Origin of the sequence: Streptomyces noursei, from assembly GCF_016917755.1 — a bacterium.
In the GTDB taxonomy this organism is placed as follows: Bacteria; Actinomycetota; Actinomycetes; order Streptomycetales; family Streptomycetaceae; genus Streptomyces; species Streptomyces yunnanensis.
Genome location: NZ_CP070326.1, coordinates 1,131,492 through 1,246,834, shown reverse-complemented (window position 1 = coordinate 1,246,834; position 115,343 = coordinate 1,131,492). Strand labels below are relative to the sequence as shown.

Annotated in this window: 87 protein-coding genes and 6 pseudogenes (2 of these 93 cut by a window edge); 42 read left to right on the top strand and 51 right to left on the bottom strand. The window is 69.7% G+C overall.

Annotation, left to right across the window (positions count from 1 at the left end; genetic code table 11):
* On the bottom strand, positions 1–1,204 hold the 5' portion of the coding sequence (locus tag JNO44_RS05485) for a sugar transferase (RefSeq protein WP_205361884.1). It extends 275 nt beyond the left edge of the window; only the first 1,204 of its 1,479 coding nucleotides appear in the window; its start codon is at positions 1,202–1,204; its stop codon lies beyond the left edge, outside the window.
* A gap of 1,482 nt (positions 1,205–2,686) precedes the next feature.
* Between JNO44_RS05485 and JNO44_RS05480 the strand changes: the two genes are divergently transcribed.
* The 6 genes from JNO44_RS05480 to JNO44_RS05455 all read left to right on the top strand — a co-directional run bounded on the left by JNO44_RS05480 (position 2,687) and on the right by JNO44_RS05455 (position 28,988).
* A complete protein-coding gene (locus JNO44_RS05480; RefSeq protein ID WP_039638827.1) occupies positions 2,687–2,905 on the top strand; it encodes an MbtH family protein in 219 nt (72 codons plus the stop codon).
* A 372-nt stretch (positions 2,906–3,277) separates the two neighbouring features.
* The gene (locus tag JNO44_RS05475; protein ID WP_240167437.1) at positions 3,278–17,569 is read left to right on the top strand and encodes a non-ribosomal peptide synthetase; all 14,292 of its coding nucleotides are present in this window, start codon (positions 3,278–3,280) and stop codon (positions 17,567–17,569) included.
* Positions 17,566–25,140 carry a non-ribosomal peptide synthetase gene (locus JNO44_RS05470; protein ID WP_205361880.1) on the top strand — a complete coding sequence of 2,525 codons (7,575 nt, stop codon included), beginning with the start codon at positions 17,566–17,568 and terminating at the stop codon, positions 25,138–25,140. The genes JNO44_RS05475 and JNO44_RS05470 overlap by 4 nt, the downstream gene beginning before the upstream one ends.
* A 222-nt stretch (positions 25,141–25,362) precedes the next feature.
* Positions 25,363–26,319: a hypothetical protein gene (locus JNO44_RS05465; RefSeq protein ID WP_205361878.1), complete on the top strand. Its 957-nt coding sequence runs from the start codon at positions 25,363–25,365 to the stop codon at positions 26,317–26,319.
* Positions 26,320–26,954: 635 nt separating this feature from the next.
* Entirely contained in the window at positions 26,955–27,620 is a 666-nt protein-coding gene (gene mobA / locus JNO44_RS05460; protein WP_240167436.1) for a molybdenum cofactor guanylyltransferase, read from the top strand.
* Positions 27,621–27,674: 54 nt separating this feature from the next.
* Entirely contained in the window at positions 27,675–28,988 is a 1,314-nt protein-coding gene (locus tag JNO44_RS05455) for a bifunctional folylpolyglutamate synthase/dihydrofolate synthase (protein WP_240167435.1), read from the top strand.
* 113 nt (positions 28,989–29,101) lie between these two features.
* On the opposite strand, the gene JNO44_RS05450 is transcribed toward JNO44_RS05455, so the two are convergent.
* A complete protein-coding gene (locus JNO44_RS05450) occupies positions 29,102–29,968 on the bottom strand; it encodes a TIGR03620 family F420-dependent LLM class oxidoreductase (RefSeq protein ID WP_205361876.1) in 867 nt (288 codons plus the stop codon).
* Positions 29,969–30,134: 166 nt separating this feature from the next.
* Here JNO44_RS05450 and JNO44_RS05445 point away from each other — a divergent pair, with 166 nt between their 5' ends.
* The 3 genes from JNO44_RS05445 to JNO44_RS43135 are packed head-to-tail and all read left to right on the top strand — an operon-like array spanning position 30,135 to position 31,929.
* A complete protein-coding gene (locus JNO44_RS05445) occupies positions 30,135–30,848 on the top strand; it encodes an AraC family transcriptional regulator (protein ID WP_205369402.1) in 714 nt (237 codons plus the stop codon).
* A complete protein-coding gene (locus JNO44_RS43140) occupies positions 30,746–31,453 on the top strand; it encodes an FAD-dependent monooxygenase (protein WP_240167433.1) in 708 nt (235 codons plus the stop codon). The genes JNO44_RS05445 and JNO44_RS43140 overlap by 103 nt, the downstream gene beginning before the upstream one ends.
* A complete protein-coding gene (locus JNO44_RS43135) occupies positions 31,339–31,929 on the top strand; it encodes an FAD-dependent monooxygenase (RefSeq protein WP_240167941.1) in 591 nt (196 codons plus the stop codon). Before JNO44_RS43140 ends, JNO44_RS43135 begins: the two co-directional genes overlap by 115 nt.
* Here the strand turns inward: JNO44_RS43135 and JNO44_RS05435 are convergent.
* A complete protein-coding gene (locus tag JNO44_RS05435) occupies positions 31,875–32,735 on the bottom strand; it encodes a haloalkane dehalogenase (RefSeq protein ID WP_205361874.1) in 861 nt (286 codons plus the stop codon). The two genes, JNO44_RS43135 and JNO44_RS05435, sit on opposite strands and share 55 nt — an antisense overlap.
* Before the next feature lie 160 nt (positions 32,736–32,895).
* Here JNO44_RS05435 and JNO44_RS05430 point away from each other — a divergent pair, with 160 nt between their 5' ends.
* Both JNO44_RS05430 and JNO44_RS05425 read left to right on the top strand, forming a co-directional pair.
* Positions 32,896–33,441, top strand: a complete 546-nt coding sequence (locus JNO44_RS05430; protein ID WP_205361873.1) for a hypothetical protein — start codon at positions 32,896–32,898, stop codon at positions 33,439–33,441.
* 6 nt (positions 33,442–33,447) lie between these two features.
* Positions 33,448–36,354, top strand: coding sequence for a M48 family metallopeptidase (locus JNO44_RS05425; protein ID WP_205361871.1), 2,907 nt, complete (start codon positions 33,448–33,450; stop codon positions 36,352–36,354).
* 79 nt (positions 36,355–36,433) lie between these two features.
* Here the strand turns inward: JNO44_RS05425 and JNO44_RS05420 are convergent, their stop codons facing one another.
* Positions 36,434–37,012 (bottom strand): TetR/AcrR family transcriptional regulator, encoded by a 579-nt coding sequence (locus JNO44_RS05420; protein WP_205361861.1) that lies wholly within the window; start codon positions 37,010–37,012, stop codon positions 36,434–36,436.
* Positions 37,013–37,103: 91 nt separating this feature from the next.
* On the opposite strand from JNO44_RS05420, the gene JNO44_RS05415 reads away from it, so the two are divergent.
* Positions 37,104–37,550, top strand: coding sequence for an anthrone oxygenase family protein (locus tag JNO44_RS05415; RefSeq protein WP_102923214.1), 447 nt, complete (start codon positions 37,104–37,106; stop codon positions 37,548–37,550).
* Positions 37,551–37,584: 34 nt separating this feature from the next.
* Here JNO44_RS05415 and JNO44_RS43130 read toward each other — a convergent pair.
* A pseudogene (locus JNO44_RS43130) lies at positions 37,585–37,957 on the bottom strand (transposase family protein); the annotation flags it as partial.
* 185 nt (positions 37,958–38,142) lie between these two features.
* Here JNO44_RS43130 and JNO44_RS05405 point away from each other — a divergent pair.
* On the top strand, positions 38,143–38,805 hold the full coding sequence (locus tag JNO44_RS05405) for a GOLPH3/VPS74 family protein (RefSeq protein WP_205361857.1): 663 nt from the start codon (positions 38,143–38,145) through the stop codon (positions 38,803–38,805).
* Positions 38,806–39,108: 303 nt separating this feature from the next.
* Positions 39,109–39,873, top strand: a complete 765-nt coding sequence (locus JNO44_RS05400; RefSeq protein WP_205361855.1) for an alpha/beta hydrolase family protein — start codon at positions 39,109–39,111, stop codon at positions 39,871–39,873.
* Positions 39,874–40,460: 587 nt separating this feature from the next.
* Here JNO44_RS05400 and JNO44_RS05395 read toward each other — a convergent pair.
* Positions 40,461–40,784, bottom strand: coding sequence for a hypothetical protein (locus JNO44_RS05395; protein ID WP_205361853.1), 324 nt, complete (start codon positions 40,782–40,784; stop codon positions 40,461–40,463).
* Positions 40,785–41,274: 490 nt separating this feature from the next.
* Between JNO44_RS05395 and JNO44_RS05390 the strand changes: the two are divergent.
* The 4 genes and pseudogenes from JNO44_RS05390 to JNO44_RS05380 all read left to right on the top strand — a co-directional run.
* A pseudogene (locus JNO44_RS05390) lies at positions 41,275–41,881 on the top strand (FAD-dependent oxidoreductase); the annotation flags it as partial.
* A complete protein-coding gene (locus JNO44_RS45055) occupies positions 41,858–42,355 on the top strand; it encodes an ATP-binding cassette domain-containing protein (RefSeq protein WP_420882739.1) in 498 nt (165 codons plus the stop codon). The pseudogene JNO44_RS05390 and the gene JNO44_RS45055, both read left to right, overlap by 24 nt.
* 152 nt (positions 42,356–42,507) lie before the next feature.
* Complete coding sequence (locus tag JNO44_RS05385; RefSeq protein WP_205361851.1) at positions 42,508–43,344, top strand: hypothetical protein; 837 nt, start codon at positions 42,508–42,510, stop codon at positions 43,342–43,344.
* 263 nt (positions 43,345–43,607) lie between these two features.
* Positions 43,608–44,261: a sigma-70 family RNA polymerase sigma factor gene (locus JNO44_RS05380; protein WP_205361849.1), complete on the top strand. Its 654-nt coding sequence runs from the start codon at positions 43,608–43,610 to the stop codon at positions 44,259–44,261.
* Positions 44,262–44,425: 164 nt separating this feature from the next.
* On the opposite strand, the gene JNO44_RS05375 is transcribed toward JNO44_RS05380, so the two are convergent.
* The 8 genes from JNO44_RS05375 to JNO44_RS05340 form a co-directional block, all read right to left on the bottom strand.
* On the bottom strand, positions 44,426–46,558 hold the full coding sequence (locus tag JNO44_RS05375) for a glycosyltransferase family 39 protein (RefSeq protein WP_205361847.1): 2,133 nt from the start codon (positions 46,556–46,558) through the stop codon (positions 44,426–44,428).
* A gap of 242 nt (positions 46,559–46,800) precedes the next feature.
* Complete coding sequence (locus JNO44_RS05370) at positions 46,801–47,541, bottom strand: SDR family NAD(P)-dependent oxidoreductase (protein ID WP_205361845.1); 741 nt, start codon at positions 47,539–47,541, stop codon at positions 46,801–46,803.
* A gap of 143 nt (positions 47,542–47,684) precedes the next feature.
* Complete coding sequence (locus JNO44_RS05365; RefSeq protein ID WP_240167432.1) at positions 47,685–48,071, bottom strand: hypothetical protein; 387 nt, start codon at positions 48,069–48,071, stop codon at positions 47,685–47,687.
* Between the two features lie 65 nt (positions 48,072–48,136).
* The gene (locus JNO44_RS05360) at positions 48,137–48,301 is read right to left on the bottom strand and encodes a hypothetical protein (protein WP_205361844.1); all 165 of its coding nucleotides are present in this window, start codon (positions 48,299–48,301) and stop codon (positions 48,137–48,139) included.
* A 99-nt stretch (positions 48,302–48,400) separates the two neighbouring features.
* Positions 48,401–49,750, bottom strand: coding sequence for a hypothetical protein (locus tag JNO44_RS05355; RefSeq protein ID WP_205361843.1), 1,350 nt, complete (start codon positions 49,748–49,750; stop codon positions 48,401–48,403).
* The gene (locus JNO44_RS05350; protein ID WP_205361842.1) at positions 49,747–53,589 is read right to left on the bottom strand and encodes a hypothetical protein; all 3,843 of its coding nucleotides are present in this window, start codon (positions 53,587–53,589) and stop codon (positions 49,747–49,749) included. The genes JNO44_RS05355 and JNO44_RS05350 overlap by 4 nt, the downstream gene beginning before the upstream one ends.
* 35 nt (positions 53,590–53,624) lie before the next feature.
* Positions 53,625–55,970 (bottom strand): hypothetical protein, encoded by a 2,346-nt coding sequence (locus tag JNO44_RS05345; RefSeq protein WP_205361841.1) that lies wholly within the window; start codon positions 55,968–55,970, stop codon positions 53,625–53,627.
* Entirely contained in the window at positions 55,967–60,643 is a 4,677-nt protein-coding gene (locus JNO44_RS05340) for a DUF6603 domain-containing protein (protein ID WP_205361840.1), read from the bottom strand. Before JNO44_RS05340 ends, JNO44_RS05345 begins: the two co-directional genes overlap by 4 nt.
* Before the next feature lie 220 nt (positions 60,644–60,863).
* On the opposite strand from JNO44_RS05340, the gene JNO44_RS05335 reads away from it, so the two are divergent.
* Positions 60,864–61,619: a hypothetical protein gene (locus JNO44_RS05335; protein WP_205361839.1), complete on the top strand. Its 756-nt coding sequence runs from the start codon at positions 60,864–60,866 to the stop codon at positions 61,617–61,619.
* 375 nt (positions 61,620–61,994) lie between these two features.
* Here the strand turns inward: JNO44_RS05335 and JNO44_RS05330 are convergent.
* Positions 61,995–62,309: pseudogene (locus JNO44_RS05330) on the bottom strand (inositol monophosphatase family protein); the annotation flags it as partial.
* Between the two features lie 330 nt (positions 62,310–62,639).
* Positions 62,640–63,566, bottom strand: coding sequence for a hypothetical protein (locus tag JNO44_RS05325; RefSeq protein ID WP_205361837.1), 927 nt, complete (start codon positions 63,564–63,566; stop codon positions 62,640–62,642).
* Positions 63,567–63,803: 237 nt separating this feature from the next.
* On the opposite strand from JNO44_RS05325, the gene JNO44_RS05320 reads away from it, so the two are divergent.
* Together JNO44_RS05320 and JNO44_RS05315 are read left to right on the top strand one after the other, a co-directional pair.
* Positions 63,804–64,037 (top strand): S1 domain-containing protein, encoded by a 234-nt coding sequence (locus JNO44_RS05320; RefSeq protein ID WP_205361835.1) that lies wholly within the window; start codon positions 63,804–63,806, stop codon positions 64,035–64,037.
* 323 nt (positions 64,038–64,360) lie between these two features.
* Positions 64,361–64,990, top strand: a complete 630-nt coding sequence (locus JNO44_RS05315; protein ID WP_240167431.1) for a lytic transglycosylase domain-containing protein — start codon at positions 64,361–64,363, stop codon at positions 64,988–64,990.
* Positions 64,991–65,087: 97 nt separating this feature from the next.
* Here the strand turns inward: JNO44_RS05315 and JNO44_RS05310 are convergent, their stop codons facing one another.
* Positions 65,088–65,834 carry a hypothetical protein gene (locus tag JNO44_RS05310; protein WP_205361833.1) on the bottom strand — a complete coding sequence of 249 codons (747 nt, stop codon included), beginning with the start codon at positions 65,832–65,834 and terminating at the stop codon, positions 65,088–65,090.
* A gap of 286 nt (positions 65,835–66,120) precedes the next feature.
* On the opposite strand from JNO44_RS05310, the gene JNO44_RS05305 reads away from it, so the two are divergent.
* From JNO44_RS05305 to JNO44_RS05290, 4 genes are read left to right on the top strand one after another with little or no spacing between them, the layout of a single operon-like run.
* Positions 66,121–66,450, top strand: coding sequence for a transporter suffix domain-containing protein (locus JNO44_RS05305; RefSeq protein ID WP_205361832.1), 330 nt, complete (start codon positions 66,121–66,123; stop codon positions 66,448–66,450).
* Positions 66,451–66,459: 9 nt separating this feature from the next.
* Entirely contained in the window at positions 66,460–67,242 is a 783-nt protein-coding gene (locus JNO44_RS05300; protein WP_240167430.1) for a class I SAM-dependent methyltransferase, read from the top strand.
* Between the two features lie 60 nt (positions 67,243–67,302).
* Entirely contained in the window at positions 67,303–67,821 is a 519-nt protein-coding gene (locus JNO44_RS05295; RefSeq protein WP_205360206.1) for a helix-turn-helix domain-containing protein, read from the top strand.
* Positions 67,785–68,414 (top strand): transposase, encoded by a 630-nt coding sequence (locus JNO44_RS05290; protein WP_205360203.1) that lies wholly within the window; start codon positions 67,785–67,787, stop codon positions 68,412–68,414. The genes JNO44_RS05295 and JNO44_RS05290 overlap by 37 nt, the downstream gene beginning before the upstream one ends.
* Before the next feature lie 82 nt (positions 68,415–68,496).
* Here the strand turns inward: JNO44_RS05290 and JNO44_RS45050 are convergent.
* Positions 68,497–68,683: pseudogene (locus tag JNO44_RS45050) on the bottom strand (hypothetical protein); the annotation flags it as partial.
* A gap of 187 nt (positions 68,684–68,870) precedes the next feature.
* On the opposite strand from JNO44_RS45050, the gene JNO44_RS05280 reads away from it, so the two are divergent.
* Complete coding sequence (locus tag JNO44_RS05280) at positions 68,871–70,283, top strand: DEAD/DEAH box helicase (RefSeq protein ID WP_205361831.1); 1,413 nt, start codon at positions 68,871–68,873, stop codon at positions 70,281–70,283.
* A 147-nt stretch (positions 70,284–70,430) separates the two neighbouring features.
* Here JNO44_RS05280 and JNO44_RS05275 read toward each other — a convergent pair whose 3' ends face one another.
* The 9 genes from JNO44_RS05275 to JNO44_RS05235 form a co-directional block, all read right to left on the bottom strand.
* On the bottom strand, positions 70,431–70,994 hold the full coding sequence (locus tag JNO44_RS05275) for a GNAT family N-acetyltransferase (protein WP_205369398.1): 564 nt from the start codon (positions 70,992–70,994) through the stop codon (positions 70,431–70,433).
* Positions 70,995–71,461: 467 nt separating this feature from the next.
* Complete coding sequence (locus JNO44_RS05270) at positions 71,462–71,824, bottom strand: hypothetical protein (protein ID WP_205361829.1); 363 nt, start codon at positions 71,822–71,824, stop codon at positions 71,462–71,464.
* Between the two features lie 468 nt (positions 71,825–72,292).
* The gene (gene tatC, locus JNO44_RS05265) at positions 72,293–73,255 is read right to left on the bottom strand and encodes a twin-arginine translocase subunit TatC (protein ID WP_205361828.1); all 963 of its coding nucleotides are present in this window, start codon (positions 73,253–73,255) and stop codon (positions 72,293–72,295) included.
* Between the two features lie 152 nt (positions 73,256–73,407).
* Positions 73,408–73,731: a Sec-independent protein translocase subunit TatA gene (gene tatA / locus JNO44_RS05260; protein WP_205361826.1), complete on the bottom strand. Its 324-nt coding sequence runs from the start codon at positions 73,729–73,731 to the stop codon at positions 73,408–73,410.
* A 582-nt stretch (positions 73,732–74,313) separates the two neighbouring features.
* Entirely contained in the window at positions 74,314–74,730 is a 417-nt protein-coding gene (locus JNO44_RS05255) for a hypothetical protein (protein WP_205369397.1), read from the bottom strand.
* A gap of 295 nt (positions 74,731–75,025) precedes the next feature.
* Entirely contained in the window at positions 75,026–75,448 is a 423-nt protein-coding gene (locus JNO44_RS05250; RefSeq protein ID WP_235092339.1) for an ATP-binding protein, read from the bottom strand.
* A gap of 257 nt (positions 75,449–75,705) precedes the next feature.
* Positions 75,706–76,523 (bottom strand): IS5 family transposase gene (locus tag JNO44_RS05245; protein WP_420882617.1). Its coding sequence is split into 2 segments (ribosomal slippage): positions 75,706–76,172 and positions 76,172–76,523, totalling 819 coding nucleotides; the frame shifts between segments, so codons are not numbered across the junction.
* Between the two features lie 512 nt (positions 76,524–77,035).
* Positions 77,036–77,824, bottom strand: a complete 789-nt coding sequence (locus tag JNO44_RS05240; protein WP_205361824.1) for a zf-HC2 domain-containing protein — start codon at positions 77,822–77,824, stop codon at positions 77,036–77,038.
* 25 nt (positions 77,825–77,849) lie between these two features.
* On the bottom strand, positions 77,850–78,452 hold the full coding sequence (locus tag JNO44_RS05235) for a sigma-70 family RNA polymerase sigma factor (protein ID WP_205361822.1): 603 nt from the start codon (positions 78,450–78,452) through the stop codon (positions 77,850–77,852).
* A 657-nt stretch (positions 78,453–79,109) separates the two neighbouring features.
* On the opposite strand from JNO44_RS05235, the gene JNO44_RS05230 reads away from it, so the two are divergent.
* The 4 genes from JNO44_RS05230 to JNO44_RS05215 all read left to right on the top strand — a co-directional run bounded on the left by JNO44_RS05230 (position 79,110) and on the right by JNO44_RS05215 (position 80,942).
* A complete protein-coding gene (locus JNO44_RS05230; RefSeq protein WP_205361820.1) occupies positions 79,110–79,415 on the top strand; it encodes a plastocyanin/azurin family copper-binding protein in 306 nt (101 codons plus the stop codon).
* Positions 79,415–80,416: a metallophosphoesterase family protein gene (locus tag JNO44_RS05225; RefSeq protein WP_205361818.1), complete on the top strand. Its 1,002-nt coding sequence runs from the start codon at positions 79,415–79,417 to the stop codon at positions 80,414–80,416. Before JNO44_RS05230 ends, JNO44_RS05225 begins: the two co-directional genes overlap by 1 nt.
* Positions 80,413–80,643 carry a hypothetical protein gene (locus JNO44_RS05220; protein ID WP_240167429.1) on the top strand — a complete coding sequence of 77 codons (231 nt, stop codon included), beginning with the start codon at positions 80,413–80,415 and terminating at the stop codon, positions 80,641–80,643. The genes JNO44_RS05225 and JNO44_RS05220 overlap by 4 nt, the downstream gene beginning before the upstream one ends.
* 62 nt (positions 80,644–80,705) lie before the next feature.
* Positions 80,706–80,942: a hypothetical protein gene (locus JNO44_RS05215; RefSeq protein WP_205361816.1), complete on the top strand. Its 237-nt coding sequence runs from the start codon at positions 80,706–80,708 to the stop codon at positions 80,940–80,942.
* Positions 80,943–81,077: 135 nt separating this feature from the next.
* Here the strand turns inward: JNO44_RS05215 and JNO44_RS05210 are convergent, their stop codons facing one another.
* Positions 81,078–81,680, bottom strand: coding sequence for a hypothetical protein (locus JNO44_RS05210; RefSeq protein WP_205361814.1), 603 nt, complete (start codon positions 81,678–81,680; stop codon positions 81,078–81,080).
* Between the two features lie 331 nt (positions 81,681–82,011).
* Between JNO44_RS05210 and JNO44_RS05205 the strand changes: the two genes are divergently transcribed.
* Positions 82,012–83,355: an IS630 family transposase gene (locus tag JNO44_RS05205; protein WP_240167428.1), complete on the top strand. Its 1,344-nt coding sequence runs from the start codon at positions 82,012–82,014 to the stop codon at positions 83,353–83,355.
* Positions 83,321–83,761, top strand: a complete 441-nt coding sequence (locus JNO44_RS05200; protein ID WP_205361812.1) for a nuclear transport factor 2 family protein — start codon at positions 83,321–83,323, stop codon at positions 83,759–83,761. The genes JNO44_RS05205 and JNO44_RS05200 overlap by 35 nt, the downstream gene beginning before the upstream one ends.
* Before the next feature lie 18 nt (positions 83,762–83,779).
* On the opposite strand, the gene JNO44_RS05195 is transcribed toward JNO44_RS05200, so the two are convergent.
* Positions 83,780–84,654 (bottom strand): IS5 family transposase gene (locus tag JNO44_RS05195; protein WP_420882616.1). Its coding sequence is split into 2 segments (ribosomal slippage): positions 83,780–84,297 and positions 84,297–84,654, totalling 876 coding nucleotides; the frame shifts between segments, so codons are not numbered across the junction.
* Positions 84,655–84,699: 45 nt separating this feature from the next.
* Positions 84,700–85,278, bottom strand: coding sequence for a hypothetical protein (locus tag JNO44_RS05190; protein WP_205361810.1), 579 nt, complete (start codon positions 85,276–85,278; stop codon positions 84,700–84,702).
* Positions 85,279–86,057: 779 nt separating this feature from the next.
* Between JNO44_RS05190 and JNO44_RS05185 the strand changes: the two genes are divergently transcribed.
* Positions 86,058–86,993: a nitroreductase/quinone reductase family protein gene (locus JNO44_RS05185; protein ID WP_205361808.1), complete on the top strand. Its 936-nt coding sequence runs from the start codon at positions 86,058–86,060 to the stop codon at positions 86,991–86,993.
* Positions 86,994–87,298: 305 nt separating this feature from the next.
* Here JNO44_RS05185 and JNO44_RS05180 read toward each other — a convergent pair whose 3' ends face one another.
* The 4 genes from JNO44_RS05180 to JNO44_RS05170 all read right to left on the bottom strand — a co-directional run bounded on the left by JNO44_RS05180 (position 87,299) and on the right by JNO44_RS05170 (position 89,642).
* Positions 87,299–88,066 (bottom strand): class I SAM-dependent methyltransferase, encoded by a 768-nt coding sequence (locus JNO44_RS05180; RefSeq protein WP_275695800.1) that lies wholly within the window; start codon positions 88,064–88,066, stop codon positions 87,299–87,301.
* A 287-nt stretch (positions 88,067–88,353) separates the two neighbouring features.
* A complete protein-coding gene (locus tag JNO44_RS43120; RefSeq protein WP_240167426.1) occupies positions 88,354–88,560 on the bottom strand; it encodes a sulfite exporter TauE/SafE family protein in 207 nt (68 codons plus the stop codon).
* Between the two features lie 35 nt (positions 88,561–88,595).
* Positions 88,596–88,733 (bottom strand): hypothetical protein, encoded by a 138-nt coding sequence (locus tag JNO44_RS43115; RefSeq protein WP_240167425.1) that lies wholly within the window; start codon positions 88,731–88,733, stop codon positions 88,596–88,598.
* A 249-nt stretch (positions 88,734–88,982) separates the two neighbouring features.
* Positions 88,983–89,642 (bottom strand): MSMEG_1061 family FMN-dependent PPOX-type flavoprotein, encoded by a 660-nt coding sequence (locus JNO44_RS05170; RefSeq protein WP_205361799.1) that lies wholly within the window; start codon positions 89,640–89,642, stop codon positions 88,983–88,985.
* 312 nt (positions 89,643–89,954) lie between these two features.
* Here JNO44_RS05170 and JNO44_RS45455 point away from each other — a divergent pair, with 312 nt between their 5' ends.
* The 3 genes from JNO44_RS45455 to JNO44_RS05160 all read left to right on the top strand — a co-directional run bounded on the left by JNO44_RS45455 (position 89,955) and on the right by JNO44_RS05160 (position 91,568).
* Positions 89,955–90,341: an acyl carrier protein gene (locus tag JNO44_RS45455; protein ID WP_205369395.1), complete on the top strand. Its 387-nt coding sequence runs from the start codon at positions 89,955–89,957 to the stop codon at positions 90,339–90,341.
* Between the two features lie 106 nt (positions 90,342–90,447).
* Positions 90,448–90,573: a hypothetical protein gene (locus JNO44_RS44350; protein ID WP_275695737.1), complete on the top strand. Its 126-nt coding sequence runs from the start codon at positions 90,448–90,450 to the stop codon at positions 90,571–90,573.
* A gap of 92 nt (positions 90,574–90,665) precedes the next feature.
* On the top strand, positions 90,666–91,568 hold the full coding sequence (locus tag JNO44_RS05160; protein ID WP_205361798.1) for an RNA repair domain-containing protein: 903 nt from the start codon (positions 90,666–90,668) through the stop codon (positions 91,566–91,568).
* A gap of 250 nt (positions 91,569–91,818) precedes the next feature.
* Here the strand turns inward: JNO44_RS05160 and JNO44_RS05155 are convergent, their stop codons facing one another.
* The 3 genes from JNO44_RS05155 to JNO44_RS05145 form a co-directional block, all read right to left on the bottom strand.
* Positions 91,819–93,306 carry a CoA transferase gene (locus JNO44_RS05155; RefSeq protein WP_205361797.1) on the bottom strand — a complete coding sequence of 496 codons (1,488 nt, stop codon included), beginning with the start codon at positions 93,304–93,306 and terminating at the stop codon, positions 91,819–91,821.
* Positions 93,307–93,377: 71 nt separating this feature from the next.
* The gene (locus JNO44_RS05150) at positions 93,378–94,364 is read right to left on the bottom strand and encodes a 3-hydroxyacyl-CoA dehydrogenase NAD-binding domain-containing protein (protein WP_205361796.1); all 987 of its coding nucleotides are present in this window, start codon (positions 94,362–94,364) and stop codon (positions 93,378–93,380) included.
* A 51-nt stretch (positions 94,365–94,415) separates the two neighbouring features.
* Complete coding sequence (locus JNO44_RS05145; protein ID WP_205361795.1) at positions 94,416–95,153, bottom strand: acetoacetate decarboxylase; 738 nt, start codon at positions 95,151–95,153, stop codon at positions 94,416–94,418.
* Positions 95,154–95,289: 136 nt separating this feature from the next.
* On the opposite strand from JNO44_RS05145, the gene JNO44_RS05140 reads away from it, so the two are divergent.
* Positions 95,290–96,195: a LysR substrate-binding domain-containing protein gene (locus JNO44_RS05140; RefSeq protein ID WP_205361794.1), complete on the top strand. Its 906-nt coding sequence runs from the start codon at positions 95,290–95,292 to the stop codon at positions 96,193–96,195.
* A gap of 682 nt (positions 96,196–96,877) precedes the next feature.
* On the opposite strand, the gene JNO44_RS05135 is transcribed toward JNO44_RS05140, so the two are convergent.
* Positions 96,878–98,470: a putative glycoside hydrolase gene (locus JNO44_RS05135; RefSeq protein WP_240167424.1), complete on the bottom strand. Its 1,593-nt coding sequence runs from the start codon at positions 98,468–98,470 to the stop codon at positions 96,878–96,880.
* A 179-nt stretch (positions 98,471–98,649) separates the two neighbouring features.
* Between JNO44_RS05135 and JNO44_RS05130 the strand changes: the two genes are divergently transcribed.
* Complete coding sequence (locus JNO44_RS05130) at positions 98,650–99,687, top strand: polysaccharide deacetylase family protein (protein WP_205361792.1); 1,038 nt, start codon at positions 98,650–98,652, stop codon at positions 99,685–99,687.
* 166 nt (positions 99,688–99,853) lie between these two features.
* Here JNO44_RS05130 and JNO44_RS05125 read toward each other — a convergent pair whose 3' ends face one another.
* The 3 genes and pseudogenes from JNO44_RS05125 to JNO44_RS05115 all read right to left on the bottom strand — a co-directional run bounded on the left by JNO44_RS05125 (position 99,854) and on the right by JNO44_RS05115 (position 101,814).
* Positions 99,854–100,279 carry a PPOX class F420-dependent oxidoreductase gene (locus JNO44_RS05125; protein WP_205361790.1) on the bottom strand — a complete coding sequence of 142 codons (426 nt, stop codon included), beginning with the start codon at positions 100,277–100,279 and terminating at the stop codon, positions 99,854–99,856.
* 127 nt (positions 100,280–100,406) lie between these two features.
* Positions 100,407–101,396: pseudogene (locus JNO44_RS05120) on the bottom strand (IS630 family transposase); the annotation flags it as partial.
* The gene (locus tag JNO44_RS05115; RefSeq protein ID WP_205361789.1) at positions 101,368–101,814 is read right to left on the bottom strand and encodes a recombinase family protein; all 447 of its coding nucleotides are present in this window, start codon (positions 101,812–101,814) and stop codon (positions 101,368–101,370) included. The pseudogene JNO44_RS05120 and the gene JNO44_RS05115, both read right to left, overlap by 29 nt.
* Before the next feature lie 173 nt (positions 101,815–101,987).
* Here JNO44_RS05115 and JNO44_RS05110 point away from each other — a divergent pair, with 173 nt between their 5' ends.
* A complete protein-coding gene (locus JNO44_RS05110) occupies positions 101,988–102,605 on the top strand; it encodes a flavin reductase family protein (RefSeq protein ID WP_205361787.1) in 618 nt (205 codons plus the stop codon).
* A gap of 426 nt (positions 102,606–103,031) precedes the next feature.
* Positions 103,032–103,976: an endonuclease/exonuclease/phosphatase family protein gene (locus JNO44_RS05105; RefSeq protein WP_240167423.1), complete on the top strand. Its 945-nt coding sequence runs from the start codon at positions 103,032–103,034 to the stop codon at positions 103,974–103,976.
* A gap of 72 nt (positions 103,977–104,048) precedes the next feature.
* On the opposite strand, the gene JNO44_RS05100 is transcribed toward JNO44_RS05105, so the two are convergent.
* The 6 genes and pseudogenes from JNO44_RS05100 to JNO44_RS05075 all read right to left on the bottom strand — a co-directional run bounded on the left by JNO44_RS05100 (position 104,049) and on the right by JNO44_RS05075 (position 109,663).
* A complete protein-coding gene (locus JNO44_RS05100) occupies positions 104,049–104,276 on the bottom strand; it encodes a DUF2277 domain-containing protein (RefSeq protein ID WP_205361785.1) in 228 nt (75 codons plus the stop codon).
* Positions 104,277–104,315: 39 nt separating this feature from the next.
* Complete coding sequence (locus JNO44_RS05095; RefSeq protein WP_240167422.1) at positions 104,316–105,068, bottom strand: alpha-ketoglutarate-dependent dioxygenase AlkB family protein; 753 nt, start codon at positions 105,066–105,068, stop codon at positions 104,316–104,318.
* A gap of 1,042 nt (positions 105,069–106,110) precedes the next feature.
* Positions 106,111–106,692, bottom strand: a complete 582-nt coding sequence (locus tag JNO44_RS05090) for a methylated-DNA--[protein]-cysteine S-methyltransferase (protein ID WP_205361783.1) — start codon at positions 106,690–106,692, stop codon at positions 106,111–106,113.
* Between the two features lie 262 nt (positions 106,693–106,954).
* A complete protein-coding gene (locus JNO44_RS05085; RefSeq protein ID WP_143179712.1) occupies positions 106,955–107,149 on the bottom strand; it encodes a hypothetical protein in 195 nt (64 codons plus the stop codon).
* A gap of 869 nt (positions 107,150–108,018) precedes the next feature.
* Complete coding sequence (locus JNO44_RS05080; protein ID WP_205361781.1) at positions 108,019–108,495, bottom strand: nuclear transport factor 2 family protein; 477 nt, start codon at positions 108,493–108,495, stop codon at positions 108,019–108,021.
* Positions 108,496–108,572: 77 nt separating this feature from the next.
* A pseudogene (locus JNO44_RS05075) lies at positions 108,573–109,663 on the bottom strand (serine hydrolase domain-containing protein).
* A gap of 642 nt (positions 109,664–110,305) precedes the next feature.
* On the opposite strand from JNO44_RS05075, the gene JNO44_RS05070 reads away from it, so the two are divergent.
* A complete protein-coding gene (locus tag JNO44_RS05070) occupies positions 110,306–110,536 on the top strand; it encodes a DUF6296 family protein (protein WP_039638899.1) in 231 nt (76 codons plus the stop codon).
* Positions 110,537–110,590: 54 nt separating this feature from the next.
* Here JNO44_RS05070 and JNO44_RS05065 read toward each other — a convergent pair whose 3' ends face one another.
* From JNO44_RS05065 to JNO44_RS05050, 4 genes are all read right to left on the bottom strand, one after another.
* A complete protein-coding gene (locus tag JNO44_RS05065) occupies positions 110,591–110,851 on the bottom strand; it encodes a hypothetical protein (protein WP_205361779.1) in 261 nt (86 codons plus the stop codon).
* A gap of 118 nt (positions 110,852–110,969) precedes the next feature.
* Complete coding sequence (locus JNO44_RS05060) at positions 110,970–111,665, bottom strand: aspartate/glutamate racemase family protein (protein ID WP_205361777.1); 696 nt, start codon at positions 111,663–111,665, stop codon at positions 110,970–110,972.
* A gap of 70 nt (positions 111,666–111,735) precedes the next feature.
* Positions 111,736–113,079 (bottom strand): cytochrome P450 family protein, encoded by a 1,344-nt coding sequence (locus tag JNO44_RS05055; protein ID WP_240167421.1) that lies wholly within the window; start codon positions 113,077–113,079, stop codon positions 111,736–111,738.
* A 259-nt stretch (positions 113,080–113,338) separates the two neighbouring features.
* On the bottom strand, positions 113,339–114,628 hold the full coding sequence (locus JNO44_RS05050) for an ATP-binding protein (RefSeq protein ID WP_205361775.1): 1,290 nt from the start codon (positions 114,626–114,628) through the stop codon (positions 113,339–113,341).
* Between the two features lie 237 nt (positions 114,629–114,865).
* Between JNO44_RS05050 and JNO44_RS05045 the strand changes: the two genes are divergently transcribed.
* Positions 114,866–115,343, top strand: partial view of a Mut7-C RNAse domain-containing protein gene (locus JNO44_RS05045; protein WP_205361772.1) — the 5' portion only. Its footprint extends 248 nt past the window's final position; 478 of the gene's 726 nt are visible here — the first part of the coding sequence; its start codon is at positions 114,866–114,868; the stop codon falls past the right edge of the window.

Here is a 115,343-nt window from a genome sequence, read left to right as displayed (position 1 = left end):
GCGGGAGTTCGTCGATCGAATACCGGCGCAGGACCGTTCCCACCCGGGTCACCCGCGGATCCCGGCGGAGCTTGAACAGCAGTCCGGCGCCCTCGTTGCGGTCGGCCAGTTCGGCACGTGCCCCGTGCGCCCCGGCGACCATGGTGCGGAACTTGAGGATGGTGAACTCGCGGCCGTCCTTGCCGACCCTGCGCTGGCGGTAGAACGCCCCGCCCCGGCTGTCCACCAGTATGAGCAGCCCGACGAACACCATCAGCGGCGCGAACAGCATCAGCAGGATCGCCGCGCCCATCCGATCGACGACCTCTTTGACCGCCCGACGCCCCCCGGTGAAGGTCGGCATGCTGACCCGCAGCAGCGGTATCCCGAGCACCGCGTCGACGTGCAGCCTCGGGCCGGCCACCTCCATCAGCACGGGGGCCACGACCATCTCGGCATCGCTGCCTTCGAGGTTCCAGGCCAGCCTCTGCAGCCGGTCCGGAGACCAGTGCGGGTCCGGTGTGACCGCGACGACACGGTAGCCGTCGCGGCGGACGTGGCCCGCGACGTCCGCCAGTCTGCCGACGACCGGCACCCCGTCCAGTCGGTCACCGTCGAGCCCGAGACCGTCCGTCGTGCACACCGCCTCCACCCGCCAGCCGAGGTGCGGGAACTTGCGGGTCCGGGTGATCAGGTCGTGCACGGTGGCCAGGCTCCCGGCAGCGAGCACCGGGCGCAGGCACCGTCCTTCCTTCCGCTGTTTGTGCAGCCAGAGGCGCAGCAGATAGCGCGCGGTCATGGTGATGAGCGCGATCGCGGGAATCGCGACGAAGATCCAGAGCTTGATGTTGCGCGAGGCGAGGGCGATCCCGCCGAGCGCCAGTACGACGGTCGCCGTGAACAGTGAGCGTCCGAGCCGACGAAATTCCTCGGCGCCCTGGCCGAGCACGGCCGGAGCCCACGCCCGGCTGACCGCGAGTGCCCCCAGCACCAGCAGCTCGGTGCAGAATGCGAGAATTCCCCACTTCTCGTGCCAGTTGGCCGCGTCCCGGGCCCCGAAGAAGTTGCCGATCGCGGCCACCACGAAGGCGGTGGCCGCGGTATCGCTGGCGATCACGGTACGGCGGTACCGCTGCTCCCAGTCGATCGCGGGCTGGCCGATTGCCTCGTCCACCGGACGCCCGGGCGCCGAGAGAAACGGGCCGACCAATTCCCCCTGCTGCACAGACCCCCTCAGGTCATCAGTGGGCTCGACGTGTTCGCTCCACACGGTTTCCTCCCCCCGGGAGGCCCGTGCCCCCCGCGCTGTTCCTCCCCTCGGGAGGCCCCCGCCTCCCGCACCGCGCTGTTCCTCCCCTTGGGAGGCCCCCGCCCCCCCGTGAATGACATCCCGGCTATTGCAGCGCTACGTGAACACCCCACCCAGGCGGCAGTGGACTCGTCAGTCCTGCCGGACTGTCGAGGTGTGTGAGAACCCGTCGAAACCTCGGGCTCCCCTCACCCAAGGCCCCTCTCGGGCTCCAAGAACTGATCACCCCCACGTCAAGGCGCCGGGGACATGGCTGCTGACTTGCGGTAACGCAGGAGCTAAAGATCACGATTTGTCGCCTCGTGTCATGTGAAGCAGGGTCAATGTAGACCATCGAGGCCCGCCTGAAGAGAGGAATGTGTGCAACTTGTGCCCAAACTTTGAAGCAGATCCACCAAATGATCACTACCTGCGGCGCGTTGGCGGCGAAGACATGCCCTGTGGCCTGCGATGACGGGACTTCTTCAGGGTGTCGGCACCGGCAATCCCGAGACGTCCCCGCGCTGCCAACTGGGCCGCGCTCAGCGGCACTTCGTCACGTTCTGGCTCGGGTGAGGTTCCTGATGCGGGTGGCGTAGATGGTGTGGGTGGTGCAGATGTTGTTTCAGTCGCCCAACGTCGCGGCGATGAAGGGAAGTTGGAGATCCGGGATCTCGTGGGGGCGGGGGAATTCGACGGCCGTTCGGACCCACAATCACCGCGCCAGGCGGCCCCTGCGTACCCGGCTCCTGCCGCAGACAGGCACTGACGCCGTAACCGCCATCGGTGACGCCCGCCAGGGCCGTCGACTGTCAGGGCCGTCGACTGCCAGGCAGTCGGCTCGTCGAGGATGCCCAGGGTCGAGCTCGGCGGGGCGAAGAGCCACGGCTCTGACGCAAGGATCGCGCCGCACTGGCGTTCTGATCGTTGTTTGCGCAAGGGCGCATTGACGGCGCATTGAGGCTTGTTTTGCGGGATAGGGGCGTGGTGGAGCTTCAATGTGCCCTGGGGTGTGATGCATGTCGGGCGAGCCCGGGGCGTGTTGTCGGCCTGTATGGAATGGGCCAGGTTGTGGCCGAATTTCGACCACTGCGGGTGGCTGCGCGTGTGTCACGGGCCGCGCCTTGGTGTTTCTTTCTCGTAAATCGGCAGGTCGGTGACCCTGGGCGGAAAGGGTGGGCGATGGGTTGCTTACGAGGGGGCGGGTCACTGGTGCCGCGGTGGCGCGCGATCGCCTAGACAGACCGCTCGATGAACTGGTCGGGTGTGAAGGTTTTGTGGTGTACCGTACTGACGCTCGCCCGATTTCCGTACGGAATATCGGTCAATGCCGTAGCGCGTAGGCGGGGGGCGGGATGCGGTGCCATCCCGAACACCCCGGTTTGCCGGTCAGCAGGAGGGAAGGAGCAGGGGGAAGCTATGGCCAATGTTTTTGACGATGAGTTTGCCCGATTCATCGTTCTGGTCAATGAGGAGCGTCAGTACTCGCTCTGGCCCGCCACCACAGAGGTGCCGGGTGGATGGCAGGTTGCGCGACCGGAGGGGTCGCGCCAGGAGTGCCTGGAATTCGTCGAGTCCACCTGGACGGACATGCGACCGGCCAGTCTGGTCGCCGCCATGGAGGCTCAGGGCTCCTAGCCCACGGCCATGACCAGGGCAAGTACGGCTGAGGCGCGCCCCGTTGAGGGCGCGCCCGCCGGTGGCGCCGCGTGGCCGCCGGCCGTCCTGTCCGCCATCGCCCGTTCCGGGCGGTGCTGCGCATGAACAACAATTCTTCCGTTTCGGCTCTCGCCGGTAACGCCTGTTCGCGATGCTCGGAAGGGATCTCCGGGGATTGCGGCACGGCGATCAACGGTAATTCTTCGGGTCGTTGTCCCACCATTCACAGTGTCGCCTGACTCCGGGGGACCCGGGATTCTTTCCCGTGCCCTGATGGGGTGACCGAAGCGCACCCCCTGAAAGGGCGGAAGCATTATGCAGAAAAACCACGCTCGCCTCCTCCCGCTGACGATGTCTCAGCAGGGAGTGTGGTACGGGCAGCAGTTGGATCCGCAGAGCCCGAAGTACAACATCGGTGAATGCATAGAAATCCAAGGCCCCCTGGACGAGGCTCTTTTCATAGCGTCACTCGAAAAAGTCAGCAGTGACTGCGACAGCCTCAATACCGAGTTCGTGGAACAGGGCGACGGTATCCACCAGCGCGTGGTGCGCACATCACCGGGACGTCCGTACGTCGTCGACCTCTCCGCCGAGGTGGACCCGGCCGCGGCCGCGGAGCGCTTCATGGCCGCAGACATGGCCACCACGCCCACCACAGGTACGTCGGCCGCACCGCACCATGCCTTCGTTCTGCTCGCACTGGGCCCCGACCGCCACTATTGGTACATCCGCTATCACCACATTGTGATGGACGGCCTCGGTGCTTCCGTTCTCGCGCGCAAAGTTGCCGAGACGTATACCGCCGCGGTGCGCGGCGAAGCGGGACCGGAATTATTCGCTCCGCTCAGTGCTCTCGTCGACGACGAGACGGCGTATCGACAGTCTCCTGATTTCGAACGTGACCGGGCATATTGGACTGAGAAATTCGCTGATTTCTCCCGGTCCGGCCGCGACACCGGAAACGCGCTTCTCGCCCCCGCGCACAGCGCGGGCGAAGACGCCTCCCTGCCACAGCGCGTTCCTTCGCGACCGGGAAACGGTGACGAACAGCATTCTGGGCGCGGTAACCACCTGCACCAGGGGGAGACTCTCGACCCGCAGGTGATGGACGGTCTGCGCGCACTGGCCGCCGCGACCAGAACCACATGGTCCGCCGTCTTCGTGACCGCGGTCGCCGCATACCTCAGCCGCGTCACCGGCACCGGCGACGTGACGATCGGGCTCGCCTCGAACGGCCGCCCCGGCCGTCTGCGCGCGATCCCGGGCATGACCGCGAACATCCTCCCGTTGCGCGTGCAGATCACCCCGGGCATGACCGTCGAAGCACTGGTGCGGGCCGTCGCCGCCGAGATGCGACTGGCGCTGCGTCACCGCCGCTACTCCAGGGAACAGCTCGCCCGCGACCTCAGGATCACGGGCGACGCGGCGCGGCTGTGCGATGTGGTCGTGAACGTCATGCCCTACGAGTACGACCTCGACTTCGCCGGAAGCGCCGGCGCCTCAAGGCTGTTGTCCACCGGCCCGGTCGACGATCTCTCCCTCTTCGTGTCCGAGCGCGCGGAGGGGAAGGGGCCGCTGATCGGCTTCGATGTGAACCCGGACCTGTACCGCCCCGAGGCCGTCCGGCCGCACCAGCAGGGCATCACCGCGCTGGTCGCCGAACTCTCCCGGGCGGACGCGACGTCTCCGCTCTCCCGCCTCGCGATGCTCGACGAGCAGACTGCCAGTCAGGTTCTCGCGACAGGGCGAGGCAACCCCCTCGAACGACCGGAGTGCGAGCCGGACCGGCGGGCATCACTGCCCGAGTTGTTCGCGGCGCGGGTGGCTGCGGACCGGCGTGCGGTGGCGGTGTCCGGCGGGGGAGTGGAGCTGTCGTACGGGGAGTTGGCGGAGCTTTCGGGTGTCCTGGCGTCGCGTTTGGTGGGGTGCGGTGTAGCGGTCGAGGACGGGGTGGGGGTGCTGCTGGGGCGTTCTGCCGCTGTGGTGACGGCGTCGTTGGCCGCGGTGCGGGCGGGTGGCGCGTATGTGCCGCTGGACATCCGCTGGCCGTCCGAGCGGTTGCGACAGACCGCCCGCGGAGCCGGTTTGCGCGTGCTGATCGTCGGCGAGGAACTGGCCGGCCACGCCTGGGTTGCGGAAGCGCGCGCCTCCCTGCCGGTGGTGGTGGTCGATGCCGTGGGTCGGGTGGTCGATGGTGCGCCTGTGTCCGCCGCCGCGCTGCCTGCTGTGCGGGTCGGTGGCCAGCTGGCGTATGTGATGTTCACGTCCGGTTCCACCGGTGTGCCCAAGGGTGTTGGGGTCTCGCATGCGGATGTGGCGGCGTTGGCCGCCGACAGTGCCTGGACGGGCGGTGTCGCGGACGCGGTGCTCCTGCACTCCGCGTATGTCTTCGACGCCTCGACCTTCGAGATCTGGGTGCCCCTCCTCAACGGCGGACGGGTGGTCATCGCCCCGGAGGGCGCCCTGGAGCCGCACGTCCTGCGCGACATCGTCACCACGGAACAGGTCACCGCCCTGTTCCTGACCACCGCCCTGTTCAACGTCATCGCCGAAGTCGACCCGCAGGCCCTCGCCGGGGTCCGCGCGGTCTGCACAGGCGGCGAACGCGCCGCGCCCCGCGCCATGCAGCACCTCGCCCGCGAACTGCCAGGCACCCGCATACACCACGTCTACGGGCCGACGGAGACGACCACCTTCGCCACCCGCCATCACGTCGTCGCCGAAACCCCCACCGGCCCGCCGCCCATCGGCCGCCCCCTCGACGGCATGCGGGCCTACGTCCTCGACTCCGCGCTGGGACTGGTACCGCCCGGAGTCGCAGGTGAGCTGTACCTGGCGGGCCAAGGCGTCGCCCGCGGCTACCCAGGTCGTCCGGGGCTGACCGCCGCACGCTTCGTCGCCGACCCCTTCGATCCGTCGGGCGGTCGGATGTACCGCACCGGCGACCTCGTCCGGTGGGACGCGGACGGCCGGCTCGTCTACCTCTCCCGGACCGACGACCAGGTCAAACTCCGCGGCCACCGCATCGAACCCGGCGAAATCGAAGGCGTCCTCGCCGGACTGCCCTCGGTGGTCGCCGCCTGCGTCGTCGTACGCGAGGACCTGCCCGGGGACCGGCAACTGGTGGGCTATGTGGTTGCGGCGGACGGCTCCCCCGTGGACGAGGGCGAACTGTCCGCGGCGGTGGCCCGCGTCCTTCCTGCCTACATGGTCCCCTCGGTCTTCGTGGCTCTCGCGACGCTGCCGCTGACGCCGAACGGGAAGGTGGACCGCCGCGCTCTGCCCGCGCCCCGGGTGCCGGAACGCACTGCCGGGCGCGGACCGCGTTCCGTCCGCGAGGAACTCCTGCTCGCCTTGTTCACGGACGTCCTCGGCACCGACGGGATCGGTGTGCACGACGACTTCTTCGCGCTCGGGGGGCATTCGCTCCTGGCCACGCGCCTGGTCAGCCGCGCGCGCTCGGCACTCGACGCCGAACTGGACGTGCGCACGCTCTTCCAGCACCCGACCGTCAGCGAACTCGCCACCGTACTGGACACGGCCGACCGGGCGCGGGCCGCCCTCGTCCGCGAGGAGCGTCCGCGAGACCTCCCGCTGTCCTTCGCGCAACAGCGCCTGTGGTTCCTGGGCAGGCTTGAGGGGCCCGGCGCCACCTACAACATCCCGCTGGTGCTGCGGCTCGACGGCCCGCTGGACCTCGATGCGCTGCGCGCCGGGCTCGCCGATGTCGTCCAACGCCACGAGACCCTGCGCACCGTCTTCGTCGAGGAAGGCGGAACACCGCGCCAACATGTGTATGACGCGGCGGAAGCGGCCGGCCTGGTGCCGCTGCGCTTCGAGGAGGCGCCGGACGGCGGAGATCCGGCCGCGATCGCGCAGTGGGCCGACGGAGCGATCCTGTCCGCGGCGACCGAAGCCTTCGACGTGTCGGGAGACCCCGCGGTACGTGTGCGGTTGCTGCGCTTGGGTTCCCAGGCCCATGTACTCGTGCTGGTGGTCCATCACATCGCCGCGGACGGTTGGTCGTTGGCTCCGCTGGTTCGAGATCTGGGCGCCGCCTATCGGGCGCGTGCCGAGGGCAGGGCGCCTGACTGGTCGCCGTTGCCGGTGCAGTACGCCGACTACACCCTGTGGCAGCGACGCATGCTGGGCGAGGAGTCCGACGCCGAGAGCCTGACGGCAGGCCAGTTGGAGTTCTGGCGCCGGGCACTGGCCGGTGCGCCCGAAACGCTGGCACTGCCACTGGACCGGCCCCGGCCTGCAGTGTCGCAGCACCGCGGTGACGCGGTTCCCTTGCTCGTCGCGGCGGACGCGCATCGGGCGCTCGTCGAGTTGGCGCGGTCGTGCGGATGCACGCTGTTCATGGTGGTGCAGGCGGCGGTGTCGGTGTTGTTGTCCCGGCATGGTGCCGGTGACGACGTCCCGCTCGGTACGGCGGTGGCCGGCCGGAGCGACGAGGCCCTGGACGATCTGGTCGGGTTCTTCGTCAACACACTCGTGCTGCGGACGGATCTTTCCGGAGACCCCACCTTCCGCGAACTGCTCAGCCGAGTCAGGGAGTTCGACCTCGCCGCCTACGCCCATGGGGACGTGCCGTTCGACCGCGTCGTGGAGGCGTTGAATCCGGCACGCTCGCAGAGCCATCATCCGCTCTTCCAGGTCATGCTGGTCCTGCAGAACCAGTCCGCGGCCGACCTGGACCTGCCCGGGATCACGGTCACCGGTCAGCCGGTGCACACCGGTATCAGCAAGTTCGACCTGACCTTCTCGCTCACCGAGACCCATGATGAGAGGGGCCGACCTGCGGGGGTGGAGGGGTACCTGGAGTACTCCACCGAGCTGTTCGAGCCCGACACCGCACGGGCGCTGTCCGACCGACTGTCACGGCTGCTGGCGGCACTGATCGCCGATCCGGATCAACGGATCCACGGCATCGAGCTGTTGGACGCGCCCGAACGCGCCGTCGTGCTCGCGCAGGGCCAGGGCGACGTCCGTCGGGTATCGGCAACGACGATGTCCCAGCAGTTCGAGGCGCAGGCAGCACGTACCCCGGATGCGGTGGCGGTCCGCGATGGTCGGCGCACCGTGACGTACGCCCAGTTGGAGTTGGAGTCGAACGACCTGGCGTATCACTTGTCGGGGTGTGGGGTTGGTCCGGAGGATCTGGTGGCGTTGGCGCTGCCGGGTGCTGCGGGGATGGTTGTGGCGATGCTGGCGGTGTTGAAGGTGGGGGCCGCCTATCTGCCTGTGGACCCGGCGTATCCGGCTGCTCGTATCAGGTATCTGCTGGAGGATGCCCGTCCCAAGCTGCTGATCACGGACAGTGTGGTGCGGGAGCAACTGCCGCCGGTCGACGTGCGGTTCGTTGTGATGGACGATTCTGCTTCCTGGTCTGTGGGGCATGCGTCCGGTCCGGGTGGTGCGGTGTCGGTTGCCGGTCCGGCGTATGTGATTTACACGTCGGGTTCTACGGGTCGTCCGAAGGGGGTGGTGGTCACTCATGCCTCGGTGGTGTCTCATATGGCGTGGTTGGCCGACCATCTTGGGTTGACGGTCGAGGATCGGGTGTTGGCGCGGACGTCGCCGAGCTTCGACGCCTCCGTATGGGAGATCTGGCTGCCATTGCTCCATGGCGCGTCGGTGTGCCTGATGCCGGCCGACGCCAACAAGGATCCCGACGCTCTCGTGGGTTGGCTACGCGAGTTCGGTGTGACGGTGGCGCAGTTCGTGCCGTCGCATTTGTCGTTGGTGTTGGGGAGTGGGGGGTCGGTTCCGGGGTGTTTGCGGGCTGTGTTGTGTGGTGGTGAGCCGTTGGTGGGGGAGTTGGCGGTTCGGGTTGCTGATGCGTGGTCGGTGGAGGTTCACAATCTCTATGGGCCGACGGAGGCGACGATCGATGCGACGGTGCATGCGGTGGTTTCGGGTGGTTCGGGTCCGGTGCCTATTGGGCGGCCGGTCTGGAATGCGCGGGCGTATGTGTTGGATGGGTCGTTGCGTGTGGTGCCGCCTGGTGTGCCGGGGGAGTTGTATCTGGCGGGTGGGTTGTTGGCGCGTGGGTATGTGGGTCGTCCGGGTTTGACGGCGTCGCGTTTTGTGGCTGATCCGTTTGATTCGTCGGGTGGGCGGATGTATCGCACGGGTGATGTGGTGCGGTGGGATGCGCTGGGGCGGATCGAGTATCTGGGGCGGAGCGATGACCAGGTCAAGTTGCGGGGCTATCGCATTGAGTTGGGCGAGGTGGAGAGTGCGCTGACGGCGCTCCCGGCTGTGACTGCGGCCCGTGTGCTGATCCGCGAGGACCGACCGGGCGACAGGCGCCTGGTGGCCTATGTCGTTCCCGCGGCCGGCGGCGCCGTGCACCAGGCAGCACTGCGGGCCGAACTGGCCGGCACACTGCCCGACTACATGGTTCCGGCCGCGTTCGTCGTCCTCGACGCGTTGCCGCTGCTGCCCAACGGCAAGGTCGACCGCCGTGCTCTGCCCGCGCCCGAGGCGTCGGCGGGCGACAGCGAGGGGCGCGCACCGCACACGGTCCAGGAAGAGATCCTGTGCGGTCTCTTCGCCGACGTGCTGGGCCGGACGCAGGTCGGCGTCCATGACGGCTTCTTCGAACTGGGCGGGCATTCGCTGCTCGCCACCCGGCTCGTCAGCCGGGTGCGCTCCGTCCTCGGAGTCGAGCTCGCCGTCCGCACGCTCTTCCAGCACCCCACGCCCGCCGGTCTCGCTGCCGCGCTGGACGGAGTGGGGCGGGCCAGGACTCCGGTGGTGCGGGCCGAGCGGCCCACGGCCGTGCCGCTGTCCTTCGCCCAGCAACGGCTGTGGTTCCTCAACCGGCTCGACGGGCCCGGTGCCACCTACAACATCCCGCTCGTGCTGGAACTCGCCGGGACGCTCGATGCCCGTGCCCTGAGCTGCGCGCTCGGTGACGTGGTCGAGCGGCATGAGGTGCTGCGCACGGTCTTCCCCGAGCAGGCTGGCGTACCGCGGCAATGCGTACTGGATCCCTCGGCCGTGGACCTGGACCTGTCGGTGCGCGAGATCGACCCCGACGCGCTCGACGCGGCCGTGAGCGCCGCGGTGACGAGTCCGTTCGACGTGGTGACCGATCTGCCGCTGCGTTGCTGGCTGTTCAGGACCGGTGCCGAACGCCATGTGCTGGTGCTGGTGCTGCATCACATAGCCGGTGACGGCTGGTCCTTGGCTCCGCTGGCCCGCGACCTGGGCGGCGCCTATCGGGCGCGGATCGCCGGCAGGGCACCCGACTGGCCGGCGCCGGCGGTGCAGTATGCCGATTACGCTCTCTGGCAGCGGGAGATCCTCGGCACGGAGGGCGATCCCGACAGCGTGGCGTCGAAGCAACTCGCCTTCTGGCGCGACACGTTGAGCGATCTCCCGGAGCTTTTGGAACTTCCCCTCGACCGGCCCCGCCCGGCCGTCACGGACCCTGCCGGCGGAGTGTGCGTCCGCACGTTGGACGCCGTCCTGCACGGCCGGTTGCTCGACCTGGCCAGGTCCTCCGGCAGCACACTGTTCATGGTGCTGCAGGCCGCCGTGGCCACGGTGCTCTCCCGGCACGGCGCCGGCGACGACATTCCCCTCGGCACCCCTGTCGCAGGCCGCACCGACGAGGCACTGGACGACCTGATCGGCTTCTTCGTCAACACCCTCGTTCTGCGCACGGACGTGTCGGGTGACCCGACGTTCCGTGAACTCCTCCACAGGGTGCGGGAGTTCGACCTTTCGGCCTACGCTCATCAGGAGGTGCCCTTCGAGTGGCTGGTGGAGAGCCTCAACCCGGCCCGGGCGCGCAACCACCACCCGCTGTTCCAGACGATGCTGGTGCTGCAGAACCAGGACACCGCGGACACCGAGTTGCCGGGACTGACGGTCGGCAGCCGACTGGTGCACAACGGGGTGAGCAAGTTCGACCTGACCTTCGCCTTCGGTGAGGATCGCGCGCAGGGCGGGCTGACGGCCGGCGTCGAGTACGCGACCGCGCTCTTCGACGCCGCCACCATCGAGGCCCTGACCGGTCGCCTGGTCCGGTTGCTGGAGGCTGTCGTCGCCGACCCGGATCGGCCCCTGCACAGCTACGACCTGTTGTCCGAGAGCGAACGCGCCGAGGTCGCCGACTGGGGCGAGGGTGTGCGCCTTCCGGCCGGTACAACTACGGCGAGCCTGCCCGAGCTGTTCGCGGCGCGGGTGGCTGCGGACCCGTGCGCGGTGGCGGTGACGGGTGGCGAAGTGATGCTTTCCTACGGGGAGTTGGCGGAGCTTTCGGGTGTCCTGGCGTCGCGTTTGGTGGAGTGTGGTGTAGCGGTCGAGGACGGGGTGGGGGTGCTGCTGGGGCGTTCTGCCGCTGTGGTGACGGCGTCGTTGGCCGCGGTGCGGGCGGGTGGCGCGTATGTACCGCTGGACATCCGTTGGCCGGTGGAGCGGCTGCGTCAGGTCGCGGGCGTCAGTGGCATCCGGGTGCTGGTGGTCGGTGAGGAGCTCGCCGGTCACGGATGGGTCGACGAGATGCGGCGGCGCGTGCCGGTGGTGGTGGTCGATGCCGTGGGTCGGGTGGTCGATGGTGCGCCTGTGTCCGCCGCCGCGCTGCCTGCTGTGCGGGTCGGTGGCCAGCTGGCGTATGTGATGTTCACGTCCGGTTCCACCGGTGTGCCCAAGGGTGTTGGGGTCTCGCATGCGGATGTGGCGGCGTTGGCCGCCGACAGTGCCTGGGCCGGCGGTGTCGCGGACGCGGTGCTCCTGCACTCCGCGTATGTCTTCGACGCCTCGACCTTCGAGATCTGGGTGCCTCTGCTCAACGGCGGACGGGTGGTCGTCGCCCCGGAGGGCGCTCTCGAACCGCACGTCCTGCGCGACATCGTCACCACGGAACAGGTCACCGCCCTGTTCCTGACCACCGCCCTGTTCAATGTCGTGGCGGAGGTGGACCCGCAGGCCCTGGCCGGTGTCCGGATGGTCTGCGCGGGCGGTGAGGCGGCCTCGCCCGCAGCGATGCAGCAGGTCGCCGGGCAACTGCCCGGCACGCGGGTCCACCACGTCTACGGGCCGACGGAGACCACCACCTTCGCCACCCGCCACCACGTCACCCCCGAAACGCCGCTGGGTCCCCCTCCCATCGGACGGGCCCTCGACGGCATGCGCGCCTACGTCCTGGACGCGGGCCTGGCAAGGGTGGCGCCAGGCGTGACCGGCGAGCTGTACCTCGCCGGACCGGGGGTGGCCCGCGGCTATCTGGGCCGCCCGGCCCTGACGGCCACGCGTTTCGTGGCCGATCCGTTCGATCCGTCGGGCGGTCGGATGTACCGTACCGGCGACCTCGTCCGGTGGGACGCGGACGGCCGGCTGGTCTACCTCTCCCGCGCCGACGACCAGGTCAAACTCCGCGGCTACCGCATCGAACCCGGCGAAGTTGAGGGTGTTCTCGCCGTTCTGCCGGGCGTCGCCACCGCGTACGTGCGGGTCCGGGAGGACCTGCCGGGCGACCGGCGACTGGTCGGGTATGCGGTGCCCTCCGCCGGTGCGGTGCTGGACCCCGCGGAGCTGGCGACAGGTGTGGGACAGGCACTCCCGGCGTACATGGTTCCCTCCGCGTTCGTCGTGCTGGACGCACTGCCGCTGACACCGAACGGGAAGGTCGACCACCGTGCGCTTCCGGCGCCCGAGGCGACCGGCGGCGGCGAAGGCCGCGGTCCGCGGACGGCCCGCGAGGAGATCCTGTGCGGCCTGTTCGCCGCGGTGCTGGGCCTTGACCGGGTCGGTGTGGCGGACAACTTCTTCGAGGCCGGTGGGCATTCGCTGCTGGCGACGCGACTGGTGAGCCGGGTGCGCTCGGTCCTGGGCGTCGAGATCGAAGTCCGTGCGCTCTTCGAGCACCCGACGGTCGCCGGACTCGCCGCGGTCCTCGACGCCGCCGACGCGGCACGGCCGTCGGTACTGCCCGAACAGCGGCCCGAAGGCATGCCGCTCTCCTTCGCGCAGCAGCGCCTGTGGTTCCTGAGCAGGCTGGAAGGGCCCGGCGCCACCTACAACATCCCGCTGGTGCTGCGGCTCGACGGCCCACTGGACGTCGAGGCGCTGGGTGCCGCACTGGGCGACCTCGTCGAACGCCACGAGACCCTGCGCACCGTCTATCCGGTGACCGACGGCGTCGCCCGTCAGCTGGTGCTGGACGCGTCCGCCGTCGACCTCGCACCGCGACCCCGGGACGTGTCGCCCGCCGACCTCGACCGGGTGCTCACCGACACCGTCAGCTGCGCATTCGACCTGGCAGCGGACGTTCCGGTGCAGGTGCGGTTGCTGCGGTTGGGCGCCGAGGCACATGTACTGGTTCTGGTGGTCCATCACATCGCCGCGGACGGTTGGTCGGTGGCGCCGCTGGCCCGGGACCTGGGCGCCGCCTATCGGGCGCGTATCGCCGGCAGCGCTCCTGACTGGTCGCCGTTGCCGGTGCAGTACGCCGACTACACCCTGTGGCAGCGGCGCATGCTGGGTGAGGAGTCCGACGCCGAGAGCCTGACGGCACGCCAACTGGACTTCTGGCGGCAACAGCTGGCGGGTATACCTGAGTTGGTCGAGCTCCCCTGGGACCGGCCGAGGCCCGCGGTGCTGAAGCACGAGGGCGAAGCCCTCACCTTCGTGATCGACCAGGACACGCACCGCGGGCTCGTCGAGTTGGCGCGGTCATCGGGATGCACCCTGTTCATGGTGTTGCAGGCGGCGGTGTCGATGCTGTTGTCCCGGCATGGTGCCGGAGACGACGTCCCGCTCGGTACGGCGGTGGCCGGCCGGACCGATGAGGCCCTGGACGACCTGGTCGGGTTCTTCGTCAACACGCTCGTACTGCGCACGGACCTGTCCGGCGATCCCGGCTTCCGTGAACTGCTCGACCGGGTAAGGGAGTTCGACCTGGCGGCGTTCGCGCACCAGGACGTGCCGTTCGAGCGGTTGGTGGAGGCACTGAACCCGGTGCGGTCGCAGGATCGCCATCCGTTGTTCCAGGTGATGCTGGTGCTGCAGAACCAGGCAGCGGCGGACGTCGAACTGCCTGGGATCACGGTGGCCGGTCAGCCGGTGCACACGGGTATCAGCAAGTTCGACCTGACCTTCTCGCTGACCGAAAAGCGGGACGAAGCGGGTGGTGCCGCGGGCATCGACGGCCATCTGGAGTACTCCACCGAGCTGTTCGAGCCCGGCACCGTCCGGGCGCTGGCCGAACGCCTGTCCTGGCTGCTGGCAGCCGTGGTCGCCGACCCTGACCTGCGCGTGCACGATGTCGAACTGTTCACCGACGAGGAGCGGGCGCGTGTGATCGCCGCAGGCCACGGTCAGTCTCGGCCGGTGCCGCGGCTGACCGTGCCGGAGCTCTTCAGCGCGCAGGCAGCACGCACCCCGGACGCCGTGGCCGTTCGCGATGGTCGGCGCACCGTGACGTACGCCCAGTTGGAGTTGGAGTCGAACGACCTGGCGTATCACTTGTCGGGGTGTGGGGTTGGTCCGGAGGATCTGGTGGCGTTGGCGCTGCCGGGTGCTGCGGGGATGGTTGTGGCGATGCTGGCGGTGTTGAAGGTGGGGGCCGCCTATCTGCCTGTGGACCCGGCGTATCCGGCTGCTCGTATCAGGTATCTGCTGGAGGATGCCCGTCCCAAGCTGCTGATCACGGACAGTGTGGTGCGGGAGCAACTGCCGCCGGTCGACGTGCGGTTCGTTGTGATGGACGATTCTGCTTCCTGGTCTGTGGGGCATGCGTCCGGTCCGGGTGGTGCGGTGTCGGTTGCCGGTCCGGCGTATGTGATTTACACGTCGGGTTCTACGGGTCGTCCGAAGGGGGTGGTGGTCACTCATGCCTCGGTGGTGTCTCATATGGCGTGGTTGGCCGACCATCTTGGGTTGACGGTCGGGGATCGGGTGTTGGCGCGGACGTCGCCGAGCTTCGACGCCTCCGTATGGGAGATCTGGCTGCCATTGCTTCACGGTGCCTCCACCTGTCTGGTCTCCCCCGAGATCAATCGCGATCCGGATCAACTGCTTTACCGCATGCGGGACTTCGGTGTGACGGTGGCGCAGTTTGTGCCGTCGCATTTGTCGTTGGTGTTGGGGAGTGGGGGGTCGGTTCCGGGGTGTTTGCGGGCTGTGTTGTGTGGTGGTGAGCCGTTGGTGGGGGAGTTGGCGGTTCGGGTTGCTGATGCGTGGTCGGTGGAGGTTCACAATCTCTATGGGCCGACGGAGGCGACGATCGATGCGACGGTGCATGCGGTGGTTTCGGGTGGTTCTGGTCCGGTGCCTATTGGGCGGCCGGTCTGGAATGCGCGGGCGTATGTGTTGGATGGGTCGTTGCGTGTGGTGCCGCCTGGTGTGCCGGGGGAGTTGTATCTGGCGGGTGGGTTGTTGGCGCGTGGGTATGTGGGTCGTCCGGGTTTGACGGCGTCGCGTTTTGTGGCTGATCCGTTTGATTCGTCGGGTGGGCGGATGTATCGCACGGGTGATGTGGTGCGGTGGGATGCGCTGGGGCGGATCGAGTATCTGGGGCGGAGCGATGACCAGGTCAAGTTGCGGGGCTACCGCATTGAGTTGGGTGAGGTGGAGAGTGCGCTGACGGCGCTCCCGGCTGTGACTGCGGCCCGTGTGCTGATCCGCGAGGACCGACCGGGCGACAAGCGCCTGGTCGCGTATGTGGTGGTCGAGGCCGGGCAGCGGGTGGACGCCGCCGAGCTGCGCCGCAGCCTTGCGGCGGCCCTGCCGGAGTACATGGTTCCGGCCGCGTTCGTCGTCCTCGACGCGTTGCCGCTGCTGCCCAACGGCAAGGTCGACCGGCGCGCCCTGCCGGCCCCCGAACCGGACACGCACCGGGGCGGTGGAGTGGCTCCGCGTACCGACGAGGAACGGCTCCTGTGCGGGGTGGTCGCCGAGACGCTCGGCCTCCCGGAGGTCGGGGTCGACGACGACTTCTTCGCCCTCGGCGGCGACAGCATCCTGTCGATCCAGGTCGTCAGCAGGGCCCGTAACGCGGGACTGGTCATCACGCCGCGCGATGTCTTCGTCCACCGCACCGTGGAAGCGATCGCGTCGGTCGCCGTGCCGCTGGGCGCGGAGGCGGAGACCGCGGCCACCCCGGGCATCGGAGAGGTGCCGCTCACGCCCATCGCCGCGTGGTTCCTCGACCGGCCCGGCACCCTCGACGGCTACAACCAGTCGAGCGTGCTGAGATCACCGGCCGGGGCAACGGAGAAGGACATAGCCGCGGCGCTCCAACTGCTCCTGGACCACCACGACATGCTACGGCTCCGGGTGAGTGCAACGCCCGGCGGGCGGCCCGGGCTCGAAGTCCTGCCGCAGGGCGCGGTGAGCGCCCGCGCGCGGCTGACGCGGGTCGACATCGCCGGGCTCGACGGCGCACGGACCGATGCGGTGGTCGCCGAGGCGGCCGAGGCCGCCCGCGTGCGGCTGCGGCCCGGCAAGGGCAACGTGCTGGAGGCCGTCTGGTACGACGCGGGGCCCGACCGGCCCGGTCGGCTGCTGCTCGTCGTCCATCACCTCGCGGTGGACGCGGTCTCGTGGCGCACCCTCACCGCCGACCTGGCTGCGGCCTGGCAGGCGGTCGTCGCCGGCGCGGCGGGCGACACCTCGCCGCTGCCGCCGGTGCGTACCTCCTACCGCAGATGGGCGGAGTTACTGGTGACCGAGGCGCGGAGCGCCGAGCGGGCCGCGGAACTGCCGCTCTGGCAGGAGATCCTGCGTACCGAGGACCCGCAGTGGGGATACCGGCCGCTCGACCCGGACCGGGACACCGCCGACGGCGTGCGGACGCTGACGGTCACCCTGCCCGCACAGTGGACACAGCCCCTGCTGACCACCGTGCCGACCGCGTTCCACGCAGGGGTAAACGATGTGCTGCTGACGGGCCTGGCGCTGGCGGTCGCCGGATGGCGTGCCGAACGCGGGGGCGCGGGCGGGTCGGCCGTCCTGCTCGACCTGGAGGGGCACGGCCGCGAGCAGATCGCGGAGAACATCGACCTGTCCCGGACCGTCGGCTGGTTCACCAGCATGTACCCGGTGCGGCTCGATCCGGGGCCGGTGAGCCGGTACGAGGCGCGGGCGTTCGACGCCCCGCTCGTCGACCGCGCGCTGAAGCGGATCAAGGAACAGCTGCGGGCCGTACCGGACCACGGCATCGGCTACGGCCTGCTGCGTCACCTCAACCCGCGCACCCGCGACGCGCTCGGGGACGCCGTGACGCCGCAGATCGGCTTCAACTACCTGGGCCGCTATGCCGGTTCATCGGCAACCGGCGACGCCGGGGACTGGCAGCTGCTCTTCGACGGGGGCGGGCCGCGCAGTCAGGACCCGGACATGCCGGTGCATCACGTGCTGGACATCAACGCCTACACCAAGGACCTGCCGGAGGGGCCGCAGCTGGTCGCCGGCTGGACCTGGCCGACGGATCTGCTCAAGGAGGAGGACGTCGAGGAACTCGCCGAAGGCTGGCTGCGGGCGCTGCGTGCCGTAGCCGAACACGCCCAGGCACCCGGCGCCGGCGGCTACACGCCTTCCGACCTTCCGTTGGTCTCGCTCAACCAGGCTCAGATCGATCGACTGCAGAACAAGCTGCAGAACAAGTGGGGTGGACGCAAGTGACCGGGTTCCAGCTGCAGGACGTCCTGCCGTTGACACCGCTGCAGGCAGGCATGCTGTTCCATGCCGTGTACGACTCCGAGGCGGTGGACGTCTACACCGCGCAGTTCGTCTTCGACATCGAGGGACCGGTCGACGCGGCGGTGCTGTACGCGGCCGTCAAGGGACTGCTGCGCCGGCACGCGAACCTTCGCGTGGGGTTCCTCCACGAGGACCTCGACGAGCCGGTCCAGGCCGTCGCCGTGGAAGTCCCGCCGGTCTTCGAGGAGCTCGACTTCGGCACGGGCGACGACGCCGAGCGTGCCGAGCGGCTCGCCGCGTTCCTGGCCGACGACCGCACGCGGCGCTTCGACCTCTCCGAACCGCCCCTGATGCGCTTCACCCTGATCCGGATGGCGCACCACCGCTACCACCTGGTCATGACCAACCATCACCTCCTCCTCGACGGCTGGTCGATGCCGCTGCTGGTGCGGGAGCTGTTCGAGCTCTATGCGCGCGGCGGGGACGGCAGCGCGATGCCGCGCGTCGCGCCCTACCGGGACTACCTTGCCTGGCTGGCCGCCCAGGACCGTACGGCCGCGGCCGGCGCCTGGCGCACGGCGCTCGCCGGCGTGGCGCAGCCGACGCTGCTGGCCGGGGAGAAGCCGGCCTCCGTGTCGTCGGGCGAGCTGCCCGAGCAACTGGTGCTGGATCTGGGCGCGGCCACCACGGCCCGCCTGCGGGAGACGGCCCGCCGGCACCGCCTGACGCTCAACACGGTGGTGCAGGGCGTCTGGGGCGTACTGCTGCACCAACTCACCGGACAGGACGACGTGTTGTTCGGCACCACCGTCTCGGGACGGCCGCCGGAGATCCCCGGTGTCGACACCATGGTCGGACTGTTCATCAACACGATTCCGGTCCGCGTCGGCATACGCCCCGACGACACCCTGGCGGCGCTGCTGGAACGGATGCAGGACGAGCAGGGCCGGCTCCTGGGCTGCCAGCACCTCGGGCTGACCGAGATCCGCGCCCTGACCGGCCTGGACGACCTCTTCGACACGCTCGCCGTGTTCGAGAACTACCCGATGGACGCGGAGGCGCTGCGGCAGGCCCAGGAGGGCCTCCCCGGCCTTCGGGTCACCGGCTTCCGCGGCACCGACGCGGCGCACTATCCGCTCACCCTCACCATCGCACCGGGCGATGATCTGCGGATCACCTTCGGCCATCGTACGGACGCCTTCGACTCCGGCACCGTACGGCTGATGGCCGAGCGGCTGAGGCGGCTGCTGGAAGCCTGCGCCGATGACCTGGAGCAGCGTGTCGCCGGCCTCTCGGTGCTGCTCGACGGTGAGCATGCACGGCTGCTCGACCAGGGGAGGGGCGCCCCCTTGCCGGCCGGTGTGCTCCATGCCGGCCTGCCGGAGCTGTTCGCCGCCCGGGTGGCGTCGGACCCGGGCGCGGCCGCGGTCAGGCGAGGTGAAAGCGCCCTGTCCTACGCGGAGTTGGACGGACTCTCCGGTTCCCTGGCGCGGTGCCTGACGGGCCTGGGCGTAGCCGCCGAGGACGGTGTCGGTGTGCTGGTCGGCCGCTCGGCCGCAGTGGTGACGGCCTCGCTGGCCGCAGTCCGGGCCGGCGGCGCGTACGTACCGCTGGACGCCCGCTGGCCGGTCGGGAGGCTGCGCCGGATATCCGCCGCGGTCGGCCTGCGTGCACTCGTCGTCGCGGCGGACCTCGCCGGCCACCCCTGGGTGACGGAGGCCCGCGGCTCCCTCCCGGTCGTGCTGGTGGACACCGACGGGCGGGTCGTGGACGGCGCGCCCGTCGAGCCGGGCAGGCTTCCCGGCCTCCCCGGCGGCGCGCGGCTGGCGTACGTGATGTTCACCTCCGGCTCCACCGGCGACCCCAAGGCCATCGGTGTCACGCACGGCGACGTGGCGGCGCTCACCGCCGATGCCATGTGGCGCGGCGCGGCCGACGCGGTCCTGATGCACTCCGCCTATGTCTTCGACGCCTCGACCTGCGAGATCTGGGTGCCGCTGCTCAACGGCGGCACGGTCGTCGTCGCGCCCGACGGGCCACTCGAACCGCATCGCCTCGGCCGCATACTGGCGGCCGAGCAGATCACCGCTCTGTTCCTGACCACCTCCCTGTTCAACATCGTCGCCGACACCGATCCGCACCTGTTCGAGACGGTGCGACTGGTGGCGACCGGCGGCGAGGCGGCGGCAGCGGGCGTCCTGCAACGCGCCGCCACCGCCTGCCCCCGGACGTCGTTCGTCAACGCCTACGGGCCGACGGAGGCCACGACGTTCGCGACGCGCTACGAGGTGCCGTCGCAGCCGATCGCGGAGCACCGGGTTCCGCCCATCGGGAAGCCGCTGGACGGTATGCGCTGCCACGTCCTCGACGCCCGGCTGCGACCGGTGCCTGCGGGCGTGGTGGGTGAGCTGTACCTCGCCGGTCCGGGGGTGGCCCGCGGGTACGTGGGCCGGCCCGACTTGACGGCCACGCGTTTCGTGGCCGATCCGTTCGATCCGTCGGGCGGTCGGATGTACCGTACCGGCGACCTCGTCCGGTGGGACGCGGACGGCCGGCTGGTCTACCTCTCCCGCGCCGACGGCCAGGTCAAACTCCGCGGCCACCGCATCGAACCCGGCGAGATCGAAACCGCGCTCACCGCCCTGCCGACGGTGACGGCCGCCTGCGTCGTCGTCCGTGAGGACGCCCCCGGCGACCGGCGGCTGGTGGCCTATGCCGTGGCGGCGGGCGGCGCCACGACAACGGCGGAGGCACTGGCGGAGCAACTGGGCCGGACGCTGCCCGGGTACCTGGTCCCCTCGGTGTTCGTCGTGCTGGACGCACTGCCGCTGACCGCGAACGGAAAGCTCGACCGGCGGGCACTGCCGGCGCCCCAACACACCACGGACACCGGCGGACGCGGCCCGCGCACCGTGCGGGAGGAGCTGCTCGCCGACCTGTTCGCCGACGTGCTCGGCATCGGCCGCGTCCCCGTCGACGAGAGCTTCTTCTCGCTCGGCGGGCACTCCCTGCTGGCCACCCGCCTGGTCAGCCGCATCCGCACCGCACTCGGCGTGGAACTCGAAGTGCGCACGCTCTTCGAGCACCCCACCGTCGCCCGACTTGCCGCGGCCCTCGACGGTGCGGGCACGGCGCGGGAGGCCATCGTGCCCGCGCAGCGCCCGGCCCGGCTTCCGCTGTCCTTCGCACAGCAGCGCCTGTGGTTTCTGGGCAGGATGGACGGACCCGGCGCCACGTACAACATCCCGCTGGTGCTGCGGCTCGACGGGCCGCTGGACGTGGGCGCCCTGGGTGCCGCCCTGGGCGACGTCATCGAGCGCCACGAGACCCTGCGCACCGTCTTCCCCCAGCACGACGGCGTGCCCGAGCAGGTGGTCCTCGGCCCGGCTCAGGCGCAGCGCGCGCTGACCGTCGACGATGTCGAGGAGTCCGACCTGTCCGACCGGATCTCCGCCGCGGCGACCGAACCGATCGACGTGGAGACCCAGCTGCCGCTGCGGGTGAGCCTGCTGCGGCTGGGCGCGGAGAGCCATGTGGTGGTACTGGCGCTGCATCACATCGCCGGCGACGGCTGGTCGTTGGCACCGCTGGCCCGGGACCTGGGCGCCGCCTATCGGGCGCGTGCCGAGGGCAGGGCGCCTGACTGGTCGCCGCTGCCGGTGCAGTACGCCGACTACACGCTGTGGCAGCGGCGCATGCTGGGTGAGGAGTCCGACGCCGAGAGCCTCGCGGCACGCCAACTGGCCTTCTGGTGCCAGGCCCTGGCGGATGCGCCGGAGGCGCTGGTCCTGCCCTGGGACAGGCCGCGGCCCGCGGTGCTGAAGCACGAGGGCGACGCCCTCACCTTCGTGATCGACCAGGACACGCACCGCGGGCTCGTCGAGTTGGCGCGGTCATCGGGATGCACCCTGTTCATGGTGGTGCAGGCGGCGGTGTCGATGCTGTTGTCCCGGCACGGTGCCGGTGACGACGTCCCGCTCGGTACCGCGGTGGCCGGCCGGAGCGATGAGGCGCTGGACGACCTGGTCGGGTTCTTCGTCAACACGCTCGTACTGCGCACGGACCTGTCCGGCGATCCCACCTTCCGTGAACTCCTCGACCGGGTAAGGGAGTTCGACCTCGCGGCGTTCGCGCATCAGGACGTGCCGTTCGAGCGGTTGGTGGAGGCGCTCAACCCGGTGCGGTCGCAGGACCGTCATCCGCTCTTCCAGGTCATGCTGGTGCTGCAGAACCAGGCAGTGGCGGACGTCGAACTGCCTGGGATCACGGTGACCGGTCAGCCGGCGCACACCGGCGTCAGCAAGTTCGACCTGAGCTTCAGCTTCACCGAGAGGCGGGATGAGGCGGGTGGTGCCGCGGGCATCGACGGCCACGTGGACTACTCCACCGAACTGTTCGAGCCCGAGACGGTGCACCGGCTCGCCCACCGACTCCGCTGCCTGCTCTCCGCGGTCGTGGCCGACGCCGACCTGCCCGTCCGCAGCTACGACCTGCTCACCGCCGAAGAGCGGTCGCGGATGCTGGCGGAATGGGGACGCGGCCCCGTCGGATACCTGCCGGCCCCGACGGTGCCGGAGCTCTTCGGGGAGTGGGTGACGCGTACCCCCGACGCCCAGGCCGTGCGCGACGCGACGGGCGCCTTGACCTACGCGCAGCTCAACGCCCGGGCCAACGACCTCGCCCGGCACCTGTCGGGACAGGGCATCGGCCCCGAGGACCTGGTGGCCCTCGCCCTGCCCCGGTCGGCCGACATGATCGTGGCGATACTGGCGGTACTGAAAACAGGAGCGGCCTACCTGCCGGTCGACCCCGCATACCCGCCCGCCCGCATCTCCTTCATGCTCGACGACGCCGCGCCGGCCTTCCTCATCACCACCACCGCTCTCCGCGCCGGACTGCCCACCACCGCCCGCTGCCTGGCCCTCGACGACACCGCAGCCTGGTCCACCGGGCACACCGCCGACCCGCGCACCGGCCCCCTGCCCACCCATCCCGCCTATGTCATCTACACCTCCGGCTCCACCGGCCGGCCCAAGGGCGTCGTGGTCACTCACCAGGGCGTCGGCGCGATGGTCCGTACACAGGCGGAAAGGCTCGGCCTCGCCCCCTCCAGCCGGGTCCTGCAGATGGCGTCGGTCAGCTTCGACGCGGCGTTCTGGGACATCTGCATGGGACTGCTGACCGGTGCCTGCCTGGAGGTCGCGGACCCGGCACAGCTGGTGCCGGGGCCCCCGCTCGCCGGCCTGCTCGCGGAACGCGGCATCACCCACCTGACCCTCCCGCCGGCCGCCCTCGCGGTCATGCCGCAGGACGAGGGCATCCCCGGCGGTACCACCCTGGTGCTCGCCGGGGAGGCGTGCCCACCGGCGCTGGTCGCCCGGTGGGCCGTCGGCCGGCGGCTGGTCAACGCCTACGGCCCGACCGAGACCACGGTCTGCGCGGCCATGAGCGACTTCCAGGAGCCGACCGGCCCGGAGGCATCGACCCACCGGGTACCGATCGGCGTCCCGGTGCGCAACGCACAGGTGTATGTACTCGACCCGGCAATGGAGTTGGTGCCGCCGGGGGTGATCGGAGAACTGTACGTGGCCGGTGACGGACTGGCCCGCGGCTACCTGAACCGTCCGGGCCTGACCGCCGCCCGGTTCGTCGCCGATCCGTTCAGCCACACCGGTGGACGCATGTACCGCACCGGCGACCTCGTCCGCTGGAACGACCGCGGCGAGCTCGAATACGTCTCCCGCGCCGACGACCAGGTCAAGCTACGGGGCTTTCGCATCGAACTCGGGGAAATCGAGGCGGCGTTGGCCGCGGTGCCGGGAATCACCGCCGCCTGCGCCGTCGTCCGGGAGGACCGGCCCGGCGACCGGCGGCTGGTGGCCTACGCGGTTCCCGCCGACGGGCAGTGGGAGGAGGCGGCCGCCCGGATGCGCCAGGCACTCGCCGCGCAGCTGCCCGAGTACATGGTGCCGTCCGCGTTCGTCGCGCTGGACGCCCTGCCCCTCACCCCGAACGGGAAGATCGACCGCCGGGGACTGCCCGCCCCCGGCCCCTCCACGGGCACAGGCGCCGGCCGCGCCCCGGACACCGAACAGGAGAAGCTGCTGTGCGGGGTGTTCGCCGATGTCCTCGGTGTCCCTGAAGTGGGTCTCGACGACGACTTCTTCGAGGCCGGCGGACACTCCCTGCTCGCGGTCAAGCTGGCCCAGCGCATCGAGGACAGGTTCGGCGTACGGCCGTCGATGCGTGCCCTCTTCGCCGCACCCACGCCCGACGGCGTGCGGCGCCTGCTGGACGAGCCGGCCGGCGGCTCCGACCACGCGCCCGGCCCCGATCCGCGCCAGGACGTGCACCTGGCGCCCGACATCACCCCGGCGCTCGGGCCTGCGCCCGGCGAACCCGCGGGCCCGCGTCGCCCGTTGCTGACCGGCGCCTCGGGCTTCCTCGGAGCGTTCCTCCTGCGCGATCTGCTGGAATCGACGGGCGGCCCGGTGGACTGCCTGGTGCGGGCTCGGGACACCGTCGAGGGAGCGCGCAGGCTGCGGTCCGGCCTGGAGCGGTACGGGTTGTGGAAGGAGCACTACGGCGACCTGATCCGGCCCTTGCCGGGCGACTTGGGCGCGCCGGGCCTGGGCCTGTCCGACGCGGAGCACAAGGCACTGCGCAAGCGGGTCGGCGCTGTGTACCACAACGGTGCCACGGTCAATTTCGCCGCCCCGTACGCCGAACTCCGCGCTGCCAACGTCACGGGCACCGAGGAACTCCTCCGCATCGCCGCCGCATCGGAGGCGACCGGCATGCACTACGTCTCCACCACCGGCGTGTACCCGCCGCACACGTCCGGCCCCGGCCCCCTCACGGAAGCCTCCGCCATCGGCCCCGTGCACGAACTGCCCGACGGCTACTCGCAGAGCAAGTGGGCCGCCGAGCAGATCCTACGTATCGCGCAGAGCCGCGGAATCCCGGTGACCATCTACCGTCCCGCGCGTATCTCGGGAGCCTCGCGCACGGGCGCCTGCCAGGACCGTGACCTGCTGTGGCAGTACATCAAGGGATGCCTCCAGGCACAGGCGGTACCCGAGGGATCCGACGAGTCGACCGACTGGGTACCGGTCGACTACGTGAGCGCCGCAGTCGTGGCCCTGGCCGACAACCAGCAGGCGCCACCGACCCCGGCCGGTCCGGAACCGACAACCTTCCATCTCACCCACCCCGAACCGCCCATGCTCTCGCAGGTGTTCCAGACAGCGGCCGCCCTGGGCTACACGGTGCAGCCGGTGCCACTCGACCACTGGCGCAAGTTGGTGGCCGACCAGCCGGACAACGCCGCCCAGCTCTTCCTCGGCGGTACCGATCGGAAGGAGACCGCCGACGAAGCCGACGACCGGCCCCGCCGCCGGCGTCGCACCTTGGACTCCTCCCTCACCCACCGAGCGGCGGCGGCATCGGGAGTCCACCTCCCGCCCTTCACCGACGAGACCGTACGGGCCTACCTGACGTACTTCGCCGGCACGGGATTCCTCCCCACGCCCACCCCCGACCCCAACCGCTGAACGGGTCCGGCACGCCCTCCCGGCACCCACGACGCACCCTGCGGAGACAGGCCCGCAACCTGCCCCTTGACCTGCGCCCCAGCAGGCCAAGGGGCAGGTTGTGCGGAGGTATTCGGACAAGTCCTACCGGCTGCGGCTGCGGGTCAAATGACCGATAAGCGACCCTGGTGTGAGGCGTTGCCGTCAGCGGGTGCATCATCGCAGGTGGGAGAGGTGATGCAGATGACTGGCCAGGCAACGGCACGGAGCCCACTAGGGCAGGGCGTCAACGGGGCGTGCCATCGGGACATCTGGGCGGGCAGGACCATCCTGGTGTCGACGGCGGCCCTGGTGGCGGAAATGGCCATCGGGGGTGTGGCCCTGATGCTCATCGGCCTGTCGCAGGACCCCGAGTCCGAGTTCACCGGCCTCGGTCTCGTCTTCACGACTGTCGTCATCCTGCCGATGCTCGCCACCGTCAGCGTGATCCTCGGCCTTCTCGCAACGCTCATCCTGGTGCTGCCCACTGTCTGGTTGGCGCGCCGGGCGAAAGGGCGCTGGGGGTGGACGCGGAAGGGGGCAGTGTGGGGCGTGCCGCTTGTGGCCTCGATAGTGTCGGCTGCGCTGCTGCTCGTGGGCAGCGTGCTGTACACGATGGCCTCGGGGGCAGTGGGTTCGCCGACGGTCCATGCGTGGTGGTGGCTGGCACTGACCGCGTTCAGTGTCCCGAGCGCGTTGCTTGCCTGGCTGGCGGCGTCCCGCCCCGAGCCGGGGAGCGGCAGCGGCCTGAGACTGGCCCTACGGGTGTTCGCATCGGGAACTGCCGGCGCTGTGGGACTCGCGCTGTGGGGCGGCCTGGCTTACGCGACCGGCCTGGTGAAGCTGTACGAGCCGCCCCACCTGAGCCGTGCCGACGTGGTCGGCATCTGGCAGGACGGAAGCGGTGGCACGCTCGAACTCGCTGCCGACGGAGGGGCGACCGCCCACCGGCTGAGCGACACCGGCCACGGCCATTGCGAAGGAACGGGCAAGTGGAGCCTTGAGAGCAGCGGGACGCGCAGCCAGGGTCTGGAACTTGCGGGTGCCTGTGGCACCACCTGGAGCATCGGCGGAACGTCGGAACGCCCCACCCTCTACTACTACGTTGGCGACCCGGACGAAGGGCATCGCTACACCCTGCTGCGTGGCAGCGAACGCTAGCTCTTCCACTGTGGTCCTCGCCCCGGCGCGGTGGTTCGGTTGCCGTACCGGGCGAGGGTGGTCGGACGTTGCCTCTCCCTACGTCTCCGGCTCCGTGTCTGACTCGTCGGACGCTCCTCAGCCGCAGCTGTGGGGGCGGTGGACGGCCACCGAAACGCTGCAGAGCAGGGGGTCTGCGACGTCCTCGGTGTCGAAGACGAAGATCGCTCCCGAGGCGGGGACGCGGATCGCACACTGGTCCCCAGTCGGTCCGGACGACGACCGAATAGATCACCTGGCAGTGGGCGTGGCAGGTGGGCCGCGGTGACACGGCACAGCTCCATCGGGCAGGCCCATCGGGCAGGCCCATCGGGCAGGCCCTGGGGCTTGCCCGGGCGATCAGGCGCGGAGCCAGGTGATCAGGGCTGCCGCGGCGGTGGTTGTTGAACGGCGGTGAATGGTTCGGCAGCGCGGAAAAGAGTTCCGTGAGGGTGCACCGGTGCGCCGGGGCCGTCGAGCTTGGCTTGGAACAGGTGGAATCTCCACCTCACAGCCCCGATCCTTCCCTGAGCCGAGCCTTCGATCCTTCGAGCTTTCGAGTCTCCGAACGACGGTGACGCGTTCGCGTATCCGGGCAAGGCGGGAAGGGGGCTGGTGTGGGTGGTGACGACAGGGCAGCAAGGAGTTCACTCCTCGACGGCGGAGAGGAGCTGCCCGCAGACGACACAGGTGCGTGCTACGACGCGGTGGTGCTGGCGGGAGGGCGAGCCCGGCGTTTGGGCGGAGCGGACAAGCCGATGGTGTCCGTTGGCGGCATGTCGTTGCTCGATCGGGCACTTCAGGCATGTGACGGGGCGGGGAGGACGATTGTGGTGGGGCCGCACCGGGCCACCGTCCGCCCCGTAGATCATGTGCGGGAGAGTCCGGTGCACGGCGGGCCGCTCGCGGCGCTGGCTGCGGGAGTGAGCCGGGTGCGCGCACCGTTCGTGGTGGTCCTTGCCGCGGATCTTCCCTTCGTGCGGCAGGAGACGGTGGCGGAGTTGTTGCGTCAGGCGGCCGGTTCCGGGGCCGAGGGCGCGGTCATGCTGGAGACACAGGGTCGGGACAATCCGCTGTTCGCCGCATACCGGACCGCAGCCGTGCGACGAGGTCTTGCGCTGACCCTCGCTCGGCATGGAGTGTTGACGGGTCTGCCCATCCGGGTACTGACCCGGGCTCTTGCCCTGCGGTACGTGCCTGATGTCGGTGGAGTGTCCGTCGACTGCGACACCTGGGAAGTGGTAGCTCTCGCTCGCGCCATCCTGAAGACAAACGCCGGTTGACCACACTTCGAGCACGAATGCATCCCCTCCCACACTGGTTGCGAGGTGGCACGGTTGGCAACAAGAGAAGAACTGGCCTGTGAAGAGATCATCGGTCGCTATCAGTTCAACGGAGCGGGCACCGGTGCGATGCCCCGGCTTCTCGAAGCCCTCGGCGACCCGGGACGCAACCTGCGGGGCATGACCGTCACCGGCACCAACGGGAAGGGGTCGACCTGCGCGTTCGCCGTCTCCGCGTTGGCCGCGGCCGGGCTGCGCATCGGAAGCATGCCCAGCCCGCACCTGCAGCAGGTCACCGAACGCATCCGCATCAACGGAGTGCCCGTCTCTCCGACCGCATGTCACCGCGCCTTCGCGAAGGTCGACGACACTCTCAGGAGTACGGGCCTTACGGTCAATGCAGGAGCAGTGCACGCAGCCGCAGCCGCGGTTCAATTCGCCGAATCTGAAGTGGACTTGGCCGTCATGGAGGCGAACATCGGCGGCCGGCGCACCGCGGTCAACTGCTTCGACCCTGGCGTAAAGGTCATCACCGGAGTGGGACTGGACCACGAGCATCTGCTGGGAAACACCCTGGGCGAGATCGTACGGAACAAGGCAGGCATCGTGCGAGACGGCGACCATGTCGTGCTCGGCGAGTTGCCCCAGGAGGCGGCCGAGGCCGTGGACGACGTCCTCGGCACCCACACGGAGCTGACCGTCTGGCGCATCCACCAGGAAGTGCGTTACCGGCCACACCTGGCCCGCGATGGACGCACCGTGCTGGACGTGGTCACCCCACGTGCCGTCCACCGGGAATTGCCCTGTCCGCTCCGCGGAGCGCACCAGCATCACAATCTGGCCCTCGCCGTAGCCGGCATCGACTCGCTGGCCGAACGAGGACTGATCCGAGACATCCCGGAAGAGGCGCTGCGCGGCGGCCTCGCCGCGACCCGCTGGCCCGGCCGCCTCGAACTGCTGGCGCCGGCCCGCCTGGACTCCTGGACCGGCCGCCTGCTGCTCGACATTGCCGCCAACCACCAGGGTGCCGTCACCGTGGCTCCGGAAGTCCTGCGGGAATCCCGCGCCGCTGAGCGCACGGCCCTCGTCTTCGGCACCCTCCGGTACAAGAAGGTGGCAACCATGCTTGAGCCGCTGCCCGCTGACTGGCCGGTGGTACTGACCCGGGTCGGGCACCCCAACGAAGCGGCGCCGGACGAGATGTGCACTGCCTTGGCGACGCGCCGAGAACTGTACGTACGGCAGGAGACCGCCGACGCCGTCCGCCACGCCACCGAACTCGTCGGGGCCGGTGGCCTCGTCATGGTTCTCGGAACCCCCCTCCTGATCGGCCGGGTCCGTGCACTGTTCCATCTCCCGCCCGGCTGACCGCTGCTGCCCGAACGTGCGACTTCCCGGCCGCGGCGAACAGCTGCGAGCGTAACGCCGGGGCCGGGCCGGGGCCGGGCCTGTGCGGTGGTTTCACCTCACACCTGGCGGTGCTAGGCACGGGGCAGGCATTCGGCCACGGCACGCCACGCGGTGAGGGGGAGGGCATGCGGGGTGTCGGTGACGATCTGGAGGGCGACGTGGTCCGCGCCCGCCTCCAGATGTGCCAGGACACGCCGCGCGACGACGTCGACGGACCCCCACACCACCAGGGAGTCGACGAAGCGGTCGCTGCCGCCGTCGGCGAGGTCGCCCCGGGTGAAGCCGTCTTCCAGCCAGGTGCGTACGTAGTTGGTCTTCGTGAGGTAAGGGCTGATCGCCCGCCGCGCCGTGGCACGGGCCGTGACCGGGTCGGTGTCCACCACGGACGTCACCACCGGCGCGAGGAGCGGCCCAGCCCCCAGCGCAGCGCGGACCCGGGCGGTGTGCGACGGCGGGACCAGATAGGGCTGCACACCAGCGGCCCGGTCGGCGGCGAGCCGGGTCATCAGAGGCCGGTGCGCGCCCAGGATCCGCGCGGCCTTCGGCAGCGAACCGGCGGACGTGTCCAGCGCGTCGAGGTAGGCGGACATCGCCGCGCAGGGGTGCCGGTAGGCCGCGGCGATCTCCGCGTGACTGACGGCCAGACCCACCAGTGTGCGTTGCCGATACGGTGCGGGAAGCCCCCGGTAGGCAACGGCGAGCCGATCGGGCGGAACGCTCCAAATGGAGACACAGGAGGTTGCGACGACCACGTGTCGGGTCGCCGCGAGGAGGTTGAGACTGCTGTGCAGGTCCCCGCTCGGGTTGCCGCCGGGAACGCCACCCAGCCACAGTGTGCCGTAGCCGAGCTCCTCCAGTGCGCGGGCCGCCACCCGCGCGCGATCGGGGTCACCGTGAGTGAACGCCGTACTCCACACTCCGACCGGCGACACATCCATACCGCGCCCTCCTCTGAACTCACAGATACGTCGCTCCTCACGTGAGCGACGCTGCGGCCGACGAAGGCACTATGCACCGATAAATTGACGCCCTAGGCCCAAAACCCGCCGATCCGCCCCGCCGTCCTCCCTGCCGCCGTCGACCGCGCGTCGTAACGCGGCCTGGATCCCGCACGGCTTCCAGTTCGCTCCGCACTCCCACGCAGAGGGGCAGCTGGTGTACGCGGTCGCCGGAGCCCTGGCCACCACGACCGAGCGTGGGACCTGGGTCGCTCCCGCGCACCGCGTGACGTGGACCCCGCCGGGCTTCGAGCATGCGCATCGCTTCCACGGCACCACCGACGCCCGCCTCGTCACGGTCCCGGTCGACCTGTGCGGCGAACTGGTGGCACACCCCAGCGTGTTCGCGGTGGGCCCGCTGCTGCGCGAGGCCCTGCTGGCGCTGACCGACCGAGCGGAACCCCGCCCCGGCGCCGCCCGGCGGCTGCTCGCCGTGGTGATCGACGAGCTCGCCGAAACCCCCGAGCAGTCCCTGCACCTGCCCGAGCCCCACGACGACGGGCCGCGCGCCGTCACCGACCTCCTGCACGCCGATCCCGGCCGGAGTGCGACCTTGGCCGACCTGGGGCGGGCCGCGGGAGCGAGTGAGCGGACCGTGAGCCGCCTGTTCCACACCGAACTGGGCATGAGTTTCCACCGCTGGCGCACCACGCTGCGCATCCACCACGCCCTGGCTCGGCTCAGCGAGGGCCGATCGGTCACCGACACGGCGATGGAGTGCGGCTGGTCCAATCCGTCGAGTTTCATCGACGCCTTCACCGAGGTCGTCGGCCAGACCCCCGGCCGCTACCAGTCCGATCTGCGCAACCGCAGAAGGTAACCGGTTCCGGTCCGCTGGGTGCGCCGTCGTCACCCGCCGCCCGGTTGGCGGGTTTCCGGTATCCGCTGTCCACATCCCGGTTGGCGACGATCGCTGCCGCGCCCACAGTCGTCGAGAAGCACAGCCGCGCGTACGTGGAGAAGCGACAGCGCGCGGGCGCCGTCGACAGCCGCGGGGTGCGGCTGTTCCGCGAGTGGGGGCTTGCGGACGTCGTGAAGGACGGCTCCTCCCCGAAGGAGATCACCGGCGGCACCTGGTTGGACGGGGGCATGTACCCCCTCGGGTTCGAGGACGTCGACACCGACGCGGTCTTCCGCCCTCAGCAGGTCCTCGTCCGCAACCTCACTGACGCCTTCCTGGAAGCAGGCGGCGATCTGCGCTTCGAGGCCCTCGACGTCAGCCTGGCAGGCATCGACAGTGAATGTCCCACGGTGCACTACCGCAACCCCGACGGTACGACCACGACCGTCACCTGCGACTTCGTCGCCGGCTGCGACGGTTTCCACGGCGTCAGCCGGGCCTCCGTCCCTGCCGGCCAACTCACCCTTGCCCGCCCGGCGACACTCCCGAGCAGTGGCCGGACGAGCGCATCTGGAGCGAACTAGGAGCCCGCTTCGGCGCCGACGTGCCCACCGGCCGCATCGTCGACAAGCGGATCGTGCCGCTGCGGTCCGTGGTGTTCAGCCCGATGAGCCACGGCCGCCTCCACCTGCTCGGCGACGCGGCACACATCGTCCCCCCGATGGGCGCGAAGGGCATCCACCTCGCCCTCTACGACGCCGAGGTGTTCGCCCGCGCGGTCATCGCGAAGGTCCAGGAAGGCGACGCGAGTCTGCTCGACAACTACTCCGACACCTGCCTGAGCCACCTCCGGAAATACCAGGCATACGCGATCTGGATCACCGACCTGATGCACAACGCCGGCGACGCCTCCTACGAGGGAGCCTTCCGCAAGGAGATCGCCCTAGCCGACACCCTTCGCGGTCCGTTGCCCGGGCCCGGGGGAGGGACGTTCGTCGAGCGAGATCACGGGAATCGCTTCGCGATCGCCGCCGTGATCGCATCCGGTGTGTGTTCCTGAATGAAGTGCCGCGCGTGGGGCAACTCGACGATCTCCAGATCGGTGAAGGCGGCACGCATCCGGGGGATGGAGGTGTGCGGACGGAACACCATGTCCTGCATTCCCCACACCAACAGGGCTCGCTTGTCGCCGAGTTGGGCCGGAACGTCTCGTGAAAGCCGGTCCAGCAGCGGGCGCGCGGCACGAATTTGCCCGGGCATCACGGCGAGTCCGCGCCGGGCTTCCGCGGTGGGCTGCACCGCGCGGTAGTGGTCGGCCTCGGCCGCGGTGAGCTTGCGCCCCAGTTCTGCGAGCAGGACGCGCTCGACGAGGAAATTCCGTTCGAGTATCCGCCGCTGCATCGGACGACTGCCCATGATCACGCTGAAAGCCCGATTGGCCATCGCTTCGATCGGCCAGAACACGGTGTTGCCCAGCACGATCCCCCTCACCCGGTCCGCGCGCGTGGTGACCGCGCCCAGACCGATGGGTCCGCCCCAATCGTGTCCCATCAGCACGAAGTCGTCGAGCCGCAGGTGATCGATCAACTCGCCGAGGACCGCGGTGTGCTCGGCGATGGTGTAGCCGAATCCCGCAGGACGTTCGGACAACCCGAACCCCAGGTAGTCGACGGCGACGCACCGGTACCGGTCGCGCAGGTCCTTCACGATGTGGCGGTAGAGGAAACTCCACGCCGGAGCGCCGTGACAGAACAGGATCGTTGGTCCGGTCCCCTCGTCGATGTAGTGAACCCTGCCGGCGGACGAGTCAAACCAACGCGACTCGAAGGGGTACAGATTCTCGTCGGGAACGAAGTCGATCAGCATGGGGCCCTCCTTCGGATGCCGGGCTACATAGTGTCCCGGTCTCGGCGCACCCGGCGGGCGAAGTGGAAACAGGAGTCGCGAGAGGCCCGTTCGGAATCTCGGCCTCCGCAGTAGGGTGACGGTGCGGAACTGCCGACCACGGGGGACACGGGGAGTCGTCATGGGTTCTGATGCGATACCGCCGGTGCACGGCACGGTGCGGGTGCGCGAGGTGGTGCGCGAGGTGGTGGCGGAGGTCGCGCCGGAGGAACTGGCCGTAGTCGCAGGGCTGGCCCGGTTGGACGACGCCACCGTCGTTCGGCGGCTGGAGCGCGGGGGTGGTCGTCGGGAGCCGCTCGGCTTCGGCCTCGGCGAGATCGCGACGATGGCCGCCCCGGTGGTGTGGTTGGTGCTGGACCAGACGGCTCGGCAGCTCGGAGACGCTGCCGCGAACGGCGCGGTCACCGGTGCGAGGTCGCTGCTGCGCAGGGTCTTCCGGCGGCGGGGCCCGGAGGTGACCGTCCCTGCACTGACCCCAGGTCAACTCGCGGAGGTCCACCGTCGGGTGCGGGAGATGGCCGCGCAGCGGGGTTTTGACGAGGAGCCCGCGGAGGCGATCGCGGACGCAGTGGTGGCCAGGCTGGCACTGACCGCATCGGAGGAGCAGACGAGCCGGGACGGCCCCCTCGACCCTTCGCCCGAAGGCGGCGAACCACCGCAGGAGTAGCGGGCGATGGCCACGATGGCGACCCCGGCTCCCGCGGGCGACCGGCCGGTCAGCGCCGGCACGACCATGCGGTTCGCCCTGCTCGTGGTGCTGATCCTCGTGACCAGCGGCCTGATGCTGCTGTACATGGCCTACTGGTGGGTGTCGAAGGCCGATGCGTATCGCTGCTCCCTGGCCGCAGGGGTGGATCCCGACCACGCCACCGATCTGCAGATCATCGTCAGCCGCAGCACCCAGTCGCTGGCGTACCTGGACTGCCAGCGCCGCTACGCCCAGCCACCACCGTGGTGGGTGCCCCTCTCATGCCTGGTCCTGCTGTCCGTTGCGGCCGTCGCGCTGTTCTACTGGCTGCCCGTCTGGAAGGCGCGGCGAGGCAGGGCGGTCCCGCTGACGGCGGTCGATCACGATGGGGAGATCCGGCGCGTGCTGGAGGAGGTGGCGGCGGTGGCCGGGCTGGACCGGATGCCGCGCGTGCTGGTCGATCCGACCGCGGCCTCCGTCGGCGCGCTGGTCTTCGGCCGCAACGGCAGGCCGATCATGAGCCTGCACGGCGGCCTGCTCGCCCGCAGACACCGAGATCCCGAGGGCTTCCGGGCGGTGTTGCTGCACGAATTCGCCCACATCCGCAACGGGGACGTCACCCTCACCTACGCCACGGTGGCGCTCTGGCGGGTCTTCCTCACCCTGGTCACGCCACCGTTCCTGGTCGGTCTGGCCATGTACCTGGTCTACGGAGTACGACTGGGAAGTCCTGTGTTCGTGGGCCCGTCACGGAGCTTCCTCCAGACGGCCTTCCTCGTGGTGCTGGTGTACCTCGCGCGGTCGGACGTGCTGCGCAGCCGGGAGATCCACGCCGATCGCACCGCTGTGCGCTGGGGCGCGGACCTGCGTGGTTGGCACGTCGGGGTGCCGCCCTCGGGCGACGGCGCACTGCGGCGCAGGCTCGCCTCGTTCGTTGCCCTGTGGCGCACCCACCCGCGGTGGGACCTGCGCCGGGACGCCCTGACCGACTCCGGCCCGGTCTACGGCGTACCCGCGCTGCCGATGTTCCTGACCGGTGCCGCCGCCACCTTGATCAGCTCCCAGCTGGCGTTGGCCCTGACGCCGTACACCCAGCAGACGAGCGGCACGCTGACGGCGCAGACGGCGGCGCTGGCGGCAGCGGGAATCGCCACCGGGGTGGCCGGGATCACTCTCTGGCGGGCGGTGATCCACGCCGTACTGACCGGGCGTCGCCCTCCCTCGGGGGTGCGTGCAGGGCTGTGGCTGGGGGCCGGAATGGCCGCCGGCACGCTGGTCACCGGCCAGGGCACGATCGAACAGTTCTTTCCCAGTCAGAACGCACGGCTCGTGCAGTTCCTGATCGGCGGCCCGGCCTTCACCTGGTGGACCGCGCAGTGTGCCCAGCTGTGGGTCAGGAGATGGCGGGGGCGGACCATCCGTCCGATGCTGACGGCCGGTCTGGCGGCGGGAGGTCTGGCGCTGGCGCAGTGGCTCACCTGGTGGCAGGTCAATGCGCCGATCGGCACTGGGTGGTGGTACGAGCCTGCGGGGGTCCGCCGGTGGCTGCAGCAGGCGTACCCCGGCCCGGCCGGAGACCACGGGGCCGTGCTGTCTGGGATCTCCGCCGTCTTCCCGGTGGTGCTGAGCCTGAACGGGGCGCCGCTCGCCGCCGCCGCGGCCGCCGCCCTGTGGGTCGTGCCGTTGGCGGCCTGGACGACCCGCTCGGCCTCCGCCGCACTGCCCTGGACGCGTGCTGCCGCGCTTGACATCGAGGGTGCGGTGGAACCGGCCGCGGAGAGTCTGCCGCGGCTGCGAGGGGTACTGCTGCCGGGACTGCTGTGCGGGGCGGGGGGCTGGGCCGTCGTCGTCACGGTACTGGCGTATCTGCACTCGGGTGTGTGGGGAGCGCCCCCACAGGGAGCCAGTCTCCAGGGGTTGGTCTTCTTCGCCTGGACGTATGTCGGCCTGACCACGACGGCGGTGACGGCCGCCGTGGTCGCCGCCGTGCGGGCGAGCCGGTACCGACTGCTCCGCACCCTCATCGCAGCGCAGACCGCGGCGGTGATGGGCCTGGCCGGCCTGTTCGTGCTGCTCTCCTTCGACGGCTGTATCGATCGACTGAGCCTGACTCAGTCCTCCTGTGCCTGGCGGCCGTCCCGGATCCTCGACTGGCAGGACCTCCGGACGGTGCTGGACTTCACCCTGACGACCGTGACCATCGCCGCCCTTGTGGTGGCTGCGGTGGTGTCGGCCGTCCGAAGGGTGCGGACGTTCCGGCAGCGGCGACCAGCCGCCGCGGACCCGCCGGGCAGAGCCGGATCAGCCTTCCGCCGCGTCTGCCTGGGGACGTTGTGCGCCGCGGTGCTGACGGTCTCCGTGATCGAGGCGGCACACCAGCAGGAGCGAACCCTGCAGAAGCCCGACCTGCGCACCTTCCAAAAACAGGTCCTCCAGATATCGCCCGGGATCAAGGCCGTCCCGGTCGCCCCACGGACCAAGGCGTTGCAGATGGACGCCTGGAACGACCTCGGCGGAAAGGCACTCCTGGAACGGCTCCGAAGCCAACGCGACGGGATCGTCGCACGCGTACGGGCCATCGACAGGAGGGCACCACTGACCGCCCTGTACCGCATCCGTCCCAACTGCGAGGACATCGGCAGAACCGCCCTCGACGCCTACGCGTACTTCCGCGTCCCCGACGCCCGGGCCCAGATGCTCTGGCAACGGTTCATCCTCAACGCGGCGGCAGCCACCGTGGAGTGCCGGAAGGCGTTCGACCACCTGAGCGCCGGCCGCTCCAAGGCCGTCGACGCTTTCCGCACGTCATTCCGCGAAATCGGCGCGGCCTACAGCTTCAGCACGGCGATCGACTCGCGGGTCGAGGAGGTGAGGCGCGCGGGCAGGATCTGAAGGGACCGGGGTCATACATGTGCATACGTGTGGCGTCGGGGCCCGCGGGCTCCGGCTGCGTCCCCGCCGGGACGGTGCGTCAGACCATGGCGAGCCGGTCCACCAGCAACTCCACCCGGCGCTCGGTGTCCTCCGGCGGGAGCCGTCGCGCCCGGGTCAGGGTGGCCAGTCCGTGCAGGGCCGCCCAGAACGTCTCGGTGAACAGTCCCGGGTGGACGCCGTCCCCGGCGACCTCGCCGAGGCTTTCCAGCAGGGCGGCGAAGGCGTCCTTCAGAGGCTCCGGGGTCTCCTCCTTCGCGAACGCCAGGCCGCCGTCGAGCTGGAACATGGCGTCGTAGACCGCCGGGTTGCGTTCGGCGAAGTCGAGGTAGGCGCGGGCGAGGGCGGTGACCCGGGCGCGCGGGCCGTCGGCGGAGCAGGCCGCGGCACGCACCGCCGCGGCCATCTCGCCGGCGCCCTCCAGGGCGACGGCGCCGATGATCTCGCGCTTGCCGCGGAAGTGGCTGTAGAGGACGGGCTGGCTGTACTCGATGCGCTCGGCGAGCCGGCGGGTGGTGACCGCGTCCCAGCCCTGCTGTTCGGCGAGTTCGCGGGCCGTCGCCACGATGAGGCGCTCGCGGCCCGCCCGCTCACGCTCCTTGCGTTCCTGTACCGACATACTTCGATTCTAGCACTGCTAGACATTCGAGCGGCAGCAGTACTAGCGTTGCCTCATCATCTAGCGGCGCTAGATCCCAGGAGGGGTCATCATGCTCAACGCACTCGAGGTGTTCACCACCGTGGTCGTCGGCGTGATGGTGGGGGTGGAGTTCTCCGTCGCCTTCGTCATCAACCGGATCCTCGACGCACTCCCCGAAGACAGTGGCCAACTCGGCCGCGCACACGGGGGCCGGATGCTCGGCGCCGTGATGCCGGTCTGGTACATCGGCTCGCTCGTCCTCGCCGCGGTCTGGGCCATCGCCGGATGGCACCGCCCCGGCACCGGCCTCGTCATCGCCGCCGCCGCACTGCTGATCCTCAGCGTGATCATGTCGATCCTGCTGCTCGTCCCGATCAACAACCGGGGCAAGACCTGGACCCCCGAGAACCGGCCCGAGGACTGGAAGGAGCAGATGAACCGCTGGGACCGCTTCCACTACGCCCGCGTCGCCGTCCTCATCGCCGCCTTCGCCCTGCTGGTCGCCGCCCTCACCTGACCCCGCGGGCCGACACCGCGCAGGCGGCGCACAGGTCCGGGATCACGGCCTTGATGCCGCGCCTGCGTAGGTGGCCGCAATTGCCGCGGGACGGGTACGCCGAACGGCACGCGAAGGGCGATGGGCGAGCCCGCGGACGCACATCCTGTCCAGTACGGGGACGAACTGTGGGCCGTCGGCGGCCTGCTCGGCGGTCAGGGCGCACGCCAGTGGACGGCACCTGCGGAGGGCGGCGAGGTGGACCTTGCGGCGGGCAATTCCCGCCACTGCTCGCCCGCCCGAAACCGCCACGGCACCCCCTCGAACTGCTGCCGCAGCCGCACCGGCTGAGGACCGTACTCGCCGATCGGCAGGCACGGCTCGATGAACTCCCGCTCTGCATCGGCCAGTTGCGCACGTGCATGCAAGACGATCCACCGGATCGAAGATCAGCGCGAGGGGAGAGCCCGCTCATTGATCGCGGCCCGATGCGCGCCCTGAGGCTTGTCCGATGGGTGCGGGCTACGAGACGGACGTCGTGGCAACCGCCAGGTCAACCTGGGCGTCTCATCGGTTGACTGCAACGATCACGAGACGTATCGGGGGACCGAGGATGGCCATCACACTGGCCGAGGAGATCATGCTGCTCTGTCTGGACGACGAGTCCGGGGTGCCGGAGCAGCGGCGGGCGGCGGGCTGGGCCGCCGCGGGCGGGATCCTGCTGGAACTGGTCCTCGCCGGGCGGGCATCTGTTGAAGGCAAGTACCTCAAGCTGACAGACAGGACGCCGACCGGTGAGCGATTGCTCGATGACCGCATGGCGCTGCTCGACGCCTGGCTGCGCGGCCGCGAAAAGCGTCGGGTGACGGAGTGGCTGAAGAGGGAGCGGGGCAAGGCCGGTGACGCGGCCGTGGAAAGCCTGTGTGCGCGCGGAGTGCTCGCCGAGCAGCAGCACAGGGCCCTCGGCCTGTTCCCCACGCGCCGCTACCCCGAGGCCGACGGCGCGCCCGAGAGGGAGCTGCGTCAGCGGCTCCAGGCCGTCGTCCTGGACGGTGCCACCCCGGACGAGCGCACGGCGGGCCTCATCGCCCTGATCCACGCCGCCAAGCTGCACCGCCTGGCGTGCCCCGATGTTCCGCGTAAGCAGGTGGCCGACCGGATGGCGGAGATCGCATCCGGCCAGTGGGCCGCCGAGAGCGTTCGCGCTGCGATCCGCGACATGCAGGCGGTCATGGCAGCGGTTGCCGTTGCCGGCAGCGTTACGGCCGGAAGCTAGGCCCATCGGCCGATTCACCAGGCAGCCCGGCCGCGCCCCGGTGACCAGCGAATCTCCGGGGGCGCGCGGCGCGGGTACCCGCGTTCCGCACCACGCGGTGGCTGTCCGCACGCGGCGAGGCAGAGGGTTGAAGGGGTGGCGATCAAGCTGCTACCTTCCAGCTGACCGTGATGCCGCCCGAGGAGGTGAGACCCATGAACGCTGTACCGACGTGGGTGCTCCCCCTTCCCGTCACGGCCGGCGATTGACATAGACGTCGCCGGGAGCGCCTCGATAACAAGGCACTCCCGAAAGGCAACACCTATGCACTCTTTGCAGTTCACCGCCGAGTCGTCGTCGAACGGCATGGTCGAGCGCGACTTCACCGTGGGCGATGTTCCCGGAGTTCTCTGGTCACCGGTTTCCGGCGGCGATCACGCGCCCCTGGTCCTGATGGGCCACGGCGGCGGCAACCACAAGAAGCACCCGGCGATGTCGGGCCGGGCCCGGTGCCTGGTGACGGGCTGCGGCTTCCACGTCGCCGTCATCGACGCGCCCGGTCACGGCGACCGGCCGCGCACCGCGCACGACGAGGCGGAAATCGCCGAGCTGTTCCGGGCGAGGGCGGCGGGCGAGCCGGAAGGCCCGATTGTCGTCCGCTACAACGCCCACCTGGCGGAGCGGGCCGTGCCCGAGTACCAGGCAACCCTTGACGCCCTCCAGGAGCTTCCGGAGATCGGCGCCGACGGGCCGGTCGGCTACTGGGGCATCAACATGGGCACCGCGATCGGCATACCGTTCGTGGCAGCCGACCCCAGGATCACCGCCGCGGTCTTCGGCCAGCACTGGCCCGATGTCCTGGCCCAGAAGGCGCAGCAGATCACCATCCCGATCGAGTTCGACCTGCAGTGGGACGACGAGCACATTTCGCGTGAGGAGGGGCTGGCGCTGTTCGACGCCTTCGCCTCGAAGGAGAAGTCATTGCACGTGAACTCGGGCAAGCACAAGGAACTTCCCAGGTTCGAGGTCGACAGCGCGGTCCGGTTCTTCGCCCGGCACCTTGGCGGAGCTGTTCCCCCGCTGGCCTGAGGTGCTCGGTTGCGGCGTCCGGCCCGCCAGCCGGGTGCCGCAACCGCGGTCCCGGGGTGGGGCTGCGCCTCCGGATGACTGAAGCCCTCGGCTCCCACCTGGCCGCGCCGGCCTGCCCACAGGGTGTCCGTTGAAGGGATATGCGAGGGGTGCCGCGGGCAGGAACTTGCCGGTTCGTACCAGCACTTCCGCGCTATCCGGCATGACGTCGGGCTGTCCACTTGGGCAGTTCAACCGGCGCAGTCAGGCCCCTCGGACCACTCGGAGGTCGAGTGGTCCGAGGGGCCTCGGATCGCCTATCCCGCTTCGAGGGCGGCCGGTCACCCTTGGCGGAGATGGCGAGGGCGCTGGGCTGCACCTTGGTTTTGAGCCGCCGGCCAAGCTCACCGGAAGAATGGCCGGCGGCGGTCTAACTGCGGATGAGGCATCTCATCTTTCGGCTGTTTGCCAGGTCTCCCCGAGAGACCTGGCAGGCCGCTTTCAGCCCGGCCATGGTTCGAGGAAATTCCCGTACCCAGGGGCGTGAAGTCGCGATGAAGACCGCGCCCCTAACACCGGCACTATGAATCGAATGCCGGTGCCGGCCTCTACTCCTTTTCGCCCTTTCCACCCTTGCCGCCGACGGCAAAGCTGTTGTCGCAGCCCATGTCCGAGCCCATCTTGGTGCTCTGGGCGCCGGGGGAGCCTTCACCATTGAGCGCGTTGCCCAGCACCCCATTGAGGATCCCGACCTCGCCGAGCACGTCAACGTTCTCGTCGTGCGATCGACATGAGCTTCCCTGCTTGACGGCGAACCCACTTTCCCCCTTGCCGCCGTGCCTTCCGCCATCGGCGTAGGCGGTGCCGGCGCCAAGGAGGGAGACGCTGCCAAGGATGGCCATCATGACGGCAGCCTTCTGAAGCTTACGCATTTCTTCTCCGATTGAGTGGCAGGGGCCGATCAGCTGCTGATCGACTTGATGCGATCGCGAGATTAGTAGCGAAATATGCCGTCGTCACTTAACGACGCGCTGGAATTCGGTGAATGCCATCAGTGGAAATAAATGGAATAGTAGGCGGTCCCGATCATATGAAGAAAGCGTGGAATCCTTCAGAGTTGCCGGAAGTCCGCGATGCATTGCGCGCCAAGGCCCGCAGTTCGATGCATGGTCGCAACTGCGTCAGGGGGGAGGAAGCTGCCTTCCTGAGCGTGCCACGGCGACCACGCCTCGGTCGGCGCGCCCCCTCATCGGCTCGCAAGGTAACCCGCCTCATCGCACCCCAACTCTCCTTCTCCTCAGGAGGGTTCGAAGGTCCCCGATCCGCCGATGCCATGTTCCATGCTCAAGGAAGGGGGGAGTCGGGCAGCGGCTCGGGGAGAGGGAGCGGCCCCGCCGAGACGGCCGTCTTGGCAAGGGCCACGGCGTGGCTGCCACCGGTCTCCACGTGAAACGCCGCCAGGTGCGTCTGGCCGGCGGTGCGACGACCGACTTCGACGGCCTGATCATCGCCACCGGCGTGATCCCCCGACGCCTTCCGCACGGCGATCTCAACGGGGTCCACGTCCTGCGCACGTTCGACGACGCGCTCGCCGTGCGCGCCGCACTGCTCACCGGGCCCCGGGTGGTCGTGGTCGGCGCCGGATTCCTCGGCACCGAGGTCGCCGCGGCGGCCCGGACCATGGGCCTGGAAGTGACCCTGGTCGAACCGGAGCCCGTTCCGGTGCGCCGCACGCAGCGGACTCCCCGCCGACGTGGTCGTCCTGGCCCTCGGCTCCACGCTCGCGACCGACTGGCTGACGGGCTCGGGACTGACCCTGGCCAACGGCGAGGTGTGCGACGCGCCGTGCCGGGCAGCGCCAGGCATCTACGCCGCAGGCGACGTCGCCTCGTGGCACAACCCGCGCTTCGGCACCCGCATGCGACTGGAGCACCGGATGAACGCAATCGAACAGACCGTGGCCGCGGCCGGCAACCTCGTCGGCGACGCACAACCCTTCGCTCCTGTGCCCTACTTCTGGACCGACCAATGCGCAGCCTGGTCGTCGAACACGCGCCGTGGACGACTTCCACAGACCGTTCCCCTGGCTGGCGTCAAGGCGCGTTCCGAGCCACGGACGGTCGGGATCTCGGGGGCGGGGGTTTCCGGGAACTCCGGGCTCCGCTCGGCCGACTGGTGGACTGTGGAGCAGAGCAACGTCGAGGCCCTCGGTCTGGACGTACGGCTATGCGGTGTCGTGTGCAGACACGGTCGGCTGGAAGCGGTGTCCGGCGTGGACCCGGAGGTGGCGCGGGGTGAGCGGATCGCGCTGACCGGGACGAACGGTTCGGGGAAGACCACGTTGTTGCGGGCAGCGCCTCGCCCCGGCCCGGCCGTCCCGCCGTACGCGACCACACCACGCGCCCGCCGATGCCCGCGACCCCGAGCACCGCCACCAGCACCGCGGCAACCGTCGGCGACAAATCCACACGCTGCGAACCGAACAGCGCCAGATACGTGTTGACCGAGGCGCCTGCGGGAGGCCGCCTCGACGGCCGCAGTCCCCGGCGGGGAGCCCCGGCGCATGTGGGGCGCACGACGGCGGCGTGTGGGGGCGCGCAGACGAGCCGCGTCCGCCCTGTCGTCTCCCGTGCAGGCGATGGCACGATTCCGGCCATGACTCCCGGGCCGGCTTCACGCACCACCCGCGCCGCGGTCTTCGCGGCCGTCTGTGTGCCGACGACGGCCCTGGGGCACTCCCTGATGTCCGAGGGAGCCGTCCCCTGGTGGGGCTTGGCCGCGGCGGTCGCCGGCACCTTCGGGGCGGCGTGGCGGCTGACCGGACGGGAGCGCGGCGCACTGTTCGTCGTCGGTGCCACCGTCACCGCCCAGTTGGTCCTGCACTTCCTGCTCTCCCTGGCGCAGACGCTGGCGACCGGCCCGTCCGGCGGCCGATGGCACGGCATCGCCTGGCTCCGGCACTTGGTGTGCGGCATGTCCGGGCACCAGGGTGCGTGGCACGGGCAGCGGGCAGCGGACCTGCTGCCGCGCCACGCCGGGCCGGGCATGCCCCTCACCCACGTTTCCGCTCCGCCGCCGCCCCACGACGGCACGAGCACCGCGGGCCCCCTGCCCGGTATGGAGGCCATGCCCCACGACGGCATGGCACACATGGGCGGCGCCGCGCTGCCGGTGGACCACCAGCTGGACCCGATGCCGATCGCGCACCCTGGCCACGGTCACCTGGGCATGCTCCTTGCCCATCTTCTCGCCGCGGCGGTGTGCGGGTGGTGGCTCTGGCAGGGCGAGGCCGCCGCGTTCCGGCTCGCCCACGCCCTGGTCGCCGTGGTCTTCGCACCGCTGGTGCTCGTCCTGGCCGTCCTGCGCCGGACCGGCCCGCGCGCCCCGTCCACCACGCCGGCAACCGCCTTTGCCCCACCCCTGTGTTGTGGGGCACTGCTGCAATACACCCTCTCGCGCCGAGGTCCGCCCACGATGCCCCGTTGGCACTGACCGATCGTCCCGGCGCACCTTCCTCCGGTGAGCATCCCCTCATCGGAAGCGACCCGGCGGCGAGCGAAACACCGGCGTGCCCGGACACCCCGTCGCCGTCATGCGGCGGGACCAGGACGTGGCATGCCCGCCAGCACCTGCCTCTGTAGCCCCGGCGTGCCTGCCGCCGTGCCGTCTTCCGGCCTGCCACGTCTCAGGGGCGACTCATCGACGGGCGGCTGCCCGCACTCGGGCGGCCCCGCAGCCGAGAAGGACACCAGGCGATGACTCCTGCCCACATGGCACCCGGCCACCCATCGCGATCAACCAGGAACGACGAGAACGTGACCCGCTGGGCGCTGGCCGCCCGCAGCGGAAACCCCGAAGCGGTGGAACGCTTCGTCCGGGCCACCCACCGTGACGTATGGCGGTTCGTGGCCCACCTGAGCTCCGACGTGAACAGCGCGGACGATCTGACCCAGGACACCTATCTGCGGGCGCTGACCAGCCTGCCGAGGTACGCCGGACGTTCGTGCGCCCGCGTCTGGCTGCTGTCGATCGCCCGGCGGGTGGTGATCGACCGCTACCGGTCCGCCGCCACCCGCCCGCGCATCGTCAACTCCGCGGACTGGCAGGCGGCGGCAGAACGGGCACAACCCGCCGGACTCCCCGAGTTCGACGAGGGCGTGGCGCTGCGCGACCTGCTCGACGCCCTGGACGACACCCGCCGGGAGGCGTTTCTCCTCACCCAGGTGCTCGGACTGCCCTACGGCGACGCCGCGGCGGTGGCAGGCTGCCCCGTCGGCACGGTGCGCTCGCGGGTAGCAAGAGCCCGGGCGGACCTGACCGGTTGGTTGGACGCGGCCGAACGCGACACCACCAGTCCCACTCGGACCTCCTGGGATCCATCTGGCGAGCCGAGGTACCGGTCCCGCTGAAACCTCTCCGGGGGTGAGAGACGCATGAGCCGGCGGCCGCGCACACTGCGCCGGGAGCCGGACCCACCATCAGGCCGGGTGGTGCTGACCTGGAGGAACAGCACCACCCGGAGGCCACGAGCGCCCTCGATCGGGTAGACGACGCCGTGGGCCCCGCCGCCGCCTCAGCGGCCTGGTCCGCACCGGTAGAGGGTCTGGGCGGCGCGGCTTGCTCGGGCCGGTGCGGTCGTCGGGGGCTGCGCACCGTCGTAGGCCGAGGCGGGGACGCGGGCGCAGGCGTGCCGGACCCAGTCGGTGATCCGGGTGGCGGGCGTCGTGCCCCGGCCGGTACCGCCGCCGAACATCCCGGCCATGCCGCGTGCCTGGCCCAGCAGGACGTAGCGGACCGTGCCCGCCTCGACCAACTGCCGGAACCGGACCGCGGTGGGGAACGGGACCTGGCCGCTGAAGCCGCCCAGGGGAAGGACACGGGCACCGGTGGCCAGGATGTACGGGGAGGCGCTGTTCCAGCCGTTGGTGGCGAAGACGTACTCGGCCGACCCCTGGTGGGCGGTGGCAAACGCGAGCAACTTACGCTGTTCGGACGTCAGTTGGCCGCTGGAATCGTCGAAGCCGCCCTTCAGGTGCCCACTGCCCGGTGACGTCGCCGCCCCGTGGCCGCGGTGGGTGCCGGTCGGACCGACCGCGCCCATCCCGGAGCTGCCGTAGGTCGGGTTGAAGACCTGCACCGCCCATGCGCCCGGCGCGAGCAGCACAGCGGCGAGCGAGGCGCCGAGGCCGGCGAGGGCGATGCGGCCACCGCGCCGGGTGCCGCTCGGTCGGGCGAGGACCAACAGGACGACGGCGATCAGCGCCAGTGCGCCCATTGCCGGCACCAACCACGGCAGGAACGAGGGGAACTCGCCGGCGAGGTAGGCGCCCCAGGCCACCGTCGCGGCGACTGCGCCGGGCAGCACCCATCCGCGGCGACCTCCGGCCCGGTACGCGCCCCACAGCAGGGAGAGGCCGCCGCCGGCCAGCGCGGCGAGCGGCACCGCGATCACGCCCATGTAGTACGTGTGGCCAGCGACGCTGCCCGCGCTGAAGACCAGGAAGTACGTGGTCAACCAGGTGCCCCAGAGGACGAAATCCGCGCGGATCCGGTCCGTGCGGGGCCGGCCCCGGCGCCAGAGCAGGCCGCAGACGACCGCGACGGCGGCGAGCGGGTAGAGCCAGCCGGTCTGCGACGCCAGCGACGGGCCGAACATCTTCGACCAGCCGTCCTGGCCGCGGTCGCCGCCCCCGCCGAAGCCGCCCGGCCCGCCGCCGTGCGACGGGACGGACGGATGGCCGGCACCCGCCCGGGCGCCGTGCGACGCACCGCCGTGATCCGCATCCTGGCCGCCGCCGTGGCCCCCGCCTCCGCGCGTCGCGCTGATGCTGCCGGTGGAGGCCGCGCTGATCCCCAGCGACGAGAAGCGGTTCAGGAAGTTGTAGCCAACCACCATGCTGAACGCGGAGTTGTTGGTGGTGCCGTCGACATACGGCCGATCCTTGGCCGGGGTGAGGGCGGCGACCACCATCCACGAGGCGGAGACGGCGACCATCACCACCGTGGAGATCCCGAGCCGCGCCAGCCGCTTCCGCAAGGGGACCGGTGCCGAGAGCAGATACACCGCGGCGAGCGCGGGAAGGACCACCCACGCCTCCAGCATCTTCGACTGGAAGCCGATGCCGACCCAGACGCCGGCCATCACCAGTGGGCGCAACCGGCCGGCCTCCGCCGCCCGCTGGGTGGCCTCCGCCGCGAGCAGCACGCACAAGGTGAACAACGGGTCCTCGACGGCAGTGCGGAACAGCCCCACCGCCACCGGCGTCAACAGGAATGCGACGCTCGCGATCAGTGCCGCATTGTCGCCCGCCCAACGGCGCACCACCCGATACAGCACCAGCAGGCTCGCCACCCCCTCCATTACCTGAGGAAGCGTCAACGCCCATGGGTGGAAGCCGAATATCCGGGCGGAGAGCGCCTGCGGCCAGAGGAATCCCGGCAGTTTGTCGAGGGTGATGGAATTGCCCGGGTCGAACGAACCGTAGAAGAACGCCTGCCAACTCTGCGTCATACTGCGCACGGCGTTCGCGTAGAAGGTGTGGTAATGGCTGTGGTTGATCCCCCACGCGTAGAGCACGGCGGCGAGCACGGCGATGACGAGCAACGCCGGACGCGCGTAGGCCGGCTGACCCACCGGAGATCGCCAGGGCGCGCGACGGGGGGCGCCGCCGGTGGGAGTGGTTCTGTCGGGGACTGTCGTAGCCATGCGCAGAAGTCTTCGGCATGTTCGAGGCCCGTTGCGTCGCAGTCCGCCATTTCAAGGAATTTCTCACCGGATGCGGGGGATTTCTTTACCGACCTGATTCCGCCTTTAATCCGTGCGGCACGAGTCATTACCAGCGCCGGGCGTCACGCGGGAACGACACAGGCGATACCGCCCGGATGGGACGTTGTTCTCGATGCACGCCCCGGGCCCGGACGGGTGGCGCCGCGTGGGCGGGTGGCCTCTCAGGTCAGGTTCAGTCCGCCGTCGAGCACGACGACCTCGCCGGTGAGATAGGTGTTGGCGATCAGCGACGCCACCAGGTCGGCCACGTCGGCGGGCTGGGCCGGACGGCGCATGGGCGCGCGGTCCCGCCACAGCTCGTGCGCCTGCGCCCAGTCCTTCGTCATCGGCGTGTCCACCAGACCCGGGGCCACCGCGTTGACCCGCACCTCAGGCCCGAGCGCGGCCGCGAGCAGCCGGGTCACGTGATTGAGCGCGGCCTTGCTCGCCGCGTACGGGACCGACGAGCCCTTCGGGCGCACCCCGGCGTGGCTGGTGACGTTCACGATGCTGCCGCCCACGGGGGATTGGCGCAGCGCCGGAAGTGCCGCTGTGCACAGCACCCACGGCGCGATCAGGTTGACCTCCAGCAGTTGGCGCCAGTCCGCGGGTGTCGCCGCGGCCAGGTCGTCGTGCGGGATCGGCCAGCTGATGCCCGCGTTGTTCACCAGCACGTCCAGCCGCCCGTACCGGTCGAGCGCCGCCTCGACCAGCCCCCGGGCCTCCTCCTCCACCGCCAGGTCCGCCCGCACGTACGTCCCGCCGAGCTCCGCCGCCAGCGCCTCCCCGGCCTCCGCACTGCGCCGCGAGTGCACGACGACTCGTATCCCGTCCGCCGCCAGCCTGCGCGCGACGGCCTCTCCGATCCCCGACGTTGACCCGGTGACCAGGGCTACGGGCCGATCTTCCTGTTCGATCCTCATACCCACGGATCCTGCCATGGCTTTCCAGCGACAGGTCTGCCGATGACAGCGGTCTGCCACCCAGGAGACGGCTGTTGCGCCCCGATCGCTTGCGGGGGGGGAGGGGGCAGTACGTCAGCCCGGCCGGGCTGACGTACTGCCCCTCATCCTGCCTTGGGCGGAGAGGGCACATAGGCGCTGAGGTGTCCGCCGGGCATCAGCGCCCGGCGGAGCGGAAGCGCCGTGCCGAGGACGAAGACGCCGAAGAGCGTGATCGGCAAGAGCCCTACGGGGCGGAGAAACGTGGTCGGGTGAGCCATGACCGCGTTCCAGGCGACGGTCCAGTTGCCGACCAAGTCCGCGAGCATCACCGCGGCACCGAGCAGTGGCGCAGCAGGACGGGCGCAGATGATCAGCAGTGCGACCAACGCATCGAGCAGCAGGAGTGCGTGGAAGAGCAGTTGGACGGGCATCGGTGCGTAGCTGTAGGCATCCAGGCCGCCCGTCGCGACAAAGTATCCGTGTGCTCCCGCTCCTTCCAGAAATCCCACCACGTACACCAAGGCGGTGCACCGGACCCGTGCCGAACGATCCCCCCCATCGCATAGCGGTCAGCCTAAGGGTTGACCATCGGTACGCCGAGTCGGTGGTGGAGAGCGTTGTAGCCGATCTCGGTGACGGGGCCCAGCCGGATGTCCGTGCCGGGGTTGCCGGTGAGTTCCTCGACCGGGGCATGGGCGGTCTGCCATGGTTCCTGCCCGGACCTCACTTTCGCCCGCACGCAATCAAGCTGTTCCGCACTGAACAGAACACCTGGGGGTGTGAACGGCATGGTCGTCACTGCGTCCTCCGCCTCTGCCGGGCGCGCGACGGACCGAGGTCAGTCGATGGTGATCCTGGCGTACCTGTGCCCGGTCCAGCCGTTCTCGTCCCCGCGATGGTGGCGGCCGACCATGACCTTGCCCGCAGGGGCCTCCCTGTCGCCGGCCTGACTCTCTTTCCACTCCTTGTCCCAGTGTTCATCCGGCGTCACCTTCACGGATACGCCGGATAGGGCACCTGTCACATTCAGTCCGGCTACCGTCGTTTGCCCCGTGACGCCGAGTGTGCCTCCCACCGTGGTGTTTCCGGTGGCCGCGAGTGTGTTCACCGTCGTCTGTCCGGTGACTCCGAGCGTGCCCGCCACCGTGGCGTTCTCGGTGGCCGCGAGTGCGCTCACGGTGGTTTGGCCGGTGACGCCGAGTGTGCCTCCCACCGTGGTGTTTCCGGTGGCCGCGAGTGCGCTCACCGTCGTTTGTCCGGTGACCCCGAAGGCACCCTCCACCGTCGCATCGCCCGTCGTTGTCAGAGAGGCCAGGGTCTGGTCTGCCACGCACACGGTGAGGTGGTCCCACCGAGTCACGAACCCGCCAACCGGCGTCGGTGTCACGGTCTTCAGCGCGAGTGCGGTGTCCCGCAACACCGTGTCCCGCCCAACCTGATACATGCTTCCGCCCGCGATCGAGGGATCGTCGATCCGCAGACCGTTCATATACAGTTCGTGGCTGTCGCCGGGTGCGTGGTGCCACTCCAGTCTCACCGGGGCCCCTGCGTTGATCAGGGTCGCCGGCGGGCCGCCCTGTTCCTTGAGGGCGACGAGCGCCCGTCCGACTCCTGGCGACGGGTTGGCTCCGCTGCGGAACGGGTATTTCGCGACGTCGAGCGTCGAGGTATTCGGCGTTTCCGGAATCGTGTCCCCGGTGGTCGCCCATTCTTCGATCCCGATCCGGGCGATACCGGTCTTGTCGCTGACCAGGATATTGCTCAGCGTGATGTACAGGCCGTCGACGGTGACTTCACTGGTCCCGTCCCGCGGCACCACTTCGAACCGCACCTTCGCACCGGATGCGTCACCGCGGTTCTCCCTCGCTGACGGGAACACCGCTGTCTCGGCCGTCGGCACGGCGACCAGAACGTCTGGCTGCGGACTGACGATCGTCCATCCGGATTCCGGCTCGACGTACGGCGCGATGCCCTCGCCGGTCAGCGCGAGGTCCTGGGCGAGCGAACCCACGGGCAGCACGAGGGCAATGCGGCTGCACCGCACGGGTGTGGAACCGCTGTTGGAGATGACCAGGTCGATGGACGCGTAGGAGTTCTCGTCCTCCTGCCCAGGCTCCACGGCAGGGGGGCTGACGGTCAGCGGGGCGGGGACGGTCGTCAGGGCGTAGCTGAGCACGCAGTCGGTCATCGGGGCTCTCCTTCGGGCTGATCGCCGTGGTCGGCGCTGTGCGTGGGCCGTAGGGTGAGGCGGCCGGAACGGAGGGTCGGGGTGGGGCGCGGGTGGCGGGGTTCACCGTCGGAGGCGTATGTGGTGGTCGTGCTCGTGTCGGTCGTCTCGTTCTGCACCCAGGTCCATGTGCCGTGCCGGTCGGAGGGGCGCGGCAGGACGAGTGCGGGCACCTCCCCGGGCCGTCCGGAACGCGACCCCGCAGGGTCCGGTACGTACTCGCTCATTGGCAGCGGTCCCAGTCGGAAGGACACCGGGAGTTCGGCCAGTGGCGGCTCGACGAGCCGCGCGGGCAGCCGGACTTCGGCGGTGGGCAGGATCTCCGTCGTGGCGTGCACCGTGCCGCGCGGGTCGGCGATCAGGGTCAGGAATGCGGCGTTGCGGTTGTCGGGATCACTGCCCGGTGGCCGCGCCGGGAGTGTCAGTGAGGCGCCCGTGCCGATGGGGTCGAAGTAGTCCCGTGCCGCGTCGGGGAGTTCGGCCGCCCCCAGGACCGTGTGCAGGACGCGGTAGTCCGTGTCGTGGTGCTCGCCGTGGAAGTAGCCCACGAGTCCGTCCGCCAGCTCGTTGCGTTCGCCGAGCCGCACCGGCCACCGGTAGCCGGGGTACGCCGGTCCTTCCGGGGCGCGCAGGTTCTTCCACGACGGGTCCGTGTACGGCGGCCCGTCGAGGTCGATTCCGAAACGTACGCGCATCAGCGCCAGCGGCCGGCCGACGAGCACGCTCGGGGTGTACGGGGGCGCGGCGTCCCCAAGCGGCGCGGTGGTGGACAGGGTGCGGTCGATGACGGTGAGGAGGGAGCGGAGCGCCGCCGGCCCCCGGTCGGGGGCGACGAGTGTGCTCAGGAAGCGGTGCAGATGGGGAAATTCCTCGCTCAGGTCGTCGATCTCGTGGTGCCGGGAGTACGGCAGTGCGTGCCAGGTCACGTGCGGGTTTCCGCCGGGCGGAAGGGTGGTGCGCAGCTCGCCGAGCGGGGTGCCGTCCGGTCCGTAGGTGTACAGGGCCTGGTCGAGGTGGCCCGGGACGAGCCATGCGGACACCGGGGTCGTGTCCGGGGCACTCGCGGTGGCGAGCGGGTTGAGGTCGTCGAGGGCGTCCAGGAGGGTGAAGCCGGCCCGGGCCGGCTGGGTCAGGCGCGGCGTGAGCTGGGCGAAGCGGTACCAGGTGGACGGGTTGATGGTCCAGTGGCCGTCTTGCGGATCCTGGGGGTCCTTCCAGGAGGGAGTCAGCTCCTGGGGCAGCTCCGGCGCGAAACGACGCGCGGGCACGCCGACGCCGATGACGTCCCCGGGCTCGTTGCCGGGTGGGAACCGCAGGGCGAGCGGATCCGGGAAGATCGCGGGCAGGGCGTGCCCAAAGCGGTCGATGACGGCCAGCCGCGCGAAGGCGAACTGCCCGGCCCGCAGCGACTGGTAGAGGCTTTCGTTCCAACCGATGAACGGGCGGGGGAGGGCACCGGGGTTGGGCGGCAGGGTGCGGCCCATCGCCTCGGTGAGCGCGGTGCGCAGGTCGGGCGACAGCTTGGAATGGGGATTGAGGGCGGCCGGGGTGGAGGCACGGGCGGCGAGCTGTTCGGTGAAGCCGGCGAGGGGTTGGGAGAACCAGTCGGCGTCGTCCTCGACCTGCCGGGCGAGGGCCCGCAGCGCGGCGGCCGCCGGTCCCGGGTGGGTACGGGCGTACTGGCGCAGCGCCGCCGCCGTGGTCTCGCTGGCGGTCGGGGCGAGGAACTGGCGGCCGCTGAGGATGCGGGGGACCGCGTGGGCGCCGGTACCGAGCCAGTGGTAATCGGTGCCGTCGAAGCTCCAGTTGTCGCGGTCGGCGTGACTGCCGTCCGGCTCGCCCCGCCACTCGATGGGGAAGTAGTCGACTTTCCACTCGAAGAACAGGGGCTGCCAGGGCTGCCGCCACTGCGCGGTGTATTCCCCCGGGGTGCCGACGGCGTTCACGTGCGGCGTGCGCATGGCCTCGGCGAGTGCCGCCACGTCGCCGGTGAAGCCGGTGGACGTCGCGAGCGTGCGGGCGTTGGAGGAGGCGAGGTGCAACAGCTCGCGCAGCAGGGCCGACAGCACACCGGACAGGCCGTCGGGGGACGGGAGGTTCGGCGGCTTGGGGGTCTGCGCGTCAGTCGCGGAGACCTGGTCCCCCGCCACCCGCACACCGGAGACGAGCGCGTCCGGCCAGCGGCAGTCCAACGGCGGGTCCTCGTCCTGCTCGGAATCCTCGTACGCGCCCTCGCTCACGGCGTACGGGTCAGCGGCGGCCGAGCCCTCTCGTTCCGGCGGGACGGGCCGGTCCTTCGTTCCCCGGATGACGACGACGGGATCGTTGGGCCGGTGGAAGCCGGGCAGGACCGCACGCTTGAGGACGACCTCGTCCTCCGGGAGTCCATGGTTGCGCTGGTACCGGCCGATGTCAGTGGTGAGTTGGTCGGGGGTGTCGCCCCAGGGAACCGCGCCACGCAGCCTCGCCACCACGTCGCGCTGTTCCTTGGCCGCCTTGGTCGCGTCCTGGAGGCGATCGTCGAGGTCCTCGCGGTACTTCCCGGCCGGCTCCCCCGGCGCGTCCGGCAACTTCGGCAAGTTGGCCGCCCACCACAGGTCGTACAGCCGACGCTGGGCGGCGACGAGGTCCTGTACGGCGGCGTCGTGCGCGGCCTGGTCCTCATTGAGTTTGGCGAGGACCTGGGCGTACGCGGCGCGTACCGCCCGGGGCCGACGGCGCCTGCCCTCCGGGGCGGCGGGCTGCTCGGCGTCCTCCAGAACCCAGCCGTATCCGCCGGGCTCGGGCGTGAACCACGAGGCGTGCACGGCGCGTTCGGCCTGGAACTGGCCGTCGGGCTCTTCGAGCAGGTCGAGCACGCCCGAGTGCACGGCCGACAGCAGCGCGGCCAGCTCGGGTGGGGAGCCGGCCCGGCGGGCGGCGTACTCCTTGAGGGCCTTGGTGGCGTGCTCGGTGTTGTTGCCCACGGCGACGGTGACGTAGTCGGGCCGGTCGGAGGCGGGCATGCCACTGCCCCGGCGCTGCCACTGCACGTCGAGGGCGGTGCCGTGGCAGACGGTCCGGGCCGCGTCGGGCACCGGGCCCGTGGCGGTCCATTCGAGGGCGGCCATGCGCGCGGCGAGGTCTCCGGCGAGCGGATCCGCGGCCGGGTCGCTGTACCAACCGGCGACCAGGTAGCTGAGCTGGTAGGCGGTGTCCGGATCGAGGTCGTCCGTACGGTCGTGGACGGAGAACACATCGGTGTTGTACGGCTGGTAGGCGGCGAAGGTCGGCAGGCCCGGGCCGACGGCGGTCAGGAACAGGCCGCCCGGCGTGCCGGGTTCGCGCCACGCGCCGTCGGCGAGGTCGACGCGGCGGCCGATACGGGTGAGGCGGCCCTCGCGGTCCAGGTAGGTGCTGGAGCCCTGAGCGGGGTCCAGGTAGTCGCTCTCGACGATCCAGCCGGTGTCGGTGCGCGCCCCGGAGAGGGTGGCGACGGCCTGGCGGACGACGAGCCAGCGGTTGGGCACGAGCGGGAAGACCGGGACGCCGTCGCCCTGCTCGTCCACGCCGTGGGTGAGGGCCTGGGGCAACTGCCAGTGCAGGTAGACCCCCTCGCGATCGGGATCGGCGTTGAAGGCCGTGTCGGTGTTGGAGAACGCGGGCGGTTCCGGGGACAGATCGAGCCGGGTGAGGGCGTAGTTGGCCTGCCAGCGCTGGAAGACCTCGGCGGAGCGCACGCGCTCGTTGACGGTGAGCGCCTCGATCTGCAAGGGGACGACGAGGGGCTGTGGGCCCGGTGCCGCAGGAGGGAGCGTCACGGCGCTGTCCTGTCCTTCCTTCGGGGTGTTCGCGGTCATCGGGCCGAGCCGCGGGTGATGAGCTGACGGCGGGGCGCGTTGACGAGCTGCACGGCGAGCCCGGCGGGGCCGAAGTCGGCGGCGGCCTGCTGGCCGAGTTCGGTGAGCCGGTCGCCGAGTCTGCGCAGCAGCCCGTCCGCCGCGTCGGGGCGCAGATCGAGGACGGCGCGCCGTCCGGCGGGGTCAGGGCGCAAGTGGGCGTCGAGTCCGTCGGCGCCCACGGGGTTCGGGAAGGACTCGCCGTCGATCTGCCGGGCCACGTTCGGCGCGTCGACGTACCGCAGGTCGATCACCCGGCGTGCGTCCAGGCTGAGGTCGATGCCGAAGGAGAGCCCCTCGGGCGGCTCGGCCAGCTCGACCTCGTCGGGTACCTGCTCGAACAGGACGAGAAGGACGTCGGGCCCGAGGACGTCCTGCCGCAGTACGGCGATGGGCCGACGGCCGTCGCCACGGCCCCGGTACGGGCGGACGAGCAGCCCCGGGCACTCCTGCACCAGCGCGGACCGGATGACCACACCCGCGCGGGGAGTCGGCCCCTGGTCCTCGCCGCGTGCCCAGGGCGCGGCGATGCGGGCGAGGGCGGCGTCGGTCTCGCCGGTGATGGCGATGCCGGCGGCACCGGAGACGAGTGCGGTGAGCCAGCCCTGGTCCACGTAGAACACGCGCAACGATTCGCCGGGCAGCGCACGCTCGTCGGGGACGAGGCCGGCGAAGGGGACGTTGTGCAGCAGGCGCAGCCGATGCAGCCACTCGCTGATCGGGGCGGCGGAGTCGGCGAGTTGAGCGGTGAGGGCGGCGCGGAGCTGCGCCGGGGGATCGGCGAGCAGTTCGGCGGTGCGCGCGGCCCGCCCGGCCCCGCGCCGCCCGGCGGTGGGGGTGCGGTGGAAGGGCTCGGGCGGTGCCGCGCGCCGGTGCGTGGCGGGGTGGGTGCCCGCGCGCAGGAGACGGGCGGCGGTGCCGTTGGCGGCGAGCTCTTCGAGCAGGGCGCCGAAGGGGCGGGGGGTCAGGGCGCGGGCCGCCGCCTGGGCCGATCCCGCCGCGTCCGGTCCCACCGCGGCCGAACGCTGTGCCAGCACCGCGGCGCGGGCACGGGCTCTGGCGTGCCACGCGGTCAGCATCGCGGCGAAGTCGGCGTCCGCGAGGGCCAGCGCGCGCCCCAGGGTCCAGGCCGCGCCCCAGCCCGCGTCGAACAGGCCCCACGCCTTCTCGTACGCCATCAGCTGCGCGGCGCTCGTCCAGCCGGACGCGGGCGGGGCCGGCAACGGCTGCGCGGGCTCGGCCGTGAGCGGGCCCCGGTACCAGGCGTAGCTGCGCTCACCGGTCTCCAGGCCGTACGCCAGCGGCACCCGTCCCGAGACCAGCCGCGTGCGGGCCGCGGCGTACGCGGCAGGGTCGGCCCCGGCGGGCGGCTCGGCCGACGGCACGGGGACGCGCAACAGCAGGTCGCGTTCCTCGCCGCGCTCGTCGAAGAGGAAGTGTCGCACCCGGCCCGGGAACCCGCCGCCGGACGCCGGCCTGCTGGTGAAGGACCAACTGTGCAGCGCGGCGAGGCGGATGCGCACCTCGGCGTCCAGCCGCCCGGCGTCGGCGTCGGCGAGGATGGACCGGCAGCCCTCCAGAGCGACGAGGTGCGCGGCGTAGCGCACCTCGCGCTCGCGGTCGGGCAGCCGGTTGGCGAGTACGACCGCGTACGCGCCCTCGGCGAGCGGTTCTCCGCGCAGCCCGGTGTCCGTGCACACGTCACGGACGTGGATCAGGTGCCGCAGCTCCGCGGTGCGCGGCACGAGCGTGGTGAAGACGTCACCGGGGATCTCGACGGTGCGGCAGAGCGCGGTCGGGTCGCCCTCGATCTGCGAGGGCGCGATGCGCGGGTGGCGTACGCCGTCCGCGTCGGTGAGGAGTTCCTCCGCCGTCATGGGCCGGGTCAGGGCCATGGATTCGGGGTCGTCGGGCAGCTCGCCCTGCGCGAACAGCAGGAGGGCGAGCCAGGGTTCCTCGGGCGCTTCGGCGAGGGCGGCACCGGACTCGTCCAGGCGGCGCAGCCAGGGTAGGAGCGGGTCGGCGAAGGTGAGGTGCGCGAGGGTCGTGGAGTGGTCGGATCGGGCCTCGTGCGGCGGATTGACGGCATGCACGTGCTCGTCGGCGAGGGCGAACTGCGGGGCGCGGACCTCGAAGGTCTCCTCGACGGGCGTCAGGTAGTCACCGGTGTGCACACCGGGCAGGCTTTGGCTGGCCCGGAGCCGGTAGAGCCCGGCGTTGATCGCCGGTTCGCGGTTGTCCTGGAAGCGCAGGACGAATCCGGGGTCGGTGGTCGGCGAGAAGCCGCGGCGCTGGTCCGTCATCGGGCGTCCCCTTCCGAGGCGGAGGTGGCGAACACGGTGTAGAGGGCGGCGGAGGCGACGGTGCCGGGCGGCAGCTGCCAGTGCTCGGCCACGACCGGCGCGTTGTCGTGGATCTCGACGACGGTGACGGTCGCGTCGTCGCGCACGACGAACGCGCGGGCCGCGTCCGGAGCGAAAGTGATCGACAACGGGCCGGCGTCGAGCGGGAGTTCACCCAGGAGGGTGCCGCCGCTGACGACGGAGACGGCGGATGCGTGCAGGACCCAGGCACGGTCGGCGGGGTCGACGGAGAGGGCGCGGGGATCGGGGCCGACGGCGACATCGTGTTCGACAACCGTGACGGGCGGCGAGCCCCCGCGCTCGTAGAGCGTGACCACCTGTCCGGTGTCACCGGCCTGCCGCAGCACGACGGCACGCCGGGCCGAGTTGGTCAGCATGGCCAGGGCGGTGCCGCGCGCCGGGAAGTTGTGCGGCGTGTAGGAGGTTCCGGGGGCCGGCACCGGCATCACCTGCACCTGGCCGTTGCTGCCGGCCGCCGCGCCGTAGACGTACACCCGCCCCGGCTCCCCAGGAGTGACGAACGTGGGCGTCGCGGGCCCGAAGACCACGCCGAGTCTGTCGCCCGTCGAGGTGTCGTAGGTGACGGTCTTGCTGCCGTCGTTGGCGTTGACGTACAGGCGCCCCGCCTCGACGTCGATCGCGATGCCCCCGAACGCCTGGACATCCTGCTGAGCCACGTCCGTGCGCACGGGCTCGGCACCCCCGGCCAGCTCGACGGACGAGGCCGCGATACGGGCCGGACGGGCCATCACCGCCCGCGTGTCGTCCCGCTTGACCGCGAGCACCGTCGGCCTTCCGGTCAGCTCGATACCGGTGCGCGGCGCGCGTACCTGCTGGGTGACGAGGTCGATGACCGCGAGCTGCCGGGGATCGGATCCGGCCGCGTACAGCGTCGCTCCGGACGTCGAGGTCACGGCCAGGTACGGGCCCTGCTGCCGGACCGGCACCCGTCCTACGACGGTCGCTGTGTCCGGGTCGACGGACAGGACGGCCCCGGTGGTGTCGTCGAGGACGAGCACGACGCGGCCGGGAGCCGGCGGCACGGGATCATCCGTGAGCAGCAGCGGGTCCGCGTCGAGTCCGGCGGTACGGGCCTGCTCGGCGTAGTCGCCGACCGTGCCGTTGGGAAGCGGGGTGTCGGGGCGGAGCCCGTCGAGGACGCCGTGCATGCGGGTGCGGGCCGAGCCCGCCGCGAGGCCGGCGATCTGCCCGGCGAGTACGGTCACGCCCGCGCCGAGCGGTTCGGCGAGTTCGACGGGTGAGCCGGTGGGGTCGGCGTGCGGATCGAGTGGCAGCGCCGCGTCGCGGTGGAGTTTCTCCCAGGCCAGGTCGCGTTCGGCGATCGGGCCGAGATCCTGGCCGTTGACCCGGGGCGGGGGAACGGTGACGCGCAGCCCGGTGAGGTGGTCGAGCAACGGCTCCTGGTCCAGGACCTTGTGCTGGGGGACGTCGGGGTCACCCCACAGCGCGAACGGAACGTTCCCGTGCTCGGGCTCGATCCGCCACATGTCGTCGTTGGGCAGGGAGCGCCAGGAGGCGACCTGCCGGCGTCGGGTGTCGCTGTACTCGACGGTGACGTGGAGCAGTCCGTCGATGCCCTTCTCGTTGATGGGCCGGATGTCGACGGTGCGGTTGCCCGCCGGGTCCCGGTCGTTGAACCGGGTCCGGGACGTGGGCACGACGGACGAGACCGAGAAGGAGAAGCCCGCCGGGTCGGCCAGCCACGGCTCCTCACCTGCCTTGATCCGGGCGGCCCGGAGCGCGGGGTCGGCGTCGGGGTCGGTGAGCAGTCCGGTGAGCGGGTGCGCGGTGAGCGGGGCCTGCGGCGGAAGGAGTTGGGCACGGAACTCGTCCCAGGTGGGTGTGGCCGGACCGGACAGCCGGGCGCCGAACTTGACGGTGATCTTGATGAAGGCGAACTTCGCGGTGACCGTGCCGCCCGTCGGCGGCCCCCACAGGTCGAGGGAGGCGCCGATCTCGCCGCTGATGGTGAACAGCAGCTTGACGCGGGCGCCGACGCGGACGGAGATCCCGGCACGGAAGTGCAGGGGCGCCCACTGGATGAGCAGGTTGGCCTGCGCGGTCAGCCATGCCTCGACGTTGCCGGCCTTGAAACGCACGTCCAGCGAACCGCCGGCCATCACGGCGTTGGGGGTGAGCGCGAAGTAGGCGCCGCCGCTGACGGTGACGGCGGAGCCGACGGACCAGGTGAAGCCGAGGCGGGGAACGACCGGGAAGTAGTCGGGTCTGGTCCTGTCGTAGTCGGGGTGGTAGCCGCCGACGGTGAGGACGAAGTTCCCGGCGTGCGGGCTCTGCCCGAACCAGGAGTAGAAGGCGAAACCGCCGGTGAGCGCGCAGGACGGGTCGATGACGTAGGAGTCCACGAGCTGGGCGGTGGCCGCGAGTTCGCCGCGGGCGGACTGGTAGACGATCCGCAGGTCGACGCCGATCCGCGCGTACTTCTTCGCGCCCTTCTTCGGGAAGCTCGCGCTGGCTCGTCCGATCAGCGCGAGGGTGAGATCACGGCCGGCCTCCAGGAGCAGCAGGACGCGCGCCTGCACGAACTCGAAGGAGGTGAAGTCGATGCCGCCGGCCAGCCAGATCTGCCCTTCGGCGGGGCCGACCCAGGGGTTGGCTCCACCGGTGAGCAGGGGGAGCGTGGTGAGCGGGTCATCGGGGAGCCCGCCGTCCAGGCCGGACACCAGCGGGAACTGGGCGATCTCCGTCTGCTCCGGTACGCGGACGCTGCTGTGGTAGCCGAAGCCGAGGGCAAAGCCGGTCACGCGGAACGGCGGCGGCCCGCCGAACGTCCCGGAGAGCCTGCCGAAGGCGAAGAACGAGGTCATGCCGTCGCCGCGGCGCTGGTACGCGCCGAGCACGAGCGCTCCGAACCTGGGCATCTCGACGACGAGCAGGCCCTCGACCAGGATCGGGTAACCGTCGGGCGGGGGCTGGCGGTTGACGAGGGCACCGGCGATGTGCAGCGGGTTGCGGCGCAGGTCCACGGAGAGCCCCTGGAAGCGGGGTTCGGCGCTCATGGTGTCGAGATCGAGGGCGATGCCGAGACCGAGGACCCCCAGGGTGAACCCGGAGGCACCCATGCTCGCGTCGAACATCACCAGCACCTTGCCGGAGTCGAAACCGGCGCCGATGCGACGCAGGTGCAGGGGCCCGAAGGAGCGCCCGATGTCGACCCAGGCGGCGGACTCCGGGCCGCCGCTGCCGTCCCGCACGACGAGCTGCTGCTGCCCGCTTCCGCCGAAGGAGACCGCGAGGGGGTCCTGCGCCTCGCCCGCGATCTCGTACGGGAGGGTGAGCACCACACCTTTGGGCAGTCCGGCCCCGGAGTCGGGCAGCTTGCCGCCGGTCCAACCGGTGGCGTCGAGGTCGGTGTTGACCTGCTGGACCTGGGAGGTGGACAACGCGCCGCTGGTGGCCAGGAATTGGATGCCGGTGATGCCGACGTCCGCGCTCGGCGGGATCTGGTCGCCGACGAGCGGGAGTTGGGACAGCTTGGTGGGCTTGAGGCCGGAGATGTTCGCGGCGACGAGCAGCACGAGGGCACGCGGGATGCCGGGCACGGACGCGACGACGATGCCACCGCCGGCCTCGGTGGTGGCGGACAGCAGCAGCCGCCGGGCGGTGGTGTCGTAGCGCAGGCCGATGGAGGTGAGCGTGGGGAGCAGACCAGGGGGCACGCCGGGCGGGATCGACAACCCGACGGCTCCGGCGAGTTCGCGGGACGTGATGCCGGGGGCGCCGGTCCAGCGGGCGGTGAGGGTACGGCCGGTGGGATCGCTGTCGTAGTCGACGGTGAATTCCAGGACGCGCGGGTCGCCCTGTTGCCGGGGAATCTCCAGAAGCAGGGTAGCGCTGTAGGTCGCGTCGTAGCCGGAGCCGGAACTCTGCCGCAGATCAACCCGCACGGTGAGGTCGGCCGTGACATCCCCCAGCGGAAAGCGGACCTCGGCCGCCACCTCGAACTGCTGGTTGCGGATGTCGTAGCCCAGTGACAGCCGTTCGACGGCGACGTCCCTGAGAAGGGCCGGTGGATCGGCTCCGAAGAGCCGGAACAGGGCGCCGATGACCTGCCACTGGGTACCGTGCGCGGGCTCCACGGTGAACGCGTAACGGGAGCTCGTCGCGTCGAAGTCGAGTTCGCAGGTGATGAGGAGCTGCTGCCCGTCCGTGACATCGAGCCGGGCCTCGGCGACCAACGACCGTGCCGCTGCAGTGTCCAGGGAGCGGATCTCGTATGCCAGGCCGAGGTCCCTGAGCCCGAGGCCGCTCAAGAACCCCAGCACTGGGTGCCCGTTCAGGGACAGGCCGATGCGCACTCCGGCTATGGCGTCGGTGCCGTCCGCGGCGAAGAAGCGGAACACCGCGGTAGGGGAGTCCGGATCGACCGTCCCCCTCAGCGTCAGCTGATCCGGATCAGGATCGAGCTCGGTGAACTCCGATCCTACGGCGAACCAATCACTCAAGGCGTAATCGATGTTCACGGAATTCTTGAGGTTGCCCAGATCATCCGGGAGGCCGTCGGGAAGTTTCAGCTCCTGGTCAGGAGAAAGGCCGCTGAGCCAGGCTTTCATCTCTTCCACGGTCATCGCCATGGATACTCACCTTTCAGCCGCCGACCGAGCCAACGGGAGCAATTGCCGAGAGCAAAGGACATCGACCGGCCGGAAGCTACCCCCTTCGGAACTCGACCCGCCACCCTGGCCATGCATTTCCGGACATCGACTCAATGGAAAGACCCACTGGACCACCGAACCCATCGGTGCTAGTTTCGGCGCCCGTTCAGCATGTGCGCTATTCGGGGAGGGCGACCGCATGACGGCAACGGGGCTCCTTACGGCAGGGCAGGACGTCAACCTCTATCACGGTGGCAGGAGTTCGGACCGCTGCCCCCGATGCAGGCACGGCCGGAACACGAAAAGCGGCCCCTTCGTCCACGGCCTGAAGGAACTCACCGACAGCGAAAGACTCCGGCAGGTACTCGCGCAGGTGGCATACAACCTGCAACAGGACAAGGACCTGATCGAGAAGAACCCCGAACAAGCCTACTTCATGATGGGTGCGCTGGAGGCGCAGGTCGCGGGAGAGCAATACTTCCTCATCTCCTCCAGCGGGCGCCAGGGGCTCGTGCCGTGGATCGAAACAAAGCACCTGGACGGCATCCCGTACCACCCCGGAAAATGGGAGATCGTGAATTCCCAGGTGCCGGAGAGCCCCGACAGGGGTTGGACGACGCTCATGGGTGAAAAAGCAGACCTGACGCCCATCTGCGAGGCGCTCCGAGAAGGCCAGCAGTGCGACAAAGTCATCGGCCAGCCGTGCGCGGCCATCAAACTCCTGCGCACACTTGCCGACCGGAACAGGAAGGGAAAGCCGATCAACAGGCTGTACATGAGCGAGATGGTGTACGTGCACGGCACCGCAAAAGTCCCACAGAACCTCCGCGCCTACCACGGCAACGGCAACACCTGCTCATGGACGGCCCACTCCTGCGACAAGTGCGAGAAGCGGATCCCCTACCTCCTTTGCACGGTCCCACTCGACCACATCGAAGCCGAAGCCCCGCAGTAGGATCCAGGCCCCGCCACCGCTTCGGGACTGCTTTCGCCCCGGCACACGACGGCTGATCGTCAGGCCGGTTGCGCCCGACCGCCAGACAACTTCACGACCCGAACGGGCAGAAGCGGATGTACCAAGCTGCGCTGACGCGGTCAACGGCTGTCCTTCCGGCGGCGATTGCCACAGCGTGCCCCTGGTTCACTTGCCGGGCAAGTATGCCGACGGTCCAGGCGCTGTCTTCCGGACATCGGGCTCAGCACCATCTGCGGACCAACGACATCAGCAACTGGTGGGCCCCGGCGCCGGCGGCCACGACAAGTCCGCGGCCTGTCCGGCCGATCGGGCCGCCGTCGATCCCGGTGACCACGCAGCCGGCGGCCCGGCACACAGCGCCACCAGCATGTCGCCGACGGCGTAGTTCAGCGTGCCGCACAAGGGATCCACCAACCACTGGCGGGCAGCCGTAGCCGATCCCTGCTGCCCGCCCTCCTCGCCGAGCACCGCGTCCTCGGGCCGCGCAGCACGGAAGACTCCGAGGATCGCCGCCTCGGCCGCCACATCGGCGTCGGTGGCGAAATCCCCGGCACCCTTGTCGATGCGGGAGAGCCGCTGGCCGTACATGTTGCGGACCACGTCCGCGCCGGCACATGCTGCGGCTATCGCAACCCTGGCATCGTCGGAACTCTCGTACGAAGTGGTCACGCCCGGCAGGGTATCGGGCCGCTCCGCCGTACCTGCGCCGTCACAGCACCCATGTGGTGTCTGGCGGGTGGCGGGGAGCTTCGAGGGGTGCCTCGGGGACTGATCAGGACTGCCACCTGACGGCAACTGGCCGGAAAGCAGCCGGAGTTGTCGGAGTGATCGGAGCTATCGGAGGAGCACCGCTGCCGCCCGGCTCTGTGGCACCGGTGTTGGGAGCCGACCCGAGGTGGAGACGGGTGCGTGCGGCCGAAGGTGTCGTCAGCGTCAGACGCTTCCCACCGATGGTCGAGCGCGCAGTATCCGGTGCCACAGGCCCCGGGCGAACACGGCTCAGATCCTGCGATCGATCTTCTTTTCCCGCATCAACGCCTCCAGCTCCGTGTCCGACAGGGGATGCAGCGTGTTCAGGACGCGGCGCAGCCCGGCTTCGTCGAGGGTCTGGCTGCTGACCTCGGCCTCCGTGCTCCCGTGGCGGCGGATGAGGGTGACGGCGCGGGTGCCGCCGGGGAACTCGCGGACCGTGAGCATCTCGCCGTGCGTGTCTACGGTGCAGGTCTCACCCTTCTCCGCGGGCTCGGGGCATCGGGGTGGCGGCGTGAGCGCCGAGCGCACCGTGAGTCCCACGTACCCGGACTCGTATCCCTCCCGGACGGGGCGGTAGTCGACGCTGAAGGAGGCGGGTCCGGCCTCGGCACGGGACACCTGCATGCCCGGCGGCGCAGCGCCCAGGTACAGCAGCTCAGGATGCTCCCGGTACCGCGCGACCTCCGCCTCGTGCTGGCGCTGTCGTGCCTGTGCCGGGCCGACGAAGCCTCCGTAGGCCACTGCGGCCGCCAGCACGGCCAGTGCCGCCAGCCGCACCCACCGGCCGGGCACGAAGAACGCGGCGGCCACGGCGTACGGCACCCCGGTCAGCGCGATCCGGGTGGGGGCGCTCCCCAGGTCAACGCCCCCGTCGTAGGCGGCCAGACCCGCCAGGACGCCGAGCGTACCGAGGACGAAGACCAGCGTCGCCCAGCCCAGCCGCCGCGGCACGGAGCTGCACAGCGGCACCACGGTCCTCATCGGTATGCCCGCCGTGGCCAACAGGCCCACCACCAGCGGCACACCCAACACGAAGAGCGGCACCGTCGCAGCGGTCCCACCACCCCAGGCCCTGAGCACCAGCCCGAAGCCGAGCGCCGGCAACACGGCCGCCATCGCCGCCCAGACCAGTAAGAGATGCAGGGCGGTCAGCGCCCCTCTACCACTCTTCATATGCGGAGCCTGGCAGCTGCCGTACCGACGTACATGAGTACGCGTACTCAGCACAGCACCCCGCTGCCTGGGGTGCTCCTGGACGTCATCGGGGCGGTTGAGGCCGAGCTGCCGGGCAACGGCGGGCAGATGTAGCGAACTTGATACGCCGGACCAGGATCCGCACGGAGTCAGGCGGGGAAGGAACCCCAGCAACAGTCAATTACTTGCGCAATTGGGAAAGTGGGAGGTGGGCTGATGGCCGACAGGGTCAGCGGTGTCGTCCGGTGGTACAACCAGGTACGGGGGGTGGGGTACATCGACGGGGACGACGGCCGCGAGATCAGGGTGGACGGTCGCGCCATCGAGGACGGAACCTTCGTCGTCGAAGGGCTGCGTGTGACCTACGTCCCCACGGAGGACGAGAACGGCTGGCACGCGAAACACCTGAACATCGCCAAACATCCTCAGGGAGCCGCCGGCCACGAGTGACCCGGACGAACTGCCGTCTCGGGGGCAACGGACGAGCCCGCTGCCCCCGAGGCGGCGACGGGTCGGCCCGAGCCCGCGTCGGGGGCAACGGCCACGTCGTGCGCTGCGGTCGGTTCCCTCGTGTGGCAATCCCCACAGGCGGTCGCTCGATTGCGTGATCATGCAACTATTGTGGAGTCCACAGCGTCCCACCCGTCATCGACACATCAATTCCGGATGAACCGACCGGACGGACTGGGCACATGCAAGAACAGCAAGCCGGAGCGACGGACAGCGGCCGGGCATGGAGACAAGATCAGCAGCCCGCGCATCCCTCTTGGGAAGTGCCGTCGCCCGCCACGGTGTACCGCGCCGCTCCGGCGGGGAGGGGGGCCGGGCGCCCCGGTCGCCGAAGGGGGCGGGCGGCGCTGGCCCTCGGAGCCGTACTCATACTCGTCGCCCTCGGGGTCGTCTGGTGGCTGACCCGGCCGCCCACACTGCCCAGCATTCCCCCTCAGTACCTGGCGACCGTTCAGTCCGCCACCAAGACCTGCCCGGAACTGAGCGTTCCGATGCTCGCCGCGCAACTCGACGCGGAGAGCCACTGGGATCCGCGGGCGGATTCCGGCCAGGCTCAGGGCATCGCGCAGTTCCATCCGTCGACCTGGGCCGAGTGGGGCAGGGACTACACCGGCGACGGCAAGGCCGACGTGTGGAACCCGGCCGACGCCATCCCGGCCCAGGGTGCCTACATGTGCCACCTGTTCAAGCAGATCAAGGGCATCCCCGGAGACCCCACCCAGCTCGCTCTCGCCGCGTACAACGCGGGCCCCGGCGCGGTGCGCAAGGCCCAGGGCATCCCGCACATCCCCGAGACGCAGAACTACGTCAAAAGGATCGAGGCGCTGATCCCGAAGTACACCCAGACCTACGCCAGGCAGATCAGCGCGTCGCCCAGCCCGCCGGGCAACTGACGACCACACGGTGCCGAGCGCCTTCCGGCCCCCTCCGGGGCGGCGGCCTCCAGTCGAGGCATGCCGGGATGCTCCTGGCCAGCCGGTACGGGGCGGATCAGGTGAGGCGGCGGCACAGCAGGGCGTCGGGTCGGCCGAGCTGCAGCGACTTCCAGGTCATGGCGACGCCGGCGACGTACTCGTTGTCGGCGCACTGACCCTTGTAGTCGTTCTCGGCCCAGTCACTGCCCTTGGCGCCGCCGGTGGCGGGACGGTTGTCGCCCTTGTCGAACCACACACTGCGGCCCGTGGTGGGCAGCGGGGTGGCGGAGAGTGCGCAGAGCAGGGAGACCATGGCGGGGCCGTTCATGCTGTAACCGACCGCGAAGCTGTTGACCGGGCACTGGAGCTTGTTGTAACCGCTGGCCCAGTCGCCCTGCTTGACGTAGCGCTCGTCGTTGACCATCTCCCACGCGCCCGCTGCCTTGAGCGGCTCGGCCACGTCGGTGCACAGGCCGCGGCCGTAGCTGCGGCTGAGCCCGATCAGACGCTCGGTGTCAGGGCAGTTGCCCTTGGAGTTGCCCGGGCTCCAGTCCGCCTTGGCGAGCATGGTGCGGGAGAGATTCCAGTCTCCGTGGTCGATGTCGACGATGTTCCAGTGGGTGACCGGGGCGATGCGGCCGCTCTTGGCTGGGGCGTTGACCAGCTTGTTCCAGTCGGCGGCCCGCCAGTCGCCGTCGTCCTGGACGCCGAGCTTCTTCCCGGACGCGTCGTAGGAGATCAACGCCCAGTTGTCGTTCGGTGTGCCCTTGTCGTCGCTCCAGCCCACCAGCGGCCACTGGGCGAAGTCGGTGTCGTTCTTCACCAGGATGTCGGTCAGGTGTCGCGGCGGACCTCGTTGCGCAGGTCGGCACCGACCACGCGCTTGTTGTTCCGGTAGCGCTTGGCCATGAACACCCTGGCCGCCGCTGTCAATGCAGATGCGGCCACCACCGGTGAGGCGGGGATGCCGCCCGATGGCGTACGGGGCGTCGACGCAACGTCGACACCCTGGCCCCGAACGGGCACCTTCGCCTTTGCCGTCGGGCCCGAGCCCATGCCGGGAGCTGCCTCGACCTTGGCCGCATGGTTTAGATGTCTAAACCATTTCTGTGGCGCCGAACACCACTCCCCGCAAGAGGCCGCTCAGGTTCAAGATCGGCGTCGCCCTCCTCGTCGTCTGTGGCCTGATCTACCTGGGCGTCCTCATCGTCCTCTTCCTGCCCATGGCCGCCGCTGGCAAGGCCGCCGTCATCGGCGGAACGGTCGTGGCCGCCGAGACGTGCACCGTTCGCGGCGTTGCGGGCGTTGGGAAGGAGGTCGTCCAGGCGGTCAAGGCCCGCATGGGACTCAACAAGCGCAAGCGCGATCATGTCGGCACTCGAAAAGCTGAAGCGGGTCTTCGAGGACTGAGCCTGTCCGGCGGATCGTGTCACTACTAGGCTGCGACGATGGAACACGTAGCGGACGTAACCGATGTGACCGCCGGCTCCGCCCAGTCCGCAGGTCGGGACCGGGTGAACGACTACGACAGCTTCGCCGAGGCGTACTCGGCGGAGAACGAGAACAGCCTGGTGAACGCGTACTACGAGCGGCCCGCGATGTTAGCCCTCGCCGGAGACGTTGCCGGTCGTCGGATCCTGGACGCCGGTTGCGGCTCCGGCCCCCTGACCGCTGCACTGCGCGACCGCGGTGCGGTCGTCACCGGCATCGATGCCAGCGCCAGGATGCTGGCGCTGGCGAGGCGGCGACTGGGTGACGACGTGGCCCTGCACCTGGCCGACCTGAGTGACCCTCTGCCGTTCGGCGACGGTACGTTCGACGACGTGGTCGCCTCGCTGGTGCTGCACTACCTGGAGGACTGGGGACCGACGCTGACCGAGTTGCGGCGGGTGCTCAGGCCCGGCGGCCGGTTGATCGCTTCGGTGGACCACCCTTTCGTGGCCTACACGATCCAGGATCCTCGGCCCGACTACTTCGCGACCACCAGCTATACCTTCGACTGGATGTTCAACGGGCAGACCGTCCCGATGAAGTTCTGGCGCAAGTCACTGCACGCGATGACCGAAGCCTTCACCGCCGCCGGCTTCCGCCTTTCCACCATCAGCGAGCCCCAGCCCGACCCTGGCGCCCGTGAACTGTTTCCCGACGGCTTCCAGGATCTTTCGACCAAGACCTGCTTCCTGTTCTTCGTCGTCGAGGTACCGCCGTCGGCTACCGGCTCGGACGACTAAGCGGTCTTGGTGAAGTGTGGTGCTGTTTGGGTATGTGCCATACCAGGAGGGGGGTTTGGAATGGCAGGACCGTTGTGGGTGGAGCTCTCGTCGGAGGATGAGGCGGAGTTGGGGCGGCGGTTGAGGGCTCGGGACTTGCCGGTGAATGAGCGGGTGCGGTTGGAATGCGTGCGGCTGTCGGCCCAGGGCCGCAACGCTCCCGAGATCGCGTCCATTGTCGACCGGCATGTGGTCACCGTGCGCAAAGCTCTGCGCCGGTTCCTTGACGGAAGTTTCGAGGCCCTGGCCGACGCGCCCCGGTCGGGTCGGCCGCCACGGTGGACGCGCGAGGACCTGGACGCGCTGGAGGCGATGCTGGATACCGCGGCGGCTGAGGGGACCACGTGGACGCTGCCCGCTTTGGCGGAGTGGCTGCGCCGAGAGCGTGGGGTAAATGTCGATTCTTCCTGGCTGTCGGTGCTGCTGCACCGGGACGGTTTCCGCTGGAAACGTACCCGCGACAGTCTGCGGCACAAGGCCGGCCCGGCCCTCCAGGCCGCCGCGTGGGAGCGGCTGGAGGGCCTACGGCTGTACGGCTGAGGGCCGAAGCCGGTACCGAGGATCTGTACTACCTGGACGAGTCCGGGTTCTCTCCGACCCTGCCCACCGGTTTCACCTGGGCCCGCACCGGTGTCCGCGCTGTCGTCAAGCGGGAGGACACCAAGAACCGGCGGGTCAACGTCCTGGGAGCACTGAGCGAGAGCGGGCCAGGCCCCGAACTGGTGTGGAGGGCCGTCGACCACAAAATTGACGCTTCGATGGTTCTCGACTTCGTCTGCACGCACATCGCACGCCTGCCCAAAGGAACGGACAGTCTCACTGACCCGCCGCCTGGTTGGCGGCGGGTCAGACCGTGCACGATCGTCATGGACAACGCCCAGATCCACCACGCCAGACTCTTCAAGGGACGGCGTGAAGAACTGGAGGCCATCGGCGTCCACCTGTTCTACCTCCCACCGCGATCGCCGGAGCTGAACCTCATCGAGCGCATATGGCGCTCAGTGAAGTACCAGGACATGCCCGTCCGTGCCTACACCAGCACCACCGCACTACACACCGCCGTCGACCAGGCAATGACCCGACGGGCAACAGCACTGACACCAACCACAGAAGACTTGCTCAAGACCGCTTAGCCAGTCGCGGACCACGAGCGGAGCCCGCTCCGCTCCGCCTCGGCCCTGAGTTCTTGAGTTTGTAGATCCTCTTGTCGAAGCCGACGGGGCGGCCACCCTCACCGATGAGATGGATCTTGCAAGTCAAGCCGCCCCGAGAGCGTCCGAGTCCCTCGTCGGGTCGGTGCTGCCGGGGGGCTTGTCCCGCGTGCCGCCCGCTGACCAGCGTCTTGTCGCCCGTAAACGATCTCCCACGAACCGAAACCCGCACGCAGATCCCGCCATGGCAGCCTGCCTGGTGCGCAGCCAATACCAGATCCCGTTGAAATGTCACTTTGTGTTAGCCTCAAACGTTCGGATGGCCGTGACGGCTGGCGACTCCGTCCGTGCGATTCCCCTTGTTCGTCCTGTTCGTCGCTGCTCATTCCTGTTCCTGCCGGGCCTTCCTCGGTACGTTCCCCATGCGGAAGGCTCTTCATGAACCACCCGGACCGCCTCGGCACCTCGCACGGTGACCTCGCCCGGCCAGTGCCCCTCGCCTCGACGGTGTCCCCGGTCGCCTTCGCCGACATGGAACTTCCGGCCGAGGTACTGCGAACCCTCACCGAGCGCGGCGTGCGCGAGCCCTTCCCGATCCAGGCAGCCACGCTGCCCAACGCCCTCGCGGGACGCGACGTCCTGGGGCGCGGGCGCACGGGATCGGGCAAGACGCTCGCCTTCGGCCTGCCGCTGCTCGCGCGGACGGCCGGACGGCGCGCGGAGCCGAAGCAGCCCCTCGCCCTGATCCTGGTGCCCACCCGGGAGCTGGCCCAACAAGTAACCGATGCGCTCGCGCCGTATGCCGACGCGCTCCGGCTGAGGATGGCCACGGTCGTCGGCGGCATGTCGATCGGCCGGCAGGTCGCTGCGCTGCGCGACGGGGCCGAAGTCGTTGTCGCCACGCCTGGCCGTCTGCACGACCTCATCGAGCGCAGGGCCTGCCGCCTGGGACGGGTACGGATCACCGTCCTCGACGAGGCCGACCAGATGTGTGACATGGGCTTCCTGCCGCAAGTCACCGAGGTGCTCGACCAGGTGCACCATGACGGCCAGCGGATGCTGTTCTCGGCCACCCTGGACCGCGACGTCGACCAGTTGGTTCGCCGCTACCTCCACGACCCGGTCGTCCACTCGGTCGACCCGTCCGCGGGCGCGGTCACGACGATGGACCACCATGTGCTGGTCGTCCACGGCCCCGACCGGTACGCCGTCACCACGGAGATCGCCGCCCGCGACGGCCGCGTACTGCTGTTCCTGGACACCAAGCACGCCGTCGACCAGCTCACCCGGCATCTACGGGCCAGTGGGGTGCACGCCGCGGCCCTGCACAGCGGCAAGTCCCAGCCGCAACGCACACGGACCCTTGCACAGTTCAAGAACGGCCAGGTCACCGTCCTGGTGGCGACCAATGTCGCGGCCCGTGGTCTGCACGTCGACGACCTCGATCTCGTGGTGAACGTCGACCCGCCCACCGACCCCAAGGACTATGTGCACCGTGCGGGCCGCACTGCCCGGGCGGGAGAGTCCGGCAGTGTCGTCACGCTGGTGCTCTCGGGCCAGCGCCGGGAGATGAGCCGGTTGATGGCCGAGGCCGGCATCGAGCCGACGATCACCAAGGTGCGCTCGGGCGAGGCGGAGCTGAGCCGGATCACCGGGGCCAAGGCTCCCTCCGGCACCCCGCTCGACGGCGGGTCCGTCGCACCCCGACCCAAGAACACCAACACCCCCTTCCGCGGCCTGGGCAGCAGCAAGGACGCTTCCCGTGGCACCGGCGGCAAGTCCCGTAAGGCAAGCGAGGCCCGCAAACTCGCCGAGGCCCGCAAGGCGGCCCGGGTGCGGCGGGGCAACTGAGTGCGCGGACACGCACCAACTCATAACGGGCGTCGTTGACGGTAGCCAACAGTCCGTGGCGGGCCTCGGGTTCAACCGGGTACGGCTTCTGCTGTCCACCTACCGGTTCCTGTGAGCGTGGATGCGGAACGGCCGCCCGCATCGTGGCTACTGCTGCTCCCACTGCTCCTTGGTGATCTCGTACCGTACGCCGCCGTGCTCGGAGCCCTCGACCATCTCCATGTCGGAGGGAACAGGGATGGTCTCCGCGAGCGTCATGTCGAGCTTCTCCATGATGTTGCGCGAACCGTGGTTCACGGACATCGTCTCGGCCCAGACCATGCGCACACCGAGCTCCGTGAACGCCTTGCCCAGCAAGGCCCGCGAGCCCTCGGTGGCGTACCCCCTGCCCCAAGCCGCCTGCCGCAGCCGGTAGCCGAGTTCGACCTCGTCCAGCGGGCCTTCCGGCTCGGGACGCAGGATGAACCAGCCGATGAACGCGCCGCCGTCCTTCTCGTGCGCGGCGAACAGTCCGAGGTCGCCACCCCACGTCTCGTAGCCGGCGAGGATCTTCGGCAGGACGCGCTCGCGGACGAACTCCGGGGCGGTCGGAGTGCCGCCGGTGAGGTAGCGCATCACCGCCGGGTCGCTGTCCAACTCGATCAGCAGGTCCGCGTCATCGGCAGTGAAGCGGCGCAGGGCCAGGCGCTCGGTCTCCAGATAGGTGTCCACGAGTCGATCATGCATGAAGCAAATCGGGCAGCCCAACGGTTTTCCTCGGCAGCCCGGGGCTTTGCCATGACACCGCAGGTTCCTCCCCTGCCCCTCGTCGACGCCGGCCTGCAAGTCACCTCGACCATGGGCGCCAGTGAGGCGGCGAGGGCCGTTGCCCTACCTGCCGACGAGCACCTCATGGGCTCCGGCCCGCTCAACGTAGACGCCCGGGAATTGGGGCGGAAAACGAAAGGTTCAACGACGTCGATAGCGAGCTGCGGTCCACACGCCCGCCGCGACGGCGGGAACAACGAGAAGCCACCCGGTGTCATCGCTCGTCGTCGCGTGTTTCGAACCAGTGGCAGCCGAGACAATCGCGGACAGCGCGATGAAGACGGCAACGGTCACACCACCGCCGATTGCGATCTCCGTCCACCAGTTCCGCCGGCTACGGCTCATACCCGTGCTCATCTCTCATCCGATTGCTATTTGGTGATGTAGTGGCACTGAACGGCCTTGCGCTGCCCGTTGACCCACAGCTGGGCGCAGGTCTTGCCCGCCTTGACCGTTTTGGCTCCCTTGCTCAGCATGGGCACGGTACCGGTTGTGCATGAACCGTTGAGCGGGCCCTTGTCGACGCGGTAGGTCTTGTTGTTCGTGTCCGCGTAGTGGAACTCGATGCGGGTGTTGCAGAACTTGGCGGCAAGAGCCATCGGGCCCGCGCAGTCGACGCCGGCCCGCTGGGAGTTGATCTTCAGTCCCTTGCCGCTGACGGCATGAGTGAGGAAGCAGCCCGCGGGGTCCTTGATCGTCAGTCCGCCGGCGCTGTACGTGAAGGAGCCGATCACGGTCGAACCGGCCGCCGAGCGCGGTATCGGCGGATTCTCGTCGGTCTCCGTGGCCGGTTGGTCCGCGTCAACAACGGCTGCCGGGGCTACGGGCGCCGGATCCGCCGGGTGCCCGTGACACCCGCTACGAGAAGACCGCGACCACCTGTCTCGCCGCACTGCACATCGCCGGCATCTTCCTCTGGTCCGCCCCGTGATCCAGAGGAATGCCCCTTTGTGGACATGGTCGCTGGCATCGCTGGCACGTTCATCGGTATGGCCTCGGCGGCGCGCTCGTGGAGTGGAACTGCCGCTCCATCTACTCGTGTCCGCCTGTCCGGGAGTGTGCACAGGGTGGCAGCGCATGCCGGCCGGTGGACGATGTCGGTAAAGCCGTGGGCGCGAGAAGCGGATGTTGTCGGGCGGGGGTTGGAAACGGAGCCCTCAGGCCACCGCGCCGGTTCCCGAACCTGCTGACGCCCCCTCAGGTCACGTCGTCTCGGCGTCGGCGTGGTCGGCGTCGGCGTGGTCGTCGTCGGCGTCTGGCTGCGCGGGCGGGGCCTGGCCGGCGGACACCGGTTCCACTTCGCCGATGTGCTGCGGCGTGAGGTCGAGGTCGCAGATCTCGTCGTCGCCCGGTCCCGCTGCCTCTCTTCGGGCCTTGCGCCGGTCATTGAGAAGTGAAAAGACAACGGCGGCGAAATAGAGCACCCAGATCGGCGCGGCCAGCGCCAGCATGGTCAGCGGGTCCGTGCTCGGCGTCGTCACAGCCGAGAAGGCGGTGATCCCCATGATCATGCCGCGCCACCAGCCGAGCATCCGCCGGCCGGACAGCACTCCGGTGAGGTTCAGCATCACCAGCAGCAGCGGCATCTCGAAGGAGAGCCCGAAGACGACCACCATGCGGGTGACGAGGTCGAGCAGTTCGTCCAGCGGCAGCAGGTTGTCCACCCCGTGCGGCGTGAAGTCGATCAACACCCTTGCGGTCGTGGGCAGCACTTTGTAGGCGAAGAAGGCGCCGCCGAAGAACAGGGGGACGCCCGCGCCGACGAACGCGTAGGCGTACTTCCGCTCGTGCTTGTGCAGGCCAGGGGCAACGAACGCCCACAGCTGGAACAGCCATACCGGCGAGGCCAGTACGACGCCAGCCATCAGGGACACCTTCAGTGTCAGGGTGAAGGGCGCGAGCAGACCGTTGATCGTGATCCGCGCGCAGGCGGTGTCCGTGGTCTGCTTGGCCAGATCGGCGAAGGACGTCGGGCAGCCGACCGAGTCCAGCACCGGCCTGGTGAAGAAGTTCACGATGCCCTTGTAGGAGAAGGCCGCGGCGATGGTGACGACCAGGATGGCAAGGACGGCCTTGGCGAGCCGGTTGCGGAGCTCACGGAGGTGCTCCGCGAGCGGCATCCGCCCCTCGGGATTCTGCTGCTTGTTGCGGGCCGACTGGGACACGCCAGTCCTCATCTCTCGCGGCAGACCGGAAACTACCGGTCCTGCGTCGTTACTTGACCGTCTCCGTCAGCCGGTGGGGTGCGAGCTGGCCACGGCGCTGGTTGCGGCTGGTAGCGCGTTCAGGGGCCAGTTGGTTCAGGTCGGCACCACACTCAGTCCCAGTGGCCGGTCGTGCCTTCCGTGGGCTGGGTGGGGGCGGTGGGCTGGGTGGGCTCGGCGGGGGTGTCTCCGGGAGTGCCCGGGATCGTCCGCGGTCCCGATCCCGGTCCTGGTCCCGGTCCCTGTGCGGGCCCGGGCTCAGGGCGTGGTTCGTTCGAGGCGCCGTCGTCCTTCATGGCCTTGGTCTCGCTCTTGAGGATCCGCATGGACTTGCCCAACGCCCGTGCGGTCTCGGGGAGTTTCTTCGAGCCGAAGATCAAAACCACCACCGCGACCAGGATCAGCAGGTGCCAGGGCTCCAGCGCATTGTGGAACATCGTCACACCGCCCCTTCGAACGCGTCGGCCTTCATGTCTGCTTCGGTGATCCGTGCCGCTTGTTTCTGCGCGGCAGAGGTGGGAGGGGGAGCGGCTGCGGCACAACGTGCCCTGCCGCCCCATGGCCGCCCCCATGGCTCTCCGGGCGGGCGCGTCCAGTGTGGTTGCCTGTCCGCCGGTACGGCGAAGAGTTCCCCCTCCGCGCCCTGGCCGCACTCGGCCGGCAACGGGCCTACGGGGAGCGCCAGTTCGATGCCTGTGACCTGTATGGCCACCTGCGCCGACTGCCCGGCCCGCGGAGTGTGCGGGGCCGTTGGGGTCCGGCGGAGGCCCAGCCGCTGCCTCTGGGGGCAACCATGTCCAGGCACCTGGAGCAGCTGATGGGTTTTCGCGTTCGGCCACGGTGCGTCCGTCGGCTTGCCCTGGTGTGACCGTTCCTGTCGCCGACTGGTGGGATGTTCACGTGTGGCTGTCGGATGTGGAAGGCGAGGCGAGTGGAGTCGGCCGGCTGCTGCGGGGGCGTGCCGGGTGTCGATGTCGTTGCGGGACATGTCTCCTTCTTCCTGTCGGGTCGGGGTCGATTCAGTTCCCGGGGCGCCCTGCGGCCGTCCAGGCGGCGTACTCCTGGCGGACGTAGAGGCGGCGACTGGGGGCGAGCGTGATGGCTTCGGGGTGGTGCGGGCCGGCCACCAGGTCGGGATGGCTGCGGTCGTGCAGGACGAGTTGTTCGGCGGTTTCTGCGGCGGCCGCGACCGGCCCGGGGCGGGGGTCGTCCAGAGCCATCCGGTCCATGAGGGCGGCCTGGCGCAGCCGCCAGGCGCGTTCGGCGGCTGCCGCATCGACCGGAGGGCCGTTGACTGGCCTGGCTTGGCGGCCGTCGCGTTCGGCCCCGAGAGCGAGCACCTGGCGCATCTCGCGGCGCAGGTTCGGCGCATTCGCGTACGCCTCGTGCGGGGGCGGGGCGCCGATGGCCTCGCCGCTGTTCGGGATGGCGTTCACGCTCGCACCTCCGCCGGTACGTAGGGGATGGCGCCGCAGCGTTGGCGCGGCACCGTGCCGTGGTGGTGGTTGTGGTCGGGTTCGCCTTGACCAAGGGCCGATGGGTGTGTCGTGCAGTGCGTGGGCGCCTGGGCCGGGCTCGGGCGGCCGTCGATGGGGCACGGCTTGTGGGTCGCGAAGGCCCACCCGGCGGGTCGTCGGGTGATCCGGGACCGGATCCGCCCCCGGTGGCCCGTCGCTGTGCGGCAGTGCAGGCCCCGGCAGGGGGGCGCAGCTCGTGCGACGTCCGGCCCGGTCATGGCGAGCACCTCAGGCAGGCGCGGACTTCGCGGCCGCTGCGTGTCTGGTGGACCTCGGTCGACTGGGCGAGGTACTGGACGATGCCGGTGCCGCGGCCGTGTTCGTCGGGGGCGATGACGGGGCGCTGGTGTTCCACGGTCGACCCGGAGTCAGTGACGACGATGTGCAGAGTGCCGTGGTCGAGGACGAGCAGCAGGGTCATGTGTTCGCGGCCGTACTGCGCGGCGTTGGCGGCGAGTTCGTCGACGATGAGAACGGCGGAGTCCCGCTCGCTTACGGGCACGCTCCAGGTCTCCAGCAGGTCGGCCGTGAAGTGACGAGCGGCGGAGACGTGCGCCTCCTGCGCAGGCAGGGTGAGCAGCGCCTGGTGGCGGCAGGGCCGGCCGAGCAGCGAACTCGGGCTGGGGGAATCGGTCACAAACATGGTCTTCTGGCTCTTCTGTGGATGTGCGGAGGCCGGAACGGGGGAGACTGCCAACAACTTCGGGGGCGGTCGGTAGGCGGGGTCCTGGATGGCCGCGCTCACTGAGTTCCACGGGCGACGCATGCCGCACGGTTCGAGGTATTCGCCCCTTTTATTCGACTTCTTGCGAGTCATGTCAATGCCAGCGGCCTGACTGGACCCACCCGTCTCCGCCAGAGGTCCTGATCCCGGGCTGCACGGACTTAGAGGTCCTAACAAAGGCGTTGGACGTGTCTGTAGGTGATGAGACATGTAGCGAGCCCGAGGAAGGATTCATGGATGTCGTCCCGTCGCTCCCATCGGATGCGCAGGCGACGGAAGCCGTGCAGCCAGGCGATCGTCCGTTCGACGACATACCGGAAGACGCCCAGGCCGGAGCCGTGTGGCTCGCCTCGCCGCGCGATCACGGGACGGATGCCGCGCTGCCACAGCAGACGCCGGTACTTGTCGTGGTCGTAGCCGCGGTCGGCGAGCAGTGCGTCGGGCCGGTGCCGGGGCCGGCCGACATCCCCGGCGACAGGGGGGATCTTGTCGAGCAGAGGCAGGAGCTGGGTGACGTCGTTGCGGTTGCCGCCGGTCAGCGACACCGCGAGTGGGATGCCCCGAGCGTCGGTGACGACGTGGTGCTTGCTGCCCGGCCGTGCGCGATCGACCGGACTGGGACCGCTTTTGGGCCCCTACGGGCTGCCCGCACATGGGAAGAGTCGATCACCGCCCGGGACCAGTCCAGCTTCTTCGCCGACCGCAGCTTCTTCAACAGCAGCACATGCAGCTGGTCCCACACCCCGGCGGCATTCCAGGCGGCCAGCCGCCGCCAGCAGGTCATGCCCGAACCGAAGCCCAGCTCCTGCGGCAGGTACTCCCACTGGATGCCGGTGTGCAGCACGAACAGGACCCCGCACAACGCCTGCCGGTCCGGCACCCTCGGCCGCCCCTCAACCAGCTTCGGCCCCGGCTTGGGCAGCAACGGCTCGACCAACGCCCATAGTTCATCCGACACGATCCACGGCCGCGACTGACGCTTCCCCACGACCAGACCAACGAGCAAATAGGCCAGCAGTCACATGATCAACCACTTCTGTTAGGAGTTCTTAGGCCGTGGCCCGCTGGACCGGGAGTGCACGCGCCGTCGGCACACTCACGCATCAAGTCGGCTGAGGACTGGGGCGATTCGTTGGAGCCGGGGGAGGGTGATCAGGGCCCGGAGACCGTCGGCGCGCTCATCCGCCGGGTGCCCTGGTCGGTCGATCTCGTCGATCCCCGAGCCGTGCGGCGTGGCGGCATCGGTCGATGACAGTGATCACGGGCGTGCCTGTGCGGCCGATGTCACGAGCGCAAGCTTTCTCTACGGCCGTCGGCTGGGCGTCCTCAGCGCACTCCTCCAGCCTGGCCCACCGCTCCTCCGGCCTGGCCCACCGCCTTGCGGCGGCTCGCTGCTGGCCGACCGGCCGGCACCCTCTCCGTCCGTGGTACGACTCGTCGGTGGCGACGTCCCTGGCCTCTTGTGCCGCCGTGCGCTCACACTCGACACCGGTGGTTGCGTCACGCCCGGATGGTGACCAGTTTCTGACCGTTGCCCGCGTGGATCTCGAAGTGTTCGATGGCGTCCGGGGACATGGCAACCGCTCCTGGGATCGTGGTGCCGGGAGGGTAGGTGCCTGCCCGCCAGCTAGCGACGTCCGTCCTGGTTCCGCCGGGCCCGATCGCCTGCAGCCGGCAGGTGATTCCGGCGGGTGCCCCCCTGGCGGAGACCTGCACGATACTGCCCCAGGCAGAGGGCACGACCTTCACCGAGGCGGAGACGCCGGTGGTGGGATCGCTTCCGGAGAAGGTACGCCAGGTAGCCGGCGCGGTCGGCCCAGGCGGTCTCGCCTGACTGCCCACGGATCCGACAGCCGCCAGCCATGTGCCGCCGGCCGCTGCCGCGATGAGCGTCAGCGAGGCGGCAGCGCCGGCCAGTTGCAGACGCCAGGTCCTGCGGCGCTGGGACGCGGCCTGCTGGAGCAGTCTCTCCAGCACACCCCTCTCCGGCGCCTGCGACACCGGGGGCGCGGCGGGTCGTTCGGCCAGGGAGCCCTGCGCGTCTTCGGCTGCCCGTGCCACCAGCCGGTCGGCCAGGTCGCCGTCGGCCGTCGGCGCCGTCTGGCCCGAGGCTTCGGCTTCGGTCACCGTCGCCAGCAGCGCGGACAATCCCGCCAGCCGGGTGTGCTCGGCCCGGCATTCGGCGCATTCCGCGAGGTGGGCGCGTACCTGTTCCCTTTCCGCCGGGGGCAGCGTGTTCAGGACGTATCCCCCCAGCGCCAACCGGAGGGCGTCGTGCTCCGCACTCATGGTCGCCACCTCCTGCCCGCCGCGGTCATGGCTCGATCCCGCGTTCCTGCAGCGCCAGCCGCAGGGCGTGCAGGGCGTAGTACGTCCGCGACTTCACGGTGCCCAGCGGGATACCCAACACCTGCGCGGCCTCCACCATGGTCCGGCCGCGGTAGTAGGTCTCCAGCAGCACGGCGCGGTGGTCCGGGGATAGCGACCGGACCGCGTCGGCAACCGCCCAGCTCTGCAGTGCCTGCTCGATCTCGTCCTCGCCGGGTTTCTGCTCGACGGCTCGCTCCAGCACCTCGCCGCCGGCCTCGACCGGCCTGGCCTGCCTGGCCCGGTGGGCGTCGATGACCAGGTGCCGGGCGACCGTGCACAGCCATGCCCGGGCCGGGCCGCGTGCGGGGTCGAACGCGGCGGGATGCTGCCAAGCTCGCAGCATCGTCTCCTGCACCACATCCTCCGCCCATTGCCGATCTCCTGAGGTCAGTCGCAGCACGTAATGGAACAGGGCCCCCGCGTGCTCCGCGTACAGAGTGCGCAGCAGTTCCTCATCTGCGGTCGAAAGGGCCCCTTTACCAGAGACACGGTGCGCGGAGCGATCCGGATCGGTCCTTGGGCCACGTTTTCGGGGACTCCAGGGCATAAGTCGATCATTGCGCACATGTGCCGCTTTGTCGTGTAACGCACGGCATGGTGCCGATGGCGCTCCGTGAGCGCCGCGGGCGATACGTCCCTGTCGGGCCTTGCGGTGCGACCGGGACCGAGCGCGCGCGGCTCCCGGGGGAGGCCGGCTGAGTCGCTGCGACATCAAGAGGTCGCACAAAAAGTGCATATCCATCGAACCGTGGGAACCCCGCCGTCCGTGGTGCCGGACAAGAGCCGACTTACGCGCAATTCCTCATCGACTCCCCATGCGACAAGGGTTGGAGCAGAGGTGACCGAAAAACACCACGCGACGCACTCGCTCCTGGCGCCGGCCACGCTCACCCCTGCGGTCGTGCGCGCCCGGCCGGCACAGTCCCCGTCTCCGTCTGATCAGTGAGGAACGGACACCATGTACCTGAACTTTCGCACAGCAGGCCGTCGATCACGGACTGCGGCCGGGCTGGCCGTTGCCACCATCGCCACTGCCGGCGCGCTGGGGCTTCTCAGTTCATGTGGCCAGTCGTCGCATTCTTCGTCCACCGGAGCCGGCGCCATCACACCCGGTCCGGGGCAGCACCGGACGGCAGGCATGCCCGGAGCCACGGGGCAGGGGAACGCGGCGGGCTCCGCTTCCAGAACCTCGCCGATGCCCGGCATGAGCATGCCCGCGAGTCCCTCAGGCGCGGGCGCGCCGGCCGTACCGGTGACCGGGAACGCCGTGGCGATCAAGAACTTCGCATTCTCCCCGGCCACGCTGAAGGTCAAGGTGGGCACGACGGTGACCTGGACCAATCAGGACACCGACGCCCACACCGTCACCAGTGCCGGATCGGGCGGCCCGTTGCATTCGGCCGCCCTGGCCGCCCACGCCACCTACAGCTACACGTTCACCAAGCCCGGCACCTACGCATACCTCTGCACCATCCATCCGTTCATGACCGCCACTGTGGAGGTGGCCTGATGACTCACTACTACGACAGTCACGACGGGGCGTCGGCCGGAGACGCCGGTCGGCCCGAAACCGAACACGGCATGAATCGGCGTCAACTCCTGCGACATGCGGGGTGGTTCGGCGGCGCCGTGGTGCTGACCGTGGCCAGCGGCGAGGTGATCAGCCACATCGCGGACTCCCGGGACAGCAACGTCGGGGCCGCCGCCGGGGCCTCGGCAGCCGGAAGCGGCGAGCTGCGGTTCGTCCAGGTCTCCGACAGCCATATCGGATTCCATGGCCCGGCGAACCTGGACGTGGCCGGCTCATTCAGCGAAGCGATCAACAAGGTCAACTCGCTCGGATTCAGACCGGACTTCGTCATGCACAGCGGCGATCTGACCCACCTGTCCACGGCCGGGCAGTTCGACCAGGTCAAGCAGCTGATGGCCGGAATGAGGACAGACCGCATCTTCACCGTGCCGGGCGAGCACGACTCCATCGGCGATGCAGGCCGCGCCTACCGGCGGACCTTCGGCAGGGGCACGCTGGGCGACGGCTGGTACAGCTTCGACACCCACGGCGTGCACTTCATCGCCCTGGTCAACACCCTGAGCCTGGAGAAGCTCGGCCACCTCGGCAACGAACAGATCGACTTCGTTCGCAAGGACATCGCCGGACTGTCGTCGGACACTCCCATTGTGGTCTTCAGTCACATCCCGCTGTTCGCCATGTACCCGCAGTGGGGCTGGAGCACCGACGACGCCCTCAAGGTCATCGCCCTCCTGCGCCGCTTCTCCTCCGTCACCTGTCTCAACGGACACGTCCACCAGCTGTTCACCAAGACAGACGGCAACATCACCTTCCACTCCGCCACCACCACCGCGTACCCCCTGCCCAGGCCGGGCCGTGCCCCCGCCCCCACCCCGCAGGTCGTCCCTGCCAGGCAGCTCAAAGACGCACTCGGCATCCGCAGCGTCGGCTACCGCCAAGGCGACTGCGAACTGGCCATCAAGGATCAGAGGCTGGCATGAACGCCCGAAGACTCCTCGCCCCCGCCCTGCGGTCGGCGACCGCCGCAACCCTCGCTGCCGGCGGATACATCCACGCCCAGCTCTACATCGACGGGTACCGCTTCATCCACCTCATCGGACCCCTGTTCCTGCTCCAGGCCAGCGCTTCCGTCGCCCTCGCTGCCCTGCTGCTGGTCGGGACACCACCCCTGCTGCTGCGGGCCACCACCCGCACACCACCCAACTGAACGACCGCCACGAACCCGCCCAGGGTGCCTGTGTCCCGCCGACCGGCACCACCACCCCAGCCGTGCCGCGGCTGCCGCACACCCCGCCCGCGGACACCGACACCGTCGAGCGGCGGGCCGGTCGCAACGCTTACGGCATCGGCTCCACCGCCGAACACACCGCCCAACAGACCGTCGACCTCGCCTCGCCTCACCGGCGCGATCGGCGCCGCTCCATCGCCCCGCTGAGCAGATCACCGAGAACGAGCTACGGGCCACCCCGCTCCACCACCGACCGATCTGGCTGGAACCTGACGTGACTGCTCCTGAATCCCGAGGGCATGGTCAACGTGGCTGCCGGGTCCCCGTGCCTGGGAAGCTCCTGGGGTCGCTCGGTATGGGCCGAAGGGGGCTGCCGCCGTCGGGCCGCGACGACGGCAGCCCTCCCTGCAGGTTCAGCCCTTGCGGGGGTAGAAACCGCCGTCGGCGTCGCCGTGGGCCGTGCAGTCCGTGTCGCGGTAGCGGTCGACGAAGGTGCCGGTGAGTCCGGTGAACGCGTCGTACGTCTGGTCCAGGGGCAGGTCTTTACTCACCCTGAACCGCAGCTGCACGTGGACGGACTCGCGGGGCTTCAGCGTCTTCGGGCCGGGGATGGTGCCGCCGGCGTTTCCACCTGCCTGGCGCAGCGTCTTCCAGGCGCGCTGCGAGGTGTCCCAGTACTGCAGATCGCCGTACGGGCTCAGGTCGCGCTCGCCCTCGTTGTAGACGTAACTGCCCAGCCTGGCGCTGAGTTCGAACGACTTCAGCTCCTTCGCCGAGGCGTTGGTGAGCGTGGCGGTGTAGGTCGTCCAGTGAGTGCCGAGAGTGATCGACTTGGGTATGTCGAACGTGCGACCCACGAAGGTGTTGTTGTGGTACTGCCCGTAGGCGGTGTCGAGGTCGTAGCACGTCGGGATCTCCGCGGCAGGGGCCGCCTGGGAGGCGGGCGCGGCGGCCACCGCCGTGGGGAGCAGGGCGGCCGTCGCGGCCGAGACCGACAGGGCGCGGCGCAGTTTCATCAAGATCTCTTTCCCGGTTCTTCGGACCCTTGGAGCCTTTGTTTCCGGTGTCATTGACTTCTAAGGCCGTGGATCCTTGGGTTGTCAGGTTCTTGGAGAGTGGGCTCGGCCGTGCCACCCGACTAGGGCCTGTTGCGAAAGTGACGATTGTGGCTACAGGTTGATGTCTGATTGCCGCCAGCACGCCCTGGCGGGGCCCGTCATGCTGGCGGCATGACTGATCCACTTGCGGTAGACGCCGCTGCCGTTCTCACCGGCATGTACACAGCCGAGGCGGAGTATCTAGTGTGATGCGCCAGAAATTCAGTGGCTTAGTAAGTACCCTGTTGCTATGTCGCATCCGGGTCCTTCTGCTGTGGAGATCACGCTGTCCGAGGCCGAGCGCGCCGAGTTGGTGCGCCGGACGGAAATGCCGGACCGTCGCTCGGCCGAGAAGGCCCGCATCATCCTGGCGTGTGCTGATGGCATGTCAAACGCAGGTGTCGCACGGATCATTGGCGTCCAGGCCAGGACGGTCGGCAAGTGGCGTCGGGCTTTCGCCGCAGAGCGGATGGATGGGCTTGAGGACGCCGGCTGGATTGGCCGGCCGAAGGCCGACCTGGTCCTGGACGAGGCGGAGCGCAGGCAGCTGATGCAGTGGGCGCGCCGGGCCAAGACCGCCCAGTTCCTCGCGTTGCGAGCCAAGATCGTGCTGCGCTGCGCGGAGGGCGGGACAAACCAGCAGGCCGCGGCCGACCTCGGCATCGACAGGTCGACGGTGGACCGCTGGCGGGCACGGTTCATTGCGAAACGCCTCGACGGTCTGCATGACGAGCCCCGCTCGGGCCGGCCGCCCTCGGTCCTCCTCGACCAGGTCGAGGAGGTCATCGTGGCCACCTTGGAGTCCACGCCAGGCAAGGACACGCACTGGTCACGCGCATCAATGGCTAAGCGCACCGGTTTGTCCAAATCGACCATCGGGCGAATCTGGAAGCGGTTCGACCTCAAGCCTCATCTCCAGGACGCGTTCAAGCTCTCCACCGACCCGCAGTTCGTCGCCAAGGTCGTCGACGTCGTCGGCCTGTACCACAATCCGCCCGAGAAGGCGGTGGTGCTGTGTGTCGACGAGAAGGCCCAGATACAGGCGCTGGACCGCTCGCAGCCAGTGCTGCCGATGATGCCCGGCATGCCCGAGCGGCGCACCCATGACTACTACCGGCACGGCATTACCAGCCTGTTCGCCGCCTTCAACATCGCCGACGGTACTGTCATCGGCGAACTCCACCGCCGCCACCGCGCCATCGAGTTCAAGAAGTTCCTGATCACGATAGACAAGGCCGTGCCCGACGGCCTCGACGTCCATCTCGTCTGCGACAACTACGCCACCCACAACACCGCCGAGATCAGGACCTGGCTGAGCAAACACCCCCGATTCCACGTTCACTTCACCCCGACCGGATCTTCCTGGATGAACCAGGTCGAGCGGTGGTTCGGCCTGCTGACCGACAAGCTCATCCGCCGCGGCGTCCACACCTCCGTCAAGGCCCTGGAGAGCGATATCAAGGCGTGGGTCGCGCAGTGGAACGAAGACCCCAAACCCTTCACCTGGACCAAGACCGCCGACGAGATCCTCAACTCCCTCGCCGACTACCTCACCAAGGTTGGCACCAGCAGCCAGAAAACAGAGAAGAACTAACCCACCAGATTTCTGGCGCATCACACTAGCAGCAGGAGGTCCAGGTGAAGCTCCGTTCGATCTGCTGGCCTCGTTCTTCGCTCCTGATGTCGTACTGCACCAGGCCGATGCTCTTCCCTATGGCGGCACTTGGCGCGGGCATGCGGGCATGGAGAGGTTCTTCCTCGCGATGAGCCGGGCGTGGGAATCGTTCGACATGGAGGAGCAGGAGTTCCTCGTCACCGGCGAGACCACGGTGGTACTCACCCAGGTCCGTGCTCGCGCGCGTGCCAGCGGCCGGGAGGTTACCTTCCCCATCCTGCAGACGCTCAAGGTCAAGGACGGGCAGATAGTCGAAATCCGCCCTTTCTACTGGGACACCGCCGCAATCGCGGGGGCCTGCGCAGTACCGGCGGAGCGCGTGTAAGACCAGCGGGCCCGGCAATCACAGCCACTCGTTGATGGCCGCTACGAGGACGGTCGTCTCGTAGCGGACCGCGAGCTTGTCGTATCTCGTAGCCACGGCCCGGTGCCTCTTGAGGCGATTGATGCCGCACTCGACCGCGTGGCGCTCGCGGTAGTCGACCGGGTCGAACTTCGGCGGACGGCCACCGCGGAAGCCGCGCTTCTTGCGGTTGCGGGCCTGGTCGGCCTTGTCCGGGATCGTGCAGCGGATCCCGCGTTGCCGCAGGTAGGAGCGATTCTTCCGGGAGGCGTACGCCTTGTCCGCCCGCACCCGGTCGGGCCGGGTGCGCGGTCTGCCCGGCCCGGTGCGGGGCACGCGGATCGCCTTCAGGACGCGCTCGAACTGAGGGGAGTCCCCGCGCTGTCCGGCCGTGATGACGATCGACATGGGCTTCTGGCCCTGTTCGACAGCCAGGTGCAGTTTGGTGGTCAGACCGCCACGCGAGCGTCCGAGACCGTGGTCGTCCGGTTCGGCAGTGATGCCGCCGGGCGGCTCCTTTTGCAGGTCCCCCTTTTCCGCGCCCCGGCGGCATGCTGGTGGGCCCGGCACACGGTGGAGTCGACGTTGATATCCCAGGTGATCAGGTTCTTCGCGTCGGCCTGGGCCTGGAGTTCGGTGAAGATCCTTTTCCAGGTACCGTTCCGCTGCCAGCGGCGGAACACGTCGTACACCCGACCCCACGGCCCGTACCGCTCCGGGACATCCCGCCACGGCGTCCCCGTCCGGGTCCGCCAGCGTATGCCGTCGATCAGCTGCCGCCTCGTCCATATCGACGGACGTCCCGGCTTCTTGCCCTTGGGCAGCAGCGGCTCCAGGCGAGCCCATTGCGCATCCGCCAGATCCCCACGTGCCACGAACCGAGATCATCCCACGTTCAAGATCCACTTTCGATACACGCCCTAGCTCGGCTCACCCGGCTTGGTGGTCGGGGACTGCGTCGCCTTCGCGCTCGCGGGGAGGATGGTGAAGTCGTACCAGGCTTCCTGGGCCGAACCACAGGAACCGTCGCGGTTGCGGTAGTCGCCGGCGGCGAGCGCGTACCCGGCGCCGGGCTTGGCGTCCTTGACCACGCGGGTGCGCAGTTGGAGCGTGATGGTGCTGCGCGGACCGACGGCGAAGGAGCCGAACAGCTCGTCGGGCGCCGCGTCATGGAAGGTCTTCCACTGCCCCGTCTTGGCGTCGCGGTACTCGGTCTCCAGCTCCCAGTACGGCCGGTCGACGTCTTCGGCGGAGGACACGAGCAGGAAGGGTTGGACCTCCGTCAGGGGCTTGCCGGTGGTGTTGGCGAGACTCATGGAGAACGGGGTCCAGGCGCCACCCGCAGTCAGCTGGGACGGCAGCCCGTGGACGGCCACCTGCAACTGGTCGGACTCGAATGCGCAGGACTGACCCGAACCATCGGAGTCACCGGTGGCCTTGCCGCCACCGGTGGCGGCACCCGCGCCGGTGGTCCCCCCCCCCGCCGGTCGCGGCGGCATTCGGCGGCTTCCCCGGGGTGGGACGGGCGGCCTCGTCGCGGTCACCCATTCTGCCCCCGCCCGTTGCGGAATCAGCTGGCCGGTCCGACGGTGTCGTGACACCGGGGGAGTCGGGAGCGGAGGGCGTGCGAGGACCGGCCTCGGACACCGGCTCCGCTGCGAACGCGGCGGCGGGCGCGGCCAGTACGGTGGCGGGCGCTAACACGGCAGCCGCCGCGGCGGCCGTCAGGGCGCGGCGTATCTTCATCCAGCAGACCTCTCGGATCTCAAGTGCCGCCTGTACGGCACAGGTTGACGTTCGTCACGTTCAGGCCGTGCATGGCGCATGGTGTGCATGAGTACGCATGCGGACATACGTATATGCGCACACCTGCGTCTTATGTATGGGTGACGACTCGCACTGTGAAAGGGTTGCATCCTCAAGTCGCCGAAGTGGCACATGGGGTGGTGTCTTCACGAAGGCGCGCGGTGGTGTCTTCGCAAAGGCGCGCGCCGGAAGGCGACTTGAGAATCGCCCGGCCGCGACGGGTGCCCGGCGGCTGGTCTTGCCACTCTCTGGTGATCGGCGTTAAAGTCTCAGCGAGCCCCGTATGGGCCTACGTATGGAGGTAGTGGCTACTCAGCCAACACAGGGACCGGCACGTCCGTCTCTCGCAGTTTCGTCAACCCCTGAAGCGGGGGTTCGCTGCGCCCATTCCATTGCGTAGGCATGCGGGTTTTTCTGTGTTGTTTTCCTGTGCGGCCGCCCTCCTTTCCGGATGAAACCCGAAAGGAAGCGCATGAGCAAGGAACAGGCCGAGACCAGCTGGTCCGGCTTCGACGTCAACGATTTCCAGCGGAGGATCATCGCCGAGTTCCGTGAGAACAACGGCAAGATGACCGGAATGTTCGAGGGCTGGTCGCTGACCGTGCTGACGACGATCGGCGCCAGGAGCGGACTGCCCCGTGAGACCCCCCTCGGCTACCTCGTCATCGACGGCAAGGGCGTTGTCATCGCGTCAGCGAACGGATCGGACCGGCATCCCGGCTGGTATTACAACGTTCGCAAGAACCCCAGCGTGACGGTCGAGACCGGCGAGGAGACCTACCGGGCCATCGCCGCCATACCGCAGGGAGCCGAACGCGACCGGCTCTTCGAGCGGGTGGTGGCCGAGGCGCCCGGATACGGCGACTACCAGGCCAAGACCACCCGTGAGATCCCGGTCGTCGTGCTGCACCGGATCGAGCCCAAGCCCGGTGACGAGCGGGTGAAGGGCATGGGAGACTGGATCGTCGAGGTGCACGACTGGCTGCGCGGCGAGCTCAGGACGCTCCGCGACCAGGCGGACCGGCTGATCGACGGCACCGCGGAGACCATCGAGATGACCCCGCCGGACCTCGCACAGCAGATGCGCACCCACTGCCTCAACTTCTGCGGAGCGCTGCGCCGGCACCACACCGGCGAGGACATGGCCGTCTTTCCCTCGCTGGCCGCACAGTTCCCCGCGCTCGCCCCGGCACTCGCCCAGCTCAGCGAGCAACACCAGGTGGTGGCCCAGCTCCAGGACTCCATCCAGGCGCTCGTTGGGGGATTCGTGCCCGGCGAATCCGACCCCGTACGACTGCGCGCCGAGCTCGAAGAGCTGGCCACCCGCCTGGAGTCCCACTTCGACTTCGAGGAGCAGACCGTGGTGACGGCACTGAACGCCACGGCCGAGGCGCCGCCGTTCGGCTGAGCCGGCACGGGCCCTTGAGCTGTCCTCCATAGCTGTCATCCAGAGCTCCGTACTTCGCGGGCGCGACGCAATCGGCTGGTCCGGAGCCTGTGGGGGGGGCCGTCGACCGGTTGAGCCCGGGCCGGGGCGTCACCCACGTGACGCACAGGCAGGTCATCGAGATGCGCGACCATCCCGATCCTGCCCACGGCCGCCCGGCTGCGCCGACGTCACGGTGTGAGGTGATCGCCGGGCCAGGGTGTGGTGCAGGAAGGCAAGGTAGGCCGCTGCACCTTCGCCTCCCGGCGGTCCACTCTCTCAGCGGGTCACCCGGAAGCCACCCACACAGTCCAGTGATCCACCTCCCTGATGCCTGCCACGCTTCGCAGGCGATCCGTCAAGTAGTCGGCCAGTTCGGCTAGTTGATCGTCGCTGAGCTCATGCAAAATCGACCGGCCTGTACGCGCCAGCACGTCGTCGCGAACCTCGTCCGCCCCCGCGTACTCCCGTCGAAGCTCCGCCAGTGGCACACTGCGTACGTCCCCGAACCCGGCCGCCCGCATCGCCGCCTCGACCTCTGTGCCCGACGGCCGCCGCCTCCGCTCGACATCCACGAGGAAGGGGAACTTCTCGAAGAAGTACCCCCGCACATGCTCCGCCGAGCCAGGCTGCAGGACGTCGTCGACCGTCCGATCCTGTACGACGAGCCGGCCCCCGGGTGCCAGTACCCGACGAGCCTCCCGGAAGCACGCGCCCAGGTCGTCGAGGTGGTGGATCAGTGCGCGCTGGAAGACGATGTCGGCACTGCTGTCCGGCAGCCCTGTGGCGTATGCCTCGCCCTGCCGGAAGGAGAGCCCTGGCCGCCGTCCGCAGTGTTCCCGCGCGGCCGAGAGCATGACGGCGGAGAAGTCGATCCCGGTTACCTCGGCCGCGCCCAGCTCCAGCCAGGCCGTGCAGTACACGCCGCCCCCGCAGCCGACATCCGCCACCCGCGCGTTGTCCGGAGATACCAAGCACCGCATCACCCGTGCCCAGTCCTCGCCGGCCGAGCGTCGCGTGTAGGTGAGCCGGTTGGCCGTGCTGTGAAAGTCCATCCCCATGGCGTCCCCTCCGTCTCTTCCCTCACCAATCTATCTTGATATCGAGATAGTTGTCGGTGTTCCCCTCGTTCTTCCGCCGGGCGGACACGACGAAGGCTGTTCGGTCCCTGACGGGCCGGGCCAGGCCGGGTGACAGCGGCCGGCGCTGCCGAGGGGGTGATTGCCGAGGGTGGCTACCTGGTCCCGGAGCCCGGGCAACACCGCGCGGATCACCCAGGGCCTCTGTGCGGAGCGGAACGCAGCCCTCGTCGCGCCGGAGGCTTGCGGGATCGGCACGGTCTCTACCGCACCGTCTGCAATCCATGGGAGGCGCCGAGGATGCCGCCCACGAGGTTGCACACGGCCATGGTTCCGCCGAGGCCCCACAACACCTTGCCGGCGGGGATGAAGAAGACCAGTGCCCCGAGGTTGGCGGCGATGTTGACGACCTTGGCCACGGCGGAGGCGCGCAGGAAGGCGTAGCCGATGACTCCGACGCGGAGGAACACCAGGAAGGAGCCGGTGCCGGGCGGGCCGAGGCGTCTCAGAAGCCGAGGGCCGCGCCGCCCACCGCCATGGCGATCAGTTCGCCGCGGCGTCCGAAGCGGCGGTCCTCGTCCACGCCGAACTCGGGTTTGCGCCAGGTGTGCAGGCCCACGATCACCAGGGCGCACAGCACCACGGTGTTCAGGACCGACTTGGGCAGGGCGGAGGTGACCGCCCCTCCTGCGACCGAGGCCGGGAAGGGCGGGCTGGCATCTGCCCCACGGCCTTCCAGTCGAGGGGCGTCCTGCGGGCGAAGGTGACAGCCATGAAGGAGGTGCCCACCAGGCCAACCAACCATCTTGCGGGCTGCCCAGTGATTGGCCTTGGGGCGTGCCGGCCTGCAGGACTGGGCTGGCCGGTGGGTCAGCAATCGCAGGCAAGCCCGTTACTCGTACCGGTACTTGAGCGAGTCCGCCTCCGCCTGCTCGATGTCGGCGATCGTCAGTTCCGGCACCCGCAGTTGAGCCAGCGTCACCTCGGCCGAAGCCGGCTGGGCGTCCGCCGGCAGCCACTGCTCCGGCTTCCAGGCCGCGCTGCGCAGCAGCGACTTGGGGCAGTGCGGATAGACCTCCTCGATCCCCAGCACCAGCGCACTGGCCGGCGGCTTGCCCACGGCGGTCAGCTGCGACAGCAGCTCTGGGCGGGTGGAGACGCAGGCCCGGCCGTTCACCCTGAGCGTCGTGGTGCGTCCCGGGATGACGAACAGCAGCCCGGCCCGTCCGGTGGCGACGACGTTCTGCAACGTGTCCAGACGCTTGTTGCCGGTCGCGTCCGGTATCGCCACCGTCCGTGAGTCCAGGACGGAGACGAACCCGGCGGGGCCGCCGCGCGGGGAGACGTCACAGTTGCCCTCGGCGTCCGCGCTGGCGACCAGGACCAACGATGAGCAGCCGATCAACCGCCGGGTCTGCTCGGTGAGTTCGGTCATCTGCTTCCGCACGGCCGCGTCGCTGGGGGCTGCGTAGGCCCGGCGCAGCGCCTCTTGGTCGGGCACGGCGTCGAGACGGAGCGAGTCGAAGGCACTGCTGGCAAGGGATGTCGTCATGCCTCCGACCCTAATGGGCCGATCTGCGATTGGTCTTGGTCGTTGGATATTGGGACATAGGGTCGGCCTTGCGAGTTGTTTGATGCGTGAAGATCAAACAGGCTTGCGCGGCCATGTCCCATCCCGCCTTCTGCGGGCTGTCGCGTCAGCGTCCGGGCGAGTTGGTCGCGTCGCGGAACTCACCCAGATGTTGGGTGGTGAGCTGTGCGTCCGGGCGTCATGGGTGGCGTGAGGGCGACCGTCGGCGGGAGGCGGGAGGCGGGCCGAAGTGCCAACTGGTCTTCACCGACCGGCTCCTGTTGACACTGATCCATCTGCGGACTGGGCTCCCATGAGGGAGACATCGACGACGACCTCTTCGCACTGGGCGACCACTCGATGCTCGCCACCCGGTTGATCGGGCGGATTCGGTCGGTCCTCGGCGCCGAACTGGACGAGCACCGGCGTGAGGTACCGGGCCCGGTCCACCACAGACACCGCCGCGGGACGGTCGGCCCGTCCCTCCGCAACTCCCGCCCCAAGTCCGGGGCCCGCGCCAGACGACCGCGCTGCGGCGTGAAGGGGCGGACGTGGTCTAGCAGGGAGGCGGTGCTGATCGTGGGCCGAACCTTGGTGCTCACTTGCGATCACACGATGGCCAAGCAGTCGAAGCTGTCTGGTGTCTCGGCTTCCTGCCACTGCTGGAGGGACGGTGCCTGAGGCATCCCGCGTGGCATGTGGGGCGCCCGGCCTGGTCGCGGCGGGTGGTTGCGGTGTGGTTGTCGTCTGCACGGGCTGGGCGAGCCGCTGGGGGCGTGGCTGATCGGTGACCTGCTCGGGCACCCCGGTGGCGGCCAACTCGACGAGGGCGTTGGCGATGGCGATGGCTCCATCATCCGTCGACCAGGAACTCGCCTCGACGTACGCCGGCGTCATCACGCACCGCACCTGACGTGTCGCGGTACGGAGCGGAGCAGCTGTCAGGGACAGGGTTGGCGGCATCCTGGGGGAAGAGAATGGGGTGAAGGCGGAAGAGAGGGCGTGATGCGAACCAGCGACGAGATCTATCACCGGGTCTGCTGGGACCCACGGTTCGACCCGGCCCGGTTCGTGCTGGGGATCAGCCAGCGCGGGGATGCCGTCAAACGCATTCCGCTGCCTCTCTTTGTTCCTGGGGGCGACATCCCGTGGCACCGGGTGATGTTCATCGAGGCGGACGGCGAGGTGGTCTGGGACCGGACCACAGGTGTGGACCGCATCGACGCGTGGGGGGCCGGCCGGGTGCGGGCCCCGCAAGCGCACCTGAGTTTCGCCAGGGGCGAGCCTGCCGGCGCCCTCGATGTGTTCCCGACGGCCCGCACGGCGGTTGCCTGGATCCCGCCTGCGGAGCTGTGGCCGCCGATCCAGGACATCCGCCGGGATTACGACCCCCAGATCCACCGCTGGCCACCGCATGTCAATGTGCTCTTCGGCTTCGTGCCGGAGTCCGACTTCGAGCGGGCGGCCCCGTTGCTCGCCGCAGCGACGGCCGAGGCACCGGCCTTCACCGCCCGGCTGGACGGGGTGCGCACCTTCCGACAGAGGGCGTACGTCACCGTGTGGCTCGACCCTGCGGCCACCGGCAAGGCACCGTGGGCACATCTGCACCGCGTACTGCAGCAGCGGTTCCCGCGCTGTCGTGCGTCCGCCAAGGACTTCACCCCACATCTGTCCCTGGGGCGGACCCGGGATCCGCGGCGAGTCACCGCCGACTGCGCCACCCGGCTCGACGCCATGACGGCGACGGTCTGGGAACTCGTCCTGCTCTCACGCAGGGGCGACGGGCCGATGAGGCCACGGGCCACGGTCGCCCTGCGCTCGGGCGAGGTCCGCTGGCTGCCCGGGCCCGGCCCCGAAGCGCCTGGCCCGGACGACACCGCATGGCTTTCCGCGATCACTGACAGGTGAGGCGATAGCCAGGTGAGGCAAAGCGCCGCCCGCGTTCCACCATCAGTAGTGCCCGCCCCGGTCACGTCGTACCGCTTCAATGGGCCCTCGGCCCTCGGCGGTCGCGATCACGGCGAGGCGGTCGTTGGCTTCCGCGGGGATACGACGCGGCCTCGTTCCTGGTTCCTCGCTACCGTGTCCCTTCGTCCGTTCGTCCGTTCGTCCGTCCGCCCGAGGTCGAGCGGACGGACGGCCCCTGCAAGGCGGTGTCTCAGCTGCGGGGCAGCCATTCGGGGCGGCAGGCGCCGCGCGGCAGGAGCACGTGCCGGTACGCGCCCGGGGTGTCGGACATCCGCACCTGGTCGGTGATGCCCTGGTAGTGGCCGAGCGGGGTCTGGGCGGTGAAGGTCTCCGGGTCGGGGTAGGCGTGGTCCCCGCCGGTGCCGGCGATCTCGGTGGCGTAGTCCTTGTCGAAGATGCCCATGCCGAGGATCCACAAGGCGACGCGGGACAGGGAGACGTGGACCCGGTAGCTGCCGCCGTCGATGGCGCGGCGGCGCAGGGCCTCCACGATGCCGGCGGTCAGGAACCACGAAACCAGGTAGTCGTTGACCACGGTGATCGGTGGCAGGGCGGGCTTGTCGCCGTCGCCCTCCAGGTGCAGCAGGCCGGTCAGCGCGCCCGCGGTCTGGTCGAAGCCGAGGTAGTCGGCCCACGGGCCACTGCGCCCGTTGAGCGAGACGGTCGCGTGGACGAGCCCCGGCCGCCGGGCGATCGCCTCCTCCTCGGACAGGCCGATGGACTCCAGATAGCCGGGGCGGCGGTTGGCGAAGAAGACGTCGGCGCCCGCCTGGAGCGCGTGGACGCGGGCCAGACCTTCGGGGGTGTACGGGCTCACGGTGGCCGAGCGCACGCCGACGTTCGCAGAGAGGTACGTGACGTCGTGCTCCAACTCGTGCGGGCGCCACAGGTTGAGCACGTCGGCCCCGTGCAGGGCCAGGGCGCGGCCTGCACCCGCGCCCGCGATGATGTGGCCCATGCCCAGCGCGCGTACCCCGTCGAGCGGGGCCGTGGCGCCCTCGGGCAACGGCTCGGGGGCGCTGTCGCCGACGCGGGTTATCTCCACCAGCGGCATGCCGGAGAGGACGTCGGTGTACTGCCGCTCGGCCAGGATCTCGCTGGGTGTGCGGACCATGGGCATCACGGCCCCGGCCTCGGCCCCGGCCGCCTCCAGCTCGCGGGCGTTCCACTTGGCGATGGCAGCGGCGACCGCCTCGGGCACCTCCGGTGCGCCCAGCAGCTTCTGGGCGGCGTTCTTGATGTTCGGGTAGATGTTGAACGGCATCATCCACCGGCCGTCGGCGGTCCGGTAAAAGGCGTTGGCGTAGGCCATGTTGGGGATGGACGGCGCGCCGCCGGGATAGCCGTTGAGCAGCTCCCACTTCTGTTCGTAGAACGGGCACAGCCGGTGCGGGCCGACCCGCAGGTCCATGTGGATGTCCTGGCCCCGGCCGGTCCGGTCCTGCCACAGCGCCGCGAGGGCGGCGGACTTGGCGACGAGGGCGATGCCGGAGGCTGCGCCGAGCCGCAGCGTGCTGGGCACGACCGGGTCCGCGCCTTGGAACGTGATCGCGCCGCCGGTGTCCTGAGGCTTCAGCCCGATGCCGGCCAGCACCTCCTTTGTCTCAGCGTGGACGTCGAAGGCGTCATCGGTCGCGGGGTCGGCGATCGCCTTGGTGATCTTGTCGGTGAGCGACATGGTGGTTCGTCTTCCTCGGTGTGAGGCGTTCGGTTGAGAGGTGTCAGGCGTGTGGCGTCAGGCGTGTGGCGTCAGGCATGGACGGCGGCGATGTCCGGCGCGGTGTCCGGGGTCTTGCCGAGCGCCCGCATCAGGGCGATCTGCGCGCGGTCGCGGCCTGCGGCGAGCTCGCCGACCGTCTCGTCCCCGAACGCCTCCTGCGCCTGCTCGGTCAGCACGGCAACGGTGGGCTCGTCGAAGGTGGGGTTACCGAGACCCGGCCAGGTCGCCTCCATGGCGCTGCCCAGGTGCTGGATGAAGTGCGGCAGGCCGCCGGGTCCGCCGCCGAGGTGGAAGGTGCGGAAGGGGCCCGCGACCGCCCAGCGCAGGCCGATGGAGTCGGTGACGATCTCGTCCAGCTCGGCCTCGGTCACCACGCCCTCGGCCACCAGGTGCACGCACTCGCGGAAGAGCGCGGACTGCAGGCGGTTGGCGACGAAGCCGGGGATCTCCTTGCGCAGGATCTGCGGCTTCTTGCCGAGCGAGGCGTAGAAGTCGCGGGCCCGCAGCAGGGTCCGCGCGGAGGTCTTCGCGCCGGGCACGATCTCCACCAGCGGCACGAGGTGGGGTGGGTTGAACGGGTGGCCGACGACCAGCCGTTCCGGCTGCTCCATCGCCTCGGCGATCGCGCTGGCGGGGATGCCGGAGGTGGAGGTGGCCAGCAGCGCATGGGCGGGGGCGGCGTGCTCGACGGCCCTCCAGATCCTCTGCTTCACCGCCAGCCGCTCGGGGCCGTTCTCCTGCACGACGTCGGCGTCCGCGACCGCGGCCGCCAGGTCGGCCTCGAAGCGGAGGCGAGAGGTGAAATCCCCGGTGGGGAGCCCGAGTTCGGACAGGGTCGGGGTGATCTCCGCGAGGCCCGCCAGGACCTGCTGCTCCGCGTCGGGGCGTGGGTCGTTGACGGTGACCTCAAGGCCGTGGGCGAGGAAGAGAGCCGCCCACGAGATCCCGATCACGCCGCCGCCGATGACCGTGGCGCGGCGGTACGCGGCGGGGATGTCCGTGCTGGGTGCGTTCATGGTGCGTACACCGCTTTCTGTACTTCTCGAAAGGACTGCTCGGGGGCGCCTTCAGCGGGTGAGGTAGTCGTGGACGACCTCGGCCGGGTTGAGGGTGAGGTCGGTGAGGATGTGGCTCGCGGAGACCACCTCCAGCACCGGCAGGTCGGCGAGCGGCGCCAGCGCGTGCGCGAAGAGCTCCAGGCGGGCCGGGCCGCGGAAGGCGCTCTTGACGGTGAGGTCGGTGATCTGCGTGCGGACCAGCTCGCAGATGCGCGGCCGCCCGTCGTAACCGGGCACCACCTTCACCATGTACGTGGGCACGCAGATCTCCGCGCGGGCCTCGTCCGGGTCCATCGGGTGGTGCTTGTAGCCCATGGTGGCGGTGGCCACCCGCAGAGAGCCGTAGTCCAGGGTGCCGACCAGGGTGTCGGAGTCGACGAAGAGCCGGGGCTTGCCTGCCTTCTTCGGGTACGCGCTCAGCTCCCGCCCGCTGGAGATCGCCGGCACGCTGTCGAGGTACATCGCCAGGTTGTACTCGCCGGGCTCGCCCCCGTACGTGACGGGGACGACCTGCCCCGCCTCCGTGTAGTCACCAAGACCCGTCACGTCGGGCATCCGCATGATCTCGAACCGCACCAGCGGTTCGGGAACGGAAAGGGGCTCGGGGACGACGCGTCGCAGGGCCTCGGGGTCGGTGCGGTAGGTGATGTTGAGGTACTCGCGGTCGGTGAACCGATACCGGGTGGGGGCGAAAGCGGGTGCGTCCAGCGGGGTGGTGAACAGCCGGGCGACGTCGTGCATGTGCATGAGTGGCCTCCTTGGAGACGCCTGTGCCGTGTGCCGGCGCTGAGCGGATCCTCCGCTCAGCGCCTGACACCACTCCACGCCCCCGGCCCCATATCTGTCCAATACGCTTTCCCTTCCCTTTGATATGGTCTGCCATATGGACCTGTCGAAACGCCTGCTGGAGCAGTTCCTGGCCGTGGCCGAGGAGAAGCACTTCGGCCGGGCCGCGGAAAGCCTCTCGATGAGCCAGCCCCCGCTCAGCCAGGCCATTCAGCGACTGGAGCGCGGCCTGGGCGTGACCCTCCTGGAGCGCGGCCCGAGCAGCCCGCGCGGTGTACGCCTCACACCCGCGGGCGCGGCCTTCGCCACGGAGGCGCGGCGGCTGCTGGACTCCCAGTCCGCGGCGATCGAGCGGGTCCGGCGCGTCGCGCACGGCCTGGAGGGGGACGTCCGGGTGGGGTACGTGAGCATCCTGAGCCACCGTCACCTGCCCTGGCTGCTCCGCGCGACCGCCGAGGAACTCCCCGGCCTGCGCGTCCACTTGCACCAGGACTCCACAGCCACCCTCGCCGAGATGCTCAGCGCCGGCACCCTGGACCTGGCGTTCGTCCGCGACCCCTCGCCCCTGTCGGACGACCTGGCCGTCCGCGACTTCGCCGTCGAGCGCATCGTCGCTGCCCTCCCGCACGAGCACCGGCTGGCCGGATCCGACGCGATCGCCCTGACGGACCTCCGCGACGAGGACTTCGTCCTGCCCAGCGGGGATGCCCTCCCCAGCCTCGCCCAGCAGGCCCAACTCGCCTGCCGTGACGCCGGGTTCACCCCTCGCTGCCGCGCCGGGGCCGACGACCTCACCGGCCTGCTCGGCTACGTCGCCGCCGGACTGTGCGTCAGCCTCCTGCCGGAGGACCTGCGCGACTTCCCCATCCCCGGAATCGCCTTCGTACCGCTGCGCGGATCGTCGCCGCACTTGGAGACGACCATCGCCGCCGTCCACCGCCCCGACGCGGACGCCGCGGTGCTCCGCCTCCTGGACCTCATCCATCGCCACGCACGGCCGTGACATTCGTCCTGGACAGGTGCGGAGACACGACTCTGCCCCGCGCCCCTCGCCCGCCGCGAAACTCTCCGTACGGCCGCAGCGGCTCTGACGGAGCCCGCGGCGGCGGCAGCCCCGGACGGGGCGCTGCCAACGTCCCTCGCACGGCCCTCATGAAGCGGCACACGGACCGAGACCCGGCAAGCCGAAGCCGACGCAACGCATACCCGGTCTCAGACCTCCACCGGCCCGGGCCGCGGTCACCCTCGTCAGGGCGAATTGGTGCCAGTGAAGTTGACGCTCCTGGTGCGGTAACCGGGTGCTGAACGCGACGACAGTCTTCTTGGCCCGTGGTGGTTGTGAAGGCCGATGTTGTTGTGGTGGGGGAGGTTTCGGTGTCGTTGCACGCCAGGAAGATCGACGGGGTTCCCGAGGAAACGGAAACGGCTCGGGTGGCGCGGGCTGCGTTCCCGAAGGGCTGCCTGGCGATGCGGGTCCATGACGAGTCGGGCGAGCTGCCTCGGACGCGGACTTCGCTGGCGAGACCCTGCGAGCTGCGTTGAACAGCATGGCCGTCCGCAAGCCGGAGTGACTGAATCACGACATACCAGCACTCACACCAACCTGACCAAGCCCTCCTGCCGGTCCCGCCGGAAACCGAACAGGCAGGGGGCCCAGGCACGACCTGCTGGGATCCCGGACCTTGTCACCGCAGGGTGGCGAGCGCCGCCCCTTGATAGGCGGCTCCGGCGTTCCAGAGCAGGAAGGAGTTCATGCCGTCCCCGGCCGCAGCTCTGATCTGGTCGGCGACTTCATTGGGGCCGTAGTGGACGCCGAGGGAGAAGTCCTGGAGCCAGGGGACGACGGTGGCTCCGGTGCCCTTGATCTGTTTGGCGAAGTCGGCCAGCGACCGGTTGACGATCTCGTAGGGGCTGGCATTCGGGCTGGCGACCCCGTACTCACCGGCAGCCCAGTGCGAGGGGTAGACCATGGGGGCGATGTAGTCGGCGTGTTGGGCCATGGCGGGGATGTCCTGGGCGATTTCGGTGGGCCGGGTGGCGGCGATGCCGAACACCGAGACCCCGAGGTACGCGCCTTCGGGGCGGATGCTGCGGCGGGTGTCGGCGACGAAATCGGCGATGGACTTTTCGGGGGTCTGGTCGCCCAGGCCGGGGAAGCGCAGCGTGGAGAGCTTCCCGTCGGGGCGGCGCACGTAGTCGTACAGGATGTCGTCGAAGCCCAGCTTGGCCGCTTCGGTGGCCAGGGCGATGTTGTACTGGCGGACCTCGGGATCGGCGAAGTTGGTGAAGGAGAGCTTGCCGTAGTGGCCGCCGTCGTACGGGCTGCCGTCGGGGGCCTGGACCAGGCGGTGGTCCTTGCCCTGGCGGTGGGATGCCTGGGCCAGGAGGGGATCGCGGAAGGCGACGATGCGGCCGACGACGCGGGCTCCCATGCCGTGCAGGGTGTCGAGCACCTTGTGTGCGTCGTAGCGGTTCTTCACGGCGCCGATCTCGCGGGCCAGCGGCACGGAGGAGTCGTAGCCGACCTCGCCGTCCTCGTCCTTGATGTCGAGCTCGACGGTGTTGAGCTTCCTGTCCTTGATGAGCTGGAGAACCGGCTCACGAACCTCCGGCGAGGCCCATCCGATGGCGGTCAGGTGCGCGGCCCGGGTGAGGGGATAGGGCGCGACCGCGTCCACGTGCCCGCGGGTGACGTTGCCGCCCGCGTCCATGGCCGCCACGTCGATATGGGCGGGGGGCCGTTCGAGCCGCCGGGAGAAGGTGCCGTCGTCGCGGACGGGCACCGGCGCACCGGCTATGGAGACCTTCACCCGCCCGGCGTCCTCGACCCGGCCGCGTACCGTCACCGGTGCGCCGGGCCGGGTGGCTCGGACGGGGGACAGCCGCAGTTTCGGGGCGGTGGTGTCCACCGTGAACGTCCGGGATATGTCGTGCAGGAAGGGCAGGCCACTGTGGGATGTGGCGGTCAGTTCGTGTCTGCCCTCGGCGAGCACGGGGGCGTCGAGTATGACGCGGCCGTCGGCCCGGTGGGTGTGCACCGGCTTCCCGTCGAGTCGCACCTCCAGCTCGGCCAGGTCGTCGGCCCCTTCCTTGGCCGTGATCGCAAGGTGCGGGCTGCTGACGTCGGCTCGGCCCAACACGCCCTCGCTGCCGAGCCCTTCGACCCGCAGCTGGTGAGACAGGGACTGTATGGCGAAGGCGCCGAGCGCCGTGCAGGCCGGGACCACCAGGGAGATGGTGATGACGGCGGATCGTATTCGGGGGCGATGTCCACGCATGTCCACTCTGCCGTTCTCGAAAGAGGTGTTCTTGCGTCATGAGATAGCCGCCACGCCGTCCGCCCAAGAGGTTTCGAGCGAGTAGTCATGCTTTCGGCCTAGCGTGCCGGGGTGCGCGTCACGCTGTTGCCCGAGGCTTGGAGGTGACGGGCAGCATCTCGTTCACATCCGGAGGCATCATGCGGCCATCCCATCGAAGCGGTGGCGCGGTCATCGTCGCATCGGCAGTCCTGCTGCTCACCGCCTGCTCGGCGTCCCAATCCGCGCTGGAACGGGGCCGAAACGGGCCGCCGGGCAGGGCACACAAGGCCGGCGGGCAGGCGGCCGTCGCCGACCCGGCGGCAGTGCAGGCCGACGAGCTCGGTGCGGTCCCGGTGCTGATGTACCACCAGCTGGTGGCCGAGCCCCGGAGTGTGTACGACCGCACACCGCAGGACTTCCGCGCCGAGCTGGAACGGCTGGCACGGGAGAGATACGTACCGGTCACCGCGCGGGAGTTCAGCAGCGGGAAGATCGACATTCCCGCCGGTACCCACCCTGTGGTGCTGACCTTCGATGACTCGACCGTCAGCCAGTTCCGTCTGAGCCCGGACGGCCGGCCCGCGTCCGACACCGCGGTGGGCATCCTGCTGGACGTCGCCCGGAAGCACCCCGGATTCCGCCCCGTGGCGACCTTCTTCGTCAACGCCGACCCGTTCCGTGAGCCAGGCGGCCGAAAGCCGTTGGACTGGCTCGTCAAACACGAATTCGAGATCGGCAACCACACCCTGCGGCACACCGCGCTGGGGACGGTGGACGACGCCACCGCCCAGGAGGCCATCGCCGACAACCAGAGGGCAATCACCCAAGCCGTGCCCGGTTTGTCGGTGGTGTCGATGGCACTTCCCAACGGTTCGATGTCCCGCTCCCGGCAACTGGTGCTGGAGGGAGCCGCGGGCGGTGTGCGCTACCAGCACCAGGGCGTCTACCTGGTGGGAGCCAACCCAGCCCCCTCCCCGTTCTCGACCGCCTTCGACCCGGGAGCCATCCCGCGGATCCGCTCCCAGGCGGCGACCGGCCCGGAGGCCCAGTTCACCTCGACGGCCTGGCTGGACAAGCTCCGCGACGGGACGGTCAGGCGGTACACCTCGGACGGCGACCCGAAGAGGATCAGCTTCCCCAAGGCCGAGGCAGCCAGCCTCGCCCCGGCCCACCGACAGGCCGCCCGGCCGTACTGAACGGGGACCCGGAACCGCGAACCTCAATGATCGAGGATCAAGGAGAGCGGCAGGACGAAGTCGATGCCGACCTCTGAGCCAAGTCGTTGACCGCGTCAGCGAGCGCCTCCGGCAAGACCCTGGCCGGCCGGGCTGCTGTGCCGGTCCTCCTGTCGGTCCTCGCGACTCAGTGCGCAGTCGGCGCCCACGGGCCGACGCCGCCGATGCGTTCGACGGAGTAGCGCACGAGGTAACCGGGCGTCTTCTCCCCCGGGAACTCGGCGTCGGGAGAGATGTAGGTCTTCGCCAAGCGGTTGAGCAGATCCCATGCGTCCTCGCTCGGCTGAACGGTGGCCCTCGCCCGCAACACGGCGTAGGGATTCAAGAAGACGCCGGGCTTTCGTGGGGCGTCGAAGGAGAGCACCACCCGCGGGTCCCGCTCGATGTTGCGCAGCTTCACATGACGCGACATGTGGCCGCAGACGAGATCACCGCCATCCACACCGATCCAGATGACGGTGACCTGCGGGCTCCCGTCGGCATTGATGGTGCTCAGGTGGGCCATGGGGCCGGAGGCGATCAGATCACGCAGTTCAGGCGGCAGATCGGTCACAGGATGATCCCTTCTCCTGAGAGCTCGTCGGCAGGATTCCCCAGCTCGCCAACATATCGGTGATCGGCGGGACCCGCCCTTCCCGTGCCTGCCAATTGCTGCGGGCCCAAGCCCTCACCGCTGGCTCGTGTCCTGAGTCGGGGATTCGTTTGCCGTATGTGGCGACTTTGTCGAGGATTTCGTCGGCGGTCTTCGTCCAGGTGAACGGTCGTGGGTTGTCGTTCCAGTCGGTCAGCCAGGTACGGATGTCGCGTTCGAGGGCCTGGACGGAGCGGTGGACTCCGCGCCGCAACTTCTTGCTGGTCAGCTCGGCGAACCACCGCTCCACCAGGTTCAACCACGATGATCCGGTAGGCGTGAAGTGCAGGCGGAAGCGGGGATGGGCCAGAAGCCACTTCTTGATCGCCGGTGTCTTGTGGGTGGCGTAGTTGTCCAGGATCAGGTGCACCGCAAACGTGGCGGGGACTTCCTTGTCGAGCTTGGTCAGGAACTTCTTGAACTCGGCGGCACGGTGACGGCGGTGGAGTGAGCCGATCACCTTGCCGCTGGCCACTTCCAGGGCGGCGAACACCGTCGTGGTGCCGGCACGAACGTAGTCGTGGCTGCGGCGTTGGGGCACCCCGGGCATCATCGGCAAGACGGGCTGGGATCGGTCCAGTGCCTGGATCTGCGACTTCTCCTCCACGCAGAGCACCAGAGCCTTCTCCGGCGGGTCGAGATAGAGACCGACCACATCGCGGACCTTGTCGATGAAGAACGGGTCGGTGGAAAGCTTGAAGGTCTGGAAACGGTGTGGAGCCAGGGCGAACGCCCGCCAGATCCGTGAGATGGCCGACTGGGACATCCCCGTCGCCGCGGCCATCGACCGCGTCGACCAGTGGGTGGCGTTCGCTGGCTTCTCTTCAAGGGTTTTGACAATCACCCGCTCGACGTCGGCATCGGTGATCTTCCGCGGACCGCCGGGCCGAGGCTCGTCGCACAGGCCATCCAGCCCGTGTTCCAGGAATCGCCGCCTCCACTTGCGGACGGTGTCCGGAGTGATCCGCAGCCGGCGCGCAACCTCCATGATGGACAAGCCCTTGGCGCACTCAAGCACGATCGACGATCGCAACGACAGGGCCTGCGGCCACCGGACGCTTGACGTACTCGACGATGTCGATGAGGTCTTCGAGGTCGCGCGGCTGGCGGACGAGACGGTCGAGGTCGTAGAAGCTGACGCCGTCGATTACGCCGAGCGTGAGGTCGGTGAGCAACCGGCGGAACTCGGGAGGCAGGACGATCCAGTCGATGGTCCCGTCGGGCTGGGTGGCCTTCCGCTTCTTGAAGGCGGAGGTGTCGTTCTCCTTGTAGATCTTGGTGAATGATCCCCAACCGAGGCGGGTTCGGCTGTCCTCGGCGTCTTCGAGCTGGCGGTCGACGCCGGCCTCCAGGCCGAAGCGGTCGGAGGAGATGCGAAGGTAGGCGCCGGGGCGCTTGCGGGCTTTCGACGCCAGGTGGTCGTAGAGGTTGAGGGGTGACGTGCCCGCCGCGGGCATGGGCGGGGACCTCGAAAGTCCTCCCGGACGGTGGCGCTGGCAGTGGCTGGCACGGCGTCGGCTCCTGGCGCTCGATGGCTCCGAGGCCAGGCACTTTCGACCAAACCTTGCGGTGGGGTGGTGCTGCGGATGGTTCGTGGAATCCGCGGCCCCGCAGGTGGATACTGATCACCATGCGAGTTGATTTCAATCCTGCCGAGATGCCCCGCAATGACTTCTACAAGCTGTTGACCGCCACGGTCGTGCCGCGGCCGATCGCCTGGGTGTCGACCATCTCCCACGATGGGACGGCGAATCTGGCGCCCCATTCTTTCTTCAGTATCGCCAGCGTGGCACCGCCGGTGGTGCAGTTCAGCTCCGTCGGCCGCAAGGACACCTTGCGGAACATCGAGGCCACCGGCGAATTCGTGGTCAACTTCACGCCGGAGGAGCTCTTTGAGCAGATCAACGACACGGCCACCGACTTCCCGCATGGGGTGAGCGAGTTCGAGGCGGCGGCGATCGAGGCCGAACCGAGCCTTCGGGTGAAGCCGCCGCGGGTCGCCGCCTCACCGGTGGCATTCGAGTGCGAACTGCACAGCACACTGCGGATCGGGGACGGCACCGTGGTGTTCGGGCGGGTCGTACATGCCGTGGTCTCGGACGACGTCCTGGTTGACGGGCACCCGGAGATCAGCAAGTTGCGCCCGCTGTCGCGGCTGGGGAAGAACGAATGGGGGACGGTCAGCGGCGTTCGCGACCTCGCTCGGATCCGGCACGAGGATTGGCAGGGTCCGGCAGCCGACCGTTAGTCGTTGGTGACCGGCGGGCAGATAGTGGGTGGGCAGCAAACCGTGGTCCGAGAGACATGGGCCAGGGTTTCACGGTCAGTTCATTTCCGGAGGACTTCCGGAACTTCGTGTGTTGCGGGAGTCTGAGCCACGACGTTGTCCAAGACGGCTGAGGGCGACTGCAGCAGATCGGGAAGTCGGTCGCCCTGGGCCGGTATCCGAGAGTCAGGATCCTGGAGTCGGGAGTGACTTGTGGACGGGTGCGCCGCTGAGTGGACGGAATTCGACCCGGTTTCCCCTGTCGATCACATCGGTCGTGTTCTGTCCCCTGGGGCTGGCTCAGATTCTGGCCAGAATGCGCCGACGTCGCGTGTTGTCGCTGCGGCTTCAGGGGAATCCGGGGAATTCCGGGAGGAGGCTTCCGGCGCGGCGTTCAGCCGGCGGGCCGTGCTGCGCGGAGTTTCCGCCACAGCCGTCACCGGATCTGCCACGGCAGCAGTGCCGGCGGCGGCGTACGGTGGCGGCACCGCGTACGCCGCCGCCGACGGCGGTCGATCGCTGCGCGTGATGACGTTCAACTTGCGGTATGCGTCGGATTCCCGCCCGAATTCCTGGGCCGAGCGCAGACCGGTCATGCGGAGTCTGTTGCACCGGGAGGCCCCTCATCTGCTCGGGACACAGGAGGGGTTGTACGGGCAGTTGCGTGATATCGCGACGGATCTCGGCCCCCATTACGACTGGGTGGGGACAGGCCGCGCCGGCGGCAGCCGGGACGAATTCGCGGCGATCTTCTACGACGTGCGGCGTCTCGCTCCCGTGGAATACGACCACTTCTGGCTTTCGGACACGCCCTATGTGATCGGCTCCAGAACCTGGGGAAACACCGTGGTCCGGATGGCCACCTGGGTACGGTTCCGGGATCTTCGGCACCGCGGTGGGGAGGGCGGAGCCGGGGAAGGCGGCCGGCGTGGGGCAAGCGGAGAAAGTCAGGGTTCCGGGGATTTCTATGCGTTGAACACGCATCTTGATCACGCTGTGCAGTATGCGCGGGAGCGTTCTGCTGCGCTGATCAATGAGCGGTTGGACGCCCTGGATCCGACATTGCCGCGGATCGTCACCGGCGATTTCAATGTCGCCGCACACAAGAACCCCGTGTACGAGACCATGCTCGGGACCGGCAAGCTCGTCGACAGCTGGGATGCGGCCGAAGAACGCAGCGCCCAATACGGAACGTTCCATGGATATCGCCCGCTGGTCCCGGACGGCGACCGCGTCGACTGGATCCTCACCTCGCCAGCGGTGCGGACACGGCGCGCGGCGATGAATACCTATTCGCTGCGCGGGCAGTTCCCGAGCGATCACCTTCCGGTGCAGGCGCTGGTCGATTGGTGAGGGACACATGAGGGGGATGGTGGGATGCCCCTTGTACGGGCGACGGGGCGTTCTGGTCGTCGAGACGGCGTCCTACTGGCGGTGGACGGTGGTGGAGCCACGGACCTGAAGGCCGTCGAGGAGTTCCTGGGTCGCTGCCGCCACGGCATCGACGGCTTGGTCGAACACCTCGCGGTTGTGGGCGGCCGGGGCGCGGAATCCGGAGACCTTGCGGACGTACTGCAAGGCCGCCGCGCGGATGTCCTCGTCGCTGACCTCGGGGGTGACGGGCGGACGGAGCGTCTTGATGCTGCGGCACATGCGTCCAGTGTGCCCCGGCAGAGGCCCGGAGGGCGCGAATCAGCTGAGTCCGGTGACCCGCATCGTGATGTTGAGGCGGCCGGTGGAAATGCCGGTGGTGGGGTCGCCGGTGCCCGGATGGACCTTGGGCACGCCGTGGTACACGAACCGTGAAGGACCACCGAAGACGAAGAGATCCCCCGAGACCAGCTCGATGTCGGTGTACGGCTTGGTGCGGGTCTCCGTATTGCCGAAGCGGAAGACGCAAGTGTCACCGATGCTGAGGGAAACCACCGGCGCGCTGGAACGCTCTTCCTTGTCCTGGTGCATTCCGAGTTTGGCCTCGCCGTCGTAGAAATTGATCAGCGCGGCGTCCGGGGTGTAGTCGTCGCCCGCCGAGGCATCCTGATATGCGTCGACCAGTGCGCGGCGGCCCAACGCGACCATCCAGTCGGGGAATTCGGCGACCGGCGCACCGTTCACATCGTCGGCGGTGCGGCTGTACGCATACGGCTGCCAGTGCCAGCCGATGCACACCGTCTGCACGGACATCACGCCGCCGCGCGGCAGTTTGGTGTGCCGGATCGGAGCCGGGCCGCGCGCCCACTCCCGGCAGGCGGTGACCAGCTCACGCTGCTCGTCGAGGGACAGCCAACCGGGGACGTGGACCGCCCCGGGAGCCAGCTCCCAGCGGGTACGGCCTTCGAGGCCGGCGGTCGCTCCCGATCGGCGGGCGCCCCCCTGACGTCCGCTCGCCCTGTCGGCACCGTGCAGCCGCCCGACGTCCTCGAAACCGGGGAGTGGGGTGCTCATGGGCTTGTGACCTGCCTTGATGCGGTGGGAAATGGGGCAATCGACGGAGACTCGGACGGGCAATCGACGGAGACTCGGACTCGGACTCGGAGTCGGGGAGCAGGGGCAGGGACCGGGGGTGGGGGATGGTGACAGGACGGGGGATGGCTGTTTGCTGTGTGTGCTTCTCCTGATTTTTCTTTGCTTTCAGCCTGCCACGGGATGGGGCGGGTGGGGGTGGCGGTGGGATGTTCGGTGGCACTGGGGTGGTGCCGGGAGGGAGGGCCCTGAAGGCTCTCGCTCCCTGCTTCCCGAGCCGTACGAGGCATCGGGGGATTCCGCGATGCGCTCAGGGCCCGCCGGGGGGAGGCGGCGGGTGGGGTACCCGGAGGGTGCCGGGTGACCCAGCCCCGGTCGATGAGCCAGGTGCCGCCGTCGGCGGAGACACCGCGCATGCCCTGGAGTGTCGCCGGACCGGCCAGGGTGACGAGGCGGGAGTCCCCGAGCGCCGCGAAGCCGTAGGTACGGGCTGGTTCCCAGTCGGTGCTGTGGCGGAGTCGACGGCTCATCTGGGCCCAGCCCAGCGGTGCGGCGGCGACCACCCAGGCGTCCGGACGATCGGCCGTGAAGCGCCGCGCGGGGCGCAGCCAGGACGCGGCGTGCTCCGGCCAGTCGACCACCGCCAGGACGGTTCGGCCGGCCGCTCGCCATGCCTCTGCCCATGCCGCGGCGGCCGCGGTGGACGCATCGTCCCGGCTGTGTCCGATGGTGACGGCGAACGGGGCGCTGGGGCGACGGCGACGCGGGTGGCGGGTGTGGTGCGGGCCCGGTAGGCCGTCCGACCCCGGCACCGTCGGGACGGGAGGGGAGAGCAAGAGGCCGAGCAGGGCGGAGAGTTCGGCGTCGGTGTGGGGGATGGGGGAGGAGAACGGCTGGTATGTGTCCGCCTCGTCCGGCGGGATGAGGGGAGACGGCACGTCGCGGAGGGCGCCGGTCGGGGAGGTGCCGCACGCAGCGGCAGGCGGGACGTCCATGGCGATCGGCGGGGAGTCGCTCACCGCGTTCAGATGAGGGTGGGCTGGAGGGCGCCTTCGTGCGTCAGCAGCGCGATCTTGCGTTCCACGCCGGCTGCGTACCCTCGCATACCGCCGTCCGCGCCGATCACCCGGTGGCACGGTCGTACGACCAGCAGCGGGTTCGCTCCGATCGCGGCTCCCAGCGCGCGGACGTCGGTACGCGGTACGCCCAGGGCGTCGGCGAGCCGACCGTATGTGGTCGTGGTGCCGTACGGAATCTCGTCCAGGGCCTGCCAGACGCGTTCCTGGAAGTCCGTACCCGTGGCTTGAAACGACAGTTCGAACCGGGGCAGTTGGCCGGCGAAGTAGGCCCGCAACTGCCGGATGGCCTCGGCGAACGGGCGGGCGTCGCGGCGCCAGTGTGTCCGTACGACGGTGGCGCCGCGCTGGCCGGGGAGGGAGAGCGAGGTCAGAGCAATGCCGCAGGGCGCGGTGGGGGAGTCCACACCGACGAGCAGCAACTCGCCGAGGGGACTGTCGAGGGTGGTGCAGTAGGTCACGGTGGTGGGCGCCGAAGCGGGGGCGGGCGTCGAAGCCGGTGTGGCCGTGTGGCGGATGCTGGTGTGCATGATGCGTCCTTGTCGTGCTGATACCGGGGCTTTCTTCGAGTCTGCCGGTATGCGGACGCAGCTACTGGCGGAAATCGGACGTGGTGGTACGGGGCGGATGGGTTGAGGAACGCCCTGGCCTCAGGCGCCTGACGTGCCGGGATTGCAGATGCTTCGGCCCCTGTGGGTAGGCCCTGGCGGCCCGCCGGGCCGGGCCATGTGGGGCGGGTAGGGCGCCAGGGCCGTCGTGCATGTGTCCTCGTCCGTGCGTGGGTGCTCTGTACTAGGCGGCCTCGACGACCTCCGTGACTTCGGCGCGCACCGCCAGCGTCCAGATCTCCAGGAGTGCCGCATAGTCCGCCATGTCCTGCGCAGTCCAGGCCAGACCGTGCCGGGCGCGCACAAAACGCCGGATCGAATCGTTGGCCTCGGAAGCAGCAACGGGCGTACCCGTATGGGCAGAAGGAGTTGCGGACATGTGAGACATGCTAGGGGCAGCCACTGACAACGCTTCCCCGCGTTCTTCAGCCATAGCGCCCCCGAGCGGGCCCCACCGATCGTCCTGACTCCACCTCAACTCGCTGACCAGTAAAGACTGTCAGCACCTCGCCCTCCCCTCGCTGCCTGCATGTGTCCATTCCCACACGCTCCGCGTTCGCCCCACCCTGTCCGCCCACACTCGAACCGTCAACAGGGCGTCGTGCGATCCGGCCTCCGAGGCCGGGGTGGGGGGCGCGGCGGTGGCGAGTTCGTCCGCTGTGCCCTGCCCCTGTTCCTTCCTTCTACCCCTCCCGCCCCCTTCCCCCACCCCCCACCCCTCCTCCTCCCGTTTCCTTTTTCTCTTCCCTTTCCTCCACTCGTGCGCGCCTCCTCCAGTCGTGCGTGCGTCCTCTGCTCGTGCGCGCCTGCACCGCTCGTGTTCGTCCGCTGCACGGCGGCGCCGATCTCAGGTCGCACCCACGGCGGGTGTGCTGCTGTGAGGCGTTCCCCAGATCGGGTGGTGCATTGTGTTGGGGCCCGGTGTGGGGCGGGACGTGGATCGGTGGCGCGGGTGTGCCGGTGGTCGCCGCCCGCCTGGCCGGGACGTGCGGACGTGGACGAGTAAGCCGCCTTCGTGCGTGGCCTGTGTGCACCGGCACGGGGCGGGGTTGTCAGTGGTCGCCCGTACGGTGGTCCCCGTATCTATCCGAGCTGCTGGCGCTTCTCGGACCCGCCCCGCTTCCGTGATATCGCACGGGAGCGGGGCCTTTCCTTCCCTCGTGGCTCTCTCCTTGCTCCCTTCTCTCTCTTCCGGCTTTCTCCTTCATGCGGTGGCGGGCTGAGTCTCCGGCCCTGTTCCGCTCCGGCTCAGGTGTTGCTCGGAGGTGTGAGGCGTGCCGTGTCGGCCCCGAAGGCCAGATGAGTGGTGCGGGTGGCCAGTAGCCAGGTGTTGTCGACCTTGCGGAAGGTGTCCTCGTAATGGCCCACGTTGGTGGGGAGTTGTGACGGAGCGATGCCCTCGACGAAGCCGTCGACGCGGTAGGTGGTGAGGTAGGAGGTGGCGGTCGCCGTCGTGGCGGAGGTGACAGAGACCAGGATGTTCGTCATCAGGCGGCGGGAGAGGCGGTCGGCCGGGCGGGAGCCGAAATACTCGCGCAGCGCCTCGCGGCCCTCGATGCGACGGTGACCGTGGGGCCACTGCCAGACGCCGTCGTCCGTGAAAAGTTCGGCGACGGAGCTCGGGTCGCCGAGGTCGAGGCGGTGGATGAAGTCGAGGATCAGACGTTCGCAGGCGCGCTCGGCGAGCAGCCGGTCGATGGGGGCGAGTGCTTCATCGTTGTTCATGTGTAGTCCTGGATACCTTCGGTTGGGAGGTGGTGAATCACCTGCAGCGTGTCCTGTGCGAGAGGTGCGTTGCAGACCTATCGGGAGTGTTGTCCTGGGACGGAGGTCAGGGGAGCGGTCCGGGTGGGTGCCAGGGGCCGCTCGGTGGTGTGGCTGGCTGTGGTGCTGCATATGGCCTGTGCCACGTGGGCGTCCATGGCCGCGTCGATCGGGTTCGGCAGGGGCCGGTTGTTGGAGTCGAGCTTCTGGTAGCGGGTGAGGTTGAAGCCGAGGGAGATTTGGCGGCGGCCGTCAGGGCTGGACCAGGACCAGGTCATGGCGCCGACTACCAGACCGCTGTGGCCCCAGAACTCTCCGCAGGGCGAGGTCGTTTGGAACAGGCCGAGGCCGTAGCGCGTGGTGGAACCCGGGATGGGCACGGTCGTCTTCATCTGGCGCAGCTGCGCCGGAGGGAGCAACTCGCCGCCCAGCAGGGCCCGGTAGAAGCGATTGAGGTCGGGCATCGTCGATACGAGGGCGCCGGCCGTGCCGGCCCAGGACATGTTGTAGACGCTGAAGTCACGCGGCGGATCGAAGTCTCCGTTGGCGGCCTCGTACATCTTCGCGTGCGGTGCGGAGAGAGGGGGGAGTGGGGGAAGTAGGTGTGCCGCAGACCGGCCTTGCGGATCACGTGTGCGGTGATGTAGGTCTCGGCGGACTGGCCGGTGACCTTCTGCAGTAGGAGGCCGGCGATGATGTAGTTGGTGTTGGAGTAGTGGTGCGCCTGGCCCGGCTTGCCGAACGGGGGAGCCTCGATTCCCAGACGGGCCAGTTCCTCCGGGGCGAATTGGTGGAAGCGATTGCCCTCCAGGCTGTCCATGGTCGCGAAGATCGATGCGCTGTAGTCGGCGATGCCGCTGGTGTGGTCGAGCAGCATCCGGACGGTGACGGCCCGCCCGCGCTCGCCCGTTATGAGGTCGGGTAAATAGCGGTCGATCGGTGCGTCGAGGTCGATGTGTCCCTTGCCGACTTCCCGGAGTACGGCGACCGCGGTGAAGGTCTTGGTAATGCTGCCGATGCGGTGCTGCATCTGTGGGGTGACGGGGCGTCCGGTGTCGATGTCGGCGACTCCGGCCGCACCTTGCCAGCTGTCGGAACCGTCGCGCACGGCCGAGTAGGCGCCGTACATCCCCGCGTCGTGGAATGCCTGGAGGGATCTCTCCAGGGCCTGGTGGTCCAGGGGGGAGGGGCGGGCGGGGCGGGTGAGGTGTGCGGAGGCCGAGGTCAAGGCGGTGGTGGCGGTGGCCGGTGTGCCGGCGTATGCGGTCTGTGGCCGTAGGGGCGAGGCGGCAGCCGGCGCGGAGGCTGCGGAGGCCGCGGTGGGGAGGGCGAGGAGGGATAACGCGGCGGTGGCGGCGGTGAGGGCCAGCCGGGGGCGGCGGTGCGGTGGGCGGGGGCGAACGCGCATGGTGGCTCCGGTAGTTCAGCGTCTGGAGGGAACGTGGATATCGGGGTGTTTCATTCATCGGTGTTCCATCGCCTTGATTCTCGCCTTGGCTCGGCTGCGGGACATCAACCCACGGGTCGACCTTGATGCCGGATTTCGGCGGTGGGAGTAGGAGCGTGGTGTGACCGGGAGTGATGGCGGCCGTCGGTGCGGGCAGCCCCTGAGGCCCCTGCGACCAATTCATTAACCCTTCAATGAATTGTGGTGAGGCGGGGTGCCCGGGCGTGGGTCAGGATGGAAGGGCCGGGGCGCTGCGACGTGCGCAGTGGCAGTGGGGCGGCGTCCTGGGTGGCAGAACCCGCAGAGCAGTATCGGGAGGCCCCGATGGATTACCCGGAACGCTATGAGCTGGTATTTCAGGCCCTCGCGGTGGAGGACGACGTGGTCGTCGTCCGGCGTACCGACCAGGCGGGAGCGGGCGGGTATCCGATCTACGAAGACGAGTCGGGGATCGTCCGCGCGGAGATCAGTGACCGGGGTGAGGTCCGCATGGTGGCGAGCGGTGGGCACCAGGCGCCCCGTACCCCTCTCCTGGCGAGAGTCCTGAGCCCGTAACGCTCGGTGAACGGGGCGGACCGGACGGCCGCCAGGCATCGTCGCCGGGAGTTGTCAGAGCCCACGCAGGTGCGAGCGTCGTGGGCGCGGGAACCGGGGCGAGGCGTCCGCCTGTTGCGCGTCCGTAGCGGCGGCGGCTTCAGGATCGGAGTCGGACTCGCACTCGGAGACGGAGGTGAGGTCGGGGGCAGGATCGGGACCGGTGGTGTCTCCCTCGGTGGCATCTCCGCGAAGAACAGCCAGGGCGCGTTCCAGGGTCTCTCCGGTGACTTGTATCCGGATCCGGGCCAGGCGTTCCAACTCGCTGTGCGACACCACGTCAGCGTACCCGCCGATGTGACAAATGAGGGCTGCGCTGTGCCATGGGGGCCTTGGTGCCGGGCCCAGCGCCAGGGCGCGGTCCCGGCGTGCTCGGGGCGTGGCCCTGGTGGCGTCACGGTGCGGTCAGTGCGCGGGAGACCGCGGCCTCGGCGTGCAGGCGGGTCGTCGGGAAGACGGGGACCGGGCTGTCCTGCGGGCGGATGAGCAGCTCGATCTCGGTGCAGCCGAGCACGATGCCCTCGGCTCCGGCGGCGATCAGCTCGTCGATGACGGCGCGGTAGGCGTCGCGGGACTCCTCCTTGACCACGCCCAGGCACAGCTCCTCGTAGATCACACGGTGCACGGTCTCTCGGCCGGCGGCCTTCGGGACCAGTACGTCCAGGCCGTGGCTCGCGAGGCGACCGCGGTAGAAGTCCTGCTCCATGGTGAATGCGGTGCCCAGCAGTCCGACGCGGCGGACTCCCCGGTCCCGTACGGCCTCCGCCGTGGTGTCGGCGAGGTGCAGCAGCGGGACGCCGACCGCGGATCCCACCCGGTCGGCGACCTTGTGCATGGTGTTGGTGCAGAGCAGCAGAAGCTCCGCGCCCGCCGCCTCCAGCGCCTTGGCGGCCTCGGCCAGGATGTCGCCTGCCTCGTCCCACCGCGCTTCGGCCTGGAGGCGTTCGATCTCCGCGAAGTCCACCGAGTAGAGCACGCACTTGGCGGAGTGCAGCCCGCCCAGTCGCTGCCGCGTCAGCTCGTTCAGCAGGCGGTAGTACTCCGCCGTGGACTCCCAGCTCATGCCGCCGATCAAACCGATGGTCTTCATCGGGATACTGTCGCACAGGGCGGTCGGTGGCCCGGTACCGGCCAACGGACCGGTACCGGCCGGTCGGCGGCTATCCGTCCCAGCGGATCGGGAGCCGGTCCATGCCGCGCATGAGGAGACCGGTGCGCCAGTTCGGGGTGTCGGCGGCGGTGTCCAGGGCGAGGCTCGGGCAGCGGTCCACAAGGGAGCGGAGGGCGATCCGGCCCTCCAGACGGGCCAGCGGCGCACCGAGGCAGAAGTGGATGCCATGGCCGAAGGCGACGTGACCGCGCGGATCGCGGGTGATGTCGAAGTCGTCCGCGACGGCGAACCGTTGGGGGTCGCGGGAGGCCGAGGCGAGGGAGATCAGCACGGGGGAACCGGCGGGGATCACGGTGCCGCCGAGCTCCACCGGCTCGGACGCGCAGCGCCAGGTGGCGGTCTCCACCGGGCCGTCGTAGCGGAGCATCTCCTCGACGGCGTTGTCCAGCAGGCCGTCGTCGGCGCGCAGGGCGGCCAGTTGAGCGGGGCGCTCCAGCAGGGCCCGGACGCCGTTGGCTATCAGGTTGACCGTGGTCTCGTGGCCGGCGACCAGCAACAGGAAGGCCGTACCGATCAGTTCGTCGCGGGAGAGCCGGTCGCCGTCCTCGTCGCTGGTCCGGATCAGGGCGCTCAGCAGTCCGTCGACCGGTTCGCGGCGCTGGGTCTCGATGAGGGCGGAGAGGTAGTCGGACATCTCCTGGGTGGCCCGTACGACCTCCTCCGGACCGGTCGGTGAGACGAGTTCGTGGGACCAGGCGCGGAAGGACTCGCGGTCGATCGACGGAACGCCGAGCAGTTCGCAGATGACGGTCATCGGCAGGGGGAAGGCCAGTGCCTCGATGAGGTCGGCCCGGCCGTCCGGCGCGGCCAGCATCGCGTCGAGGAGTTCGTCGGTGAGGTGCTGCACGCGAGGGCGCAGGGCCTCCACGCGGCGGCTGGTGAACTCCTTCGCCACCAGTTTCCGCAGCCGGGTGTGGTGCGGCGGGTCCACGTCCAGCATGTTGGTGAACAACGGCGCCTCGCCGACCACGCGTTCCAGGTTGGCGCTGCTCCAGTCCTTGCCCAGGCGCGGATCGGCGAGCGCGGCGCGGACCGCCTCATGGCCGACGACCAGCCATGAGTCCTGGTCGTACGGGGTGCGTATCCGGTGGACGGGGCCCTGCTCCCGCAGCTTGGCGTAGTACGGATACGGGTCGTCGACGAAGTCCTGGCCGTAGGCGGGCAGGTCGATCACCGCGGACGTCCCGGAGTCGGGTGACGGATCGGTGAACGGGGAGCGCCGCGGTGCGGATGTCTTGGAGCCCCATGCGTCCCCTGAGCCCTGTGGGGTCTCGGAGATCTGAGGGGTCTGCCCGCCCTGTGGGGCCTGCTCGGTCTGCGGATGCTCCGGCATGTGCCGTCCCGCCTCTCTCGACTCGCAACATGTCTCGACGTGCCACAACTCTCGGTGCAGATCCGCACCTTGCGGCCGGCTGCTGTGCTCACCGTACGCAGGCCCGGCCGGCGGCATCGTCGTCCCAGCGGAGGAGGCGCAGCGGGTGACCTCCACCCTGCGCAGTGTGGTGGCGTCATCGGGGTGGGGGATGGGGGATCATCTGCCTGTGGGGCCGTGCGGACCCGTGGCTGCGCGGGCCCGCCCCGGCGGGGAGGTCTCAGCAGCGCGCATGGGCGGTGATGTCGGCGCCGAATTCGTCGATCATCGCCGGGGTCACGGTCGGCCGGCACTGCGCGATCGCGGCGAGGTAGTCCTCGGTGCTCGCGCCAGGCCGGCCCTGGGGCCCCGTCCCGCCGCCGAGCGCCGCCAGATCCCGTTCGAACGACGCCTGGGCGGCCACCCGCGCGGTGTGCTCGATGTCCGCCGGGGTGAACAGCTCGCTGGCCGCGACCAACGCCGGGATGTCCACGTCGGGTCGCCCCTCGGTGTACCGGGACCAGATCGCCGCCCGCGCGGCCGGATCGGGCGTGCCGATCGGAATCAGGTAGTCGAAGCGCCCCGGGCGCAGGAACGCCGGGTCGAGCGAGCGGATGGAGTTGGTGGCGCAGACCAGCAGGCGCTCGTCCTGCTCCCGGAATCCGGGGATCAGTTTGAGCAGCTCGTTGGTCACCCTGTGCAGACCGCCAGGCTGCGCGGGCTCGTTGCGGACCGGTGCGATCTCCTCTACCTCGTCGATGAACACCAGCACCCGCTCCAGCTCGGCGATCCTGGCGAACGCGCTGCGCAGCGCCGCCGCCAGGTTGCCCTCGTCCGCCAACCGGGACGGCAGCAGCTCGACGAACGGCCAGCCCAGCCGGGCGGCGATCCCGCGGGCGAAGGTGGTCTTCCCGGTCCCCGGCGGGCCGAACAGGGCGATCGCCCGCGGTGGCCGGACCCCGTGCCGGGCGGCCCGCTCCGGCTCCGCCAGCGGCAGCACCACCCGCCGCTCGATCAGGTCCTTCTCCGCCTCCATACCGGCGACCTTGGCCCACAGGTCGGACGGCAGGAACCGCCCGCCCAGATCGTCCAGGAGGCTCGCCGCGGGCCCGTGGTGCGGCTCGACCTTCTCGAAGTAGGCGACCGCGGGCTGCCGGGTGTAGCCCGCGTTGAGCAGGCCCTCCCCAAGCAGATCCTCCTCGGGGAGCACATACGCGATACGGCTCACCCGGGCGGCGACCAGGCGCCGCTCCAGCTCCACCAGCAGCGCGCTGGCCAGTCCCCGGCCACGCCAGGCCGAGGAGATCGCGATCCGCATCACCCAGCCCCGCTCACCGGCGACGCAGGCGAGCGCCGCCCCGATGGGAGCGCCCTGATGGACGGCCACCACGGCGGGCTGCCGCGAGGTCAGGGCGCTGATGCACTCGGCGAGCGAGAAGACCGACTCCTGGCCGAGCTCGGCCGTGGAGTCGATCAGGTGGACCACTTCGGCGAGGTCCTTCTCGCGGTAGTCGTGGATGAGCCAGTTCACCGGTGCCGCCCCTCGTTGGTGTCGCTGATGTTGCTGATGTGCAGGTGAGGCTAGGGGCGGCAGTCGGATGTGGCCTGCTCCATCGTGCACAATCCGCCGGCCGGACCGCTACGGTCCGTATGTGGCGCCGCGCGGCCGGACACGACACCGGAGGTCGCCGCCTCCCGTCGCCGTCCGCGCCCCGCCCCCGGGGAATCCGCTGGCTGCCGCGACCCGCCCGGTGCCATGCTGTGCGACGTGAACGGACCCGAAATCGCCCTGAGCATCGCCCCTGAACTGCACCTGTTCGTCGGAGCGGAACGCACAGCCCGCCGCGCTCCGCTGGTGACCGACGGCGCCGCCACGCTCGGCCACGTCATCGAGTCGCTGGGCGTCCCGCTCACCGAGGTCGGGCGCGTGGTCGTGGACGGTGCGCAGACCTCCGTCGCACACATCCCGAGCCAGGGCGAACACATCGAGGTCCACGCCGTCGAGCGACCGCAGCGCGTGCCCGGCGCACCGCTGCGGTTCCTGCTCGACGTGCACCTCGGCACCCTGGCCCGCCGACTGCGGCTGCTCGGCGTCGATGCGGCGTACACCAACGAGGATCCCGGCGACGCCGCGCTTGCCGCGCGCTCCGCCGAGGAACGGCGGGTGCTGCTCTCCCGCGACCGAGGGCTGCTCCAGCGCCGGGAGATCTGGGCCGGTGCCTACATCTACAGCGACCGCCCCGACG

What these genes read in the sequence shown, in the direction of transcription:
- JNO44_RS05055 (WP_240167421.1), bottom strand. Translation starts at nt 113,079, where the DNA reads ATGCCGGAGCATCCGCAGACCGAGCAGGCCCCACAGGGCGGGCAGACC.
- JNO44_RS05300 (WP_240167430.1), top strand. Translation starts at nt 66,460, where the DNA reads ATGGAACACGTAGCGGACGTAACCGATGTGACCGCCGGCTCCGCCCAG.
- JNO44_RS05170 (WP_205361799.1), bottom strand. Translation starts at nt 89,642, where the DNA reads ATGACGACATCCCTTGCCAGCAGTGCCTTCGACTCGCTCCGTCTCGAC.
- JNO44_RS05280 (WP_205361831.1), top strand. Translation starts at nt 68,871, where the DNA reads ATGAACCACCCGGACCGCCTCGGCACCTCGCACGGTGACCTCGCCCGG.
- JNO44_RS05475 (WP_240167437.1), top strand. Translation starts at nt 3,278, where the DNA reads ATGTCTCAGCAGGGAGTGTGGTACGGGCAGCAGTTGGATCCGCAGAGC.
- JNO44_RS05425 (WP_205361871.1), top strand. Translation starts at nt 33,448, where the DNA reads ATGGCCACGATGGCGACCCCGGCTCCCGCGGGCGACCGGCCGGTCAGC.
- JNO44_RS05090 (WP_205361783.1), bottom strand. Translation starts at nt 106,692, where the DNA reads ATGCACACCAGCATCCGCCACACGGCCACACCGGCTTCGACGCCCGCC.
- JNO44_RS05130 (WP_205361792.1), top strand. Translation starts at nt 98,650, where the DNA reads ATGCGGCCATCCCATCGAAGCGGTGGCGCGGTCATCGTCGCATCGGCA.
- JNO44_RS05380 (WP_205361849.1), top strand. Translation starts at nt 43,608, where the DNA reads ATGACTCCTGCCCACATGGCACCCGGCCACCCATCGCGATCAACCAGG.
- JNO44_RS05080 (WP_205361781.1), bottom strand. Translation starts at nt 108,495, where the DNA reads ATGAACAACGATGAAGCACTCGCCCCCATCGACCGGCTGCTCGCCGAG.
- JNO44_RS05355 (WP_205361843.1), bottom strand. Translation starts at nt 49,750, where the DNA reads ATGACCGACTGCGTGCTCAGCTACGCCCTGACGACCGTCCCCGCCCCG.
- JNO44_RS05155 (WP_205361797.1), bottom strand. Translation starts at nt 93,306, where the DNA reads ATGTCGCTCACCGACAAGATCACCAAGGCGATCGCCGACCCCGCGACC.
- JNO44_RS05430 (WP_205361873.1), top strand. Translation starts at nt 32,896, where the DNA reads ATGGGTTCTGATGCGATACCGCCGGTGCACGGCACGGTGCGGGTGCGC.
- tatA (WP_205361826.1), bottom strand. Translation starts at nt 73,731, where the DNA reads ATGTTCCACAATGCGCTGGAGCCCTGGCACCTGCTGATCCTGGTCGCG.
- JNO44_RS05320 (WP_205361835.1), top strand. Translation starts at nt 63,804, where the DNA reads ATGGCCGACAGGGTCAGCGGTGTCGTCCGGTGGTACAACCAGGTACGG.
- JNO44_RS05340 (WP_205361840.1), bottom strand. Translation starts at nt 60,643, where the DNA reads ATGGCGATGACCGTGGAAGAGATGAAAGCCTGGCTCAGCGGCCTTTCT.
- JNO44_RS05450 (WP_205361876.1), bottom strand. Translation starts at nt 29,968, where the DNA reads ATGGATGTGTCGCCGGTCGGAGTGTGGAGTACGGCGTTCACTCACGGT.
- JNO44_RS05100 (WP_205361785.1), bottom strand. Translation starts at nt 104,276, where the DNA reads ATGTGCCGCAGCATCAAGACGCTCCGTCCGCCCGTCACCCCCGAGGTC.
- JNO44_RS05095 (WP_240167422.1), bottom strand. Translation starts at nt 105,068, where the DNA reads ATGAGCACCCCACTCCCCGGTTTCGAGGACGTCGGGCGGCTGCACGGT.
- JNO44_RS05135 (WP_240167424.1), bottom strand. Translation starts at nt 98,470, where the DNA reads ATGCGTGGACATCGCCCCCGAATACGATCCGCCGTCATCACCATCTCC.
- JNO44_RS05420 (WP_205361861.1), bottom strand. Translation starts at nt 37,012, where the DNA reads ATGTCGGTACAGGAACGCAAGGAGCGTGAGCGGGCGGGCCGCGAGCGC.
- JNO44_RS05205 (WP_240167428.1), top strand. Translation starts at nt 82,012, where the DNA reads ATGTCGCATCCGGGTCCTTCTGCTGTGGAGATCACGCTGTCCGAGGCC.
- JNO44_RS05225 (WP_205361818.1), top strand. Translation starts at nt 79,415, where the DNA reads ATGACTCACTACTACGACAGTCACGACGGGGCGTCGGCCGGAGACGCC.
- JNO44_RS05370 (WP_205361845.1), bottom strand. Translation starts at nt 47,541, where the DNA reads ATGAGGATCGAACAGGAAGATCGGCCCGTAGCCCTGGTCACCGGGTCA.
- JNO44_RS05415 (WP_102923214.1), top strand. Translation starts at nt 37,104, where the DNA reads ATGCTCAACGCACTCGAGGTGTTCACCACCGTGGTCGTCGGCGTGATG.
- JNO44_RS05160 (WP_205361798.1), top strand. Translation starts at nt 90,666, where the DNA reads ATGCGAACCAGCGACGAGATCTATCACCGGGTCTGCTGGGACCCACGG.
- JNO44_RS05180 (WP_275695800.1), bottom strand. Translation starts at nt 88,066, where the DNA reads ATGGACTTTCACAGCACGGCCAACCGGCTCACCTACACGCGACGCTCG.
- JNO44_RS05395 (WP_205361853.1), bottom strand. Translation starts at nt 40,784, where the DNA reads ATGCGTAAGCTTCAGAAGGCTGCCGTCATGATGGCCATCCTTGGCAGC.
- JNO44_RS05140 (WP_205361794.1), top strand. Translation starts at nt 95,290, where the DNA reads ATGGACCTGTCGAAACGCCTGCTGGAGCAGTTCCTGGCCGTGGCCGAG.
- JNO44_RS05235 (WP_205361822.1), bottom strand. Translation starts at nt 78,452, where the DNA reads ATGCCCTGGAGTCCCCGAAAACGTGGCCCAAGGACCGATCCGGATCGC.
- JNO44_RS05210 (WP_205361814.1), bottom strand. Translation starts at nt 81,680, where the DNA reads ATGAAACTGCGCCGCGCCCTGTCGGTCTCGGCCGCGACGGCCGCCCTG.
- JNO44_RS05190 (WP_205361810.1), bottom strand. Translation starts at nt 85,278, where the DNA reads ATGCCGCCGCGACCGGCGGGGGGGGGGACCACCGGCGCGGGTGCCGCC.
- JNO44_RS05345 (WP_205361841.1), bottom strand. Translation starts at nt 55,970, where the DNA reads ATGACGGACCAGCGCCGCGGCTTCTCGCCGACCACCGACCCCGGATTC.
- JNO44_RS05465 (WP_205361878.1), top strand. Translation starts at nt 25,363, where the DNA reads ATGACTGGCCAGGCAACGGCACGGAGCCCACTAGGGCAGGGCGTCAAC.
- JNO44_RS05480 (WP_039638827.1), top strand. Translation starts at nt 2,687, where the DNA reads ATGGCCAATGTTTTTGACGATGAGTTTGCCCGATTCATCGTTCTGGTC.
- JNO44_RS05400 (WP_205361855.1), top strand. Translation starts at nt 39,109, where the DNA reads ATGCACTCTTTGCAGTTCACCGCCGAGTCGTCGTCGAACGGCATGGTC.
- JNO44_RS05405 (WP_205361857.1), top strand. Translation starts at nt 38,143, where the DNA reads ATGGCCATCACACTGGCCGAGGAGATCATGCTGCTCTGTCTGGACGAC.
- JNO44_RS05145 (WP_205361795.1), bottom strand. Translation starts at nt 95,153, where the DNA reads ATGCACATGCACGACGTCGCCCGGCTGTTCACCACCCCGCTGGACGCA.
- JNO44_RS05240 (WP_205361824.1), bottom strand. Translation starts at nt 77,824, where the DNA reads ATGAGTGCGGAGCACGACGCCCTCCGGTTGGCGCTGGGGGGATACGTC.
- JNO44_RS05335 (WP_205361839.1), top strand. Translation starts at nt 60,864, where the DNA reads ATGACGGCAACGGGGCTCCTTACGGCAGGGCAGGACGTCAACCTCTAT.
- JNO44_RS05150 (WP_205361796.1), bottom strand. Translation starts at nt 94,364, where the DNA reads ATGAACGCACCCAGCACGGACATCCCCGCCGCGTACCGCCGCGCCACG.
- JNO44_RS05435 (WP_205361874.1), bottom strand. Translation starts at nt 32,735, where the DNA reads ATGCTGATCGACTTCGTTCCCGACGAGAATCTGTACCCCTTCGAGTCG.
- JNO44_RS05230 (WP_205361820.1), top strand. Translation starts at nt 79,110, where the DNA reads ATGAGCATGCCCGCGAGTCCCTCAGGCGCGGGCGCGCCGGCCGTACCG.
- JNO44_RS05295 (WP_205360206.1), top strand. Translation starts at nt 67,303, where the DNA reads ATGGCAGGACCGTTGTGGGTGGAGCTCTCGTCGGAGGATGAGGCGGAG.
- JNO44_RS05060 (WP_205361777.1), bottom strand. Translation starts at nt 111,665, where the DNA reads ATGAAGACCATCGGTTTGATCGGCGGCATGAGCTGGGAGTCCACGGCG.
- JNO44_RS05110 (WP_205361787.1), top strand. Translation starts at nt 101,988, where the DNA reads ATGCGAGTTGATTTCAATCCTGCCGAGATGCCCCGCAATGACTTCTAC.
- JNO44_RS05385 (WP_205361851.1), top strand. Translation starts at nt 42,508, where the DNA reads ATGACTCCCGGGCCGGCTTCACGCACCACCCGCGCCGCGGTCTTCGCG.
- JNO44_RS05115 (WP_205361789.1), bottom strand. Translation starts at nt 101,814, where the DNA reads ATGCCCGCGGCGGGCACGTCACCCCTCAACCTCTACGACCACCTGGCG.
- JNO44_RS05085 (WP_143179712.1), bottom strand. Translation starts at nt 107,149, where the DNA reads ATGTCCGCAACTCCTTCTGCCCATACGGGTACGCCCGTTGCTGCTTCC.
- JNO44_RS05220 (WP_240167429.1), top strand. Translation starts at nt 80,413, where the DNA reads ATGAACGCCCGAAGACTCCTCGCCCCCGCCCTGCGGTCGGCGACCGCC.
- JNO44_RS05185 (WP_205361808.1), top strand. Translation starts at nt 86,058, where the DNA reads ATGAGCAAGGAACAGGCCGAGACCAGCTGGTCCGGCTTCGACGTCAAC.
- JNO44_RS05325 (WP_205361837.1), bottom strand. Translation starts at nt 63,566, where the DNA reads ATGAAGAGTGGTAGAGGGGCGCTGACCGCCCTGCATCTCTTACTGGTC.
- JNO44_RS05070 (WP_039638899.1), top strand. Translation starts at nt 110,306, where the DNA reads ATGGATTACCCGGAACGCTATGAGCTGGTATTTCAGGCCCTCGCGGTG.
- JNO44_RS05375 (WP_205361847.1), bottom strand. Translation starts at nt 46,558, where the DNA reads ATGGCTACGACAGTCCCCGACAGAACCACTCCCACCGGCGGCGCCCCC.